The organism is Nocardiopsis flavescens (assembly GCF_900141985.1).
In the GTDB taxonomy this organism is placed as follows: Bacteria; Actinomycetota; Actinomycetes; order Streptosporangiales; family Streptosporangiaceae; genus Nocardiopsis; species Nocardiopsis flavescens.
Map to the genome: position 1 here is coordinate 1 of NZ_FQZK01000015.1, position 112,789 is coordinate 112,789.

Sequence of the window (112,789 nt, forward strand, 5' to 3'; positions counted from 1 at the left end):
CGCCGTTGGTGGATGGGTTGGTGGGGTTCTGTCGGCGGTGGCGTCCGGACCTGGTGGTGTGGGAGCCGCTGACGTTCGCGGCGCCGGTGGCCGCGGAGAGCCTGGGCGTGCCCCATGTCCGGTTCCTGTGGGGGCTGGACCTGATCGGGCGGGCCCGCCACCACCACCTGGCGCGGCGTCCGCCGGACGCGCCCCGGCCCGATCCGCTGACGGACTGGATGGGGCACATGGCCCGCCGGTCCGGGACGGTGTTCACCGAGCGGATGACCCGGGGGCACCTGACCCTGGACCCGTTCCCCGACCCGCTGGCGCTGGACCCGGTCCCGGGCGTGGACCGGCTGCCGGTGCGCTACATCCCCTACAACGGGCGGGCCGTCTCGCCGGGGTGGCTGGCCGGGGCCCGCTCGGGGCGTGCGCGGGTGTGCCTGACCCTGGGCGCGACCGCGGTGGACCGGCTGCACACCGGGACCGGTCTGGACGTGAACGGGCTGGTGCGGGCGCTGGCCGCGACGGGGGCCGAGGTGGTGCTGGCGTTGACCCCGGACCAGCTGGACGCGTTGCGGGACCCGCCCGAGGGGGTGGTCGCGGCGGGTCCCACCCCGTTGCACACCCTGCTGCCGACCTGTGACGCGGTGGTCCACCACGGGGGTGTGGGGACGCTGTGCACCGCGATGGTGCACGGGGTGCCGCAGCTGGTGCTGCCGCAGGTGATCGCTCCGATGTACATCTACGACGAGCCGGTGCTGGCGGAGCGGCTGGACCGGCAGGGGGCGGGGCTGACGGTGCGGTCGGCGGTGCTGGAGGGCGGGGAGCTGACGGGGATGCTGGCCCGGCTGCTGGAGGGCCGGGAGCACCGGGAGGCGGCCCGGGACCTGGCGGCGCAGGCCCTCGCGATGCCCGGGCCGGGCCGGACCGCCCACACCCTGCACCACCTCACACACACGGGGGTGTGAGGTGTCAGGCCCCGGGGACGGCTCCCTGCTCGTTCTCCACCCGGTCCTGCCCCTTCTCCACCCGCTCGATGATGAAGTCGGCGAAGTCCTCGAACGAACCGCCCTTGAAGTCGACCATCTGCTCCAGCAGCTCGACGCTGTAGAGGTCCTCCAGCATCAGCGTGAGCTGGACGACGGCGAAGGAGCCGATGTCCTCCATCTGCTCGGGCTCGGGGAGGTCGTACTGCGGCTCGCTGTGGGTGAACATGAGCACGGTCATCGCCTGGATCTTGATCTGGGCGATCAGCTCGTCGCGGTCAATGGAGGGCATGCGGAACGGCCTTTCTCGATGGGGGTGGATCATACGGACGGCGCGGACGGGACGTCGACCGTCAGTCCCTGCCGCTCAGGACGCGGAGGAAGACCGAGGCGATCTTCTGCCAGTCCTCCCGGGAGATGACGAACGTCCGGCGGCCCGCCGCCCTCGCGGCGAGGTCGCCGGGCGGTTCGGCGACCTCCAGGAGCATCGCCGGGTACGCCTCGATCGTCGCCAGGTGGTCCTCCTCCGGCCAGAAGTAGATCCGATCCGCGTCCCACTCGGCGAAGATGTGGTTGATCATCAGCAGGTTCGCCTCGATGCCGAGCCCCCTGACCAGGGCGTCGGTGTCGCTGACCATCTCGATGGCGCGGGAGCCGGCGATCCCCTCCACACCGTGCACGGACACCAGGGCCACCGTCCTGCCGTGGACGGTCTCCTCGACGCGGAACACCGCGTCGGCGCCGCCGGCGCAGTCCCGCGCGAGCCCGGGGGCCCCGGGGTGGTCGCCCAGCCCCCAGGCGGCGAGGGCCTCGCTCGGCTCGCGGACGGGCAGCGGCACCGGGTCTATCCGTGTCCTCCGGGTCCGGACCTGTGCGTGGGACATGCCTCAATCCTCCTGGCCGTCGGTACCGCGCCGCCGCGACGGCGGCGGGCGGGCCCCCCGGGGGCCGGGGAGCATGGGGGGACGCTAACGGCACGGGGACACCACGGGAAGCGGACCGGGAACCACCCACGTCAGCGGGACCGCCGGATGTCCCGCTGGCGGGACACGTGCTAGTGACTCTGCGACCGGCGGCGACGGAGGACGGGGCGGACATGGGCGAGGCGGTCGTACTGGTGACGGGGGGCTCCCGGGGCGTGGGCGCGGAGGTGGCGGGCCTGCTCGCCGAGCGCGGGGACGTCGGGACCGTGGTGGTGAACCACCGGGACGGGAACAAGGCGTGGATGGCCCGCGCCGTCGCGGCGCGGGTCGAGGCCGCGGGCCGCCGCGCCCTGGTCCTGCGCGCCGACCTCACCGACCCCGACGAGACGCGGGGCATGCTCGCGGACCTGGAGGAGTCCGCCGGCCGGCTGGACGGCCTCGTGCTGAACGCCAGCGGGGGGCTCGAACGCTGGGCGGACGAGGGGTACGCGATGCGCATCAACGCCGACTCCCCCGTCCGGCTGGTCGACGCCGCCCTCCCGCTGATGCGGCCCGGGGGGCGCATCGCGTTCGTGACCTCGCACTGGGCGCACTTCGAGCGCTACGAGTCGCCGGTGTACGCGCCGGTGGCGCGCAGCAAGCAGGCGGGCGAGGCCGCCCTGCGCGCGCGGTCCGCGCGGCTCGCGGCCCGCGGCGTGGCGCTGACGGTGGTGAGCGGCGACGTCATCGCCGACAGCCCCATCGCCCTGATGCTCGACCGGCTGAACCCGGGCTGGCTGGCGGCGCGGCGCGACCGCGTGGGCCCGCTCCCCGACACCCGGGCGTTCGCCGGCGCCATCGCGGACGCCGCCGTACCGGACGGGCGGGGCGCCCGCCCGCCCGCCACGGTGTACGTCGGCAGCACGCGGATGTGATCAGGACCGCGGGACCATCTCCCGCAGGGCCTCGGCGAGCGCCTCGGACCAGTCCCGGAGCGGCGCCGCGCCCCAGTCCGCCCACCGGTCGCCCCCCAGCACGCTGTACGAGGGCCGGTCCGCCGCGCGCGGGAACCGGTCGTCGGGGCAGGGGGACACGAGCGCGGGGTCGGCCCCCGCCAGGGCGTAGACGGCGCGGGCCAGCCCGAACCAGGTCGTCCGCCCGCCGTTGACCGCGTGCAGGACGCCGACCGCGTCCGCGCGGCGCCCCGCCCAGAGGACGCGTTCGGCGAGGTCCCGCGACCAGGTGGGCTGGCCCACCTGGGTGTCGACGACCTCGGAGGACAGGCCCCGCGCGGCGCGGCCGGCCATCGTGCCGACGAAACTGCGCCCGTGCGCCCCGTAGAGCCAGGAGGTCCGCAGGACCACCGAGCGGTCCGGCAGCGTCCCCAGCACGGCGTCCTCCCCGTCGCGCTTGGTCAGCGCGTAGACGGAGCACGGGTCGGTCGGGCAGTCCTCGGCGTACGGGGTGGACCGGCCCCGGCCGGAGAAGACGTAGTCGGTCGAGATGTGCACCAGTCGGGCGCTCCCCCGCGCGCACGCGCGCGCGAGGTGGCCGGGCGCCGCCGCGTTGACCTCGCGGGCCCGCTCCGGCTCCGCCTCGGCCCCGTCCACGTCGGTGTAGGCGGCGCAGTTGACCACCACGTCGGGACGGCGCCCCCGCACGAAGGCGTCCACGGCGTCGGGCCGGGTGACGTCCAGCAGGGACCGCGGCGGTGCGAGCACCTCCTCGCCCGCCCCCTCCAGCACCCGCACCACGTCGTGTCCCAGGGTCCCGCCGGCCCCGGTGACCAACCATCGCATCGGCCGTCCTCCTCACGGTGTCCGAGCCCGCGGCCGTTCCGCGGGACCCGGCCGGGCAATACGCTGCGCACTGTCGGCTCCCGGCACGCGGCTCCCCAACGGCGGCCTCCGAGCGGCGCGCGACTCGCCCCCCGGGGGTCCAGGAAGGCCTTCCCCAGCATGCAAGCACGCAGATTAGCGATCGACGGAGCGTTCGAGTTCACCGCTGCGGTGTATCCCGACGACCGCGGCCTCGTGGCCACCCACTTCCACGAGGCGTCCTTCGCTGAGGCGACCGGGGGCGTCCTCTTCCCCGTCGCGCAGACCCTGCACAGCCGCTCGCACGCGAACGTCGTGCGGGGGGTGCACTACACCGCCGTGCCCCCCGGGGCCGCCAAGTACGTGTACTCCTCCGCGGGCCGCTCCCTGGACATCGTCGTCGACATCCGCGTCGGCTCGCCGACCTACGGGCTGTGGGACTCGGTCGTCCTGGACCAGCGGGACCACCGGGCCCTCTACCTGCCGACGGGGGTGGGCCACGTGTTCATCTCGCTGGAGGAGGGGACGGTCATGACGTACATGCTCTCCGCCCCCTACGTGGGCGGGCGCGAGATGGCGCTGTCCCCGCTCGACCCGGCCTTGGGGCTCCCCCTGCCCGGCGCCCCCGAACCCCTGCTGTCCCGGCGCGACCTGGAGGCGCCGACACTGGAGGAGGCCCGGGTCCGGGGCCTGCTGCCCGTCTACGGCGAGTGCCTGCGGTGGGAGAGGTCCCACCTCGCGGCCACCCCGCGCGCCCTGCCCGAAAACCCGCCCCCTACCGTCTGAAAGCGCCGGAAGGCCGCGCCGCGGCCGGTCCCGACCCCGTGACCGACTTCTGCACCGGACAGGACACGACCACAGGAATGGCGATGCAGTACACGACTCTCGGCCGTACCGCGCTACAGGTGAGCAGGCTGTGCCTGGGGACGCTGAACCTCGGCGTCAACCTGCCCAAGGACGACAGCTTCGCGCTGCTGGACAGCGCCCTCGACGCCGGCATCAATTTCATCGACACGGCCGACCAGTACGGGTGGCAGGTGCACAAGGGCTGGACCGAGGAACTGCTCGGGGAGTGGTTCGCCCTGGGCGGCGGGCGGCGCGAGAAGATGGTCCTGGGGACGAAGGTGTTCACCCCCATGAGCGACTGGCCCAACGAGGGCGGGCTCTCGGCCCGGCACATCATCTCCGCCTGCGACGCGTCGCTGCGCCGGCTGCGCACCGACTGGATCGACCTCTACCAGATGCACCATATCGACCGGAGCGCCCCCTGGGAGGAGGTCTGGCAGGCGATGGAGATCCTCGTCCGCCAGGGGAAGGTCCGCTACGTGGGCTCCTCCAACTTCGCGGGCTGGCACCTGGTCGCGGCCCAGGAGGCCGCCGCCCGGCGGCACTTCCTGGGGCTGGTCTCGGAGCAGTCCTGCTACAACCTGGTCCGCCGGCACATCGAGCTGGAGGTCATCCCGGCCGCGCGCGCGTACGGGATCGGCGTGGTCGTCTGGTCCCCGCTGCACGGCGGCCTCCTGGGCGGGGCGCTGCGCAAGCTGGAGCAGGGGACCGCGGTGAAGACCGCGCGGGGGCGGGCCATGGAGGCGATGCCCGTGCTGGAGCCCGTGATCGCCGACTACGAGGCGCTCTGCGAGGAGCGGGGGCTCAAGCCCGCCCAGGTCGCCATGCGCTGGGTGCTCTCCCGGCCGGGGGTGACGTCGATGGTCATCGGCCCCCGCACGGAGGGCCACCTCTCCGACGCCCTGGACGTCCTGGAGGCCGAGGAGGACCCGGAGCTGTTCCGCGAGCTGGAGCGCCTCTTCCCGCCCATCGGCAACGGGGGGCCGGGCCCCGAGGCCTGGGCCTGGTGACCGGGCGCCGCCTGCGCCCGCCCTCCTTCCCCTAGGGTGTGCCGCGTTCGGCGGCCCCTGGCGGATCTCGTCCGGGAGAGGCCGCCTCCACCGGCTTTCCGCGAGGAGGATGCAAGGCGATCATGGTCGAGAAAAGCAGGTTGGAAGGTGTCTCCGGCACCGGGGGGAGAACGGCGGGCCGCGCGTCCGCGCAGGGGGCGCTCCCGTGAAGAAACTGGCGCTGCTCTCCCTGAAGCACAGATCCGCGGTCGTCATCCTCTCGATCGCCGCGCTGTTCGGCTGCGCGTTCGCCGTCAACGGCGCCCAGCGCGAACTCATGCCGTCCATGGAGATCCCCATGGTCATGGTGGACGCCACGTACTACGGCGCCTCCCCCCGGGCGGTCGAGGACGAGGTGACGGTCCCCCTCGAACAGGCGCTCCGCTCGGTCCCGGACATCGAGTCCTTCCACTCGGTGTCCTCGGAGGGCCGCTCCCGCGTGACCCTGGAGTTCGACTTCGGCGTGTCGGCCGAGACCGTGCTCCGGGACGTGCGCCGGGCCACGGACGAGGCCGCGGCCTCGCTCCCGGACGAGGTCGAGGTGTTCGCGCAGTCGTTCAGCTCCGTGGACATCCCCGTCGTCATGCTCGCGGTGAGCGGGGACCCCGAGGCGGGCGGCGAGCAGGCGCTCGCCCCGGCCCTGGAGCAGCGCGTGGTCCCCGAACTGGAGGACGTCGAGGGCGTCCGGACGGTGGTCGTCAACGGGATCCGCGAGCGCACCGTCACCGTCCGGGTCGACGAGGAGGCCCTGGAGGACGCCGACCTGACCAAGGCCGACGTCCTGGCCTCGCTGGAGGAGAACGGGGCCCGGATCCCGGGCGGCCCGGTCCACGAGGACGACGGCGAGTTCAACGTCACCACGGGCTCCTCCCTCGAATCGCTGGAGGACGTGGAGAACGTCCGGGTGGCCCCCCGCGAGGCCGTGACCGCGAGCGGGTTCGGGGCACAGGGTTCCATTCCGGACTCGGTCCCGGTCCACGAGGTCGCCGAGGTGGAGCTGGAGACCGACGCGGCGTCGACGATCACCCGCACCAACGGGCAGCCCAGCCTGGGGGTGGTCATCACCAAGAACCCCGACGGCAACGTCATGGAGATCTCCCAGGCCGTGCACGCGGGCGTGGACGGGTGGGAGGACGCGCTCGGCGACGGGGCCGAGATCACGGTCGTCTCCGACCAGGCCCCGCCGATCGAGGACTCGATCTCCTCCGTCATCGAGGAGGGCTACGTCGGTATCGCCTTCGCGGTCCTGGCCATCCTCGCCTTCCTGCTGTCCGTGCGCTCGACGCTGGTCGTCTCCGTCGCCATCCCCCTGTCGATCCTGCTCTCCCTGGCCGGGACGCAGCTGCTGGGGTACTCCCTCAACCTGGTCACCCTGGGCGCGATCGCCGTGACCATCGGGCGCCTGGTGGACGACGCGATCGTCATCCTCGAGAACGTGCAGCGGCACATGACCTTCACCGAGGACCGGATGACGGCGGTCCGCGAGGGCACGCTGGAGGTCACTCCGGCGATCGTCTCCTCCACCCTCGTGACGCTGATGGGCTTCGTGCCGTTCGTGTTCGTCACCGGGATGACGGGCGAGGTGTTCCGCCCGTTCGCGCTGACCGTCTCCCTGGTCCTGGTCACCTCGATGCTGGCCGCCCTCACCGTCGTACCGACCCTGTCGTACCTGTTCGTGCGGCCGGGGTACGGGTTCCGCCGGCGCGCCGCCGCGGCGGACGGCGTCCCCGAGCCCTCGCCGCTCCAGCGCGGCTACCGCTCCGTCGTCCGCTGGGCCACCGCCCACCGGGTCGCCACACTGGCCGCGGGCGCGGCGCTCTTCATCGCCACGATCGGCATCTCGCTGTCCCCCTGGCTCAAGACCGACTTCCTCGGCGAGGAGGGCCGCAACACCTTCCAGGCCGTGCAGGAGCTGCCCCCGTCGCTCTCCCCCGAGGAGGTCGACGCCGAGGCCGCCAAGGTCGAGGAGGCCCTCTCCGGGGCCGCCTGGGTGGACTCCTACCAGGTCACCATGGGCGGCAACAGCGTCACCTCGGCGCTGGGCGGCGGCGGTGTGGGCGACACCGTCTACAACGTCACCACCGACCCGGACGGCGACCTGGACACCCACTGGGACCGGCTGGGCGAGCTGCTGGCCGGGGTGGACACGGAGTACCCGACCACCCTCGACGACGGGAGCACGGACGGGTCCTCGGGCATCACCGTGCACGTCGGCGCGCTGACCCCGGAGGTCGCGGCCGAGGCCGCGGACGAGGTGGTCGCGGCGCTCGAGGAGATCGACGACCTGGAGAACGTGCGGACCGACATCGGCGAGTCCGTCGTCACCTACGAGGTCGTGGTCGACGCCGAGGAGGCGGCGGACCGCGGGCTCACCGAGGGGGCCGTGGGCGCGGCGGTCTTCCAGGCCTTCCAGGGCACGGACGTGGGGACCGCGCGGGTCGACGGCCACCTGCGCGACGTCGTCGTGTACGTCGACGACGAGCCCGGGACCCTCGACGAGGTCGAGGACATCCGGGTGTCCACCCCCGACGGGAAGACCGTGCGGCTGTCGTCCGTGGCCGACGTCGTGGAGGTCGAGAGCCCGCTCTCGCGCGGCCGGCTGGACGGCGTCACCAGCGTCACGGTGACCGCATCGCCCGCCACCGAGGACATCGGCGCGCTGAGCACCCGGGTGGACGGGGTGCTGGACGGCCTCGACCTGCCGGAGGACGCCACGGTGTCCACGGGCGGGGTCGCGGCCGACCAGGACGAGGCGTTCGAACAGATGTTCTATGCCATGTTCGCGGCGGTCATGATCTCCTACGTCATCCTGGTGGTGACCTTCCGGAGCCTGGTCCAGCCGCTGGTGCTGCTGGTCTCGGTGCCGTTCGCGGCCACCGGCTCGATCGGCCTGCTCCTGATCACGGGCATCCCCCTGGGCGTGCCCGCGCTCATCGGCCTGCTCATGCTGATCGGCGTGGTCGTCACGAACGCCATCGTGCTCATCGACCTGGTCAACCAGTACCGCGAGCGGGGCATGGAGCTGTCCGAGGCGGTCGTGCAGGGGTCGATGTACCGGGTGCGCCCCATCCTCATGACGGCGGTGGCGACCATCGCGGCCCTGCTGCCGCTGGCGTTCCAGTTCACCGACGGCGGGGGCGCGTTCATGACCCAGCCCCTGGCGATCGTCACCATCGGCGGGCTGTTCTCCTCGACGGTGCTGACGCTGGTGTTCGTCCCGGTGCTGTACACCATCGTCGAGCAGCGCAAGCTGCGGCGGGCGGAACGCCGGGAGGAGAAGCGGGAGAAGCGGCGCCTGAAGAAGGAGGCGGCCCGGACCGCCGCCGCGGGCGGGGACGGCGCGGGGTCCGCGGAGTCCGCGGAATCCCCCGGTGGGGAACCGCAGGACCCGCCCCGGGAGTGACCGGGACCCGCGGGGCCGGGAGCGCGTCCCGGCCCCGCGGGCGCCCGTCGGCGGTCAGCGGACGACGACGGTGGTGCCCACCGCGATGTGCCCCTCCTCCCGCAGCCAGTCCATGGCGGGCAGGCTCACCCGGGCACAGCCGTGGGAGGCCGGGTACGCCGGAACGCTGGGGTAGCCGTGGACGGCGATGCCGCCGTTGAAGTACATCGGCGCGTAGAGCGCCCCGTAGGGGCCCGGGTCCCAGCCGGAGACCTGGCGGAACACCGCGTAGGACCCGGTCGGGGTGGTGGCGATCCGCTCGGAGCCGTCGGAGCCCAGGTAGGGCTTGCCCGAGCCGGTGGAGGTGTTGAGCGTGTACTCCACCTCCCCGCCCGAGACCACCAGGAGCAGCTGGCGCTCCAGGTCGATCTCCAGCGCGTCGCCGGAGGAGGAGGCCGAGGGCCGGGCCCCGTCGGCGAGCGCGGCCCGGGTGTCCGGGCCGACCACGCCGTCGCGGGCGATGCCCGCGGCCTTCTGGAGGGCGAGCACGGCCTGGGCGGTGTTGGGCCCGAACTCGCCGTCGGCGCCGTCGAGCCAGTAGCCGAGGTCGAGCAGGTCGTTCTGGAGGGCGGTGACGGCCCGCCCGGAGTCGCCGTTGCGCAGCTCGCCGGCGGCGGCGTGGGCGGGGGTCGGGGCGAGCAGGAGGGCGCCCAGCAGTGCGGCGAGCAGCACGGCCAGGAGCCGGGTCGGGTGTCTGCGGAACGTGCGGGGGTGTGTCGCGGGGGTCGGCATATTCCCCTTGTACCCGCCCGTGGCGGATCATGGGCGCATTTTCCACAGCCTGTGGAAGAAATGCGTCCGGCCCGGGTCCGCGCGGACCCGGGCCGGGCCGGGGTCCGCCGGAGGTGCGCGCCGCGCACCGGCCCGGGGGTGTCCGCGCGCCGGTGCCGGGCGACCCGCGCCCGGCGCGACGCGCCCCGGGGCGGCGCGGTCCGCGCCCCGCCCTCAGGAGCCGGCGGCGGGGCTGCGCAGGGTGGCGGCGACCTGGGCCAGGGCCCGGCAGCGGGCGAACTCCACCGAGGTGAAGGGCGCGCCGGACCGCCGGACCACGAGCACCCGGCCGTCGGGGGCGGGCAGGGTCATGACGGTGCCGGACAGGTCCTCGCGCCCCAGGCCGGCGGGCGGCGCGTCCGCGGTGTCGACCCGCTGGGCGGCGGCCAGGGACAGCAGCGAGTGCTCCAGGGTGGCGTTCCCGGCGGCGAGCGCGCCGACCAGGGCCAGCGTCCGGCTGGTGGTGTCGCTGAGTTCGTGGGGGTCGGCGGTGCGCACGATGGCGTCGCGCCCGCCCGCCTCCCGCACGGCCGCGTGCAGGGCGTGCGCCCCCACGTGCGCGGGCGCGCTCACGAAGAACTCGTCGACGGCCTCGGTGCCCGCGGGGTGGACGTGCATGAGGCGGATGTCGATGCCCAGGGCCGCGAACCCGGCGGTCAGCGCGGCGAGCCCGCCGGGGACGTCCGCGACGGTCACCCGCACGCTCCACAGGCGGTCGCCGGGCGGGTCGTACGGGGCTCCGGCCCGGTGCGGGCGGTGGACCGCGGCGGCCCCGGGGAGCGGGGCGCGCCGGTGGCGGCGCCAGCGGTGCAGGCCGGAGGCCACGACGAGCAGCGCCCCGACCGCGAGCAGGACCCGGACCCCGCCGTCGCTGTGCCCCAGGGAGAGCACCACCAGGTGCGCCGCCCCGGCGGCGAGCAGCAGCACCCCGAAGTCCAGGGCCTCCCGGCCGAGGAAGCCGGTGGACCGGTCGTCGTTTCCGCGGTGGGCTTCGCAAGAGTCCATGGGACCGACGATGCCGGGCCGACGTTGCGTCCGTGCTCCGGCGGATGACGGGAGGGTGACGTCCGGCCGTGAGCCCTGTCACGCCCGCCGCGCGGACGGGCGCCCGCACCGCCCTCAGTCGGCCTCGATGAGCCCGGTGACCTCGATGTCGATCCGCGCGACCGGGAGCCGCAGGCGGTCCTCCAGGACCTCGCGCACGGCGTGGCGGACCTCGTCGGCGGCCTCGGTGATGGGCGTGCCGTGGGCGACGCGCGCGCCCAGCGAGACGGTGAGCCCGTCCCGGTCCCGCCGCACCCGGCAGCGGCCCACGAGCACCCCGGGGACGGAGCGCGCGGAGAAGCGCGCCAGGGCGGCGACGGCGGACTCCCGTACGTGCGTCGTTCCCGGGCCGGGGGCGTCGAGCGCCAGGGACCGGCGGCTCCCGCGCTCGGCGCGGATAGCGCGCATGACGTCGTCGACGAGTCCGGCGGGGGCGGTGACCGCCTCGGCCTCGGGCTCGCGCAGCACGGAGACCAGCGGGGCGAGTTCGCGGGCGGCGGCCCGGCAGTACGGGCAGGCGGCCTCGTGTTCGGTGGTGCGGCCCTCCATCAGGTTCCGCACCAGCGCGTCCTCCCCGTGTCCGCAGGGGAGGAGGTCGTCAGCGCCGTCGTCGGGCGGTTCTAGCGCCATGGTGCAAGAGCCTTCACGAGATGGGCGCGGGCACGGTGGATCCGCCCACGCACGGCGGTCGGGGTCGCATCGACGACTTCTGCTATCTCTTCATATCCCCATCCTTCCATTTCCCGCAGGACCCAGCAGGTGCGCTGCGCGGGGGGCAGTCCGGCCAGGGCCTGGGAGAGCGCTCCCCGCAGGTCGCCCGCCAGCGCCTCGGCGGCGGGCCCGGCCTCGCGGGAGCCGGGGTCCGTCCGCTCGTCGATCGGCTCGGTGTCCGTCCGGGCGCGCAGCAGGTTCAGGGCCCGCCGCCCGGCGATGCGCTTGAGCCACGGGCCGAACACCGCGGGGTCGCGCAGCTCGGGGAGTTTGCGCCAGGCCGTGATGAGGGCTTCCTGGGCCGCGTCGCGGGCGTCCCCGGGATCCCGCAGGATGCGCAGCGCGATGCGGTAGACCGTGTCCTGGTACCGGTGCAGCAGCATCTCGAAGGCCGCGTCGTCGCCGCTCCGGGCACGCTCGACGAGGACGGTCTCGGGCACAGGGGCTTCGGGCGCGGACGGCGCTGCGTCATCCCCGTGGCGCTCACCTGACACGGATCACCCACTCACGGTATGGGAACAGATACAGTCAGTATCCATTCAAGCATCCATTAAACGTGATCCACGACACAAGACAATCGCCGTGAGCCGCGGCCGGTCCCGTGTGTCTTCAAGGGGACGGCACCGGAACGGGCGTGCCGCCGGAGGGGACACCGCCAGAGGGGAACGGGGAGGAACCGCCATGGGAGAAGTCCGGACGCCGGTCCGCGGGGAGGGCCCGCCGGCCCCCGCGCCGGGCGGCGGCGCGGCCCTGCCCCGCCCCGCGGCCTCCGCGACCGCGGCGAGGCTCCGCCTCTCCCTCCTGCGCTCCGCGGCGCAGCGCCTCTCCGGCGCCCCGAACCCGCCGGGCACCGCCCACCGGTGCGAGACCACGAGAAACAAGTAACGAGGAGACGAACATGGCAGCCAAGAACCCCCAGGACGACGTGACCGCCGGCACCGACCTGCGCCGCGTCGACGCCCCCGCCACCGCGGGAACCCAGGGCCGCACCGTGATCGCCGACCACGTGGTCGCCAAGATCTCCGGCATGGCCGCCCGCCAGGTCCGCGGCGTCCACCGGATGGGCGGCAACGCCGCCCGCGCCTTCGACGCCGTCCGCGAGCGCATCCCCGGCTCGACCTCCACGTCCGCCGCCGACCGCGGCGTCGCGGTCGAGGTCGGCGAGCGCCAGGCGGCCGTCGACATCAACCTGGTCGTCGAGTACGGCGCCGTCATCCCCGACCTGGCCGGCGAGGTCCGGCGCAACGTGGTCTCGGCCGTGGAGCGCATGACGGGGCTGGAGGTCACCGAGGTGAACGTGGCCATCGACGACATCCACCTGCCCGGCGAGGGCGAGGAGTCCTCCGGCACCGAGCCGCGCGTGCAGTAGGGCATCCGCGGTGAACACACGGCAGACCGAGCACCGAGACCGGAGTTGAGGATCTATGTGGCCGATCGTCGGACTCGCCTTCGGGGTGGTCCTGGGACTCACCGCGGCGTTCGGCGGGTTCTGGGCGTTCCTGCTGGTCCTGCTGTTCGGGACGGTGGGGTTCCTCCTGGGCAGGGCGTACGCGGGCGAGGTCGACCTCGCCGCGCTCTTCACCCCCCGGGACCGCGGGGGCCTGCGGTGAGCGCGCCCGCCGGGGAGGCGCCCGCGCCCCCGCGGGGCGGGACCGCGATCGCCGACCGCGTGATCGAGCGCCTGGTGCGCCACGAGGCGCTGGGCCACGAGGCGGTGCGCCCGCTGGAGGGGCCGGGGGCGCTGCGCGGCGCGATCGCGGGGCCGCCGGTGCGGGTCGAGGTGAGCCGCGGCGGGTCCCGCGTGTCCCTGCGGGTGGAGGTCGCGATGGCCTTCCCCCGGCCGCTGGAGGAGGCCGCGGCCGACCTGCGCGGACGCCTGGTCGCCGCGGTCGAGCGGACCACGGGGCTGCGCGTCCACACGGCGGACGTCAGCGTCGTCCGCCTCGTCCTCTCACCGGTCCTGCGCTGACATGAAAGGCCGCCCATGAGCCCCGACAAGAATCCCGAGCGGACCCGGGCCCGCTCGGCGCGGCGCACCGCTCTGCGGCTGCTGCGCCCGCACCGGACGGGCACCGCCGTGCTGTGCGCCGCGGTCCTGGCCCTGGCCGGAGCGGTGCTCGGTGCCCTCCTCCTGGGGCGGGCCCTGGCCCCGGACCACCCGGCCGTCAGAACCGCCGACGGCCTGGCCGCGGGTCCGGCCGACCAGGGCACGGCCGCGCTCGCGCTCGCGGTCGCGGCGGCCTGCGCGCTCGCCGCCGGGACCGCGCTGGTCCTGTCGGCCCTCCTGCGCGGCGGCCGGGGCCCCCTCGCCCTGCGGACCGGCGACCCGTCGCTCGTCCTGGGGATCACCCGCGGCGGGGCCGCCCGGCTGCTCGCCGAGCGGGCCCGGGAGGTCGACGGTGTGAGCGGGGCCCGCGTCCGGCTGGGGCGGCGACGCGTCCGGGTGCTGGTCTCGACCCGGCTGCGCGGCGCGTCCGGCACCCTGCGCACGGGAGTGGAGGAATCGGTGCGCCGACGATGTGAGGAGCTGGGTGTGCTGTCGCGTCTCAAGGTCCGGGCGCGTGTCCGGGAGGTGGGGCCGGCATGACGGTCACCTCTCCGGCCCACGACGCACGGACCCCCGCCGCACGGGCCCCGGCTCCCGCAGGGCGCTCGGCCTCGCGCCGACGGTTCCGCGGGGCCCTGCGCCGCTCGCACCTGAACCGCTCGCTGTCGCTCCTGCTCGGGGCGGCGCTGATCGCCGCGGGCGCCCTGGGCGCCGCGACGGCCGCGGACCGGGCCGGGATCGCCGTCCCGGGGTGGCCGCCGCCCTGGCCCCCGGTCCCGGCGCCCCTGCTCGCCTACGCCGTGGCGGCCGCCGCGCCGGTGGCGCTGCTGCTGGGCGTGTGGTGGCTGCTGGCGCAGCGGGACACCCGCCGGCTGCGCCGCGTCGTGCGCGGCGCGGACTCGGTCTCCGGCATCACCGTCCTGTCGGGGCACGCCCTGGAGGACGCGGTGGCCGCGACCGTGGAACGGGTGCCCGGGGCGGTGCGGGCGCGCGCCCGGCTGCGCGGACCGGAGAGCGCGCCGTGGCTGCGGGTGGAGGCGACCGTCTCCCCCGACACCGACCTCGACGGGTTCCTGCGCGCCTGCCGGGAGTCCGCGGTGGAGGCGCTGGAGCTGTCCCTGGGCCTGCCCGAGGTGCCGACCGTCGTCGTGGTGTCCGCGGGCGGGAACGCGACGCACTCCCGGGTGCGGTGACCAGGGGAAACGCGGCCCCCGCGCGACTCCTGTAGCGCTGAGAGTGAACGTAAAATCACCGTCCGCGGGGGATTTCTTTCCACCGGGCGGGAAGGTGAACTAGATCACATAGTTTAGGGCGTGAGTTGATCAAGCCCGACCGTGTCTTCACGGACGAGCGGCAAGAACAGAGTGACGGACCACGGGAGACCCCATGAGAATCCCTGCCGGGCTCACCTCGACGGGCATGACGACCGACACCGCCTCCGCCCCGGCGGCGAACACACCGGCCACGAGAACACGGAGGAAGCGGCGGCACGGCGGGGACCGGCCCGGGGACGGGCCCGCGACGGTCCTGGTGCGCGCCGACACCTCCACCGCGACGGTGGGCGTGTTCATCGTCGTCGGCGTCGCGGCCGGGCTGATCGCGGTGATCGCCGTGGTCCTCCTGGCCCGCCCCGACGCGCCCACCCTGCTCAGCGGCTTCGGCCAGGAGTCCACCTGGGCCATGCCCGCCACCGCGGTCGCCTCGGCCCTGGGGCTGACCTTCCTGATCGCCGCCGTCATCGCGGACCGGCGCGCGGAGGAGGCCCTGCGCCGGGCCTGCCGCGACCAGGACGCCGACGCCCGCGGCGAGGCGGACCGGGCGCGGCGCGTGCCCTGACCCCCGTGCGGAGGCGGCCCGCCGCCCCCGCCGACGCGCGGGCCGCGTCCGGGCCCGCCCCGCCACCGGGGGCCGGGGCGGGTCCGGACGCCGGGACCCCTCCCCGCGCGCGGACGTGTTATCTTCGCCCTTCGCGGCGACCCGGACCTGAGCCCCTCGCGCATCAGGGACGTGCCGGACACACCGTGCCCTCCGGGCACGAAGTTCCTTTCCAGCACGTTCTCCAGGGGGTCCTTCTCCGTGCGCGTCTATTCAGCCGTGTACATCGCAGGGCTGCGCAGGTACTCCACGTACCGCGCGGCCACACTCGCCGGCATCCTCACCAACTCGGTCTTCGGCTGCATCAACGCCGCCGTCCTGCTCGCGCTCTTCTCCGTACGGCCGCTGATCAACGGCTACGACGCGGCGGACGCCGTCACCCAGGTCTTCGTCTGCCAGGCGCTGGTGGCCACCGTCGCGATCCTGGGTCCGCCGCTCGACCTGGGCGAGCGCATCCGCAGCGGGGCCGTCGGCACCGACCTGCTGCGCCCCGTCCCGCTGCTCGGCTGGTGGCTGGCCGAGGACATGGGCCGGGCCACGTTCAGCATCGTCTTCCGCGGCGTGCCCACCCTCCTCATCGGCACGGTCCTGTTCGACCTGCTCCTGCCGGGGACCGCCGGCCACTGGGCGGCGGTCCTGGCCTCGGTCGCGCTGGCCGCGGTCATCGGGTTCGCCCTGCGCTACCTCTACGAGCTGGCCGGCTTCTGGATCCTGGACACCCGGGGCATCTGGGCGGTCGTCGGCCTGGTCGGCCCGGTGGCGGCCGGGGTCCTGCTGCCGCTCCCGCTGTTCCCGCCCGGCGTGGCCGACGTGCTGCGCGCCCTGCCGTGGGCGTCCATGATCCAGATCCCCGCCGAGATCACCCTGGGCAAGGAGAGCCTCCCGGGCGGGTCCGCCGCGGGCGGCCTCGCCCTCCAGGCCGGCTGGGCGGCCGCCCTGCTGCTCCTGGGCGCGCGGCTCACCTCCGCCGCCACCCGCAAGGTGGTGGTCCAGGGTGGCTGACCTCCTCGCCCGCCCCTGCGGGGGCACCGTCGAACGCCTGACCCGGCCGGCCCGCGTCTACGCCCTCCTGGCCTGGACCTGGAGCCGGGCACTGGCCCAGTACCCGGCCTCCCTGGCGCTGATGACCTTCGGGACCGCGCTGGGCGCGGTCGCCGAGATCTTCGCCGTGTTCGTCGTGTTCCGCCACGCCGGGGCCCTGGACGGCTTCTCCCTGGCCGAGGGCCTGCTGATCGCCTCCCTGGCCAACCTGATGTTCGCCGCCGCCGACATGCTCATGGGCATGGTGGAGGGCCTGGGCCAGCACATCCGCTCCGGCTCCCTCGACGTCATGCTGGTGCGCCCGGTGTCCCCGCTCGTCCAGATCGCCACCGACCGGTTCGCCGTGCGCCGCCTGGGCCGGGTGGTCCCGGCGGCCGCGGTCGCCGGGTTCGCCCTGTACCACTGCGACATCGACTGGACGGCGGGCAAGGTCCTGATGCTCCCGGTCCTGGTGGTGTCGGGGGTGGCGATCGCCGCCTCGGTCTGGACGGCGAGCGGCTGCCTCCAGTTCTTCGTCGCCGACGCCCGCGAGGCCGCCAACTCGGTGACCTACGGCGGGCATGCGCTCACCGAGTACCCGCTGTCCATCTACGGCAAGGGCGTCGTGTACGCGGTCACCTTCGCGGTCCCGCTGGCCTTCGTGGGCTGGCAGCCCGTCCTCTACCTGCTGGACCGGCCGGACCCGACCGGGCTGCCCGACCTCCTGCGCTTCGCGCCCCCGTTCGTCGCCGTCGCCGCCTGCACGGCCGCCGCCCTGCTGTGGCGGCTGGGCCTGCGCCACTACCGATCCACCGGGAGCTGACCGATGACCTCCGCACACTCCGACGACGCCGTCATCGAGGCGGTCGGCCTGGGCCGCGACTTCGTGCTGTCCGAGGGACCGCTGTTCCGCCGCCGCAGGCGCACCGTTGCCGCGGTGCGCGGCATCGACCTCACCGTCCGCGCCGGGGAGGTCGTCGGCTACCTGGGGCCCAACGGCGCGGGCAAGAGCAGCACCATGAAGATGCTGACCGGCATCCTCACCCCGACCTCGGGGAGCCTGCGGGTCCTGGGCATGGAGCCCGCCCGGGAGCGGACCCGCCTGGCCTCGCACATCGGGGTGGTGTTCGGGCAGCGCACCACCCTGTGGTGGGACCTGCCGCTCAAGGACAGCCTGGAGCTGACCCGGCACATGTACCGCGTCCCGGCCGCCGACCACGCCCGGCGGCTGGCCGAGCTGACCGGGCTGCTCGAACTGGGCCCCTTCCTCGCCACACCGGTGCGCCAGCTCAGCCTGGGCCAGCGGATGCGCGGGGACCTCACCGCCGCGCTGCTGCACGGGCCCCGCCTGCTGGTCCTGGACGAGCCCACCATCGGCCTGGACGTGGTGAGCAAGGCGACGATCCGCGAGTTCCTGCTGCGGCTGAACGCGGAGGAGGGCACGACCATCCTGCTGACCACCCACGACCTGGGCGACGTGGAGCGCCTGTGCGACCGGGTGGTGGTGATCGACCACGGCTCCCTGGCCTACGACGGGGACCTCGCGGGGCTGCGCGCCGCCGTGCCCGTGCCCCGGGTGCTGGTGGTGGACCTGGCCGAGCCGTCCCCGCCCCTGGAGGTGGCGGGCGCGCGGTTCGTGCGCGCGGAGGGGCCCCGCCAGTGGCTGGAGCTGGAGGACAACCCGTCGGCCGTGATCGCCAGGGTCGCGGCGGGGAACGAGATCGCCGACCTGACCCTGCGCGAGCCGGACATCGAGGGGGTGGTGGCGGCCCTGTACCGGGGCGCCGAGCCGCGCCCGGCCTGACCTGCACAGGGACCGCCCGGGGCGCCGCCGACGGCTTTCGTTGGCGGCGCCCCGGGCGTGTCGTCCGGGCCCGCGGGTGACGAAACCCTGTACGACGGGCTTCCGGGCTTTCGTTGCGTGGTTGCGTCACCTCCCGGATCGTCACCCGGGCACGCGCCTCAGCCCTCCGCGAAGGGACCCTCCCCGTCGCACCACGACCGTGCGTCCGGCCTCAGCCCTCCGCGAGGGGGAACCCGACCGTGACCGTGAGCCCGCCCCCGGGCCGGGGCAGCGCCGACACGGTGCCGCCGTGCGCCTCGGTGATGGACCGGACGATGGAGAGCCCCAGGCCGCTGCCGGGGCGTCCGCCGTGCAGGCGGGCCGCGTCGCCGCGGTGGAACGGCTCGAACAGCACGTCGGCGTCGCGCACCCGCGGCCCGGTGTTGGCGACCCGCAGCACGGCCCGCCCGGCGACCGCGCGCACCTCCACGCGCACCCGCCCGCGGCCCGCGTCCGCGTCGACGTTGTGGAGCAGGGCGTTGTCCACGAGGTTTCGCGCGAGGTGGGCCAGCAGGACCGGGTCCCCGTCCACCTCGGCGGGCTCGACCGACAGCCCCAGTTCCACGCCGCGGGCCCCGGCCGCCTCGGTGTGCAGGGCGACGGCGTCGCCGGCGACCTCGGCCAGGCTCACCGCCTCGGTGGCGGTCAGCCCGCGGTCGGACCGGGCGAGCAGGAGCAGCCCGCAGATGAGGCCCTCGCTGCGCTCCACCGAGTCCAGGACCTGTGCCACGGCCGGGCGCAGGTCCTCGGGCACCCGGCCCTGGGACAGCGGTACCTCCAGGGCGGCGCGCTGGACGGCCAGCGGGGTGCGCAGCTCGTGGGAGGCGTTGGCGACGAACCTGCGCTGGCTGTCGAAGGCCCGCTCCAGCCGGGCGAGCATGCCGTCGAAGGTGTCCCCCAGCTCCTGGAACTCGTCGTCGGGGCCGGTCAGCGCCAGGCGGCTGTGCAGGTCGTCCTCGGACAGCGTGCGGGCGGTCTCGGTGACCCGGCGCAGCCGCCGCAGGGGGCGGCCGGCGATGAGCCACCCGGCGAGGGCGGCCAGCGCCGTCACCCCGCCCAGCACCAGCGCGGAGGTGATCAGCATGTCGCCGAGCACGGCGGAGCGGTAGGCCGTCACCTCCGCGGCGAGGTCCTGCTGGACCTTCTCGAAGTCGTAGTCCCCGGTCTCCCCGGCGGCCACGACGGGCGCGGCGGGGGCGGCGGGGGCGGCGGGGGCGGCGGCCGTGTCCGCCCGGTCCAGGGCCTGGACCGTCACGCCCTCCAGCGTCATGGCCAGGTTGACGCCCCGGTCCTCCAGGCTGGCCGAGACGATCCCGTAGTTCACCCCCAGCAGCACGATCCCGCCGAGCACGAACACGGCCGTGTAGACCAGCGCCAGCCGGGTGCGCAGGGTCAGCCCCCTCACGCCCCCTCCCCGGCCCGGACCCGGTACCCCTGGCCGGGGACGGTCTCGATGACCGCCGGGTCGCCGAGCTTGCGCCGCAGGCCGTGGACCACCACCTTCAGGACCCCGCTGAACGGGTCGAGGTGGGCGTCCCACACCTTCTCGATCAGGTGGACCGCCGACAGCGGGGCGCCGTCGGCGCGCAGCAGCTCCTCCAGGACCCCCAGCTCCTTGGGCGAGAGCGCCACCTGCCGGCCGTCGCGGAACGCGGCCCGGCGCACGGTGTCCACCTCCAGCCCGGCCGCGCGCAGCAGCGGCGGGGCCGCGGGGCGCGCCCGCCGCCCCAGCGCCCGCACCCGGGCCACCAGCTCCGGGTACGCGAAGGGTTTGGCCAGGTAGTCGTCGGCCCCCAGGTCCAGCCCGGCCACCCGGTCCTCCAGCCCACCGGCCGCGGTGAGCATGAGCACCCGGGCGTGCACGCCGGGGTCCTCCACCAGGAGGCGGCACACGCGGTCGCCGTGCAGGACGGGCAGGTCCCGGTCCAGGACGATGACGTCGTAGTCGTGCACGGTGGCGGTCTCCCAGCCGGTGGCACCGTCGTGGCAGACGTCCACGGCCATCCCCTCGCCGCGCAGCCCCCCGGCCACCGTCGCCGCGAGCGACGGCTCGTCCTCCACCACCAGAACCCGCACGGAACTCCCCCTCCCGACCGATCACCCTCTGACGGGCGAGTATGCACCCGCCGGGTTAGAGCGCGGTTATGGCGGGCGGGAAGGACCCCGGCCGCAGGCCGTCCGTTGAGGGTGGCGGAGGGCGACGGGCGGGAAGAACCGCGGCCGCAGGCCGTCCGTTGAGGGTGGCGGAGGGCGACGGGCGGGCTAACCGACGGCTAACCGCTCCCCCGATGGCATGTGCTCCGACGAGGTGCCGGAACGGCCGGCACCGGGACCGAGGAGTGAACCACATGCGCGCACCGGCCTACGCCCTGGGGGCGGTCATGACGGGACTGCTGCTCACCGGATGCGGCGCCCTGGGCGGGGACGACGGCGGGGAGGCCGGCGGGACACGGGAGCCCACCACGGAGGAGGCGATGGTGGACTTCGCCGCCTGCATGCGGGAGAACGGCTTCGACATGCCCGACCCCGAGGGGGACGGCGTCTCCATCGGCATGCCCGCCGCCGGCGCCGACGACGAGGAGCTCATGGCGGCCCTGGAGTCCTGCGAGGAACTCCTCCCGGTGGACGAGAACGCGCCCTCCGAGGAGGAGGTGTTCGAGCGCCACCTGCTGATGGCCGAGTGCATGCGCGAGGAGGGCTACGACATGCCCGACCCGGAGCCCGGCCAGGCCCAGCCGATGCCCGTGCAGCCGGACGACGACGAGGGTATGGAGGCGCTCACCCGCTGCTCGGACCACGCGGACGCCGAGGCCCTGGGCGAGGGGGGCGGTGACTCGTGAGCACCGGCACACCCCCGGCCGGGCCCGGGACGGAGGACGCCGGGGAGCGCCCCCGCCGCGGGTGGCGCGGCCTGGGCTGGCTGGCCGCCGCCCTGGCGGCCCTCACCGCGCTGTGCGCGCTGGCCGCCTTCACGGTGTGGGGGCCCTCCGCCTCCTCCGGCGGGGAGCCGGCGCCGCGCCCCGGGGCCACCGCGCACGTGGAGCTCACCACCCTGGAGCGCCGCGAGTCCCTGGACGGCACCCTGGGCCACCCCAGGGCGGGGTCCTTCTTCGCCCGCTCCGACGGGGTGCTGACCCGGCTGCCCGACGTGGGCGCCGAACTGTCGGCGGGCGACCGGGCCTGGGAGATCGACGACCGCCCCACGGTCCTGCTGCGCGGCGACGTCCCCGCCCACCGGCTGCTGGAGCCGGGCGTGCGGGGCGAGGACGTGCGCCGGTTCGAGCAGGCGCTGTCCGAGCTGGGGTACGGCGGGTTCACCGTCGACGACGAGTACACCTGGCTCACCGCGGAGGCCGTCCGGAACTGGCAGCGCGACACCCGGGGCATGGAGGTCACCGGCACGGTCGACCCGGCGCGGATCTGGTACACCTCCGGCCCGGTGCGGGTGACCTCGCACGAGGTGGCGGTGGGGTCCGACGTCGGGCCCGGCACCGCCCTGCTCGACACCACCGCCACCGAGCGCGTGGTGCGGATCGACCTGGACGTGGACGACCGCGGCCTGGTGGCCGAGGGCGACGAGGTCACCGTGGAGATGCCCGGCGGCGGCACCGCGACCGGCGAGGTCGCCTCGGTGGGCACCGTCGCCGAGGCCGGGGAGGAGTCCCAGGACGGGGCGCCCGGAGAGGAGGGCGGGGCCACCGTGGAGGTGCTGGTGCTCCTGCCCGACGACGCCGAGGGGTTCCTCGACCGGGCGCCCGTCACCGTGGAGGTGCGGGGGCAGAGCCGGGAGGACGTCCTGGCCGTGCCGGTGGGCGCGCTGATCGCCCTCTCCGGCGGCGGCTACGGGGTGTCGGTGGTGGACGCCGACGGCACGGTGGGCGAGGTCCCGGTGGAGACCGGCTGGTTCTCCGACGGCCTGGTGGAGGTCACCGGGGACGGGATCGGCGAGGGCACGGAAGTGGTGGTCCCGGGATGAGCGTCCGCGAGGACGGGCGGGGGGCGCGGGACGTCCCCGCCGTCGAGTTCGCCGGGGTGGGCCGCTCCTACCCCGGCGGGGTGCGCGCCCTGGACGGGGTGGACCTGCGGGTGGAGCGCGGGGAGATGGCGGCGATCGTCGGCCCCTCGGGGTCGGGCAAGTCGACCGTGCTCAACCTGGTCGGCACCCTGGACGCGCCCACCGAGGGCACGGTCCGCGTGTTCGGCCACGACATCGGGGCGCTGGACGACGGGGCGCTGGCGGCGCTGCGCTCCCGCACCCTGGGGTTCGTGTTCCAGCGGTTCCACCTGGCCCCCAACGTGCGGGCGCTGGACAACGTCGCCGACGGCCTGCTGTACGCGGGCGTGCCCCTGCGGGCGCGCCGGGAGCGGGCGGCGGCGGCCCTGGAGCGGGTGGGGCTGGCCGACCGGGTCGGCCACCGGCCGCACGAGCTGTCCGGCGGGCAGCGCCAGCGGGTCGCGATCGCCCGCGCGGTGGTCGGCTCCCCGGAGCTGCTGCTGGCCGACGAGCCGACGGGCGCACTGGACACGGCCTCGGGGGCGGAGGTGATGGACCTGCTGCGCGGGCTGAACGCGGACGGCGTCACCGTCCTCGTCATCACCCACGACCGCGAGCTGGCGGCGCAGGCGCCCCGGCGGCTGGAGGTGCGGGACGGCCGGGTCGTCGCCGACTCCGCCGCGCCCCTCCCCGAGGGGGTCTCATGATCCGCGCCGCGCGCGGGCGCGGCTCCGGGCACGACCGGCCCCGGCCCGCACGGCTCTCCCCGCTCGACCACCTGCGCACCGGGGCGAGCGGGCTGCGCGCCCGGCCCGCCCGGGTGGTCCTCTCCGCCCTGGGGATCGCCATCGGCATCGCCGCGATGGTCGCGGTGGTGGGCATCTCCGCCTCGGGCCGGGCCGACCTGGAGGCCACCCTGGAGCGGCTGGGCACCGACCTCGTCACGGTGGCGCCGGGCACCACCTTCTTCGGCGGCGACGCGACCCTGCCGGAGGACGCGCGGGGCCGGATCGGCCGCATGCCCGAGGTGGACCGCACCTCGCAGGTGGAGCAGGTGGGCGGCGCCAAGGTGTACCGCAGCGACCTCGTCCCCGCGGGGGAGTCCGGCGGGATCTCCGTGCACGGCGTGGACGTGGACCTGCTGGACACGCTGCGCGCGCGGACGGCGCTGGGCTCGTGGTTCAACGGGGCGACGACGGACCACCCGGCGACGGTGCTGGGCGCCTCGGCCGCCGAGCGGCTGGGCGTCCACCGGATCACCCCGGACACGCTGGTGCTCATCGGCGGCGAGTACTTCTCCGTGGTGGGCGTGCTCGCCCCGGTGGAGCTGGCACCCGAGCTCGACAACGCCGCGCTGGTGGGCCAGGAGGTCGCGGAGCAGGTGCTGGGCGCCGACGGCGACCCGTCCACGATCTACGTGCGCACGGACCCGGAGCGGACCGCCCAGGTCCGGGACCTCATCGGCCGCAACGCCAACCCGGAGCGGCCCAACGAGGTCGAGGTGTCGCGGCCCTCGGACGCCCTGGCGGCCGGGCAGGCCGCCGACCGGACCCTCCAGGGCCTGCTGCTGGGACTGGGCGGGGTCGCCCTGCTCGTCGGCGGGGTCGGGGTGGCCAACACCATGGTCATCTCGGTGCTGGAGCGGCGCGGGGAGATCGGCCTGCGCCGGGCGCTGGGGGCGACCCGCGGGGCGATCCGCGTGCAGTTCCTGGTGGAGGCGATGGCGCTGTCGCTGCTGGGCGGGGTGTTCGGCGTGGCGCTGGGCGCGCTGGTCACGGGGGTGTTCGCCCTGCTGCGCGGCTGGCCGTTCGCCCTGCCCTGGTGGGCGGGGGCCGGCGCGGTGGCCGCGACGGTGGCGATCGGCGCGGTGGCCGGGCTGCTGCCCGCCCTGCGCGCCGCGGCCCAGCACCCCGTGGAGGCGCTGAGCGCGGACTGACCGCCGCCTCCGGGCCGGCGCGTCCCACCGGCCCCGGAGCCCCGGGACCCCGAGCGGGGGTCCCGGGGCTCCGGCCCGCCCGGTGACCGGGCAGGATGAAGAAAACCTCATGTGCGTTTCATCGGGTCTTCGCCCGGTCCGGGCATGCTCGGGGAGTATGAGACCACCATGGGTGTTGCCGTCGGCGGTGGCCGCCGTCGCGGCCGTGCTGCTCGCCGGGGCGGGCCTCGCCTGGAGCACGCAGTCCGGGGGCGCCGATCCGTCGCCCCCCGGCGAGGTCGTCGTGGGCGAGTCCCCCGGCGCCGTACCGGACCCGGAGGTGTCCGCCGGGGGTGAGGGCGTCGTGGCGCCGCCGCCGCCGGTGACCGACCGCCCGTCCGGCCGGCCCGGGGAGGAGGCTTCCGCGCCGCCCGCCGGGGAGACCCAGCCGCCCCCCGCTCCCACCGCCTGCACGGGCGGGGACGACGGGGACGACGACGATGACGACGACTGCGATGACGACGACGGGGACGACGATGACGACTGACGGACCCGAGTCCCCGACACAGGACCTGGGCACCGCGTCGCACGGGCGCCGCTCCCCGGGCGACACCTCTCTCTTCCCGACCATGGTGCTGCGCGACGCGGCCGCACGGCCCCACCCGCAGCGGCGGATCCTGCCCGCCCGGCTCCTCATCATGGCCTGGGTGGTCCTGCTGATGGCCCTCACCCTGGCCCTGGTCGTGCTCGTCACCTGGAGCGCGCTGAGCGGCGGGGTGGGCGACCGGGCCGACCGGGCGCTCACCCAGGAGATCGGCGAGTTCCAGGAGTTCGCCGGGACCGGGCGCGACCCGGAGACCGGCCAGGCGTTCACCGACGTGTCCTCGCTCATGGAGGTCCACCTGGAGCGGCAGTACCCCGACGGGGCCGAGATCCTGTTCGGCTGGGTCGACGGGACGGGCACCGGCGGCGGTGGCGGTGGCGCGCCCGGCGGCGGCTCCGCCGGGGACACCGGGCCGACCGAGGAGCCCGGCCGCATCCGCCAGGGCCAGGAGCCCCCCTTCGACGTGTCCGCCGACCCCGCCCTGGTGGCCGGGGTCCTCGACGACCCCGCGGGCCGCGGGGTCCTGGACACCCCGGCCGGCCCCATGGAGTGGTCCAAGATCCGCGTGCTCCCGCCGGACGGCGACGGGGCGACGGGCTGGTTCGTCACCGGTTACTTCACCGACCCCGACCAGGCCGCCGTCGCCGAGACCGTGCGGACGATCGCGCTGGTGAGCCTGGTGGGCCTGGTCGCCGCCGGTGCGGCCGCGTGGTGGGTGGCCGGGCGCATCCTCGCCCCGGTGCGGCTGGTGCGCCAGACCGCGGCGGAGATCACCGAGGAGGACCTGACCCGGCGCATCGAGGTGTCCGGGCGCGACGACATCGCCGCGCTGGCCCAGCAGTTCAACAGCATGCTGGACCGGCTGGAGGGCGCGTTCATCGAGCAGCGCAGGTTCGTCGACGACGCCGGGCACGAGCTGCGCACCCCCATCACCATCGTGCGCGGGCACCTGGAGCTGATGGGCGACGACCCGCGGGAGCGCCGCGAGGTGGTCCGCCTGGTCACCGACGAACTCGACCGCATGGGCCGCATCGTCGAGGACCTGCTGCTGCTCGCCAAGTCCCAGCAGCCCGACTTCGTGCGGCCCGAGCCCGTGTCCCTGGCCGAGCTGACCAGCGACATCGACGCCCACGTGCGCCGGCTCGGCGACCGCGACTGGAGGCTGGAGGCCGTGGCCGAGGGCGAGTGGCGGCTCGACGCGCAGCGCGTCACCCAGGCGGTGGTGCAGCTGGCCGCCAACGCGGTGCGCTACTCCGAGCCCGGGACCCAGGTCCGGATCGGATCGGTGGTCCAGGGCCCCGACGTGCTGTTCTGGGTCACCGACCAGGGCGCCGGGATCGCCGCCGAGGAGCAGGGGCGGATCTTCGGGCGCTTCTCCCGCGGCGGGGCCGCCCGCGCCGGCGGGGGCGGCGCCGGCCTCGGCCTGGCGATCGTCCGGGCCATCGCGGAGGCGCACCGCGGGCGGGTGGACCTGCGTTCGGAACCCGGCCGGGGGTCCACGTTCACCCTGGTCGTCCCCCGGGGAAGGGAGCAGATGTGAGCCGCATCCTCATCGTGGAGGACGAGGAGAGGATCGCCTCGTTCATCCGCAAGGGTCTGACCGCGGGCGGGTTCACCACGACCGTGGTGGGCACCGGCGCGGAGGCGGTGGACTACGCGGTCACCGGCGGGTTCGACCTCATGCTCCTGGACCTGGGCCTGCCCGACACCGACGGGTTCGACGTGCTGCGGCGGGTGCGCTCGCTGGGCGTGGAGATCCCGGTGGTGATCCTGACCGCGCGCGACGGGGTGCGGGACACGGTGACGGGGCTGGAGATCGGGGCGGACGACTACGTCACCAAGCCGTTCAGGTTCGAGGAGCTGCTGGCCCGGGTGCGGCTGCGGATGCGCCGCGAGCGGACGGGCGAGACGACCGTGCTCCAGGCCGGGGGCCTGGCGCTGGACCTGCGCACCCGCAGGGTGGCGGTGGACGGCGACACGGTGGACCTGACCGCGCGGGAGTTCGCGCTGCTGGAGCTGCTGATGCGGCACCCGGGCCAGGTGCTGAGCAGGCAGCAGATGCTCTCGCACGTGTGGGGCTACGACTACGACCCGGGGTCGAACGTGGTGGACGTGTTCGTGCGGGCGCTGCGGCGCAAGGTGGGGGCCGGGCGGATCGTCACGGTGCGGGGCATGGGGTACCGGCTGGCGGACTGAGGGACGCGCGGGCCGCCGGGGGCCGGGTGGGCGGGGGCCGTCCACCCGGCCCCCGGCACGCCGGGCGGACGGCGGGCGGCGGGGCGGTGGCCCCGGGATGAGGATTCCCTCATACGGCGCTCATGGCCGCCTCACCCGGGCCGCACACGATGGTCACCATGTTCTGGTTCGCGCTGGCGATCGACCTGATCGCGATCTCCCTGCTGTCGTACGTCCTCTACTTCCGCCGCCACGGCCGGCGGGACCTGCTGCTCGCCTACGTGGCGCTCAACACCGGCATCTTCGCCGTGGTGTCGATGATGACCGGGCAGGAGGTGGCGCTGGCGGTCGGGTTCGGCCTGTTCGGCGTGCTGTCGATCCTGCGGCTGCGCTCGGACCTCATCAGCCAGGGGGAGATCGGGTACTACTTCACGGCCATCGCCCTGGGGCTGATCAACGCGGTGGCGATCTCGGCGCCGTGGGTGCTGCTCGGGCTCAACGCGCTGCTGCTGACCGTGATGTACGTGGGCGACCACCCCCGGCTGCTGTCCCGGCACGAGCGGCGGATGCTCACCCTGGACGCGATCCACGAGGACCCGGTGGCGCTGCGGCAGGACCTGTCGGCGCGGCTGCGGGCGCAGGTCACCCGGGTGGACGTGATCGAGGTCGACTACGTGCGGGACCTGATGGTGGTGGACGTGCGGTTCCGCGTCCCGGCGCCGACCGCGCCGCCCGCCCGCAGCGGCACGGCGGCCCGGTGGGAGGGCCGGTGAGCACGGACGCGCCGCGGGACCCGGCCCTGGAGGCGCTGCCCGCGCTGTCCCTGGAGGAGATCAACGCGCGGGCCGCCCTGGTCACCCGGACCTGCCGCAAGTACCTGGTTCCGGAGGAGGCGGTGGCCGGGCTGTTCCCCCCGTCCCGGTTCGGGGTGCTCACCATCGGCGGGCGGACGTCCTTTCGGTACTCCTCGACCTACCTGGACACCCCGGACCTGCGGTGCTTCCGGGACCACCGGCAGGGGCGGCGGCTGCGGTACAAGGTGCGGGTGCGGACCTACGAGGACACCGGGACGCGGATGTTCGAGGTCAAGCTCAAGGGGGCGCGCGGGATCACCGACAAGGTGCGGGTGGAGCACGACGGCGCGCCCGACCGGCTCACCCCGGCCGCCCGGCGGTTCCTCGACGACAGCCTCGTCTCGTACGGCATCGAGCCGCCGGACGTGCTGGTCGCGAGCGCCGTCACCGACTACCGGCGGGCGACCGCGGTGGCGCTGTCCGGGGAGGAGCGGGTCACCGTGGACACGGACCTGGTGGGGCGGCGCGGCGGGTGGTCGATCGCCATGCGGCCGGGCACGGCGCTGCTGGAGGTCAAGACGCGCGGCGGGCTCACCGCGACGGAGCGGCGGCTGCACTCCCTGGGGTACCGCGAGGTGGCGTTCACCAAGTACGCGTCCACCCTGGCGGCGCTGGAGCCGGGGTTCCGGGGCAACAAGTGGCACCGGGCGATGGGCGACTGCCTGGACCACCCGGTGCTGGAGCGCAGCGCCGCCTGAGGGCCGCGAACGGGGGGGTCGGGGACCGATGTTTCACGTGAAACCCGGGACCCGATCCTTCGAAAATCGGACAGAAGCGCACGGACCGCAGCCGGCGGGGCCGTGAGCGGCGGCGGTCGGCCCGGCCGGGGCGCCGTCGGCGGGCGGCCCCCGGACCTGCGGACGGGCGGTGCCGTGCCCGGGCCGTTGCTGCGGAAGGGGGCCGCCGCCCCGTATCCGAAGCGGGGCGGTGGCCCGCGCCGACCGCCCCTTCCCGCTACAAGAGGGGAGGATCGACGCTCCGATCCTCCCCCTCCGCACGGTTCCGCGCCACCCCCGCCCGGTGCCCCGGTCCGGTTTACGGTCGCCCCTAATCCGTCGGCGACAGGTCCACCCGCCGCAGCAACTGCGCGTTGAGCGCCACGATGACCGTGGACAGGCTCATCAGCACCGCGCCCACCGCGGGAGCCGGCACGATCCCGACCGGTGCCAGCACACCCGCCGCCAGCGGCACCGCGAGCACGTTGTACCCGGCGGCCCAGGCCAGGTTCTGGAGCATCTTGCGGTAGCTCGCCCGCGACAGCCTGCGCACCGCCACGACGCCCCGCGGGTCGTCCGAGGCCAGCACCACGCCCGCCGACTCGATGGCCACGTCCGTACCCGCCCCGATGGCGATGCCGACATCGGCCCTGGCCAGTGCAGGGGCGTCGTTGACCCCGTCCCCGACCATGGCGACCGTGCGCCCGCGCTCCTGGAGGTCGCGCACCACCGCGTCCTTCTGGTCCGGGAGGACCTGTGCGAACACCTCGTCCAGCCCGAGGTCCGCGGCGACCGCGTCGGCCACGTTGCGGGCGTCGCCGGTGACCATCGCCACCGCGATCCCCTGCTCCCGGAGCCGCCGGACGGCCGCCCGGGACTCGGGCCGCACCTCGTCGGCCAGGGCCAGCGCCCCCGCGACCGCGTCCCCCGCGACCACGTGCAGCACCGTGGCGCCGCGCCCGCGCCAGGCCCGGGTGCGCTCCTCCAGCTCCGGGGGCTCGGCCAGCCCCAGGGACTCCAGCAGCGCGGGGCCGCCCACGTGCACGGTCTCCCCGTCCACCTCGGCCCGTACCCCGCGGCCGGTCAGCGACCGGAAGCCGGCGGCGGCGGGCACCCCGCCCGCCTCCCGCGCGGCGCGGACGACGGCCCTGGCCAGCGGGTGCTCGGAGTCGGCCTCGGCCGCCCCCGCCAGGGCCAGGACCCGGGCGGCGTCCCCGCCGGGAACGGCGGCGTGGTCGGTGAGGGCCGGGGCGCCCCGGGTCAGCGTGCCGGTCTTGTCGAACAGCACGGTGTCCACCAGGCGGGTGCGCTCCAGCGCCAGCCGGTCCTTGACGAGGATGCCGTTGCGCGCCGACAGCGCCGTGGAGATCGCGATGACCAGCGGGATCGCCAGCCCCAGCGCGTGGGGGCAGGCGATGACCAGCACCGTCACGGTGCGTTCGACGGCCTCGGTGGGCTCGCCCAGCACCGACCAGGCGGCGGCGGTGAGCACCGCGGCGGTCAGCGCGAACCAGAACAGCAGGCCCGCGGCGCGGTCGGCCAGGACCTGGGAGCGCGAGGTGGAGGCCTGCGCCTCGGCCACCAGCCGCCGGATGCCCGCCAGCGTGGTGTCCTCGCCGACGGCGTCCACCCGGACGCGGACGGCCGAGTCGGTGGCCACCGTCCCGGCGACCACGCGGTCGCCCTCGCCCCGGGTGACGGTGCGGGACTCCCCGGTGATCATGGACTCGTCCACGGCCGCCGCGCCCCGCACGACGGTGCCGTCGGCGGGCACCCTGCCGCCGGAGCGGACCAGCACGACGTCGCCGGCGCCCAGGTCGGAGACGGCCGCCTCCTCGGTCCCGCCGTCGCCGCCCACCCGCTCGGCGCGGTCCGGCAGCAGCGCGGCCAGCGCCTCCAGCGCGCCGGAGGCCTGGCCCAGGGCGCGCATCTCCAGCCAGTGGCCGAGCAGCATGACCACGACCAGCAGGACCAGCTCCCACCAGAAGTCGAGTGCCGCGCCGACCACGCCGAGGGTGGCGAGCAGGCTGGCGCCGAAGGCGACGGTGATGGCCATCGCGACCAGGGTCATCATCCCGGGCCTGCGGCCCCTCAGCTCGCCCGCGACCCCGGCCAGGAAGGGCCACCCGCCGTAGAGGTAGACCACGGTGCCCAGCACCGGCGGAATCCAGGCGAGGAGGTCGGGCACGTGGTAGCCCAGCCACCCGGAGACCATGTGGCTGGTGAAGACGACGGGGAGGCTGAGCAGCAGACTCCACCAGAAGCGTGTCCGGAACATGGCCGCGTGGTCACCGTGTCCGCCACCGTGACCGGAGTGGTCGGAGTGGCTGGAGTGGTCTCCGTGCCCTGAGTGACTGGAGCGGCCCCCGCCGTCGCCGTGTCCCCCGTGGGCCTCCCCACGTCCGTCGCCGTGACCGGCGCGGCCGGAGTGACTCCCCCGCCCGGGACGACCCCCGTGGGCCTCTTCGCGTGCACCGTCACCGCGCCCGGAGTGTCCGGCGTGGCCGGAGTGCTCAGAGCGGCTGGAGCGATCCCCGCCGTCGCCGTGCCCCCGGCCGGACTCCTCGCCTCCTCCGCCGCCGCGGGCCCGGCTCCCGTCGTCCGCCGGGACCCCGGGCGGAGCGGCGTGACCGTCGCGGTGCCGCCCGCCACCGGGGCGGCGGTCGTCGTGGTCGTGTTCGCTCATGTCCCTCTCCTTCCCTCCCGGAACATACCCCCAAGGGGTATCCCATGGGCGGATCAACGCGCCGTGCGGCCCCCACCCCTTCAAGGAACATACCCCCCTGGGGTATTCCCGCAAGGGGAGGAGATCCGGCTCGTCCGCACCGGACACGAAAAAAAAGGGGGCGCGGGCCCTGTCGGACCGCGCCCCCTGGAAGCCTCAGGAGGCCGCCGCCTCGTCGTCCTCCCGCCCGTACCAGGGCCACCACTCGACGGTGCGCCCGTGCGGGAACATCCGGTCCAGCCGGATCGTCAGCCGCAGCGCGAACCCGCCCGCGATCATCCCGGCCACCAGGTCCGAGAACCAGTGGAAGTGCAGGTAGATCGACACCGCGGACTGGAGCAGCGCGATCGCGACGATGGTGTACCCCAGCCGCCGGATGATGTGCGGGCGGGCCGCCCCGAAGCTGACGATCAGGTACAGCACCAGGCCGTAGATGAGGATCGCGTTGGACCCGTGCCCCGAGGGGAACGCCACGTTCCCCGCGCCCGCGAAGAAGTCCGGGTCGTAGTGCTTGGCGTGCCCGCGGTTGATCGCCAGCTTCATGATCGAGACCATCGACATGATGCCGACCACGCCCACCGCGCTCAGGACGATCGGTCGCCAGCTCCTGTGCCAGTAGGCCAGCTGGAGCGAGACCACCCCCAGCACCGGCAGGGCCACGTAACGGGAGGCCACGTTGTCGGGCCAGTGGATCAGCGGCTCGCGCAGCACCTCGAAGTAGGGCCGGTGGAACTCGTTGAGGAAGTTGTCCAGCGGGTGCAGCGGCCCGGCGGCGAGCATCGTCACCACGATGAGCGCGACGGCGAGGATGATCGCGATGCGGTCCGAGGCCAGACCCCACGCGATCTCGCTCACGCTGGGCCACTTGACCGCGCGGACCACGGGGAGCCCCGGGGTGAGCGGGGCGTCGCGCACGACGGGGATGGAGCCGCTGTAGGGCCCCGCCACCGGAGTGGTCCTCTTTTCCCTGTCGTGCGTCGTGGTCACGTGTCTCGCCCTCGGATGCCTGGTCCATGAAGAGTGCGTCATGTGCTCAGTGCTGTCTCACATGTTGTGGGCTCGCCTGTGGCACTGGCCGGGGGACGGGCTAGCCGCGGATTGCCGGAAACGGGATTCCCCGGATCCTCGGTGTCTACGGTCGGCGGGACTCCTGCCCCGCCCTTCCTTCGACGACCGAACCTTCGGGCCGGTTCACGGGGTTCCGTGAACGCCGCCCCCGGACAGGTCCGGTGTGCGAGGACCGCAGAGAGGTCGTCTGCGATTCGTCGTCTGCTCCTGCGGTGCCCCCGCACCGCCTCATGTACCGAGCGCGGTCCAAAGCGCTCTTGGTCGGTTCCTTACCGTCGCGTGCGTCACGTGCGCTCGGCGTGGTGTGAACATTGCCGACAGACGAGCCTACCTGGACACTTCCCCCCGTTGGTGGTCCCGGTGGCCAAGTGTGACGCTTCCACCTCGGACTTTGCCGCGAACCCGGATACTGGACGCGGGCGGTTCACCGCCGTGCGACACGTTCGTGAGCTTTCCGTTAGCGGTTCGAGTCCGCCCGGCGGGGCGGATGCGCGCGTGTGGCAATCTTCAAGGAGTTCCCAGTCGACGAGTGGAGCGGACGCGGTGCGCGCGGTCCGCGGAAGGAAAGGGCCCTGGATGGTCGACCTGCCGAGGTTGCCGGATGATCCCTCGAAGCTGGCGCGCGAGCCGCTGCGGGAGCAGATCCGGCAGGTCCTGGTCGAGGGCCTGCTGTCCGGCCGCTGGCAGCCGGGCGAGCGCATCGTCGAGCGCCGGATCGCCACGGAGCTGCGGGTCAGCCAGGCGCCGGTGCGCGAGGCGCTGCGCGAGCTGGAGACGCTGCGGCTGATCGAGACGGTCCCCAACAAGGGCGCCCGGGTGCGCGACTTCGGCGTCCGGGACATGGCCGAGATCTACCCGGTGCGCGCCGGACTGGAGCTGGTGGCCGCCGAACTGGCGGCCCCGCGGCTGCGCGCGGACCCGGCGCCGCTGGAGCGCGAGGTGGACCTGCTCAAGCGCGCGACCGCCGAGGGCGACGTGTCCGGGCAGATCAGGCACAGCGTGGAGTTCCACCGGGAGGTCGTGCGGGCCGCCGACAACAGCGTGCTGCTGCACACCTGGGAGTCGCTGGGGGTGGAGGTGTGGACGGCCCTGTCGGTGCGCTGGCTGAACATGGAGCTGCACGCCAAGGCCGCCGACCACGACCAGATCACCAAGGCGTTCCGCGAGGGGGACTCCCAGGTGGGGCGGATGCTGAGCGACCACGTGCTGAACTACGTCGAGGCCGCGCTGCGCTCGAACGAAAGCGTGCACTGACCTTCGGGAACGCGTCCCTCCCGCGTCCGACTCGGGGGTTTGCGCCCGATGACCTGCCCTCTCGCGCCAAGGTCCCGGTATCTACCGTAAAGTCTTATTGATCGATCATCGATCAGACCGTAGAGTGTGGCGCGACGCACGTCACAGTGAACATCGGCCCTTACGGGCATCCGGAATCGTTCATCCGGCCGGTGAACGAACCCGGGGACCCCTCGCGGCGCCCCTGCTCCGCCCATGCTTAGCGCGGAGGAGACCGGGAAGCATGCGATGAGGGGTCCGGTGACAACCGCATACGAGACCCCGCGAGTCTTCCGCGCCAGGGGGAGCACCGAGCCACGCTCCCCAGGACGCACCCCGACAGCCACAGGAGCGCCGCCGCCGTTGAGCCCGGTGGCGGCGCATGCCGGAGCCGCGCCCGACAGCGCGACCCCGGCGGGCCCCTCGCACCGCGGCCCACAGGCCGTGGCGCCGGGCCTCTCGTACGTAGAAAGGCACACCATGGCTGACACCACGGCCAAGCCGAAGGGCGCCGCCGCCCGGTCCTCCGGGACCCGCCGCCGCGCTCGCAAGAACACCTCCGCTGGCCTCGGCGACGAGAAGCCCGAGTCCCTTCTCGACTACTACCGCCGGATGCTCTTCATCCGCCGCTTCGAGGAGCGCACCGCCCAGGCCTACACGCAGGCCCGGATCGGCGGCTACTGTCACCTCAACCTGGGCGAGGAGGCCACCGTCGTCGGCCTGCTCGACGCGATGCGCCAGGACGACTACCTCTTCACGAACTACCGCGACCACGGGTACGCGATCGAGAAGGGCATGGACCCCAAGAGGGTCATGGCCGAGCTCTACGGGCGCTCCGACGGCGTCTCCAAGGGCTGGGGCGGGTCGATGCACATGTACGACACCGAGACCCGCATGCTCGGCGGCTACGGCATCGTCGGCGGGCAGCTCCCGCTGGCCACCGGCGCCGCGCTGGCGATCTCCTACCGCGGCGGCGACGAGGTCGTCGTCTGCCAGATGGGCGACGGCACCACCAACATCGGCGCCTGGCACGAGTCGCTCAACATCGCCAAGCTGTGGAACCTGCCCGTCGTCTTCGTGGTGATCAACAACTTCACCGGCATGGGCACCACCGTCGACATGTCCTCCGCCGAGCCCGAGCTGCACAAGCGCGGCTCCGCCTTCCGCATCGAGGGCGTGCGCGTGGACGGCCGCGACGTGCTCGCGGTCCGCGACACCGCGGCCGAGCTGGTCGAGCGGGCCCGCACGGAGCAGACCCCGTTCCTGCTGGAGGCGTGGAGCCACCGGCAGAAGGGCCACTCCGTCGTGGACCCCGCCAAGTACCGCACCGAGGAGCAGTGGGAGGAGGCCCGGGCCGACGAGAACGACCCGATCGCCCTCTTCGACGCGAAGCTGACCGAGGCCGGCGTCCTCACCGACGAGCTGCGCGAGGAGATCGCGGCGTCGGTCAAGGCCGAGGTCGCCGAGGCCGCGGACTTCGCCGAGAACAGCCCGCTGCCGGACGTGTCGACCCTCTTCGACTACACGTACGCCACCCCGGTCCCGAACGAGTCGCGGCGCATGCCGGCCGACCCGGTGTTCGCAGAGTAGAGAAGGACGACGACACATGTCTGTGATCACCTACCGCCAGGCGCTCCGCGACACGCTGCGCGCCGAGATGGTCCGCGACGAGAACGTCCTCGTCATGGGCGAGGAGATCGGCGTCTTCGAGGGGTCCTACAAAATCACCGAGGGCCTGCTCAAGGAGTTCGGCCCGCGCCGGGTCAAGGACACCCCCATCGCCGAGGAGGGGTTCGTCGGCGCCGCGATCGGCGCGGCCATGCTGGGCCTGCGCCCGGTCGTGGAGCTGATGACCATCAACTTCTCGCTCATCGCGATCGACCAGATCATCAACCACGCCGCCAAGATCTACGGCATGTTCGGCGGCCAGACCAGCGTGCCCATGGTCATCCGCACGCCGGGCGGCGGCGGCCAGCAGCTCGGCGCGACGCACTCGCAGAACATCGAGCTGTTCTACTCCTTCATCCCGGGCCTGAAGGTGCTCGCCCCGAGCACCCCCGCGGAGGCCTCCGCGATGCTGCGCGCGGCCATCCGCGACGACGACCCGGTGCTGTTCCTGGAGAACCTGGGCCTGTACAACTCCAAGGGCGAGGTCCCCGAGGACTACGCCCAGCCGGAGAACGACAACGTGGCGACCATCGGTCGCGCCGCCGTCACCCGCGAGGGCTCCGACATCACCCTCATCGGCTACTCCCGGATGGCCACGGTCGCCACCCGGGTCGCCGAGAAGCTCGCCGAGGAGGACATCAGCGTCGAGGTCGTCGACCTGCGCAGCCTCCGCCCCCTGGACCGCCAGACCTTCGTGGACTCGGTCAAGAAGACCGGCGCGGCCGTCGTCTGCGAGGACGACTGGCTCACCTACGGGATCGGCGCGGAGATCGCCGCGTCCATCCAGGAGGGCGCCTTCGACTACCTGGACGCCCCCGTGCGGCGGGTGGCCATGGCCGAGGTGCCGATGCCCTACGCCAAGCCTCTCGAAACCGCGGCCCTGCCGTCCATCGAGTCGATCAGCACCGCCATCAAGGAGACCCTGAGCGCCGTCGGCAAGCGGGTCGGGTAGAGGGAGTTCCAGTCCATGAGCGAGATCTACATGCCGCGCCTCTCCGACACCATGGAGGAAGGCGTGATCAGCACCTGGGTCAAGAAGGTGGGTGACAAGGTCGCCTCCGGCGACGTCCTGGTCGAGATCGAGACCGACAAGGCCGTCATGGAGTACGAGGCCTACGAGGACGGCTTCCTGGTGAAGCAGTCGGTGGCCGAGGGCGAGACGGTGCAGATCGGCGCCGTCATCGGCGTGATCGGCGACTCCCCGGACGCGGTCCCCGACGACTCCGGGGCCCCCGCGGCCGAGGAGAAGGCGCAGGAGGAGGCCCCCGCCCAGGAGAAGGCGGCGGCCGAGGAGCCCGCCGCCCCGGCGCAGGAGGAGGCCCCGGCCCCGGCCGCGGCGTCGTCCAATGAGGGCGAGCGCCCGCGCACCTCCCCGCTGGCCCGCCGCCTGGCCAAGGAGTACGGCCTGGACATCAACGGCATCAAGGGCTCCGGCCCGCGCGGCCGGATCGTCCGCGCCGACATCGAGGCCGCCGCCAAGGAGGGCACGGGCTCCGCTCCCGCCGCCCAGGCCCAGGCGTCCGCGGCCCAGTCCGCTCCGGCCGCCGCCCCGGCGTCGCAGGCCCCGTCGTTCGACGACGGCCGCGACTCCGAGGAGGTGCCGATCGGCAACATCCGCAAGGTGATCGCGCGGCGCCTGACCGAGAGCAAGCAGCAGGTCCCGCACTTCTACCTGCGCCGGACCATCGACGCCGAGGCGCTGAAGGCGTTCCGCGGGCAGATCAACGCGCAGCTGGCGAGCACGGGCGCGAAGATCAGCTTCAACGACCTCATCGTCAAGGCCAGCGCCACGGCGCTGAAGCTGCACCCGGCCGTCAACTCCTCGTGGGTGGACGGGAAGCTGCTCAAGCACGGGCGGATCAACGTCGGCGTGGCCGTCGCGGTCGACACCGGGCTGGTGGTGCCGGTGCTGCACGACACCGACAAGGCGACCCTGTCGGAGATCTCCGGCCGCACCCGCGACCTGGCGGGCAAGGCGCGCGACGGCAAGCTCAAGCCGCAGGAGATGAGCGGCGGCACGTTCAGCGTGTCCAACCTGGGCATGTTCGGCGTGGACAGCTTCTCCGCCGTGATCAACCCGCCGGAGGCGGCGATCCTGGCGGTCGGCGCGATGCGCCAGGAGGCCGTGGTGGTGGACGGCGAGGTCGCCGTGCGCAACCGGATCTCCCTGGAGCTGTCGGTGGACCACCGCGCGGTCGACGGCGCCGTGGGCGCCGCGTTCCTCAAGGACCTCGCGGAGATCCTGGAAGAGCCGATGCGGATCCTCCTGTAACAGCGCGGAGCACGCGAGCGCTGCGAGCGCGCACGCCCCGGCCGGGGGTCTCCCCGGCCGGGGCGTTCGTGTCGCCGGTACCGGCGGTGCTGTGGGTACTGAGGGTGCTGCGGGCGCGAGTGCTGTCCGTGTTGTCGGAGTCGACAGGATTCGTCCACAGGCTGTGGACAGAGCGCGCCGCCGCTACAGGAGCAGTCCGGCGGCGTGACCGATCACCACCCCGGCCGCCAGCACCGTCCCGTAGGCCAGCGCCGACCACCCGCGCCGGCGGCGCCTGCGGAGCGGGGCCCGGTGGCGACCGCGCGGCGGGGGCGGAGGGGGTTGCGCGGTGTCGGCTTCGTGCTTTCGGCGTTCCTCGGCCAGGCCCATCCACGCGGGGAGGACGCCGTGCTCGGTCCGGTAGGCGACCCTGGGGTTGCCCGCCAACTGGCGGAGAAGGCGCTGCTCACGGGTCATCCGTGCGGGGTTCGGGGCGGGGGCCGGGGCGAAGGCCCGGGTCCGGGTCCGGGAGAAGCGGTGGCCCCGGGGTGCGTCCAGCACCGACCGGACGTGCTCCTGGACGGCGGTCACCGCCCGTCGCCGTTCGGGGGGAGGGGGAACTCGGCCCAGACCGCCGTGCCCAGGCCGGAGCAGAACGGGAGGGGGACGATCGGGTAGGAGCCCCAGGCGCGGGCGAGCGCGGCGACCATCAGCAGGCCCCGGCCGCGTTCGGCGGTCAGCCACTCCTGCGGGGTGCGGTCGAGCGGGATCTCGGGCGAGGACTCGCGGGCCCCGTCGTCCACGACGGTCAGGCGGAGCACACCCGGTTCCGAGACGAAGAGCGCGCGCAGCACGCGGCCGTCCGGGTCGCCGGAGCGGGTGTGCTCGACGGCGTTGGCGGCGATCTCGCTCGCGCACAGGACGGCGGCCTCCACCAGGTCTTCGGGGAACCCGGCCAGGTCGGCGCGCAGGTCCGCGCGCACGGTGCCCGTGTGGGCGAGGTCGCCGGGGTAGATACGGGCCCGCCAGCGGGCAGGACTCACGTGCGGCACAATGGCCATGTCGACAACTTTCTTTATTGGTTGGTTTGCTTGTCGGCCTGCTCCGGGGGTGTTCTCAGCACCCGCCGGAGCTTTCTCGTGGTCAGCCCGAGTGCTGGGCGACCCGCTGCGCCGGGAGCGGGGTGAGGGCGGGGTCGCTCCCGTTCCCCCTGGTGATCGCCCGCTGTTCCGGCCCCGGCTTGAGCGATTCCGCGGTGGCACAGAAATTCGCTCCCACCCGCGAACACGGCACAGTGCTGGGCTCTACGGCACGGTTCGCCGGGCGAGCGGGAGCGGAGGTGCCGCTCCTCGTGGTGAGGGCACGTACGCCGCTCCCGCTCTGGTTCTCCGCCACGGACCCGCCCAGGCCTCCCCGGTGGAACAGGGGTGGTTTGCCGGTGCTCATGCCGTCGCGCGTTCGTCGGCCGGTTCGCCGTCTTCGAGGTCGTCCTCGGTGCACACGAGCGGCGGATACGGCTCGTCCACCCAGACCACCCGGCACGGGTAATGCGTCCTCCGCTCACAGATCGACATGACCTGAGACAACGACCGAAAGCTTCCTCGGAGCCTCATCTCCTGGGGGATGAGGCTGACGCCGCCGTCACTGAACTGGAGTCCCCAGGCGAGGACCACGGCGTCGGACTCCTCATAGTTCAGGACACAGACAGCGAACCTGCGGGGTGCCGCCTCACGGGACATCTCGTCGGTTTCGTGCTCCAGCTCCTCCGGGGAGAGGTGGAAGAGCGTGTGCACGGTCGCGGAGATTTGTTCGTTCGTCATGCCCATGAGCATCCATCGTGGCGCTGACCTGCGGGAAGAGTTTCGGGTTCTGAGCTTGGATCGTGGAACGCCGCCCGAAAAGCGAGGTTTTCAGGGAAACCCCTTGGAACTTCGGGGTTCGGCCCTGAACCTCGGAACCCCCTCCTGAACCACCGTGGAATGCAGCCCCCTGCGTTGGAAACGGACACGGCTTCGTGGAATCCCGCGCTCGACCGCAGAATCGGACATCCGCCGGTGTCGCAGGCCAGTTCGAAATGAACCTGTGGAAAAGCTGTGCGACGACCCGGGGTCGATTAACCTGGGCGTTAGTAGGTCGTGCGTGACCTGTATCCACGTGATCCGGCATCAGGTCGTGTACACCCCTCTCTCGGCCGCCCCTCTTTTCCACAGGAGAGCCCTGTGACCGATTTGCGTGTTATCCCGACCGCTCCCGACGACTCCGCGGACGGCGCCGCCGACACCGGCAAGCGCCCCGCACCCCTACTGCGTTACTACGGGTCTGAACTGCGGAGGTTCCGCGAGGCGGCGGGACTCACGCAGGAGGAGCTGGGGAAGCGGATCAACTGCTCCAAGAGCAAGGTGTCCATGGTGGAGACGGGACGCAGCTCACCTCTGGAGGCCACGAAGAAGGATCGGCTGAACTCGCCCTTCACCCGCCAGTGCGAGGAGGCGTTGAATACGGGAGGCGCCCTGACACGGATACTGCCGCTACTCGTAGATGTGGAGAAGGCCTATCCTGATTGGTTTCGACCTTTCCCTGGGCTTGAGTCCGAGGCTACAGAAATCTATAGTTTCGAACCTCAAGCCGTCCCAGGCCTCTTGCAGACGGAAGATTACGCCCGCGAACTGCTGCGTTCTTACTACCCTCCGATCTCTGACGCTGAGCTGGAGAGCCAGGTGCAGGCCAGAATGCACCGGCAAGAAGCACTGAAGCGTAAGATGCCACCGCTCAGCTGGTTCCTGCTGGATGAGGCTGTTCTACGAAGGCCGGTTGGAGGAGCGGAGTTATTTGCCGCCCAGCTGGATCATCTTCTGATTACTGGCGGTAACCGCTGGGTTCAGCTTCAGATCATCCCCTTCACTCGGGGTCCGCATGCTCTGATGAATGGGAGCATGGTGATCCTCCAGTTGCCCAAGGATAGGGTGTTATACGTTGAGGGGCAGGGGAGCGCACACATCACCGCGACGGAACCGGACGTCTACAAAGCCACCCTCACTTTCCATGCGGCCTGTGCGCAAGCGCTCTCCACAGAAGAGTCGTTGCAGTTGATCGCAGAAATCCGAGGAACACTATGCTGATGACGTCCTCCGTTGCTGGTCTGGCGTGGCGCAAGTCCACCTACAGCGGAAACCAAGGGGGCAACTGCGTAGAGGTGGCCGACACCCCCGACCTCCACGCGGTCCGCGACTCCAAGACCCCTGGTCAGGCACCCCTTGCCTTCGACCGCGCCGAGTGGCAGGCCTTCCTCCGCACCACCCGGGACGACCGGCTCTGACCAGCCCAGATACCTCCGCCCCGGCCGTTGGCCGGGGCATCACCGATGATCAGGCAAACGATCCCGTGGCGGCCGAGCAGGCCGTCACGATCACGGATCTGAAAACCGGGACTCGAAAGCGGCGAGGGCGGGGAACGCGGCGGTGTCGATGCTCCGTGTTCTTCACGCCCCACGAGTGGGAAAGCTTCCTGGACGGAGCCGAAAAAGGAGAGTTCCAGCGCTAGAAAGGCCCTTGTGTGGGAAACCTGACGTTCCGCAAGTCCAGCTACAGCGGTGGATCGAACAACTGCGTCGAGGTGGCGGAGTCAGCCGCAGGTGCCGCGATGCGCGACACCAAGCACAGAGACCTCGGCACACTCACCTTCCCCACCCGTGAATGGCGCGCCCTCCTCGGCGCATCCAAGCTCCAAGAGCCCTCATGACCCAATGGCGCAAGTCCACCTACAGCGCGACCGAGAGCCACTGCGTCGAGGTGGCCGACACCCCCGACCTCCACGCCGTCCGCGACTCCAAGACCCCCGGTCAGGCGCCCTTCGCCTTCGACCGCACCGAGTGGCAGGCCTTCCTCCGCACCACCCAGGGCGACCGGCGCTAACCACCCTGGTTACCTCCGCCTCGGCCGGCGGCGGGGGCATCACCGATGATCAGGCAGGTGATCCCGTGGCGGCCGAGCAGGCCGTCACGATCGCGGATCTGAAAACCGGGACTCGAAGGCGGCGAGGGTGGGGAACGCGGCGGTGTCGATGCTCCGTGTTGCCGCGTACTCCTCCGCGCTTCGGAGGAGAAGCGTCCGGCGGTAGTGCCACTTGCGGTACTTGGCGGCCGGAGCCCCGTCCTTCGGTCGCATACGCGCGAGGAAGAAGAAGCCCTTGGCCAGCAGAAAGTCCCCCGTGTGGAGACTCAAGGGCCCACCCGCGCACTCCCGGGCCACGGCGTCCAGTGCCTCGGTGTAGCGGGTCCTCTGCTCCGGGGTGAAGCCGTACCCGCGTCCCCCGCCCTTGAAGGCCGCGATGTCCAGCACGGGATAGACGTCGTAGCCCAGCGGGGCCGGCGCGTGGTGCTGCCAGTCGATGACGGCGTCCGGAAAGGCGTTGGGCAGCCCGTAGTCCAGATGGCCGTGGCACAGGGGCACCTGGGCAAGCCGGGCCACGGCGGTGTCGATGAGGGCCCGGATCTCCTCCGTGTCCAGGTCCGGGTTCTCCGCGAAGACCTCCTCGACGAACCCCGCCCGGTGGAACCAGGTCCTCTCCGGCGTTTCCGCGTCCTCGACCGGATGGGCGGCCTGCGCCCGCAGCAGCCGCGAGGAGACGGCCGCGGCTGCGTCGACCAGCGCGTCGTCCACCACGCCCCCACTGTCCTGTGCCTGCATCATCGCGAGGTCGTGGAGGCTGTGCGTACCCGCTTCGGGCTCGGTGAAGTGGTACCCCCTCCCGCTGGCCCCCACCTCGACCGGCCGGGGCACGGGAAACCCGAGACCGGCGAGCAGACACTGGTGCTCGCCCTCTCTCTCCACCTCAGGACCACCGGTCCGCTTGTAGAGCCGCTCGCCGGGCGAATACCAGACGGCTCCCCCGTCCGAGGCGGTCCTGGCCGTGATCAGCTCCCAGTCAGGCAACGGCGACGATCCTCACTTTCATGGCCGCATCCGGTCACGGTGAACGACTGTTCCGATCCGCAGAGTCATGGCACGATTCTTCTAGAATATTCTCGACTATGAGAGAGCAGGCGCTGATGCGGCTGACGTTCCTGGGCACCGATAGCGAGGACGGCCACTGCCCCACCCTCTACAAGACCGACCGCGACACCATCGTTGTCCAGGGCTACAAGGTCATCGACCCGGAAGCCATGGGGGACGTGCGGGACCTGGCAGAGAACGAGACCCTGGTCGAGGTCCCCAGGGAGCTTCTGCGGTTCGCCGACGAGGGCGAGTGACGCATGTCCAGGATCATCACAGATGACGAGTTCACGCAGCAGTTCAGGGACTTCGAGCACACGGCCTGGAAGCTGGAGGTTCGTGACCGCTACAACGTCAGCAAGGAGGCCCGGGACGTCCGGCGCTTTCTCAGCACCGGCGACCTCGGTCGTGACGCGGACTTCGCCCGGACTTCCAGATGGCACCGGAACGTCGCCAGCCGCAGCGCGGAGGGAAAGACCTGGCAGCGCGTCCGAGTGGTCTCCGAGCCCCTGAGCGACTACATCCGCTGGGAACACGCCGTCACTCGGTTCAACGTCGAGGCGGGGGAAGACATCCGGTGGCTGCCCAGGCACAACCCGGCCGTCCAGGAACTCCCGGACTTCGACTTCTGGCTGTTCGACGGTGCGTGGGGGTGCCTCCTGCACTTCGATGATGATGACGTCCCGTTCAAGTCCGAGCACGTCGACGACCCGGCCACGATCGCGCTCTACCGCAAGTGGCGTGACATCGCTTGGCAGCAGGCGATCCCGCACGGTGAGTATGACCCCGAGAGCAGTAAGCGGTTCAATATCTAGGTGACTTACAGCATTGAGCGGGCCCGGCAAGACCTGGGCAGACGGCTCCGCGAGATACGCCGGTCAGCAGGACTGACAGGCGTGCAACTCGCGGAGCTGTTGGCATGGAGCCAGTCGAAAATCTCCAAGATCGAGACCGGCCGCCAGAACCCCGAGTCGGCTGAGATCATGAAATGGACTCGCGCCTGCGGCAGGGAGGATGCGGCCACTGATCTCATCAACCGTTTGAATGAGCTGGAGTCGATGTGGGTTGCATGGAAAGACCAGCTACATCACGGCCACAGCGGAGTTCAGGCGCGCATCGCCCGCGAAGAGAAACAAGTCCGCGTCTTTCGCGGATACGAGCCCATGATCATTCCCGGACTTTTCCAGACGCCGGACTACGCGCATGCGGTATTGGAGGGCGCGAACCGGAAGAACAGGTCGACCTCCGACCTTGAGGCCGCCGTCCAGCAGCGGATCCACCGCCAGGACGTGCTCTACCGCCGTGACAAGAACTTCCGCTACATCATCGCCGAGGCCGCCCTGCACCACAGACGTGGCGACCGGGAGACCATGGCGGCGCAGATGGATCGGCTGATCACATTGAGCCGACTCTCCAACGTCTCCCTCGGGATCATCCCCTTCGACTCGTCTCCCCCTTATCTTCCGAACCACGGGTTCTGGATTCGGGATGAAAGTTCGGTCGTGGTCGAAACCATTTCTGCCGAACTCACCCTGAGCCACCCGATCGAGGTCGAGCAGTACCTCCATGTGTTCCAGATGGCTTCGTCAGGAGCCTGCTTCAATGATAAGGCGAGGGCTCTGATAGGACATGCCGTCAGGCAGGATGGAGTTTAAAAAAATATGATCCCGACCAAGGAAAACACCTAGGCTTATTCTCATTTATTCTCCCCACACCCGAACGCAAGTTCATCAAGCGAATAGATGAGAATTTTCGCACCCGGGCAGCGGCCTCTTCCATATCTTGTCCCCAGGTTCAGCGAAAGGGGATCTCATGGGAGATCGACGCGAGGACACCGCCGGGCTGGTGGCTCTGGGCACCGGTCGACGAACTGTTGCCGGACGCCGTCTCGGATCCTTCCTATGTGACCGGCGCTGGTACGGACCGGGAGCTGTCATGGACCGTCCAGGGATCTCAGGTACGGAGCTGGTTGCGCACCCGCTCCGATCAGTTGGTCGGGGAACTCCCGCCGAGCACACGTCACCTCTGCCGCAGCCGCCTGAGCCGTTCATTCCCCGTGCGGCCGACTGCGACAACTGCGGGGGAGGCGGGTGGATCTTCCCGGGCGGGGACGGGCAGGGGCCGTGGAAGGACAAAGAGCCCGTGCGGTGCCCGCTGTGCAAGGGGACCGGGAAGGTATGAGGAAGTGACCGACCTCGACCGGGCGCACGCCCTTCTGACGGAACGCCTGGACACCACCGACGAGATCCGGGCCGCCTTCTCGTCCCACCCCCGGCACGGGTACATCCCGGACGTGATCTGGCCCGATGCGGTCGGGGACGCACTCGACCGGGCCGAGGACCCCGAACGGTGGGCGGCCCGCGTCTACACGGACGACTACGTCACCACGCAGGCCGACGACGGCGGCACCGGACCCGTGAACATCCCCACGTCGTCCTCCTCCGCACCCCAGCTCATGGCGGACATGCTCCGGGCGGCGGAGATCGAACCCGGCATGCGGGTGCTGGAGATCGGCACGGGCACCGGGTGGAACGCCGCCATCCTCTCCACCCTCGTAGGCCCCACGGGGTCGGTGACCAGTGTGGAGATCGACCCCGGCGTGGCCGCGCACGCCCGGGAGCGCCTGGCGGGGACCGGCGTGAAGGTGGTCACCGGCACCGACCCGGGCGGCCCCGAGGTCTTCGACGCCCTCATCGCCACGTGCGCGGTCCAGCGGCTTCCCCTCGCCTGGGTGGAACGCGTCGGTGACGGCGCCCGGCTGGTGGTCCCCTGGGCGCCCTACCCCGAGGGCGGTCCCACCCCCGTCGCCGCGCTGCGCAGGACGGGGCCCGCCACCGCCGCCGGCCCGCTGGTCCGGGACGCCTCGTTCATGCGCGACCGCGGGCAGCGCGGTGCCCGACGGAGGTTCCCCGGCAACGGAGAGGAGGCCACCGATCGCACGACCTTCCCCGAAGGGTCACGGGACCTCCTCCGCAACGACCGGCTGACCCGTCTCGTCCTCACCTGTCCGGAGCTGTACATCGCCGTGGGAGGCCGCCCCTGGAAGGACGGGACCGCACCCGTCGTAGCGGTGGGAGAAGGCGGCGACTGGGCGCACATCCTGCCGGACGGCTCGGCCACCTGCAACGGGACCAGGGCACTGACCACCCTCACCGAGGCGTACACGACGCTGGACGACGCGGGTTGGCCCGGCCTGGACACGTTCACCCTCGAAGCGGACGCGGAAAGCGGCGCCCACACCCTCCGCTCCCGCCTGGGCACGTGGGAACACCCGGCGTCCTGCGGCGCAGACCCCGCATGACGGGTCCGGCGGACGCCGGACCCGCGGCCCGTCCCCGCCCATGCACTGCCCCGGGGACCACTGCCCGAGGGCCCGGGCATCGTCTCTCCCCCGGTCTCCTCCCCCACCGACGGGGCCGAACAGCTCGACCGCGAGAACGGGCGTCCCGCCTACCACCTCTGCCACCACGGCCTCGGTGTGGTGGGGAGTCCCTGACGCCCGAAGGGGTAGGGGACGCCGCATGACCCTCATCCTGCACATGACCGAGCTGGAGCGCTGGAAGGCCGACGGCGACGTCGAAGCCGACTCCCTGGCGAGCCAAGGCTTCGTGCACGCCTCTCCCGACGAGAAGACCCTGCTGGCGGTCGCCAACGCGTTCTACGCCGCGGCGGCCGAACCCCTGGTCGCGCTGGTCGTGGACACCGCTGCCCTGGACTCCCGGGGGATCGGGACCCGCTGGGAGGCGGCCGACCCGGCACCGCCGCCCGGGGCCGACCCGGACGTGCTCTTCCCGCACGTGTACGGCGCGATCCCGCGGGACGCGGTGGTGGCGGTCCGCCACCTGCGCCGCGATCCCGGCGGCCGGTTCACCGCGGTCCAGGAGCGGTCGGCGACCGCCGAGGCCCTGGACCTGCTGCCCCACCCCGAGGGCGGGTGGTACCGGCAGACCTGGAGGTCGCGGGTGGAGGTCCGCCCCGAGGGCTACCCCGGCCCGCGGCCCAGCGCCACCGGCATCCACTTCCTGCTGTGCCCGGGCGAGGAGTCGCGCTGGCACCGGGTGCGCTCGGACGAGGTGTGGGTGTTCCAGCGCGGCGGCCCGCTGCGCCTGGAGTTCGGCGGCACCGGGCCCGCACCGGTGCCGGAGGGCGGCGAGACCCTGGGCTCCGGCCTGGAGGCGGGGGAGTCCCTCCAGGTGCAGGTGCCCGCGGGCACCTGGCGGTCGGCGCACCCCGCGACCGCGGAAGAGGTCCTGGTGGGCTGCTTCGTGTCCCCGGGCTTCGACTTCGCGGACTTCGAGGCGGTCTGAGGCCGGCGTGATCCGGGGATCCCCCAAGACCGCGCCGTCCGGGGTCCCGGGCCGGGCAGGGGCCGGAGGCCTCCCCGGGGCCCGGCGGCGCCGGACCCCGGGGCCCCGGCAGCGGGGGTGGCCGGACCGTCCCCCTGGCCTCGGAGGGCACGCCGCGGGCCGCACGGCGCGCGGCCGTGGCCCGGGTCGGCCCGCGTCCGGCACGACGGCGCCCTTCGCACCGGGGCCGCCCACGGCGGCGGTGCGCCCGGCGGCCCCGGGCGCGGTGCACGGGTGGCCGGCCGCGCTGCTCGGGCGCGACCGCCGTGAGAAGAGGTGAGGTGACGATCGGAGACGGGGCGGGGGCGTCGGGCGCCGGACGGTCAGAAGCGGCCGGACGCCTGCTGGGACCCCGTGGAGTAGTGACCGTCGCCGAAGTCGTGCTCCCCGCCGGGGCGGGGGATCGGCCCGCTGTCGCGGATGTCGCTGTGCTGTCCGACGCTGGGCGGGCTGGTGTGCCGCACCTTGCCCTTGTCGATCCCCAGGATCCGGTTCAGGTAGCCCTTCTTGCCGACCACGAACCAGGTGATCGCCCCGAACAGCGGGAACCAGAGGATGAAGAGGATCCACAGGAGCTTGCCCCCCGCGGTGGTGTTGTCGTTGACGAGCGCCGAGATGACGGCGGCGACCAGCAGCACCGCGAGCGCCAGGGCGACGGCGATGACGACGATGCCCGTGATGCCGGCCAGCCAGCCGAACGCCGTCCCTGCGGGGTCCGACGTCGTGTTCGCGAGTGCCACGCGGTCGGTGAGGTGCTCGATCATGTCTCCCCCAAGCATGCTGTGAGCGTGTCAACACGTAGAGTAATCATCATGGCGGCATACTCACCCCCATTTCGCTGTTTTCGGGCGTTTCCCTGGTGCCGACTCGGTGGGCTACTCATCGGTACCGCCCCCCACCAGCGCTTTCCGCTGCTTTACTGAGAAGCATGGGCTCTCCTCCCCTCGAAGCGATCCCGCTCCGTCACCCTCTCCCGACGGTCGGAGGCGGTCCGCGGGGCTCCGGGGCCGTGCGGCCGTGACCAGGAAACCCCGTTACGTCTGGCTGGCCGACCAACTCCGCGCCCCCATCCTGCGCGGCGAGATGCCCCCGGGGACCCGGCTGCCCTCGCGCACCCGCCTCGCCCGGAGCTACCGGGTGAGCGAGCAGATCTCCCGCACCGCCCTGCGGCTCCTGGTCACCGAGGGCCTGGTGGAGGCCCGCCCCGGCTCCGGCTACTACGTGCGCGACACCCCCGACGTCTTCCGGATCTGCCGCACCGACTCCACCTCGGGCTCCGGGCTGGGCCGCCTCGCCCGCGAACCCCTGGGCACCGAGCAGGAGCCGGGGGAGACCCCGGTCGTCGAGCGCCTGGGGCTGCGGGAGGAGGAGCCGGTGTACCGCACCACCTCCCGCGGGCTGTCGGCGGGCCGCCCCATCACCCTGCACCGGTCCTGGGAGCCCGCCGCCCTCACCGTCGGAACGCTGCGCACCCCCTTCGACGCCGCCTCGGACGCGGGCCTGCTCGAACGCCTGGGCGCCGCCGGGTACCCCGTCGACCGGGTCGTGGAGGAGGTCGGGGTGCGGGTGCTGCGCGAGTCCGAGGCCGTCCTGCTCGACTCCGCCGCGGGCATCCCCGTGCTGGTCGTGGAGCGCACCCACTACAGCGGCAACCGCCCCGTGGAGACGTCCGACCTCATCGGCACCGCCGACCAGTGTCGACTCCTCTACAAACTGACACTGGCCCGGCCGCGTCCGCGCGGGCGCCCCTGACCCCGGGCACCCCGGCCCCGCGTACGCGAAGGGGGCGGTCGCCGCGGCGACCGCCCCCACCGGAGCCCTACCGGGTCAGGAGGTGAACTCCCGGGCCACGACCTCCGCAATCTGCGCGGTGTTGAGCGCCGCGCCCTTGCGCAGGTTGTCCCCGCACAGGAACAGGTCGAGCGAGGTCGGGTCGTCCAGGGACTGCCGGATGCGGCCCACCCAGGTCGGGTCGGTGCCCACCACGTCGGCCGGGGTCGGGAACTCGCCCTTGGCCGGGTCGTCCAGGACGGTCACGCCGTCGGCCTTGCCCAGCAGCTCGCGGGCGGCGTCGGCGGTCACCTCCTCCGCGAAGGTGGCGTGCACGGTCAGCGCGTGGGTGGTGATCACCGGGACGCGCACGCAGGTCGCCGCGACGCGCAGGTCGGGCAGGCCCAGGATCTTGCGGGACTCGTTGCGGACCTTCAGCTCCTCGGAGGACCAGCCGTCGTCCTTGAGCGAGCCCGCCCACGGCACGACGTTGTAGGCCAGCGGCGCCGGGAACGGGCCCAGCTCGCCCACGGCGGCGCGGACGTCGCCGGCCTTCTCGCCCAGGGTGCGGTCGGCGGCGACGGCGGCCATCTGGTCGCGCAGGACGTCGATGCCCTCCTGGCCCGCGCCCGAGGCGGCCTGGTAGGAGGAGACGACCAGGTCGGTGACGCCGTAGGTGCGGTGCAGCGCACCGATGGCCACGATCATCGACAGGGTGGTGCAGTTGGGGTTGCTGATGATGCCGCGCGGCCGGTTCCGGACCTGGTCGGCGTTGACCTCGGGCACCACGAGCGGGACGTCCGGGTCCATGCGGAAGGCGCCGGAGTTGTCGACGGCGACCGCGCCGCGGGCGGCCGCGATCGGCGCCCACTCCTTGGAGACCTCGTCGGGCACGTCGAACATGGCGACGTCGACGCCGTCGAAGACCTCCGGGGCCAGGGCCTGGACCACGACGTCCTCGCCGCGCACCCGCAGCACCTTGCCCGCGCTGCGCGGGGAGGCGATGAGGCGGATCTCGCCCCACACGTTCTCGCGGCGGGTCAGGATGTCGAGCATGACGGTGCCGACGGCGCCGGTCGCGCCGACGACGGCAAGGGTGGGAAGACGGTTGCTCATCGGCCGGTACCTCCGTAGACGACGGCCTCGACCTGCTGTGCGTCGAGCTGGAACTCGGTGTGCGCGGCCTGGACGGCCACGTCGATCTGGTCCTCCGTGACGATGACGGAGATGCGGATCTCCGAGGTGGAGATCATCTCGATGTTGGTGCCCGACCCCGCGATGGCGTCGAAGAAGCGGGCCGTGACCCCCGGGTAGGAGCGCATGCCCGCGCCGACCAGGGAGACCTTGCCGATCTTGTCGTCGTAGCGCAGCGACTCGAAGCCGACCTTCTCCTGCACCTTCTTCAGCGCGGACAGGGCCTGCTTGCCGAAGTCCTTGGGCACCGTGAAGGAGATGTCGGTGCGGGACGTCGAGACCGCCGACACGTTCTGGACGATCATGTCGATGTTGATCTCGGCGTCGGCGAGGGCCTTGAAGATCGTGGCCGCCTCACCGACCTTGTCGGGCACCCCGACGACGGTGACCTTGGCTTCGCTCCGGTCGTGGGAGACCCCGGAGATGATCGGCTGTTCCATGCCTTCGCTTTCCTCGACTTCCGAAACGATCCAGGTCCCGGGCTTCTGGCTGAACGACGAGCGGACGTGCAGGGGGATGTTGTACCGGCGCGCGTACTCCACGCAGCGCAGGTGCAGGATCTTGGTACCGCTGGCGGCCATCTCCAGCATCTCCTCGTAGGAGACCTGGGGGATGCGCCGGGCGGTGGGGACGATGCGCGGATCGGCGGTGAACACGCCGTCCACGTCGGAGTAGATCTCGCAGGCGTCCGCCTCCAGGGCGGCGGCCAGGGCGACGGCGGTGGTGTCCGAGCCGCCGCGCCCCAGGGTGGTGATGTCCTTGCTGTCCTGGGAGACGCCCTGGAAGCCGGCGACGATGCAGATCGCGCCCTCGTCCACGGCCTCCCGGATGCGGCCGGGGGTGACATCGATGATCTTGGCGTTGCCGTGCAGGGACGTGGTGATCACGCCCGCCTGAGAGCCGGTGAACGAGCGCGCCTCGAAGCCCAGGTTGGCGATGGCCATGGCGACCAGCGACATGGACATGCGCTCGCCCGCGGTGAGCAGCATGTCGAGTTCGCGCGCCGGGGGCATCGGGGAGACCTGCTCCGCGAGGTCGATCAGCTCGTCGGTGGTGTCGCCCATGGCCGAGACCACGACGACGACGTCATACCCCGCTTTTTTCTGAGCGACGATCCGCTGGGCTACTCGCTTGATGGCTTCCGCGTCGGCCACGGAAGACCCACCGTACTTCTGCACGATCAAGGCCACGGTCGATGCTCCTGAGGAGTTGGGTTCACAGAGGATTGCAATGGAGTGTAACCGGCGGCACCGCCGTCACCCCGTCCCACCTGGGACGGGACGGTTCGGGGCGTACCGGCGCACCGGGCACGGGTTACCCGGTGAACGGGAGAGTACTCATATTTCGGGCCGGTTACGGCGAAATGTGAGCTAGAACTCCAGGCTGCGGCGCCCCTCGAAGGCGCGTCCCAGAGTGACCTCGTCGGCGTATTCGAGATCGCCGCCGACGGGAAGGCCGCTGGCCAACCGGGTCACTTTGAGACCCATGGGTTTGACCAGGCGGGCGAGGTAGGTGGCCGTGGCCTCCCCCTCGAGGTTGGGGTCGGTCGCCAGGATCAGCTCGGTGACCTCGCCGTCGGCGAGGCGTTTCATGAGCTCCTTGACCCGCAGGTCGTCCGGGCCCACGCCCTCGATCGGGCTGATGGCCCCGCCCAGGACGTGGTAGCGGCCGCGGAACTCGCGGGTGCGCTCGACGGCGACGACGTCCTTGGACTCCTCGACCACGCAGATGACGGCGGGGTCGCGACGGGTGTCACGGCAGATCCGGCACTGCTCCTCTTCCGCGACGTTGCCGCAGACGGAGCAGAAGCGGACCTTCTCCTTGACCTCGACCAGAGCGCCGACCAGGCGCTTGACGTCCGCGTGCTCCGCGGACAGCAGGTGGAAGGCGATGCGCTGCGCGCTTTTCGGACCGACGCCGGGCAGACGCCCGAGCTCGTCGATCAGATTCTGCACCGCGCCTTCGTACATCGCCTGCCCATTCGGTCGGACCGTCGTGTCGCGGGGCGGTCCGTCACCCCGTACCACCACCGTATAGGGAACGGCGACCTTCCGCGTACGCGCGGGACCGCCGCCGCGGCGGCACGCCGGGGCGGGGCGCCCGCACGGCCCCTCCCGGGCCGGCCGGGAGGGGCCGCGGGTCCCGGGGGGCGGGGCCGTCCGCACCGGCGGGCGCGGGGCGCCGGGCCGGGCGGCGGCGCCCGCCGGGCGTCCCCTAGAAGCCGGGAAGGCCGGGCATGCCGCCGCCCAGGCCCTGGGTGAGCGGGCCCATCTTCTCCTGCTGGAGCCGCTCCACCTGCGCCTCGGCGTCGCGGATGGCCGCCAGGACCAGGTCCGCGATGGTCTCGGCGGTGTCCGCCGCGTCGTCGGTGTCCACGGCCGCGGGGGCGATGGTGATGTCCTCGACCTGTCCGCGCCCGCTCAGCTTGACCTTGACCAGGCCGCCGCCGGAGGTGCCCTCCACCTCGGCGCTCTCCAGGGCCTCCTGGGCCTCCACGAGCTGCTGCTGCATCTGCTGGGCCTGCTGGAGCAGGGCCTGCATGTCCATTCCGCCAGGGTTCACGGCCGTCTCCTCGTCGCACCCGCGGTGCCGGGTCTCGATGTCATGTCCGTATGCCTGTGAGAGTAACCGGTCCCGGAGAGCTGGTCGGGCCCGCGGCCGCACGGGCCGCGACGGCCTCGCCGATGACCGAGTCCAGGGCGGCGCGGCTCTTCTCCAGGGAGCCGATGGCGGCCTCGATGCGCTCGCGCTCCGCCAGGAACATGTCGAGCAGGTCGGGGGCGGGGCCCCCGCTCTCATTGGCGTACATGCACGGCATGATGCGGCGGACCGTGTCGCTGTTGAGCCCCGCCGCGTACAGGCAGCGGACGCGCTCGACCCGCTCGACAGCGTCCTCGGCGTACTCCCGGTGCCCGCCCGGGGAGCGGGTGGCGGCCAGCAGGCCCTGCTCCTCGTAGTAGCGCAGGGAGCGGGGGCTGGCTCCGCTGCGCCTGGCCAGTTCGCCGATCCTCACCGCGTCCTCCCCATGAGCTGCGTCACAAACCCTTGAATCTCACATCCGTGTCAGATTCTACGCTCACGGCATGGAGACGACGAAGGCGCGGGCCACCGCGCGCACCGCACCGACCGACCACCCGCTTCTCACCCCCTACGACCTGTCCGGAACCCCCCTGGCCAACCGCGTGGTCATGGCCCCCATGACGCGGCTGCGCGCGGACCTGGACGGGGCGGCCACCCCGCTGATGGCCGAGTACTACGGCCAGCGCGCCGGGGCCGGGCTCATCGTCTCGGAGGGGATCGCCCCGGACCCCGGCGGGCGCATCCACCCCCTCCAGCCGGGGCTGGACACCCCCGGGCAGATCGAGGCGTGGCGACCGGTGACCGGGGCCGTGCACGCCGCGGGAGGGCGGATCTTCGCCCAGCTCATGCACGGCGGGCGCAACGGCCACCCCGCCAACCTCCCCGGCGGCGGGTCCCCCGTCGCCCCGTCGGCCGTGGCCGCCCCCGGCCGGGTGCACACCCTGGACGGCAAGGCCGACCCGGTGGTCCCGCGGGCGCTGTCCGCACGGGAGGCGCGGGCCCTGGCGGAGGGCCACGCGGAGGCGGCCCGCCGGGCGCTGCGCGCCGGGTTCGACGGGGTCGAGATCCACGGGGCGAACAGCTACCTCGTGCACCAGTTCCTGGCCGACGGCACCAACCTGCGCACCGACCGGTACGGCGGCCCGGTCGCGGGGCGCATCCGGTTCGCGGTGGAGGCGGTCGAGGCGGCGGCCGACGCGATCGGGGCCCACCGGGTGGGGCTGCGCGTCTCCCCCGGCAACCGGGAGGGCGGGATGGCGGAGCGCGACCCCGCACCGGTGTACCGGGCGCTACTGGCGGCCCTGGCCCCGCTGGGCCTGGCCTACCTGCACGTCACCGACGACCCGCGGTACCCGGCGCTGGACGACCTGCGGCCCCGGTGGGCGGGCACCCTGGCGGGCAACACCGGGGAGCACGTCGAGACCACGCGGGAGAGCGCCACCGCGCTCGTCGCGTCGGGCCGGGCGGACCTGGTGTCGGTGGGGCGGCCCTACATCTTCAACCCCGACGTGGTGGAGCGCCTCGCCGCCGGGGTGGCATGGGCGCCGATTCGGGGAAAGGACTACCACTACGGCAGCGGACCGCACGGATACGTGGACCTTCCCCGGCACGATGCGGTCGCAACTCTCCGAACGTCCGTTTCCACCAGAGAAAACGCCGAAGAGTAGCGATAAAATCACTGCCGGTTCACATCGTGCCTCTCAGGGCGCGGACCGTACCGGCGGTGTGCGCGCACCGCCGGCCACAGCAACAGGCACGGGGGTCGAGGACGTGTTGACCGCACGAGAGCGCCACTCGGCGCTGATCGAGGCGATGATCGCGGACGGGACCCTGGTCGACGCCTCGCTCATCGAGACGTTCCGATCGGTGCCCAGGCACCGGTTCATACCCGAGACCGGGGCACTGACCGCGCACGGGACCGCGCTCAACGCGGCCAGCGATCCCGATCTGTGGCTGTCCGCGGTCTACGCGGACAACGCCATCGTCACCCGGGTCGACGAGCCCGGCGTGCTCACCCCCCGGGAGGACGCCGGGGAGGAGGGGCACGCCCTCCGGGACCGGCCGGACCCGGAGGGCGGGGTGCCCGTGCAGCGGCGGCCGTCCTCCGGCAGGGCGACCTCCTCCAGCGCCGCTCCCACCGTCCTGGCCCGGATGCTGGAGCTGGCCGACCTGGCCCGCGGGCAGAAGGCGCTGGAGGTCGGCACCGGCACCGGCTGGAACACGGCGCTGCTGGCGCACCGGCTGGGGGACGCCGCGGTGGTGTCCGTGGAGATCGACGAGCGCCTGGCGCGGACCGCCCGGGAGACCCTGCGCGCCGAGGGCCGCGCCCCGGTGGTGCGCGTCGGCGACGGCTACGGGGGGCTCCCCGCGGAGGCGCCCTACGACCGGATCGTCTCGTCCTGCGGGGTGCGGCGCGTCCCGCCCGCCTGGATCGACCAGCTCGCGCCCGGCGGGGTCGCCGTGTTCCCCTGGGGGCTGCTGGAGGGCGCCGGGGTGCTCGCCCGCATGGTGTGCCCCGGCGACGGGACCGCCCGGGCGGACTTCCACGGCGGCGTGGGGTTCGTGCCCCTGCGCACTCCCGGCCCGCGGCTGCCGCCGGTGCGCGACGCCGGTCAGCAGCCGGACGAGTACCGGCTCACCCAGACGGACCCGGTGTCGCCGCTGATGGCGTTCCCGTCGGCGTTCGCGCTGTCGGTGACGGTCCCCGACTGGCGCCTGCGCCGCCGGTGGATCGGGACCGGGTCCGGGGTGTGGGTGTGCGACCGCGTCGGGGAGTCGTGGGTGCGCGTCTACCCCTACGGCACCTCGTGGATGATCGAGCAGGGCGGGCCGCGCAGCATCTGGGACGAGCTGGAGGAGGCCCTGGAGGAGTGGCGCCGCCTGGGCTCGCCCGCGCCCGACAGGTTCGGGCTGTCGGTGGACCGGGACGGGGCGCACCGGGTGTGGCTGGACTCGCCCGCCCACCCCGGATGGCCGGTCTGACCGGGGTGGGCCCGCGGCGGCCCCGGTGAACGCCGGTGCCCCCGGACCGGGGGCGGTCCGGGGGCACCGGGTGCGCTGCGCGCCGGTACGGCGGTCCGCTACTCGGCGGCGCCGGAGCCCTCGGCGTTCTTGACCTCACCGGGCTCGTCGGCCTGGGTGCGCTCCTTGATCTTGCGCAGCAGGTCCTCCTTGCGGCGCTGGGCGTCGGCGCTGGGACCGCTGGGGCCGCCCCGGCCGCCCTTGGCGGTGGAACGGGAGACGCCCCGCCCGCCGCCCTGGCCGAGGAGATTGTCGTTGTTGCGGGCCATGGGACCTCCCCCTGGGCGAGTCCGGGCTCGCCCTGTACTGTTCCGGTCTCCAGAAGGTTACCTTCAGCAAGACGATACGTCTCGTCATTTTATGGGGTTACCGTGGGAGGTATGGCACAGACCAGCACCCCGGAGGAACCGGCGCGGCCCGCACCGAACCCCCGCCGCCGCAGCGAGCGGGCCCGCAGGGCCATTCTCGCGGCAGCGGGCGAACTGCTGGGCGAGGTCGGCTACGCCCGGCTGACCATGGAGGCGATCGCCTCCCGGGCCCGGGTCGGCAAGCAGACCATCTACCGCTGGTGGCCCACCAAGGCCGCCGTGGTGTTCGACGTGTTCACCGAGATGACCGGCGGGGCCGCGGGCGACCCGCTGCCGGACACCGGGGACCTGGACGCGGACCTGCGCACGGTCCTGCACGCGATCGTCGAAGAGTACGCCGACCCGCTCATGGACCGCATCAACCGGGTGTTCATCGCCGAGGTGCAGACCGATCCGGAACTGGCCGAGAACGTGATGGAGCTGCTGCTGCGCCCCAACCTGCGCGCGTTCCGGGACCGGCTGCTCTCGGCCCGCGAGGCGGGGCTGATCGACGCCGGGACCGACCCCGACCTGGCGGTGGACCTGCTGCTGGCACCGGTGCAGCAGCGGTGGCTCATGCGCAGCGGGGAGCTGACGCACGCGTACGTGGACGCCCTGGTCGACACCGTGATGCGGGCCCTGCGTCCGCGGGGCTGAACCGCGGGCGGCCGGGCCGGCCCCGGTCACAGGGACGCGTCGGGGGCCTCGTGCGTGATCTCCTCGATGACCTTGCCGCCCAGCTCCGTCTCGATGAGCGCGGAACCCGCGCCGGGGGGCGCGGCGGGCGCCGCGGAGCCCGCACCGCGCGCACCGGCCGGCGCGGCGGGTGCCGCGGCCGGGGCCGGGGCCCGCTCGGGGGCGGGGGGCGCGGCGGGGCGGGCGGCCCCGCGGATCGGCTCGGGCCCGCCGAAGTCCTCCGGCGGCGGCGCCCCCGCGGCGTCCTCGTACGGGTCCGGCGGCGGCTCCTGGAGCCCGGTGGCGATCCGGTCCGGCGGCGGCCCGGCCGGGGCCGCGGGGGGCTGCGGCTGCTCCTGCCGGGGCTGCTGCGCCGGGGCCGCCGGGGCCTCCTGTGCGGCGGGCCGCGGGGCGTCCCAGCCCGCGGGCTCGGCGCGCCGGGCGGGCGCGGGGGCGGGGGCCGCGCCGCCTCCCCCGGACACCGCGGTCACCCGCACCTCCAGGCCCAGCACCTGCTGGACGGCGGAGGCCACCACCTGGTCGCTGCCGCTGTTACCGAAGCCCCTGGCCTCGTTGGGCCGGGAGAAGCCGAGGACGACCGCGTTGCCCTCCATGCCGACCGGTCGGACGTCGCTGCCGGTCAGCACCATCCACGTGAAGCGGCGCAGGCCCTTGACCGTGTCCAGGATCTGCGGCCAGGCGCCCTGGATCCGGCCCAGGTCGGCCGAACCGCCGCCGCCCTGCGCGGCGGGGGCCGAGGCGGGCGCGGGCGCGGCCGGGGCCGGCTCGCGCCGGGCCGGGGCGGCGTCCCAGCCGTCGGGCTCGGCGGCCCGCGGCTGCTCCTGGCGCGGCCGGTCGGGCCGGCCCGGAGGCTGCTGCGCGGGCTGTTGCGGCGCGGACTCGCGCTGCGGGGCCGCGGACGCCTCGGGCTCGGGAGCGGGTGCGGGTGCGGGTCGGTCCTGCTGCGGCGCCGCGGCCTGCGGCTGCGGCCGGGCGGCCGGGGCCGACGGCGCGGCGGGCGCCGCCACCGGGCCCGCGGCGACGCGCCGCTCCATCTGCTCCAGCCGGGCCAGCAGCGCGCCCTGGTCGCCGTCGGCCGACGGCAGCAGGATGCGCGAGCACATCAGCTCCAGGACCAGCCGGGGCGCGGTCGCCCCGCGCATGTCCGTCAGCCCCTGGTTGAGCAGGTCGGCGCCCCGGGTGAGCTCGGCCGGCCCCAGCCGGGCCGCCTGCGACTTCATCTGCTCGGCCGCCTCGGCGGCAACGTTCACCAGGCCCTTCTCCAGGGCGTCGGGGACCGCGGCCAGCACCACCAGGTCACGGAACCGCTCCAGCAGGTCCGTGGCGAACCGCCGGGGGTCGTGGCCGCCCTCCACCATCCGGTCGATCAGCGAGAACACCGCGGCGCCGTCGCGGGCGCCCAGCGCGTCGACCATCTCGCCCAGCAGGCTGGAGTCGGTGTACCCCAGCAGGGACACCGCGCCCTCCCGGGTGATGCCCCGGTCGTCCGATCCGGCGATGAGCTGGTCCAGCACCGAGAGGGTGTCGCGCGCCGAGCCGGCGCCCGCCCGCACCACCAGCGGCAGCGCCGCCGGGTCGTAGGACACCTCCTCCTGCCCCAGCAGGTCCTCCATGAGCTCCCGGAGGGTGCTCGGCGGGATCAGCCGGAACGGGTAGTGGTGGGTGCGCGACCGGATCGTGCCGATGACCTTCTCGGGCTCGGTCGTGGCGAACACGAACTTCAGGTGCGGCGGGGGCTCCTCCACCAGCTTCAGCAGCGCGTTGAAACCCTCGCGGGTCACCATGTGCGCCTCGTCGATGATGTACACCTTGTAGCGCGAGCTGACCGGCGCGAAGAACGCGCGCTCGCGCAGGTCGCGGGCGTCGTCCACGCCGCCGTGGGAGGCCGCGTCGATCTCGATGACGTCGATGCTGCCGCCGCCGTCGGGGGCCAGCGCCACACAGGAGTCGCAGACGCCGCACGGGTCCGGGGTGGGGCCCTCGGCGCAGTTCAGGGAGCGGGCCAGGATGCGCGCGCTGGTCGTCTTGCCGCAGCCCCGGGGGCCGCTGAACAGGTACGCGTGGTTGATGCGGCCGCTGCGCAGCGCCTGGCGCAGCGGCTCGGTCACGTGCTCCTGCCCGCGCACCTCGGCGAACGTCGCGGGACGGTACTTGCGGTACAGCGCGATGCTCACGGCGTGATCACTCCCCTGGTCCCTGCCACGGGTCCATTCAACCCGCGAGCACCGACAGCTCGCGCCGGTTCCGGGGAGAAACCGGGGGTGGACCGGGCCGGAGAAAACAGAAAGGACCCCCCGCGCACCCGCCAGAGCCCACTTATCCTTGCTGCCTTCCGGCCCTGGGGAGGTTCATGAGATGACGCCGCACGAGGGGTCTGCCCCGAAGTCTATCCGAACACCGGGGTGCTCGGGCAAGCGGCCGACCCCGGCCGCGCCGTGGCACGGAGCGGGACATCACGGGATGATGAGCACATGTTCGACCCTCACTCCCCGGTCGACCGGTCCCCCGGCCGTCGCGACCTCATCGTTTCCGTCCTCGAAGACGCCTTCGCCGACCTCATGGCCGGGGCGCCCGCCGCGTTCCGGATCAAGTTCCGCAAGATGGCCGCCGACCCCTTCGCCTTCTACCGCGGCAGCGCCGCCCTGTTCTACGCCGACGTCGGCGACGCCGAGGACCCGTGGGCCGACGAGCGCACCTCCCGGGTGTGGATCCAGGGCGACCTGCACAGCGAGAACTTCGGCACCTACATGGACGCGACCGGCCGGTTCGTGTTCGACGTCAACGACTTCGACGAGGCCTACCTGGGCCGCTTCACCTGGGACGTGCTGCGGCTGTCGGCCAGCATCGCCCTGAGTTCCTGGCGCAAGGCCCTGTCCGACGAGGACATCGACGGCCTCGTCCGCCGCTGCGTCGACTCCTACGTCGCCCAGGTGGCGGCGTTCGCCGAGAACGGCGGCGACCGCGACTTCTCCCTCAAGCTCGACACCACCGACGGCACGGTCCACGACGTCCTCCAGCGGGCCCGGCTCAACAGCCGGTCCGACATGCTCCTGTCCATGACCCGCAGGCAGGGGTACTCCCGACTGTTCCGCGACGGCCCCAACGTGCGCCGGCTCGACGACGGCGAGCGCGAGCGGGCGATGGCCGCCTACCGCTCCTACCTGGACACCATCCCCTCCGACCACCGCAACGGCTCGCTCAGCTACGAGGTCAAGGACGTGGTCGGCAGCGGCGGGTTCGGCATCGGGTCCGCGGGGCTGCCCGCGTACACGTTCCTGGTGGAGGGCCCCTCCGAGGCCTGGGAGAACGACCTGGTGCTGTCGATGAAGCAGGGCAACGTCGCCGCCCCCTCCCGGGTGGTGCGCGACCCCGAGATCATGGACGCCTTCGAGCACCACGGCCACCGCACCGCCGTGTCCCAGCGGGCGCTCCAGGCGCACACCGACCCGCTGCTCGGCCACACCGTGATGGACGGCCGGGGGTTCGTGGTGAGCGAGGTCTCCCCCTACACCACCGACCTGGACTGGGACGGGCTCACCGAGCCCGCCGACATCGCGCCGGTGCTCGACTACCTCGGCCGGGCCACCGCCAAGGCGCACTGCGTGTCCGACTCCCACGCCGACGACTCCCTGGTGGGGTGGCAGGTGGAGGAGGCGGTGACAAACGTGCTGGCCGGGCGCGAGAAGGAGTTCGCGGACTGGTGCTCCGCGTTCGCCCACTCCTACGCCGCCCAGGTGCGCGCCGACCACGCGCTCTTCGTCGACGCCTTCCGCAACAACGCCATTTCCGGGGTGCGTTCCAGCCACGGCTGAACGGCCCGGGGAAACCGGTTCGAAGCACCCCCCGAAGACCTGTAGAGTTGTGCGCGGAGGATTCGCCTAGTGGCCTAGGGCGCACGCTTGGAAAGCGTGTTGGTGGCAACGCCTCAGGGGTTCGAATCCCCTATCCTCCGCCACGGCTACCAGCCAAAACGAAGGCCCGGAGCGCACAGCGCCCCGGGCCTTCGTCGTTCATAGTCTCAGTTTTAGTCTCAGTTGGCCTGCCGAGAGCCGGGGTCACTCTCCCCCTGGGGAGCCTCCCAGATCAGTCCTCCGAGCCGGTCGGCCACGTCCGCACGGACCTCGTCGACCACGTGCTGGTAGCGGTTGGCCATGGATGCCGACGACCAGCCCATGAGCGCCATGACGGCCCGGTCGGGCACCCGCAGGATCAGGAGGACGGTCGCGGCGGTGTGCCGGGCGTCGTGCAGGCGGGACTCCCGCAATCCGACCTGTTGGAGGATCGCCTTCCACTCCCGGTAGTCGGTGTTGGTGTTGAGCGGCCGGCCGAACTCGTCGGTGAAAACCCACCCGCCTTCACTCCAGTGGTCCTGTGCGGCCTCGCGCTCCTTGCCCTGGATCTCCCTGTGGCGCCGCAGGAGGGCGACCACCGGGTCGGGCAGGCCGACCGGGCGGCGGCCCGCCCTGGACTTGGTGTCCTTGGTCAGCGGGTTGGTGCGGACCTTCTGCGGGCACAGGCCCGGTTTGCGTCCGCAGGCGTCCTCGCAGCCGTGTTCGTACTTGGGGCGGAGCAGGCTCCGGCGGACCCGCAGGGTGCCCGAGGCGAGATTGACGTCGGCCCATTTCAGCCCGAGGGCTTCGCCCTGGCGAAGGCCCAGGGCGAGGGCGATCGCCCATCGGGCTCCGTTGCGGCGGTCGGCGACCAGTTCCAGGAACCGGCGGATCTCCTCGACCGTGTAGGGCTCGATCTCCTCCTCTTCGAGCTTGGGAGGCTTGGCGAGTTCGGCGGGGTTGTCGCCGGTGAACTTCTTGCGCTTCCTGGCCTCGTTCAGGGCGGCCCGGACGGTGCGGTGGACGTGGTGGGCGGTGCCGGGTTTGCTGCCGTTGGCCTGCATCTTCTTGTAGAGGCGTTCGAGGTGTTCGGGCTGGAGCTTGTCGAGCCAGTGCTCGCCCACGCCGGGGATGAGGTGGTGGTGGACGTCCACGCGGTAGCCGGAGTAGGTGTATTCGCTCACCGAGGGCTTGGTGATCTCCTCCAGCCAGTACGTGAGCCAGGCGGCCACCCGCCAGCGTTTTCCGGCCTCGGGAACAGCTCCTTTATCGCGCTTGCGTTCCAGGTCCCGGACGGCCTTGGTGATCTCCTTGCGGGTGGTGCGCATCACGTGGCGCCGGTCGGGCTTTCCGTCGTCCCTGACTCCCACGGTGATGCGCCCGTGCCAGTAGCCGTCCTTGCCCAGGTAGATGGAGGAGGCTCCGTTGGGCTGGCGGTTGCGTTTCTGCTGCTTGTCGGTCATGTTCGCTCCTGGTTCCGGGGGTGGGGCGGGGCCGCGCCGGCGCGGCCCCGCAGGGGTCAGGCCGCCTGGTCGTGGCGGCTCTCCTCCAGGAGCAGGGAGACGAACTCGTCCAAAGCAGTGGTGGGCACCAGGCGGGAGGTGCCGATCTTGACGGAGCGCAGGCGTCCGAGCTTGATCTGCTCGTAGGCCCGGGTGCGGCCGATGCCCAGCAGGGCGGCGGCCTCCTCGACTCGCAGCAGCTTCTTCTCGGTGGTCATGGGTTCCCTTTCTGGAATGTGGTCCCGGTTGGTTGCTTGGCGGCTATGCGCCGGGGCCGCTGATCTGCGGATGAACCTGATAGGCGGGTGAGGGCGGTCGTCCTCCCTTCGGGTTGCGCGGGGGCGGAGGCTCCAGGGCGATCCAGCCGTAGCCCTCCAGCAGCTCGAGGGTGGGCAGGACGTCGGCGACCCTGCGGAAGGTGCCACGCGGCAGGCCGGAGAACGCCTCCCGGACGGTGAACCGGGCGGGCTTCTTGCGCTGGATCCACTCCAGGACCAGGCGGGCGCGTTCGGTCTCGGGGTCGGCGCCCATGTGGTCGAAGGCCGCTTCGGCGTGGCGGGTGAAGTAGCGGCCGATCTCGATCGCGTCGGCCATGGTGTCGGCGCCGATCGGCGTCCGGTAGCCGTCGACCGGGTTGTCGGCCAGGTGCAGCAGGGCCGCGATACGGATGATCGCTCCGACGGACTTGCCCGCCCAGTCGGACATGTGCCCGAGGTCTCCGAGCTTGGGGTGAAGCCGCGGCTCCAGCGCGCGGGCGTACTCCAGGCGGGTCTGGTCGGCCTCTGGGGAGAGCTGGAGGACCTGCGGGTCGGTCCAGTCGAACAGGTGCGTCACCATGCGCATGAGGCGTTCTGCGTAGGTGTCGGCGACCTCCTGCGGGACCGGGTCGGGGTCGACGTTGCGGGTGCCGATGTTGGACTCGGGCAGGGCGTACAGGAACCGCCCGAGCAGGCCCTTGCCGCGGAACCCAGGGCCGGTGGCGATCTCTCGGATGACCTCGGGCTGCACGGCCAGCCCGAGGGTGAGGATCGCGGATTCGACGTGCTCGGTCCGGTCGCGCCGGTCGACCCGCAGCATGTCCCCGGCGTGGCCTTTCAGGAAGAGGTCGAAGTTGGGGGCGCCCGAGTAGCGGCCGGCCAGGATCTGGAAGATCCCGCCTTCGGCGGACAGCACCGCCAGGCGGCCACCCTGGTCGCACAGGATCGATGCGGCCCGTTCGGGTGTGACGTCGTCGGCCACGAGCTGGGGCAGCACCGGGACCTTGATCTCCTCGATCGCGGCCACGGCGTCGGAGGCGTCGGCCAGCGCGTCGGGGGCGCCCTTGGTGCCGATGGCCTTGGACTTGGCCTTCTCGGCCACTCCGGCGACCACCGACCGGGCGAGTTCGGCTTCCACGATCTGCGGTTTGATGCGCTCGGCCAGTTCGGCTTCGACCTTAAGAATCGGGGAGGTGAGCGCCCGGAACACCGCGGACTTGCGGGAGGCCGGGGGCAGGGCCACGACGGTGAACAGGTTCACCGGTTCGGTGTAGGTGCCGCGCACCCGCACGATGGCGCGGCCCCCGGCGGCGGTGGACAGGGCGGCCAGCGCCACGCATCCGGCGGCGTCCACCGGCGTCTGGGTCTCCTCCGCCACGGCGGTGACGAAGGCTCTTACCCAGTCGGGCAGGCAGTGGGCGGGGAAGGCGGGGAGAGGGCCGTGGGAACCGAGCGGGGTGGGCATCTCCCACTCCTGCGCGGCTCCCGGCGCCCCGGTGTCGGGGCTCACGCGGCACGCTCCCCGGTGGCGAACCCGCGGGCGACAGCGCGCTGGGCATAGGTCTCGGGGACGCCGACGGAGACAGCGGCGTCGATGATCTCCGTACCGATGGTGTCCAGCCCGCACGGGCCGGGGCAGAGGGTGTGCAGGCCTGCCAGGAACCGGGCGACGCCGAAGGCTTGGGAGGCGGCTCCGCTCTCGGTGCGGGCGCGCACCAGGGCGAGTCCGCGATCAAGGCCGGTGCGCACGTACCGCTCGGTGTGGCGGCATCCGGTGGCCACGGTCCGATCCCAGGTACTACGGGCCGTGGTGGAAGAGACCACCCCGCCGGGGCGCCGCGCCGGGGTGGTCTCTTCCCCACCCGACAGCGCCAAGGCGGCCGGGGGCAGGGCCACCAGGATGCCGGCGCCGGGTCCGAGCCAGCGGGCGTAGGCCATGCGCGACTTGATGTCCACCCCGGGGCGGACCGCGTTGGCCGACTGCATGGTGCCGCGGTAGATCCAGTGTTCCCCGCGGGTGGTCGCCACCGTCCGGGTCCGGGGCAGGGTGTCCCGTGCCCAGGTGACGGCGTCGGTGTTGTCCAGGTCCACGACGGTCAGGTCGGCCCCGGCCGGGTGGTAGGCCACGGCCACCGCCCGGTGCCATGCCGCAGCCCAGTCGGGGGAGGTGAGGACGGCGGGGTCGACGGTGGCGGCGGCCCACCCGTGGCAGGGCGCCGCGCACCGGCAGCGGCCCGGGTCCTTCATGTGGGGGCGTCCGCCGCAGGCGTTCCTCTTGCAGGTGCGGCAGTTCCCGAACGGGACCTTGCCCTCACTCAGCGGCAGCACGGGAACCCCGGCGGCGGCCACGGTCAGTGCGGTGTTCAGTACGTCGGTGCTCATGCGGCGGCTCCCAGCTCCCATGCGTCGGGGGTCTCACCTGCGTGGCAGGCGGGGCACTCGCCCAGCGAGGTGGGGATGACGTAGGTGAACACCTGTTGGCAGGTCGGGCAGGTGCGGCGGGCGCGCATGGCGGCTTCCAGCGCGCGCTCGCGGGCGGGGGTGAACTCCTCCTTCGGGCGGGCCTGGTCGATCCGGTACAGGGCGGCGGTGCGCACCCCGCCCCGCTTCTTGGTGCGGCGGGAGCGCCACATGAGCTGTGCGTCGGCGTAGGAGGTGCCGGGCCGCAGGCCCATGGCGGCCAGCTGCTTGCGGGTGGCCAGCTGGTCGGCGAGGATCCAGGCCGCGCCCCAGGGGTAGGTGGGCAGCCCGTAGCGGGCGCCGGTCGGGTCGAGGAAGGTCACGGGGTGACCTCCATCCGGTGGTGCTGCATGATGGGAGTGCTCCTGTCGGTGGGTCCGCCTGCTGGCGGGGGTGGCTCCTTGCTGGAGTGGCGGTCCCGGTGGGTTGCTTGGCGGCTATGCACCGGGACCGCATTCGTGTTCTCAGGGGGTCTGAGCCGGGCACGAAACCCGACATCACTGCTGCTCAACAGGGGTTTTGTGCGATGTCGGCCCCGAAACCGGTTTCGGGGCCGTGGAAGCCGCCCGGCGGCGGCCTAGTCGTCCTCCATCGCGGTGCCGGAGCGCGCCAGGGCGGCTTCCAGGTCGGTCCGCTTGACGCCCTTGCGGGACCCTCCGTCGCCACGCTTGGTGATCTGTCCGGTGTTCACCCCGAACGGCGCGAGGGCGTTGGACAGGGTGGTGGCCATGCGGGTCTCGTGGGCGCGCTGCTCCTCCCGGGACATCTCCTCCACCGGGAGGTCCGAGGCGGCCCACGGCCCGTAGGTGTCGGGCCGGTAGGAGGCCAGTGCTTGGACCAGGCGGACGGAGTGCATGGTGTCCTCCCCCGCCGGCCACACGGCCGCGAGGTGGTCGAGCAGGGTGGTGGTGTCCTCCGCGGCGATGGTCTCCCCGGCAGCCTCCCCGGTCAGGGTCCCGGCGGCGGTGCGCAGCGCCAGGGCGCGCTTGGCGATCTCGATCGCTTCGGCCTGCTCGATGAACGCCGCGCGGACGATCTGGGTGTCGTGGGAGGACTTGGCCAGCCAGCCGGTGCCGGCCTCCTTCTTGGGGTCGAACATGGTGGCCCGGACCCCGTTGCGGTACATCGACGTCCCCAAGACCAGGTCGTTGGCGATGTGACCGGTGACCGCGAGGCAGAACCGGGTGGACACGTTGTCGCTGACCGTCTTGGGCAGGGACTTGGCGTCGGGCCGCTGGGTGGTGACCACCAGGATGATCCCGTAGGCGCGGGCCTTGCGGATGAGCCGCCCGGCGATGTCGGCGGCCTCCTTGCCGTACTCCTCGTGCTCGAACAGGGTGTGGGCCTCGTCGAAGATCGCGAGCAGCGGGTGCAGCCCGAGCTTGCGGTCCTTGGCCAGGTGCGGGTAGACCTTGCGGCCCTTGGGCACCTGCTCGGCGGGCAGCCCGGCGATGATCTTCTTGCGGCGCTTGAGCTCCTTCTCCAGCTTGCGCAGCGCGTCCAACGCCGAACCGCAGTGTTCGTCGTCGTCCCCGGACACGTACCGGTGACAGACGGGCTGCACGGGGTCCAGGTCGCCAGAGCCCTTCATCTCGTACACCCACATCTCGCAGGTGGGGTCCAACGCGCCGGCCAGCGCGACGACCATGACGCCGGACGTCTTGCCGGAGCCGGGCACACCGCCCATGAGCAGGTTGGTGTACATCAGGTTCAGCGGGATCACCCGGCCGCGGGGGTCGAACCCGAAGGGGATGTCGGCGAACAGGTCGGTCTGGCCGTGCTTCATCAGCGGCCACAGGCGCCGCTTGGACTTGGCCGGGTCCTTCTTGGCGACCCACAGCACCAGGCGCCCCGGGTGGGCCTCGGTGTCGGACTCGGGCCACACGGTGGTGAGCGGGCGGCGCATCGCGCCGGCCAGCTTGGCGCGCTCTTCCAGGACCTTGTCCGTGAGGTAGCCGGGCGGCAGGTCGACCTCCGCGCGCCAGCCGGGGCCGTCGGTCTGGATGGGGTTGACGAAGTCCACCTTGCCCTTGACGCCGATCGCTTCGAGGGCGGCCACGACCTCGGTAGAGGTGAGTTCGCGCTGAAGGTGGGGGGAGGTCCACCGGTCGATGATGGGCTTGGCGTCGGGCTTGCTCCCGGCGGCCCCGAACCCGGCCAGAGCGGCCACGATCGCGGACACCGACGCCCACGCCGGGGCGGTGCCCAGCGCGACGGCGCCGATCACGGTCACTCCGAGCGCGACCACCAGGGAGGAGAGCAGGCGAGCACGGATCCGGGCGGTGTGCTGGCGCGAAAGCATCATGTACTCGCTGGTCCGGTTTCCGCCGGCGGCGTGCTTGCGCAGCTCGTTGGCCTCGATGTCCAGCGCCCACCGGCCCCAGTGGGACAGGGCGCGGCCCATGCCGCGCGGGGACCGGGAGACGAGCTTGAGCAGGTAGACCGGGGAGCGGGTGGCCCGATAGGCGCCCATCCGGGCGTAGTACTCGACCAGGAACCGGGCAGCGTCGGTGAACTCCTCCCGCGAGCGCAGGTAGTACGGCACCAGGGCCGGGGCGGTGTCGAGCAGGGTCCGCCGGTCCTCCAGCCAGTCGCCGCCGCTGCCCTTCGGCAGGACGTCGACCGGCCGGGGCTGGGTGGTGTCGTCGGTGTCCAGGACCTCGACGTCGGTGGGGTCGATGACCTCGACGTCGGCCCCGGCGGGGGCGGTGGGCGTCTGGGCGGGGTCCGCGCCGATGGCGGGGCGGGTGCCGGTCCGGTCGGGGAAGGGCACCACCCGGCCGTCGGTCTCGGTGGGCGCGTCCTCTTCCTTGGGCAGTTCCCAGGGCGCGGGGTGGGGTCCGGGGCGGGTCATGATGGTGGTCTCCTCACTGGCGTGCTGGCGGGGGGCGGGGCGGCGGCCGGGTTCTTGGCGGGATCGAGGCCGCCGCCCCTGCTGGGTCATTCCTGGTGGGTGACGGCGTGGTCCTCACGCAGAGCCGACACGAAATCGCGTTCTTCGACGTACACGTCGGTGAACCATCCGCAGGTGCATCGGGCCTGGTAGAGGTAGCTGCCGTCCGCCAGGGCGTAGGGCTGGATGAAGGACTCCTCGTCCCGGCGGGTGAACAGGTCGAACAGGCCCATCAGGCGGCCTCCTCTGCGGTGAGCGCGTCGACCACGCTCAGCTGCCCGGGAACGGTGGTCTCGGTGCGCTCCTGCCGGGCGGTGAGAACGCGCTTGGCGCGGTCGTAGCCGCAGCCGAGAACGGTCATCGCGCGGCGCACGGAAACACCCTCGGGGACGTCTCCGGAACCGATCAGGGCGTCAAGCTTCGCCATCAGGTCGGCGTCGGACAGCTCCCGGCTGGACGGCTTGGCGGCGGTGGGGGTGGCGGACTTGGGGACCTTGCGGCCCTTGTCCGAGCGCTCCTTGCGGGGCGTTTCCGAACCCTGCTGTCCGCCCTGCTCAACGGTCGAACGGCGGCCGGTTCCGGCGGCCGGTCCGGGAACGCCTCCGGCCTTGGCCGGGGTGGTCTGGCCGGGGGCGGGGCGCGAGCACGCGACCACGGCCAACCGGACCGCCCCGGGCGGCACCGTGAAAGCGTTCTCCGGAAGCCGGGAACGGTCCACCACCGGCGGGCGCAGGGTGTTCTCGACGGCGTGCCCCTCACCGTTGCCGGGCTCGGTGCGGCGGGCGTTGCTGTCGGCGTCGGCGGTGAGTTCGGCGAGGGTCTTGACCCCGGGCCCCTCGGTGGGGCGGGCGGCGGCGATGCCGCGCTCGATCACGCCGATCAGGTGCGCGGTCATCGCGGCGCCGATCGGCCCGAGAGAGTGCGCGAGCAGACCGCCCACGGCGGTGCCGGTGAACTCGGCCGGCCAGTGGCCCACGGTGTTGAGCAGGATGGACACCGCCAGGGCGCCCCACATGATGTGGTCGGCCTCATGGGGCAGGGTGCCGCCGGAGGACTCCAGCCGGGCGCGGCACAGGATGATCCATCCGACGATGCCGATCAGGGCCGGTTCCAGCAGCCAGAGCATCCACCACATGGCGGTCCCGGGCTGGGCTCCGGTCATGGCGGCGGCGCCGGCGTGGACGCCTGCGGTGGACCATCCGGCGAACGCCACCAGGACCGGCATGAGGGCGGCCAGGGTCAGGGTGCGGGTGCGCTGCACACGCAGTGCGCGGGCTTCGGCGGACTGGGAGATGTCGGCGGCGAGCTTGGCGCGTTCCAGGTCCGCGGCGACCCGGTCGCGGGTCAGGTCCCGGCGGATGTCGCGGGCGTCCATGGCTCGGCGGGCGCGGTCGCGGAACCGCTCCAGCCGGTCGTCCTTGCGGGCGGCGACCCGGGCGCGGCGGTCGGCGAGTTCCTGGCGGATCTGCTCGGGAACGTCCTCCTTGCCAACGGTGGTGTCGGTGGTCGGGTCGGTGCGGGTCATCGGGGGCCACCTCCTCGGGGGTGGTCGACGGCGGGCGGGGCCAGCGGGGTAGCGGCGAGGTCGGCGGCCTTGTCCAGGACCAGGGCGGCGCCGGCCAGCGGGAGCGCGGCCAGGCGGAGCACGATCACGGCCAGGGCCAGCAGCAGCACCGCGGCCAGGGCCAGCAGGCCGGTGGTCTGGATCATCTGGGTGGTGGTCACGACCCCTCCTTGAGCCAGCCGGGGAGCTGGCGGGGGGCGAGGGTGACGGTGATGCGGTCGGTGTGCTGGGTGGCCACGGCCAGGGCGCGCAGGACGGCGGCGGTGTTGGCGGCGTCCAACCCGACCACGTCGGACAGGTCCACCGGCAGGCTGTTGGTCAGGGACAGCGCGATGCGCAGCACCGTCGCGGCGGAGGACGACGCGGGCAGGGAGCCCCGGTTCAGGGCACCGCTGACCTTCTGCCAGTAGATGGCGGTCGCCGGGCGCCCGTTGGCGTCGAAGTAGGGCTCCAGGTTCCGCTGGAAGTCGGGGCGGGTCAGCCACTCGCCGTGGGTGATGAGCAGTTCCACCGCGGCCATGTCCAGGGAGTCGCCGTCGGCCCACGTGCGCAGGTTCTCGGCCAGGGTTTCGGTGTTCTCGGGGTTCTGACGGTCCATACTGGTGTTGCCTCCTTTGAGGTGAGCGGCCCCGGCGGTGCTTCCAGGCGAACGCCGGGGCCGCGTTGTGTGTGCGGGTAGGGGTCAGCCGCCGTACACGGCCATGAGGACGACGCCGATCAGGACGGCGGGCGCCAGGACGAACAGGCCGAAGCCGCTGATCGCCTTCTCGAAGTCCATGGGGTTGCTCCTCAGTGGTTGTTGTGGGGGTAGCTGTCGGCGGGGCTGGCGGGGTCGTAGTAGACGCCGCAGACCGGGCACCGGCGGTTGACCAGGCGGCTCACGAGCCGGATCAGGCGGGTCACCGTCGCCTCCCGGGGGTCTTGCGGCGGGTACGGGCCACGGTCCGGGGCTTGAGCGCGGCCCGGACGCGGCGGGTAGCGGTGCGGCGGCCGGCGGCCACGGCCTTGCGGGCCTTCTTGGCCTGGGTGGCGGCGCCGGAGAGGGCCAGCAGCACCACGGCGGTCAGCGCGAGGGCGGACAGAGCGTTCACGGGCATAGGTCTCCTTTGCTGGAGTGGTCGGCCCCGGCGGGTTGTGCTTGGCGGCTATGCGCCGGGGCTGACCAGGTGGGCGAACCGGTTGGTCCCCTTGCCGTCCGGCAGGACGGGCCGGACGGCGCGGGCACCCCACGGTCAGAGGTTGCGGCGGTTGACCTCGAGAATTCCTCGGGCCAGTCGGCTCTCCGGGTTCTTGTCGCCCTCGGCCTCGGCCCACGCGAGCTGTGCGGCCTTCTGCTCGCTGATGGCGCGGCGCGTGGCGCGGTCCCGCTCAGCAAGCAAGCGCTCGTTGAGGGTCTGCGAGTCGCGCTCGAACCGCCGGGAGATGGCCCAGAGCGCGCCCGTGAGAGCGGCCAGTGCGGCGAGGGCAAGGAAGTGAGGGTGCGCGAGCGCGGTCTCGAGCATGTCAGTGAGGGGCATCAGGCGGCCTTCCGGTAGCGGAGTTCGTCGGCGGTAAGCCCGCCCCAGACGCCGGCGACGGGCTGCTCGCGGACGGCCAGTTCCAGGCACATCGCGCGGGCGGAGCAGGTGTCGCACAGGACCTTGGCGGAGCGCTCCCGCAGGGTGCGGACGGCGGGCGCCTCGCCGAAGCGGTCGCTAGTGTCGGGTTCGAAGAACAGCTCCGGCTGCGAGGTGCAGGGGAGCAGGTTGCTGGCCAGTTCGGCGCGGAGCTGCGCCGTGCTCAGGCCCTTCTGGTCGGAACTCACGGAACCTCCTGTGTGGGTGGGAAACCCGGTCCCTGCTGGCGGCTATGAAGCAGGGCTCCGGACCTCGGTGAACCTGACGGTACGCACTTATGCCATAAGCGTCAAGACATATGCAATAAGTTTCCTGAGAGAGGCTTGCGGCCGAGACGACAACCAGCAGGACGGCTACGGTGGGAGGACCACACATATGTCGGAAGACGGAGGCCAGATGAGCAGCCTCGAACCGCCGAAGGCGCGGTACAAGCAGGTGGCAGAGCTGCTGCGCGACGCCATCAAGCGCGGCGAGTACCCGGCGGGGTCGACCCTGCCCAGCCAGCCGGAGCTAGCGCGCGAGTACAACCTGAACCAGAGTTCGATCAGTCGGGCCATGGCGATGCTCCAGGCCGAAGGACTGATCCGCACGGAACACGGCAAGGGGTCCGTCGTCCTGGAGGTGCCCACCGTCAAGAGGGTGCGCAGGATCGACAAGGACTATCGGAGCGCCCCTTCGAGGAGCAGCTTCGCTGAGGAACTGGCGAAGGCTGGCCGTGCATCGCGGACCGAGCTGCTCGTGTGCGATGCCGTGGACGCGCCGGCGGACATTGCCGAAGTCCTCAAGTTGGACGAGGGCGAGCAGACGCTCCTGCGCAAGCGCCACATGTACGCGGAGGACAAGCCAGTACAGATTGCGGCTTCCTACATCCCGATGAGCGTGGCCGGCAGCGTCGACATCGCCATGCCGGACACCGGCCCTAGTGGCATGTACGCGCGCATCGCAGAACGAGGATTCGGACCGGTGCGCTTCACCGAGGACATCGAGGTTCGCGGAGCCAAAGAAGCCGAAGCAGACTTCCTGAACATCACTCCTGGGCAACCGGTTTTCGCCATCCTCCGGACAGCCTTTGATAAGGGGAATCGGCCAGTCGAGACCTGCCTAAACGTCTTGGCTGCCCTCCAATGGAAGCTCACCTATGCATGGGAACAGGACGTGAGGCCATGACCAGCGGGACGCCTCGACACAGTGTCAGCGTGACCGGCGTGGTAGTTCGACCTGAGGACGGAAAAGTTCTAGTTATCAAACGAGCCGACGATGGCCGATGGGTTCCGCCTGGCGGCATTCTAGAGCTGAAAGAAACACCAGAACAGTGTGTAATTAGAGAAGTCTTTGAAGAGACTGGAATCAAAACGAAGCCCATTCGCCTAACTGGCATCTATAAAAACATGAATCTTGGCGTGGTTTCCCTGGCTTTCCTGTGTGAACCAGTCGGAGGAGAACTCCGCACAAGCGATGAATCAACGGACGCTGCCTGGCTAACGCCAGTCGATGCTGTTGCACGCTGCCCTGAAGCTCGGGGAATCCGCATCACAGACGCTCTATCCAAAAACGGGCCCAGCGTTCGATCCCATGACGGGAACTCTATATTGAGAGGAATCTAAAAATACAGGTCATCCCTGAGCATGCGAGCCTGGAACTCCTCGCCTAGCTCCAGGCACTTCATCATATAGGCCCTAACAACGCGCTCAAGCATGTGAGAAAGCTGAGCAAGATCACTATCTTTATAACCCCGATTCCCATGCGCCAAATCATTCCGAATCCTAGCAACCGCCCACAATGGCCCCTGATTTTCAGCACCCTCCAGAACTGATTGAATTATTTTCATCTTTGCTATTCTTTGAGTCATGTCCAAAGGAAGTCCAGCCAGGAGGTCAATCAAGCGGGTTTCAAGAGAATCAGCATTAGACCCCTTGAGGTACTTCCTCAGGAACCTCATCTCACTCGGGCTAATCTTATCTTTCATCAGCCCGAAAAATTCTTTCTTTTTTGCTTTATATTTTTCCTCCTCCTCTTCCTCTTTTTCTCTATTTTCGTAACCATGATAACCTTCCAGGGCCTGAATAAGCATCAAGAAATGCGCCCTTGGGTGTTGGCTAGAAAATCCAAGCGACGTGCCGTATATTTCGATCAGAGGATGGTCGCAAGACTCCATCTCCTGCCACTCTCTGATCATCCCCAAGAGAGAAACATCATCCTCCTTAAGACCAACCGCAGGCTTCATTAGCCTTATCTTGTTTGCACTAGAACTATAAGGAGCCTGAAGCACACCGGTCCCAAAGACCTGAAACTTTTCATGCCTTGGGAAACCCTCAGGAAAAAACGGAGTGACCTTCCTGTCTCGCCCCAAAGCAACGTAGGCGAGCGACTCCGAAACACCAGTCACCAGAGAGGTTACATGAATTAGAGGTTCAACCCAAGAATCAAACCACTCAGAAAAAGTCAAAGGCGACACAGAGTAGACTCGGCAGACTGGACTAAAAGAAACACGAAAAGCGTAAGGGTCTGCGATTTTCGCACTAGAGTCGTAGCTGCATAGGACCCTAAATTCTTCGTCCGACCACTCCTGAGAACTCTCCTCGTTGACAACCATGGAGAATCGCTCCTCGCTGTCGCCAACAGGGTAGGTGGTCTCCTTGATCGGGTTGGCACCAAAAACAGAATCCATCCCGGTGATCTGCAACTCAACCATAGAAAAGGAATTTTGAACGGAAGAAGTCGAGGCTCCGACCATCGCCGCACGACAATCGATCCGGGCAGTCGAAAAATCCCAATAGGTGAGCCTTGCCTCAATGAAGAGGATAGCCATTCCATTAAAAAGCCGACCCTCTAGAACATCGAAATCCTTGCGCTGTGGGAAAGACCCACTAATAGCGCCGCCCGAATTTTCATGTTCCACTAGAATGGATTCACTTTGGATTTGCGCAGTCGGCTGCCTCCCCGCCTGGAGATCAACCAAACCGTAGGCTGATACCTTATCCCCTCCCGAAGACGGTACATGCACGGTGAACGCGTACTCCCCGGGGGAGATTACTGATTTCAGCGCAGCCTTATCATCCATGAAAAACTAATACCACATACAGTTCCAAATATCTAGAGGCCAGCCGAGCAAGCGAGGAGTAATTGAATAGCTACTTTTGCCCCACTATCGACCTATCTGAGACTTTCAACGTTCTTCAGAAACAATCGCCCAGAAAATAGCTCCTCGAACGATTTTATTTCTGCACACCCGCCATTCGTCCCCAGCTACACGACAGTACTGGCTAGCCGCAGAACCTGCAGAACCCACAGAACTAGCGTTCGTGCAGGTCAGGGCTTCGCTGCGAGGAAGCGCAGAACGCCGCGATACCTCCGCAGAACCGCAGAACCCCTTGCGCGTAGGGTTCTGCGGAGGTTCTGCGAGGTAGTGCGGCTCTGGCTCACAAGGCGTTGAACAGCAAGAACAGGGGTTCTGTGGGTTGTGCGGGTTCTGCGGCGGGTGGTGGAGGGCTACCCAGGGGGTGCTCCCGCGGGTTGCACGTGCGAGGTCGGAAACCGGCCTCGTGAGGTGGCTGCTGGAGGGCGAACAGGATCGGCCGAAGGTGATCCATCGCGGACGTTCGGCCGCTGCTCAGAGGCTCCCTGAGGGCCGTCTCGTAGTCTCAGTTCTAGTCTCATTCGTGCCCGTCCGGGGCCGTCCGCAGTGGTCCGGGCCGGTGGTCGGTGCGCAGGTCACCAGGGCCTTGACCTGGGGCGGACAGCGTCACGCGGTATTGGAAAGCGTGTTGGTGGCAACGCCTCAGGGGTTCGAATCCCCTATCCTCCGCCACCGCCCACCAGGGCAGATAAAAGGCCCCGACCGGACACCGGTCGGGGCCTTCGTCGTTGGTGGTCTCACTTCTGGTCTCAGTTGGCCTGTTCGGGGCCGGGACCACCCTCCCCCGAGGGGACCGGCCCTCCGAGCCGGTCGGCCACGTCCGCGTGAGCCCCGCCGGCCGCCACCCCGACGCACGGGCTGTGCAGCGGAGCCCGGCCGGCCGAAGCGGGCGGGGTCGCCCGCTTCGGGCGCGGCGGCGACGGGCGGCGCGGGTCCCGGTCAGGGCCGGGGGATGTTGCGGAGGTTGGAGCGGGCCAGGTCGATCATGGAGCCCACCCCGCCCTGGAGCACCGTCCGGCCCGCGGACAGCGCGAACCCGGCGACCTGGTCTGCGGTGATGCGCGAGGGGATGGACAGCGCGTTGGGGTCGGTGACCACGTCCACCAGGACGGCCTCGTCGGCGGTGACCGCCTCGTGCAGGGCGTCGCGGACCTCGTCGGGCCGGGTGACCCGCAGGGAGCGCATCCCGATCGCCCGGGCGATCGCCGCGTAGTCCACCGGGGGGTGGTCCGTCTGGTGGGCGGGGATGCCGTCCACCATCATCTCCAGCCGCACCATACCCAGGGACGAGTTGTCGAAGACCACCGTGGCCACCGGCAGGCGGTGCTGGTGGACGGTGATCAGCTCGCCCAGCAGCATGCTCAGCCCGCCGTCCCCGGACAGGGACACCACCTTGCCGTGCGACGCGGCGAACGCGGCGCCGACCGCCTGCGGCAGGGCGTTGGCCATGGTGCCGTGCGTGAACGAGCCGATGACCCGGCGGCGCCCGTTGGGGGTGAGGTAGCGGGCGGCCCACACGTTGTTCATGCCGGTGTCCACGGTGAACACGGCGTCGTCGGGGGCGACCTCGTCCAGGACGCGGGCCACGTACTCCGGGTGGATCGGGGTGTGGTCGGCGATGTCCCCGGTGTAGGCCTCCACCACCCGGGTCAGGGCCCGCTCGTGGCGGCGCAGCATGTCGTGCAGGAAACGGGTGTCGGACTTGTCCCCGATGAGCGGCAGCACCGACCGCAGGGTGGCCGCCGCGTCGCCGTGCACGCCCAGGACCAGCGGCACCCGGCGGCCCAGGCGGCGGGGGTCGCGGTCGATCTGGACGACGTTCTCCTTGGGCAGGAAGTCGTCGTAGGGGAAGTCGCAGCCCACCATCAGCACGAGGTCGGCCCCGTGCAGCGCCTCGTAGCAGGCGCCGTAACCGAGCAGGCCGACCATGCCGACGTCGTAGGGGTTGTCGTACTGGATCCACTCCTTGCCGCGCAGGGTGTGCCCGACGGGGGCGTTCACCCGCCCGGCCAGGGTCATGACCTCGTCGTGGGCGCCGCGCGCCCCCGCGCCGCAGAAGAGCGCGACCTTCTCGGCGGCGTTGATCCGCTTGGCCAGTTCGCGGACGTCGTCCTCGGCGGGCCAGGCGGTGGCGCGCACGGGGACGGCGGGGGTGGTGTCGGGGCCGCCGACGGCCTTGCGCGCGGCGACGTCGCCCGGCAGCACGAGGACGGCGACGCCCGGGGTGCCCAGGGCGTGCTGGATCGCGATCCGGGCCAGCCGGGGCATCTGGTCGGGGTGGGAGACCAGCTCGCGGAACTCGGTGACGTCGGCGAACAGCCGCTCGGGGTGCGTCTCCTGGAAGTAGCCGGTGCCGATCTGCCGGGAGGGGATGTGGGAGGCCAGGGCCAGGACGGGCGCCCCGCTGCGCTGCGCGTCGTAGAGCCCCTGGACCAGGTGGGTGTTGCCGGGCCCGCAGGAGCCCGCGCACACGGCGAGGCCGCCGTCGATCTGCGCCTGGGCCGAGGCGGCGAAGGCCGCCGCCTCCTCGTTGCGGACGTGCACCCACTCGATGCCGTCGGTCCCGTGCACGGCGTCGACCACGGGGTTGAGGCTGTCGCCGACCACGCCGTAGATCCGGGTCACCCCGGCGGCGACCAGCGTCCGGACGAGCTGTTCGGCGACGGTGTTCCTGGCCATGGCGGTTCCCCCCGGAGCGCGGCGACGGGGAGCCGGTCCGGCGCCCCGCGTTCCACGCTAGGAGCGCGCCCCGCCGATCCCCCGCACCGCCACGCCACCGGAGCGCGAGATGCCCGCGAACGGCACCGGGACCTCGCGGCGGAGCCCCCCATGAACGCAAGGTCGCCCTCGGGGAAGGCGGTCGGAGGGCGAGGGCGGCGGCGACGGGGGTCCGCAGGCGTTCGCCGGCCACGCGGAGGGGTCTTGGGAGCCGCCCCGTGCCCCCGGTCCTCGTCCCAGCGACGAAGACCCCGACCGGACAGCGGGCGAGGCCTTCGTCGATCTCGTTCTCTCTTCGGCCACCGGGGCCGGGCCGTGTCCTGTCACCCGCCGGGAGCAGCGGATACACGTGGTGCTGAGCCCGACCGACCGGGTTCTCCGTCAGCGGACGAGTATCAGCCCGCAACTGTAGGCGCGGGCGTGGCCGACGCCCTGGCCGAGTGCCGCGACGAACGTCTCGGGATCGGTGACCGTCAGGGTTCCGTGGATCTCGGCCCGGGCGATACGCAGATTCTTGCGCGTCATGGGGCTGGAAACCCGCGGAAGCATGCGCACGGCCAGCCTCTCGGCATCCGTGTCGGCCCCGATGCGGGTGACGCCGTCGGGGGCGACGGCGGGCTCACCGAGTGCTTGCAGGCGGCGCACGAACCACTTCTTCACGTACTCGGGGCGGGTGTGCGGAACACGGGTTCCGCGTGTGTTCGGTGACGATCCCGCAGGCGGGGGAACACTGCGGACGGGGTTGACGACCGCGCGGAAATCGACACGGTCACCGATACGGAAGGTCCGGTCGACCGTGAGGGTCTCGGGTGTCCGCGCCAGCGCCGCACGCGGGATGCGGCTCCAGTCGGCGGGGACGGACGCCTGGACCACCAGGTTGAGCCGCGCCTTCTCCAGGTCGATCGTCCAGGTCGACAGGACGCCCATCCGGGAACGGGGGCCGGGGCTTCCGTCGTCCAGCCAACCGAGGAAACCGCTCATGACGGTCCGGTGCATGTCCTGGGCGTCGATGAGCGACTTGCCGGTGAAGGGGTGCCGGGCGTCCAGGGAGAGAAGCGACTGCGAGGTGACGAACCTGCCGGCCCCGGCCGGGTCCGACAGAGAGTGCGGTGTGGCGGCTGTCGTGTTCACAGGATGATGTCCCATCCACGGGCGTGCGGGGCGATGGTGACGCGGTGGCGGACCTCGGAGCGCTGGCTGTACTCGCCCCCGTCGGCGCCGAACCGCACGGGCTGGTCGGGCAGGGAACCGACACCGGGCAGCGGGCGGTGGCTCTCGATCCAGGCGGACGGCCGCGGGTCGGCCACCGGGACGGTCTGTCCCTCCCTGCCGAAGTCGGCGTCCGGGAGAAGGGCGTTCGTCTCGAACGCCTGCATGAGGGTTCCCGGTACGAGGCGCAGGGCCAGGTCTCCGGAGGGCGGGCAGGCCTTCCGGCCCAGCCAGAGCAGGCGCCTGGGGTGTTCCAGCGCATGGGCGATCTGCACCAGGAACGCGGCGTCCGGGTATTCCAGCCCGACGAGGAAGGCGGCGTCGGACAGGTACCAGCGCTCGGTGATCAGGGAGTGCCGGCGTACCTCGCCGGAGACCAGGGCCCCCGAGACAGGGTCGGCGGCCACGTACTTCGGCGAGCCGTACCAGCCCTTCAGCTCCGCGCGGCCGAACGGGACCGGAGTCCGGCCCTCCGCGGCGTCCGCCGTCGCCTTCGCGGCCCGCTGGTGGTCGACGACGAGATCGCGGGGGCGGAGCGGATAGGTCCCCCCGCCCACCGTGTGGTAGTCGCGCACCGGCGTTCCGGGGCGGTCGGCCCGGACGCCGAAGCGCACGTCGGCGAGTTCTCCGAGGGGTTCCTCCCGGTCGAGGCCGAGCGCCGCGGCGCACAGGCCGACCACCCCGGACTTCGTGGGGCGGCGGTGGGTGTCCCGGCGGTTGAACCTGCCCTTGAGGCCCCAGGACTGGAGGGGGCCCGCCAGCCGGACGAGCAGGACGTGCAGGTCGCTCACGGGGTGAGCTCCTCGGCCCGCTCCACCACCGCCACCGACTCCGGCAGGTCCAGCTCCCCCAGGAGCGCGTCGATCTCCGGGTCGTAAGTGAGCAGTCGCGCGGCCCGCAGGTCCTCGCGGCGCCGGCTGACGAAGGAGTGGTGGCGCAGCAGCCTGCGCACGGCGGCCGGGCCCGCCGGGCCCTCGCCCCCGGTCGGCACCGGGCCCTCGTCCACCGGTTTCTGGAAGGCGGCAGCGTAGTTGTACGGGCGCTCCCCCTCGAAGGCGAGAACGAGCGCGGGCAGCGACCCGGTGGAGGCGGTGGAGTTCTTCTTCGCCTCCGGGAAGGCCTCGACGAAGGCGTTCACGAACTCCTTCTCCGCCTCGGATGCGGCCTTCTCCGCCTCGGCCTCGTCCATACCGGCCACCCGCAGGTTGACGCGGAGCTGGTGGCGGTCCAGGACGGTGTGCCGGTAGAAGGTGCCGGAGATCAGGGACTGGTACCCGGTCATCCCCGCACCCGCGTCGTCGGCGGCGTCGAGGAAGTCCAGGGCGTTGCGCTTGCGGTCGAGCTTCGCGTCGTCGGCCGCCGCGTAGAAGTCCTCGATCTGCTCCGACTCGTGCACGCTGAAGGCGTGCCCGGTCTGGACGGCGCCGTCGACGTTCGGGGAGTCGGGGATCTCGGCGAGGAACCGGCCGTAGAGGGCGATGTCCACGGCGTCGCGGGGCGCGATGGCCAGCAGAACGGCGTCACGGGTGGCCTTGGACAGCGGAGGCAGTTTGTCGTCCTCCGCCTGCTCCCCGTCCGCCTGCGGCTCGGACTTGCGGGCGGCCTTGCCACGGCTCTTTTTCTCCGCCGCACGCACCTGCGCCGCCAGGTAGGCGTCGCACCATTCGGTGAGTTCTTCCGCCCGGCCCGCGACGTGTTCCGCGATCCGCGCGGCGGCGTCGGACGGCGCGAAGACCAGCACCCTGGTCAGATTGGCCACCGTCGTCTTGCTGGGGTCACCGAACTTGAGACCGCTGGCCTCCAGCACCGCACGGGCCGTGACCAGTGCCTTCTCCTTGTCCCAGCCGTAGGAGGACTCCAGCTCGCGGCCGGTGAGCAGCGCCCACTCCCGGGTGCGGACACCCATGCTCCGCCCCTTGAGCGCGCCTCGCCCGGCGTTGGCGCGGTCGCGCGCGTAGATCCGCTCGGCGCGCCGGCGGGCCTGGCTCGTGATCATGTGCCGCTCGACTCCGCCGAACACGAGGGTCTTGGGCTGGGCGTTCTCGTCGCGCACCGGCAGCACCGCCGCCAGGGTCTCGATGAGGTGGAGGGAGAGGAACTGGCTCCGGGGGGGCTCGGTCATGGGGTGCTGGCCTTCCGCGTCGTCGGCTTGTTCGGGGTTTTCCGGGCGGGTCCCGGTGGGAGGTGGAAGTCGACCGACCACCGGTAGGCGACCCGCGCCTTGCGGTCGTTCCACTTGATGAGGTCCTCGGTCAGCCCGGTCCAGGAGGGAGGGGGTTGTTCGCAGGACCGGAGCCGGGTGACCGCGTGCTGGAGGTGTCGCCAGGGGATGCGCCGACTGGCGACGACGCGGCCCACCAGGCGCAGGGCGCCCGGGTTGTCGGGCCCTCGGCTTGTCGTGTGACCGATCTGGCGGGCCGCGGCCCCGAGGCTGCCGTAACCGTACGAGGGCACGGACCGCCCCTGGTGGAAGACCGCGAAGAGGAAGGCCATGCGCTCGAACAGGTCGCGGTGGTGGTCACCGCCGTACCAGCCCGCGCGGATATGCGCGTTGGTACGGACCCCGGCACGGCGCAACTCGGCGAGGGCCCCTGTGTCGCGCTGGTGCACCAGGGTGGTGAGCCAGGCGGTGAGGGCCGCGCTGTCGTGCGGGAACGGGTTCGGCCCCGTTCCGGGTGACGGGTCGTGCTCAGTCACCTTCGGTCTCCCCTCGGAGTTCGGCCGGGGCCCGGGAACCGGTCAAGGCGTCCTCGAAAAGCCGCACGGCCCGGGCCCGCGCCTTGTGGTTGATGTCGCTCGGAGGCAGTGCGTCGAGTTTCTGGAGCAGCTGGGTGCGGGCCGTCGCCATCAGCCCCGCCGCGTACGCGATCAACGGCTCGGAGGTGGGATCGTCGTCCTCTGGCCCGCGCCTGACCACCTCGTCCAGGAGTCCATGGAAGGGCTCCTCGGCCGAGGGCCAGAAGGACGACCGGGCGTCGAGCCGGGCCACCTGTCCGGCCTCGTCGGCGGCACGCATGGCCGGGAAGGCCGTCTCGGCCGCCCTGATGGCCGCCTTCTTCAGCGTCGAAGCGATGTACTCGGCGATGTCCGATCCCCGCCGGGAAGCCCGGTAGAGGTGGGTGACCATGCCCGGGGCGTAGGGGTAGGCGCCGTCCACCCAGGAGAGCGGGCGGGACTGGTTGGTGAGCAGGCCGACAGCCCAGATCTGGTAGGGCGCCCCGGTGCCCTCGCGTTCATACCGGAGCGACCGGAGCCGCGCGTACATGCCGCTCGGCGCGTCCCTGACCGCGCTGTACAGGGCATGGGCATCCTGCCAGAGGTTCCTGGTGGGCGAAGGCCACAGCGGCTTGCGCAGACCGCCCGCCGTCTCGCTGAAGACGGCGTCCTGGAGGTGGAGTTCCGGGTCGAGATCCAGGACCTCCCCGGCCCCGATCAGGACGCGGTCGACCATGACCTGTCCCTGGGCCCCGCGTACCCCGCCCAGCAGCACCGACCGTCCGAGTGAGCTGTGCAGGTCCGCCGGGCTACAGGGCCTGCGGGGTTTGGCCGGCCCGGTGAACGTGCGGCGCTCCCCATCGGTGGTCCAGGACGTGTTGAACGTGTCCGGCGGGCCGTACGGGGGATGGAGGTTCAAGCGCAGTGTCTCACCGAGGGTCTGGCCCAGGGCGACGACACGGATCCTTCCGGTGAGCCGCCCCGCCGCGAGGTTGGTGACCTTGGGGCCGAGGCGCTTTCCCGACATACGGGCCCGCCCGTAGGGGCCGTAGACGTGCTGTGTGAGCGTGGCACGGAAGGCGGCCGAGGCGGGAAGCGGGTTGTCACGGGCCAGGTGGTGGTGGTCGAAGTGCTGGTTGTAGTCGCCGGAGTGCTCGATGACCAGTTGGGCCGTCCCCGTGGCGCTTTCCGCGAAGTCCCCGGCCAGCTGGGCGTTCTGGGCCAGCGGCTGCGTGGGATGGAGCAAATCCCAGAACTCGTCCGGCTGGTCGCGCAGCCAGTCGGCGGCCGAAGCGAGGGGGTGCCTGTCAGCGATCCAGTCCTGCCACTCCCGGTCGGAGGACGGGCAGGTGCCGGACGCGAAGCAGATGGCCAGCAGGTACTCGATGACGGCGACGTTCTCCCCGGGGGAAACACAGTCGAGGAACGCCAGTTCGTCGGCCCACATGAGAAGAGCACGCAGGGAGTGGTGTGCCGTCGCACCGTCGAGGGCGACGGCGGGCACGCAGGGCTGGTGACGGGGGTCCCAGCTGAGGGGTTCGTCCGAGAACGTGTGCGTGGGGGACGCCGGAGGGATCTCTGACAATGATTCGCTACCGCTCTCTCGAAGACCGATGACAGGCACGGCGACCGGGCCTCCATGTGCTCGATGACCGAACACATGAAGCGTTTGTCGCCGACCGGAAACCGACCTCTTTTTCCAGGGGCATCAGAACACCCCCGCATCCGCGGGGAGGAAATCAACACGAGATCGTGAAGCTGTCGAGGGGCCACTCCCGCCTCCCGCGGGACTCCGTCGCCCTGCCCCACCCCCATCACGCGAATATCGGACATACAATGCGAAATCACTGGGATGGGCCGCTTTGGCCCGCAATCCATCGACAGCCCCTCCGCTGTACAGGGCTCCGCCGGCATGCCACAGGGACTCGCGCACCGCCTCGCCCCGCCAAAGCGGAACGAGGCGGTTCATGACGACGCACACCTTTTTATCGCACCAAGTCGCCATCGCGCAGGCATTCAGGAAAATCTTCCGCAACCTATAAACCTCACGGGAACGTGAAGAAGTCGAGTTGCCGAAGATCCACGATCACACCGGCGCCACCCTTGTCGCTACCTCTTGCGCACCAGGATGGTCAGGGTCGACCGGGCGTCCCTGCGCTGCTCCGCAGTGGGGGCGAAGACGGACACCAATGCAGCAACAGACCGAACCACTACATAGATCACACTGGCGACCAGTCCACCCACAATCGTGGCGTCGACGAGGATCTGCGAGACATCAAACACAACCCACCCCTTTATTAGAATCCAATTCCCGACCGCTTCGGCCTTGACTCAATAATCCTGGAAAGCCAGGGCGCCCCGCCACTCACTCCGACCATCAGCACACGATTTGCGCAGGTCAAAGGGGTGAAATTAATTTCAGGACCGCAGTTTTTCTCCCACTGCCAACAAGAGAGGAAAAAGCAGGTGAGCGCTTCATCTGGGGACGCACGAGATAAACTGAAAGTCATGCTCGGGAAGGCGAAAAGTGACGCTAAGCTAGACCCGGGTCAAGTGAAGTCGCTGGGAGTCGCCAGGACCACCTGGCAGAAGTGGCTGGACGGATCGGTCCCGGACCAGACCGAGAAGTTCCTCTCCGTGGTGCGACGGCTTGAGCAGGTCATCGGCCACCCCGTGTACCCGGAAGCCCTGTGGCGTGAGACCCTGCGCGCGGCTCAGGAGGAGAGGGCCCAAGAGGCCAACGCCGGTCGACGGCATTCCGCTCTGGCTCGCACGAAGGCGGAGGCGGAGAAGAAGGCGAAGGAGAAGGGCGGGCCCGGTTTCGTCAGCGACCACTCGACGACCCTCTGCCTGTCCGTGCCCGACACCGTCCGGGGACGCGAGAACGAACGCACGATCATGAACGCGTTCGTCAAGGCCAGCGGACCAGAGGCCCCGTCGTATCGCTGCTGGCAGGCCGAAGCGCCGGTGGGCAAGTCCGTGCTGTTGGCCGACTACATCCGGCGTTACCCTCCGCCCAAATGCGACATCCTCTCCTTCTTCGTCTCCCCGGCGGAAGGCACCGACACCCGGGCCTCGTTCGCGGAAGAACTGGCCGGTCAGATCCACAAACTCTTCGACAGGGAGAAGCGCGTCCCCCACAACGTCCGGGGCTGGCGGCAGCTCTTCGCCGAAGCCGCCCAGAAGAGCAAAGACCTCGGACGAAGGCTCGTGCTCATAGTCGACGGCCTTGACGACGACGTCGCCTGGTCGGGTCTGAAGGGCGAGGACGGTGCGCCGACGGCCGGGGCCCGAGAACCGGCCGAACACGAACTTGCCCCGGGGAGCATCGCCGCGCTTCTCCCGGCCGCCCCGCCGTCGGGTATGCGTGTCATCGTCTCCCTCCGTCGCTCGGTACGTCTTCCCGACGACATCCCTGAAAAGCGGCACCCGCTGCGCCAGGCCGAGAACTTCCACGAACTCCGGCCCGTCGCCGGGCTTGCCCCGGCGGAGCGGAGTCCGGCGCCACCCACCGACCCCCTGGGCCGCCCGGTGGCGGAACTGCTGGCCGTGGCGGGCGGCGGCCTGCGGGTGCAGGACCTGGCGGAGCTGACCGGACTTCCCGGGGAGCGGATCGACCGCCTGTTCGCCGGACCGGCCGGCCGTGCCGTCGTCCTCGACGACCCGGTCCGTCAGACCTACGCACTGGCCGGGTCCGGTCTGGTCGACGCCGTCCGCGCGGGCCTGGGGGATGCCGGTGTCCTGCGGCGCACCGGTGAACTGCTGTCCTGGTCGCGGGCGTGGGGTGCACGGGGCTGGCCCGACGGGACCCCGCCGTTTCCTCTGAAACAGCAGCTGCGGCTGCTGACGGACGACGCCGAACGCACGGCGTACGCCCTCGACCTGCCCAGGCTGCGCAGGCTCTCCGCCACGTTCGGACCGGACGTCGCGCTCGGCCGGCTCACGGCCTTCGCGGACGAGGCTGGCCCCGACGGGACCGCCGAGGGCCTGGCGAAACTCATCCCGCTCTCCGCCGTGCGGGCCCTGGTGCGACGGGAGTCCCGCGAGGTGCCGGACGGGTCCCCCGCCCTGTTCGTCAGGCTCGGTGTCGCGGAACGGGCCCGCGCCCTCGCCCGCTCCGCGCCGACACCGATCCTGCGGGCCGTCCATCTGGCCGAGGCAGCGGCGCAGATGGCGGACGCGGGGATCCCCGGCGTGGACGCCGTCGTCGGGGAGGCGGCCGAGTGGTTGGACGGGGACCGGGTGGACCGGGGGTCGCCGGGTGCGCACCGGGAGGCCGGACCCTACGAACGGCTCCTGGGGTCCGCGGCGACGCTCATGAAGCTGCACGACCGGGGCACCGCGCGTCCGCTGCTCCTGGCCGTGGCACACGATCCCGCAGCCGACTCGGCGCTTCTCGTCCGGGCGGCCGGGCTGCTGGCGGCTGACCGGGACCCCGCGACCGTGGAGGCGCTGTTCGGCCGGGCACAGACCCTGAGCATGGGGAATACGCGCGCCCAGGCCGCGGCTGTGGACCTGTGGGGTGCTCTGGCCCGCGCGGTCCCCGACCGGGGCCCCGAAGCCGGTGACCTCATCCAGGCCGTGTGCGAGGCGGTCGACCCCGCGGACGAGCTGGAGAAGGTCGATGTCCTCATCGCCGGAATATCGGCCCTCGCCAATCTGCCCGCCAAACGCAGCAGACAAGCGGTCAAGCTGAAGCACCGGGCGGAGGCCCGCATAGTCGAGGCGATCACGACCTTTGAGGAGCGCCCCGAGGAACTGTCGGAGGAGGACCGCGCCCATCTCCGCCGTGGGATGGGCGGGACGCTGGCCCGTTTCGCCCAGGCCGTCAGCGAAGCAGGGATCACGCGGGCCTCCCTCGACGACGCCGCGTCCCTGTGGGCCCCGTGGATCGACGGCGACCGGCGGGGTTCTCTGGGGGAGCCGCTGGCGGAGCGGGCTCAGGGGGTCGTCGAGTCGATCCAGGCGGGATGGGCCGAGTCGGATGCGCGGACCTCCACGCCGAAGAAAACGAAAAACCGGTCCGAGGATCGATCGGACCGGGACGAGCCCGCACACCTGAGCCTGCTCCGCGAGGCAGAGGAGCAGCAGGAGAAGGGCAACCTCTCACGCGGTCGCGAGCTTCTGGAGGAGTGCCTGCGGCGGCGTCCCGTCCCGGAGGCACCCCTGCCCGTCCCGGGGCCCTGGACGGTGGAACTGTGCCATGCCCTCGGGCTGGCGGGGGAGTTCCCGCCCGCGGAAGCCGTCGTAGCGGACCTGTCCGACACCGGGTCCCGGGCGCGTCACCTGGGCTCGCTCTCCCTCGGATGCTCCCTCGGCGGGTTCCGCGAGGCGGGTGCCCGTTACGCCCGGGAGGCGGCGGACCTGGTATCCGACAGTGGGGAAGCCGGTCTGCGGAACACGGTGGCCCAGGCCCTCGCGCACGCCGGGGACGGCGCCGCCGCCTCGGCCATGGCGACGGGAGGTTCCGCCGCGCAGGAACGGCAGGCGATGACGGCCGTCGCGGCCGGTCTCGCCCGCCACCGCCCCGACGAGGCGGAACGCATGGCCGTCCCCCTGGTAGAGGCCCTGGCGGGCAGGATCGCCCCCGGCAGCCCGCTCCGCGTCCTTCCCGAGCTGGCGGCCCTTCTCCTGGCCTTCCCGGACATCCGCGCTCCGGAGCCGCGCCTGCGCGACGCACTCCACCGCGCTGTGCAGCACCTGGCCGGCTCACCGATGTCTCCACCCGCGCCCTCCCTGGTCGTCCTCGCCCTGCTGGAACAACTCGGCTGCCTCACCGAGGAGGACGGCGACACCGTCACCGGTCTGCGGGACCGGTGGCGGCGTTCGCACCGGTCGGCACAGGACCACAGCGCCGAACTCGTCCTGTACGCCGCGATGGAGGGGGACACCGCAGCCCTGTGGCGGCGGGCCGACGCGGTACCGACCCCGCGGGCGCGGTCGGAGGCGCTCGGGGCCGCGGCCGCGTACCTGGCGGGTGCCCCGGCGGCACTGTCCACGGACGGCCGGGCCGGCGACCGCGTGCTCCGTACCTGTCTGGCCCTGGCCCGCGCCGCCGCTGACGGCGCTCCCCCGGACGAGGAGACGGCCCGGGACATCGTGCGCGGGCTCGCGGAGGCCGACGTGTGGCCCCACACGATCCCGGTACTGCCCCTGCTCGCCCCGGATGCGCTGCCCCGTCTCGTCGCACTAGCCGGGGACCCCGCCTGGGGCGCCGGCGGGCCGGATACGGCGGGCGGGCCGTCCCTGCCCTGAACGGGACACGAAGGCACCGGTTCCCGAGTCGGCCCCGGAGGTCGGCTCGGGTGCTGGTACATAAGTCGACTAATCACTTTGTGGAATAAGATGCCGTCCTGGCCACGAGGTGAGGAGTCCGGGATGGGTCCTGGGGACAGGGTGCGCTACGTCGCGATCGGCGACAGCCACACCGAGGGCGTCGGGGACGGGGACGACGTCCTGGGGGTGCGCGGCTGGGCCGACCGGCTGGCCGAGAGGATGGCGGCGACCGGGGCGCGGGTGGAGTACGCGAACCTGGCGATCCGGGGCCGGCTGGCCGCGCGGGTGCGCGCCGAGCAGCTGGAGCCCGCGCTGGCCCTGGAGCCGACCGTGGCCACGGTGTTCGCCGGGGTCAACGACGTGATCCGCTCCGGGTACGACGCCGGGGCGGTGATCGGCGAGCTGGAGGCGATGTTCGCCGCGCTGACCGGCGCGGGCGCCCGGGTGGCGACGCTGACCTTCCCCGACATCGCCAGGGTGGCCCCGCTGGCGCGCCCCCTGGTGCCGCGGGTGCTGGACTTCAACGAGCGGATCCGGGCGGCGGCCGGGCGCCACGGCGTGGTGGTGGCCGACGTGGCGCGGTACGAGATCTCGACCGACCGCCGCCTGTGGGCGACCGACCGGCTGCACTGCACCCCGCTGGGGCACGACCGGATCGCGGGGGCGCTGGCCTCGGCGCTGGAGCTGCCCGGCGCCGACGACGCGTGGACGCTGCCGCTGCCCGTGCTGCCCCGGCCGGGCAGGCTGCCGGCGGCGGCCGACGAGATCCGCTGGCTGGGCGCGTTCCTGGGACCGTGGGTGGTGCGGCGGCTGCGCGGCCGGTCCTCCGGCGACGGCCGGGTGGCCAAGCGCCCGGGGCTGCTGCCCGTCGAGACCGGCTGACCCGGGGCGCACCCGGTCCCCCGGGTCGGCCTGCGACCCATTTTGCAACTTGTTGCATAATGAGGGTGCGGGCCGCCCGGACAGCGGGCCGCGAGGCACCCCGCGCGAGGAGGCACGATGACCGACTACCCCCACCTGCTGGCCCCCCTGGACTTGGGCTTCACCACCCTGCCCAACCGGGTCATCATGGGCTCGATGCACCTGGGCCTGGAGGAGCACCCCGGCGGCTTCGAGCGCATGGCCGCCTTCTACGCCGAGCGCGCCCGCGGCGGCGCCGGCCTGATCATCACCGGCGGCATCGGCCCCAACGACCACGGGACCACCTTCAAGGGCGCCGCCAAGCTCACGAACGCCGACGAGGTCGCACAGCACCGGGTCGTCACCGGGGCGGTGCACCGCGAGGGCGGCCGCATCGCCATGCAGATCCTGCACACCGGCCGCTACGCCTTCAACGAGGACCTCGTCGCCCCCAGCGCGCTCCAGGCCCCCATCAACCCGTTCACCCCGCGCGAGCTCACCGCCGACGAGGTCGAGCGGACCGTCGGGGACTTCGCACGCACCGCCGCCCTGGCCCGCGAGGCCGGGTACGACGGCGTCGAGATCATGGGTTCCGAGGGCTACCTCGTCAACCAGTTCATCGCCGCCGCCACCAACCGGCGCGACGACGCCTGGGGCGGCTCCTACGAGAACCGCATGCGCTTCCCCGTGGAGATCGTGCGCCGGGTCCGCGAGGCGGTCGGCACCGACTTCATCATCGTCTACCGCCTGTCCATGCTCGACCTGGTCCCGGACGGCTCCACGTTCGAGGAGGTCGTCCGGCTCGCCAGGGCCGTCGAGGAGGCCGGGGCCACCATCATCAACACCGGCATCGGCTGGCACGAGGCGCGCATCCCCACCATCGCCACCTCCGTGCCGCGCGGCGCCTACGGCTGGGTGACCGAGAAGCTCATGGGCGAGGTGTCCGTCCCCCTGGTCGCGGTCAACCGCATCAACACCCCCGAGGTGGCCGAGCGGATCATCGCGGACGGCCGGGCCGACATGGTCGCCCTGGCCCGCCCCTTCCTCGCCGACCCGGAGTTCGTGGCCAAGGCCGCCGCCGGGCGCGCCGAGGAGATCAACACCTGCATCGGCTGCAACCAGGCCTGCCTGGACCACACGTTCAGCCTCAAGATCACGTCCTGCCTGGTCAATCCGCGTGCCTGCCACGAGACCGAGCTGGTGCTCTCCCCCACCCGCCTGCGCAAGCGGATCGCCGTGGTCGGCGCGGGCCCGGCCGGGCTGGCGTTCTCGGTGTCGGCCGCCGAACGCGGCCACGGGGTGACCCTGTTCGACGCCGCCGACGACATCGGGGGGCAGCTGAACATGGCCCGCCGGGTGCCGGGCAAGGAGGAGTTCGACGAGACCCTGCGCTACTTCCGGGTCCGGCTCGACCGGCTCGGCGTCGACGTGCGCCTCAAGACCGAGGCGACCCCCGACGACCTCGCCGGATACGACGAGGTCGTGCTGGCCACCGGCGTCTCCCCCCGGACTCCGGAGATCCCCGGCATCGACCACCCCAAGGTCGTCGGCTACGTCGACGTCCTGCGCGGGAACGCCGAGGTGGGCGAGCGCGTCGCCGTCATCGGCGCGGGGGGCATCGGGTTCGACGTCGCCGCGTTCCTCACCGACGACGGCGGGAACGCGTCCCTGGACCCGGCCGAGTTCTTCCGCCGGTGGGGCGTGGACACCGCGCACACCGCCCCCGGCGGGCTGCGCGCCCCCGAGCGCCCGGCCCCGCCGCGCCGCGTCCACCTGCTCCAGCGCAAGACCGGCAAGGTCGGCGCGGGCCTGGGCAAGACCACCGGGTGGATCCACCGGCTGGAGCTGCGGCACCGCGGGGTGGATACGCTGGCCGGGGTGGAGTACACCCGCGTCGACGACGAGGGCCTGCACATCGCGGTCGACGGCGAGGCACGGGTGCTGGAGGTGGACACCGTCGTGGTGTGCGCCGGCCAGGAGCCGCGCCGCGGCCTGGCCGACGCGCTGGCCGAGCGCGGGGTGCGGACCCATCTCATCGGCGGCGCCGACGTGGCCGCCGAGCTGGACGCCAAGCGCGCCATCGACCAGGGCACCCGCCTGGCCGCCGCCCTGTAGCCGCGCCCGCCCGCCCGGCCCGCGACCCGAACCTGGAACGCGCACATGTCCCTGCCCCACGCCCTGCTGACCGCCCTGCTGGAGAAGCCCTCCTCCGGGTCCGAGCTGACCCGGCGGTTCGACCGCTCCATCGGCTACTTCTGGTCGGCCACCCACCAGCAGATCTACCGGGAGCTGGGCAAGCTGGAACAGGCCGGGCTGATCCGCGCGCTGCCCTCGCCGGTCCCCACCCGGGGGCAGCGCAAGGAGTACGAGGTGCTGCCCGAGGGCCGGGCGGAGCTGCGGGCCTGGGTGGACCGCCGCGAGGACCCCCGGGTGTCCCGGGACCCGCTGCCGCTGCGCCTGCGCGCCGCCGGCGTGGTGGGCGTCGGCGACCTGCTCCCCGAGCTGGTCCGCCACCGGGACCTGCACCGCGCCCGGCTGGAGGAGTACCGGGAGTTCGAGCGGCGGGACTACCCCGGGGGTCCGCGCACCGAACAGGAGCGCGTCCAGCTGCTGGTGCTGCGCGGCGGCATCGACATGGAGACCGGCTGGGTGTCCTGGCTCACCCGCGCCGTCGAGGAGCTGTCCGGGACGGCCGGGGCGCCGGAGGCCGGGGGCTCAGCCGACGGGGACGTGTCCTGACTCGGACAGGCCCTCGGGCAGCCGCAGCCCGGGCGTGCGCAGCGGGGTGAGCCGGGAGCGCAGCACCATCGCGGCCGCGCCGATCGCCGGGGCGGTGTCGGCGAACTCCGACAGCCGCACCCGCACCGGCTCGCCCTGGCGCCCCGCGAACGCCGACTCCAGCTCCCCGCGCACCGCCGGGAGGTAGGTCGCGCCCGCGACCGCCTGTCCGGCCCCGGTGAGCACCACCAGGTCCGGGTCCAGCACCCCGACCAGGGTGCGCACCGCCACCGCCGTGTACCGGGCGGAGCGCTCCAGCAGGGCCCGCGCCGCGGCGTCCCCCTCCCGGGAGGCCCGCACCACCGCCGCGAACCCCGCGGTCACCGGGACCGCGCCGTCCCCGCCGGCCGGCGCCGCGCCGCGCGCGCCGGCGCGGGCCGCGGCGACCACGGCGGCCGGCCCCGCCACCGCTTCCAGGCAGCCCCGCGCCCCGCAGCCGCAGGGCGGGCCGTCGACCTCCACGCACACGTGCCCGAGCCCGCCGGCCCGGCCGTGCGCGCCCCGGTAGGGGACCCCGTCGACCAGCACCCCCGCGCCGAGCGTCGCGCCGGTGTGCACCGCCACCAGGACCGAGGAGCGGCCGGCGGACCCCGACCAGTACTCGCCCAGCGCGGCGGCGGTGGCGTCGTCGCCGGTGACCACGGCCAGCCCGGACGCCCGCTCCAGCTCCCGTGCCCCGGCCGGGTCGCCCTGGGCCGACACCAGCCCGATGCCCAGCAGCAGCCGCCGGTCCACACCGGCCCCCTCGACCAGGGCGTCCACCCGGCGGGCCGTGTGCCCGGGGTCCCCGGCGGGGCCGGCGCCCGGGCTCCCGGCGTGGGCCGTGCGGGACACGACCGCGCCGGTCAGGTCGGTGAGCGCGTAGGTGGCGCCGCCCGCGTCCAGGTGCACGCCGACGGCGTACCGGGAGGCGGGGGCCAGGCGCAGCAGGACCCGGGGCTTGCCGCCGGTGGACTCGGCGCGGCCGGCCTCGGTCACCAGGCCGTCGGCGAGCAGCCCGCGCACCACCGTGGAGACGGTGGCCGCGGTCAGCCCGGTGGCGCCCGCCAGGCCGGACCGGCTGATGGTCCCGGCCGCCCTGATGACGTCCAGGACCGTCGCCCGGCTCGACGTGTGGGGAGTGGCCCGACCCAAGGGAACCTCCGGCTGTACCGCGTGTTCGGTGCGCACCAGGGTAGCCGCCACCCCGCCCTTGACTTACTTAGTTCACTGAAGAAAGAATCCTGGCACCACCGGCTCGCACACGAGGAGCAGCATGCTCAGCCACACCCTCCACGACGGCTGGCGCCTGACCGCCACCGCCGGGCCCGTCCCCGGGGACATCGCCGACCGGGAGATCCCCGCCGCGGTTCCCGGGAGCACCCACCTGGACCTGCTCGCCGCCGGGCTCATCCCGGACCCCTACCTGGACGCCGCCGAGGCCGAGCTCACCTGGGTGCACCGCACCGACTGGCGCTACACCCTCGTCTTCGAGGCCGACGCCCCCGCCGACGGCGAGCGCGTCGACCTGGCCTTCGACGGGCTGGACACCGTCGCCACCGTCACCCTCAACGGGCAGGTGCTCGGCACCGCGGCCAACATGCACCGCTCCCACCGGTTCGACGCCCGCGCCGCCCTGCGCGCCGGGAGCAACGAGCTGACCGTGGACCTGCGCTCCGCCCTGGAGTACGCCGAGGAGGAGCGCGAGCGCCTCGGCGCCCGCCCGCACACCAACACGCACCCCTACAACATGGTCCGCAAGATGGCCTGCTCCTTCGGCTGGGACTGGGGGCCCGACCTCCAGACCGCCGGGATCTGGAAGCCCGTGCGCCTGGAGCGCTGGACCACCGCACGCCTGGCCCGGGTCCGCCCCCTGGTCACCGTGGACGCCGACGGCACCGGCCGGGTCGAGGTCCACGCCGACCTCGAACGCGCCGGGGACGGGACCCCCCTCGTCCTCACCGCCGCGGTCGCCGGGCGCACCGCCACCGCGACCCTGGCCGCCGACGCGTCATCGGGCACCGTCACCGTCGAGGTCCCCGGAGCCGACCTGTGGTGGCCCGTCGGCCACGGCGGCCAGCCGCTGTACGACCTCGACCTCACCCTCGCCGCCCGGGACGGCGCCGACGCCCTGGACACCGCGCACCGCCGCATCGGCTTTCGCACCGTCACCGTGGACACCGAGCCCGACGAGCACGGCACCCCCTTCACCGTCTCCGTCAACGGCCGACCGGTCTTCGTCAAGGGCGCCAACTGGATCCCCGACGACCACTTCCTCACCCGGATCACCCGCGAGCGCCTCGAACACCGTGTCGGCCAGGCCGTCGACTCGCACATGAACATGCTGCGGGTCTGGGGCGGCGGCATCTACGAGACCGAGGACTTCTACGACGTCTGCGACGAACGCGGCGTCCTCGTCTGGCAGGACTTCCTGCTGGCCTGCGCGGCCTACCCCGAGGAGGACCCGCTCTGGGGCGAGTTCGAGGCGGAGGCCCGCGAGAACGTCGCCCGCCTGTCCTCCCACGCCTCCCTCGCCCTGTGGAACGGCGGCAACGAGAACCTCTGGGGCCACGAGGACTGGGGCTGGAAGGACCGGCTGGGCGACCTCACCTGGGGCCACCGGTACTACACCGAGCTCTTCCCGGCCGTGGTCGCCGAACTCGACCCCACCCGGTTCTACGCCGACGGCAGCCCCTACTCCCCGGGACTCACCGCCGAGGAGTCCCACCCCAACGCCGAGGCGCACGGCACCCGCCACGAGTGGGACGTGTGGAACCGCACCGACCACCGCGCCTACCGCGACATCGTGCCCCGCTTCTGCTCCGAGTTCGGGTTCCAGGGGCCGCCCACCTGGTCCACCCTCACCGAGTGGATCCACGACGAGCCGCTCACCCCCGAGTCCCCCGTCTTCCTCCTCCACCAGAAGGCCGAGGACGGCAACGGCAAGCTCTCCCGCGGCCTGTCCATGCACCTGCCCACGCCCACCACCTTCGCCGACTGGCACTGGGCCACCCAGCTCAACCAGGCCCGCGCGGTGGCGGTCGGGGTGGAGCACTACCGGTCCTGGTGGCCGCGCACCGCCGGCTCCCTGGTCTGGCAGCTCAACGACTGCTGGCCGGTCACCTCCTGGGCCGCCGTGGACGGGCAGGGGCGGCGCAAGCCCCTCTGGTACGCGCTGCGCGACGCCTACGCCCCCCGCCTGCTCACCCTCCAGCCCCGCGACGGGCGCCTCGTCCTCATCGCGGTCAACGACACCGACGAGCCGTGGGAGGCCCTGCTGCGGGTGGAGCGCCGGGACTTCGCGGGCGGGATACTGGACGGGACCGAGACCGCCCTGTCCGTGCCCGTCCGGGCCACGGCCGAGTACGAACCGCCCCGGTCGCTGCTCGCGGCCGCCGACGACACCCGGGAGGTGCTGGTGGCCACCGCCGGAGAGACCCGCCTGGTGCGCCCCTTCCGCGAGGACGTCCACCTGGCCTACGACACCGACGCGCTCACGGCCGAGGCCGAGCCCGCCCCCGGCGGGTACAGCGTGCGGGTGAGCGCGTCCTCGCTCGCCCGCGGCGTGTCCGTGCTCGCCGACCGGGTCGCCCCCGACGCCGAGGTGGACGACATGCTCGTCGACCTGCTGCCGGGCGAGACGCACACCTTCCTGGTGCGCACCGCGGCCGAGGTCGACCCGCAGGAGTTCACCCGCGGACCGGTGCTGCGCAGCGCCGCCTCCCTGCACCCCCGCGGGAAGCGATGAACGCGCAGGACCGCGCGGGCGCGGTCGGGCTGGTCCTGGCCCGGCCGCGCCGGCTCCTGAGCGCCGAGCCGTTCTTCATGGAGTTCATCGGCGGCATCGAGGAACGGCTGGCCGCACACGACATGTGGGTGATGCTGCACCTGGTCTCCACCGCCGGGGAGGAGGCCGCCGCGCACCGCCGCTGGGCGGAGCGCGGCGTGGTCGACGCCGTCGCGGTGGTCAACCCGACCGTCGACGACCCCCGGCCGGAGCTGCTGCGCGGGCTGGGGCTGCCGTTCGTCGTCGCCGGCGCCGCGGAGGGCTCGGACCTGCCGGGGGTCGTCTCCGACCAGGGCTCCCCCGTACGGGAGGCCGTGGAGCGGCTGCGCGCCCTCGGGCACCGGCGCCTCGCGCGGGTCGGCGGGCCCGCCCCGCTGCTGCACACCCGTGCCCGCGGCGAGGCCCTCGCCGCGGCCTGCGCCGCCGCGGGGCTGCCCGAACCGGCGACCGCCGAGGGCGACTACTCGCACGAGGCGGGCGAGCGGCTCACCGCCGCGCTGCTGGCCGCACCGGAGCCGCCCACCGCGATCCTGTACGACAACGACGTGATGGCGGTCGGCGGACTGGAGGCCGCCCGCTCGCTGGGCGTGGACGTGCCCTCCCGGCTGAGCCTGGTGGCCTGGGACGACTCCACGCGCTGCCGCCTGGTCTCGCCCGAGCTGAGCGCGATGACCGTGGACGTGCACCGGTACGGCACCCTCGTCGCCGAGGCCGCGCTGGAGGCGGCCCGGGGCCTGCCCGTCGCCGCGCGCCGCTCCCCCGCCGCCCGCTTCACCGCCCGCGGCAGCACCGGCCCCGCGCCGGAGTAGCGGCCTGTCGGCCTGTCGACAGGGCCGCCCGCCGACAGGCGGCCCTGTCGACCAATCCCCTTGCGGACCCGTCGACCTGCGGACACGTCGCCACGTCGACACGTCCCCCCACCGCCTTGTCGACACCGCCCGCACCCCGGGCCGGCGCACGAAAAAACCGCCCCCGGCTGTGCCGGGGGCGGCTGGTGGCGGTGGAGGAGGGATTTGAACCCTCGAAGGGTTGCCCCTTACCCGCTTTCGAGGCGGGCGCCATCGGCCACTAGGCGACTCCACCGCGAGCCACTCTACCGGATGGGAGGGGGTGCGCAGAACCGGTTATCCGCGCCGCCGCCCGAAGAACCGGGTGAGCAGGCCGGAGCAGGCCGCGGCCACGTCGGCGTCCACCAGGTCGGGCGGGATCACCTCGGGGCGGTGGTTCAGGCGCGGGTCGCGGACCAGGTCCCACATCGAGCCCGCCGCGCCGGCCTTGGGGTCGCGGGCTCCGTAGACCAGGCGGTCCACCCGGGACAGCACCGTGGCGCCCGCGCACATGACGCAGGGCTCCAGGGTGACCGCGAGCGTGCAGCCGGACAGGCGCCACTCGCCGCGCCGGCGGGCGGCGTCGCGCAGCGCCAGGACCTCGGCGTGCGCGGTCGGGTCCCCGGCGGCCTCGCGTTCGTTGCGCCCGCGGCCGACCACCGCGCCGCCCGGGTCCAGGACCACCGCCCCGACCGGGACGTCCCCCGAGGCCAGGGCCCGCTCCGCCTCGGCCAGGGCCGCGCGGAGCGCGGTGTCCAGGGCCGTGCTCACAGGCGCATGCCGTCCAGGACCTCGCCGAACCCGGCGCGGTCGGCCACGACCGCCAGGACGTCGCTGGGCAGGACGCCGCTGCCCACGGACAGCGAGCGCAGCTCCTCGGCCGGGACCCCGAAGTCCTCCAGCAGCCCGGAGTCGCCGCTCGGGGCGGCCCCCCGGGCGGTGTCCGGGACGCCGGCCCCCACCAGGGCGCCCGCCTCGGCGAGCACCCCGGCCAGGGGGTAGTCCTCGGCGACGCGGAGGTCGGACAGGTACACGCGGGGTTCCGCGTCCTCGTCGGCGCGGACGATGGCGAACCAGTCGTCGTCGACCTCGATGAGGAGGACCGCGGACGGCGACCCCGTGTCGGTGGCGAAGTCGAGTGTCAGGTCGGTGACGTCGTCGATGACGTCCACTTCACCGAGCTCCAGCTCGGCTCCCCGCCACGTCCCCCCGTCGGGGGCGAAGACGGCTGCGAAGGTCGACACCGCGTGCTCTCCTCGTTCTCCGGGCTGTGTTCGTGGGGTCCTCTACCCCATCGCGTCGAGGACACGCTGGAAGGCCTGCGCGAATCCGAGCCGTTCGGAGATGCTGGCCAGCACCTCGTCCGGATACAGGTCGAGATCTCCGGCCAGGGCGCCCAGCTCCATCTCGTCCAGTCCCAGATCGGCGACGATCGACAGGTCTCCCGCGGGCAGGACCTGATCGAGATCATCGTCGTCGGGCTGGTCGATGTCCAGGTGGTCGAGCACGTCCCGGGCGACCTGCCAGTCGACGGACGCGGTCACGTCGGACAGGAAGAGGGACACCTCTCCCCCGTAGACGCGGACGATGACGAAGAAGTCGTCGCCCACCGACACGAGGCCGATCGTCCCGCTGATACTGGGTTGCTGGCGCAGGGCGTGGATCAGTCCCTTGAGGTCGTGCACCAGGGCGACCGGCAGGAGGTCGACCTCCCAGTACTCCTCTTCCCGGAACGCCACGGCCGCGAAGTCGCCCGAATCGTCATCATGATCGAGCACTGTCATCGTCACCCCAACCCGGCCGGTGCCATCAGTCCGGACGAAGGAACCCCGGATCGCCCGTTGCGAGTGACATGGTAACGATCACTCCGCACCCGCCGTGGCCCTTGTCCGCCTCAGTCCGACAACGCTCTCACGACTTCGGGGGGTGCGGCCCCGCGGGGGCTCGCCGCGGGCGCTCCGCGGGCCCCCGCGCGGACCCTTCCGGGTGGGTACGCGCGGTTAGACTCTGCCTGGCCCAGCTCCCCGGCCACCATCCCGTCGTCCCAGCTCACCCGGAGAACACCTTGGAAACCCTGGTCGTCGACCACCCCTTGGTCGCGCACAAACTCACCACCCTGCGCGACGTGCGGACCGACTCCCCGACCTTCCGGCGCCTGACCGACGAACTGGTGACGCTGCTCGCCTACGAGGCGACCCGCGACGTCCGAGTGACGGAGGTCACCCTCCGGACGCCCCTGGTGGAGACCACCGGTACCCAGCTGAGCCGCCCCACCCCCCTGGTGGTGCCGATCCTGCGCGCCGGGCTGGGCATGCTCGACGGGATGACGCGCCTGCTGCCGACGGCCGAGGTCGGCTTCCTGGGGATGGCCCGCGACGAGGAGACCCTCCAGCCGGCCACGTACGCCGACCGGCTGCCGCAGGACCTGTCGGGCCGCCAGTGCTACGTGCTCGACCCGATGCTGGCCACCGGCGGCACCCTGGCCGCGGCGCTCAAGCTGCTGGTGGAGCGGGGCGCGGACCACATCACGGCGATCTGCCTGCTGGCCGCCCCGGAGGGCCTGGTCGCGGTGGAGCGCAAACTCGCCGAGTCCCTGGCCCCGGACCACGGGGCGACGCTGCGCGTGGTGACCGCAGCCGTGGACGAGCGCCTCGACGACAACGGCTTCATCCTGCCGGGACTGGGCGACGCGGGCGACCGGCTGTACGGCTGCGCCTGATCCCTTCCCCGCGCGCGGAGCGCCCGGCCGGTCTTCCGGCCGGGCGCTTTTTCGGTTGTTTTCACTGCCGGACGAATGAATGGCCGAAAACCGGGCAGAGTCCTTCCACGACCCGCCGTCGCCCCTGGTCGAAGCCGGGATGGCGGAGAGCGCACCCGACCCCGAGAGACGACAGACCGCACCGCATTATCCGAATTCATTTCGAGACGAGAACGTAACCGACAGGAGTGATCATGGTTCCTGGCTGCCCGTAACCGGGAACCCCGACAGCCCGAAACCACTTCCCCTGAACGTATGTCCGCCCGGACCCTCACATCCCGCCCTTCCCGGGTGCGGCCCCCGGCGTCCCCACGACGACTACCGAACGCCTCCGGACGCGCACGCTGAGCCATCCGCCTCCCCAGCCCTCAAGGAGAGAGATGACCGAGACCACCTCCACCGCCACGACCACCGACGAGCGCTACGCCCCCGTGGTGGAACTCCTCTCCTCGGAATTCTCCGGCGTGCACCACGAGTCCACCGTGACCCGGTGCGTGGACGCGGCCCGGCACGGCGCCGAGGAGGTCACCGGAAGCGCCGCCCCGGACCTCGTCGAGCGGATCGCCCGACAGCACCTCCAGGTGCTCGCCCTGGCCTTCGCGGAACAGCGCTGACCGCGCGGCGCCCTTGGGCGGAATCCGCTCCGACCCGAGTCCGTTTTTCGGGCCGTCCGACACCCCGGGGCCATTTCGGGCCGGGAGCACCCGCCCGACTTCTTCACAAAAGCCAACCCAAACCTCCTGACCTGCGCTGGCGGACGGCCGAATTTCGGCCCTCCTGTCCCCCGGTGCACAACCGCACCGGAACCGGACACAGCCCGCAAGCAAGGAAGGTCCGACATACCGCCACGCCGAGGGTGCGGCCCAGGCTTTACGGGCAGGACCCCCAATGCGACAATCGCTGCTGGGTCGGTGGGTACAGGTGGATTCCAAGGGGAGTCGGTCGTGGCGAAGTTGAAAAAATGGGGCGGCTACGCCCTCATCGGTTTCGTGGCGTTTTATCTGCTCACGCAACCCGAAAGCGCGGCGGGCGTGATCCAGAGCGCGCTCGGAGGACTGATGGGCGGCGCCGAGTCGATGTCCCGCTTCGTTAACGCACTGCTGCCGTAGGGGGATGGTCGGGTGCCATGCGCCTCGTAGCGTCGAGTAACAGCGCCCCGGCTTCGGTCAACCGCTACCTGCTCCCACACGAGCAGGACGTGGTCACCATCCGGCGGCATCCCGCGGTCCTGATCGGACCCGTGGGCGCGGTCCTGGGCGCGCTGATCATCGCCGGGATCCTCAGCAACACGCAGATAGCGGACACCCCGGCGGCACTGGCCATCATCTGGTGGCTGTGGCTGCTGGTACTGGTGTGGTTCGTGTGGCAGGTAGCGGAGTGGTCGGTCGACTACTTCGTCATCACCTCCGCCCGACTGCTGCTGACAACGGGGCTGATCACCCGACAGGTCAACATGATGCCGCTGGGCAAGGTCACGGACATGCGGTTCGAGCGCACCCTGCTCGGCCGGTTCCTGGGCTACGGGACCTTCGTGATGGAGTCCGCCGGCCAGGACCAGGCGCTGAGCAAGATCGCCTTCATCCCGTACCCGGAGCAGCTCTACCTGGAGGTCGTGGGGCTCATCTTCAAGGAGTAGCCCCCGCAGGCGCATCCGACAGGGCACCCGTCCCCAGGGCGGGTGCTTCTCGTTTTCTCCGGGCGGCGCCCGCCCGCGCCGGACCCCGCCGCCGACCACCCGGTTCCCCCTCCGTTCACCTTCCGTTCACCTGGCCTCGGCAGCCCCGGCAACCCCGCCGACACGGCCCCCGGAAGCCGCGCGCCACCTGGGGTTTCGACACCCCCGGTGGCGCGGGAGGATTCCCTGTGACCGAGGACCCAGGAAAAAGAATTGACTCAAAGGTGAACATAGGGTTAACTATGGTCATCTGATACGGAAACGAGGAGGGCACCATGGCGCGCAGGACAGACCGTGCACCACACCCGACTCTCTCCGCCGACGCCCGTCGACACGCGCGTTCCGCCGAGGAGGACCTCCGCCTGGCCGGCCTCACGCCGGACGCCGTGAGCGTCCCCCGGCCGCGCGAGAACGCCGACGCCATCAGCTCCGGGCACCCGATCATGCACTGGGTGCTGGTCACCGACGAGACCGGGCGCACCCGCCCCGAGGCCCGCTGGCTGTAACGACGCATCAACGACGCACGCCCCCTTCCGGCCGCGCCGGAAGGGGGCGCCCGGTGTTCGCACCGGGCGCGAGAGAGTGAACCGCGAAGGGCCGCCCCACGGTGGGGCGGCCCTTCGCCTTTCCCCTCCGCCCCCGACGATGACGCCATAGCGCTGTGTCGACATATCAGCTTGAGTCAATATCGGTATTTCAGTCGACCTAAAGAGGGCGACGGAGAGTGATCCCCGTCTCACCGACCTCGCCCTTGACTCCGCTCGAAACGAGACGTATCGTCTTGTTCATGAGGCTGTACCACTCCCTGTAGATCCCGCGTCCGGCACCCGTGTCCGAGCACAGCGCACCCGCCGCATCCCGGCGGCCCGCGCCGCTCCGCCCGTGCCGCCACCCCGCGGTCGATCCGGTACGGCCCCTTCGTCGTCCCCGCACCCCGAGCCCCGCACCGCGTGCGCGCCGGCTCCTCCCGGTGCCCGTACACGAAGGCCCCTCCGGCGGCCCGCGGCCCCTTTCACCGGCCCCACCGCAGCAGAGGAGGCACGCCCTTGCGCACCGCCCGAGTACGACCCGCGACGACCGCCGCCGAGACCGCACGAGGAGGAACGCCCTTGCGCACCGCCGCACGCACCCGCTCCCAGGCCACCCTCACCGGGGTGTCCAAGCACTACGGCGACCGCACCGTCCTGGACCGGGTCGACCTGACCATCGCGCCCGGGGAACGGGTCGGCGTCATCGGCGACAACGGCTCAGGGAAGAGCACCCTGCTCCGGCTCCTGGCCGGGGAGGAGGCGCCCGACGGCGGGGAGGTGCTCGTCTCCGCGCCCGGCGGCACCGGCCACCTGCCCCAGACCCTGGAACGGGTCGGCGTCGCGACCGGCACCGTCGGGGACGCCGTCGACGCCGCCCTGGCCGACCTGCGGGAGGCCGAGGCCCGCCTGCGCGCCCTGGAGGCGTCGTTGGGCACCGCGGGACCCGGGGAGCTGGACGCCTACGGCGACCTGCTCTGCTCCTTCGAGGCGCGCGGCGGCTACGAGGCCGACGCCCGCGTCGACGCCGGCCTGCACGGGCTGGGCCTGCCCGGCCTGGACCGGGAGCGCCCGCTGCGCACGCTCTCCGGCGGGGAGCGCTCGCGGCTGGCCCTGGCCGGGGTCCTGGCCGCCGACCCCGAGCTGCTGCTGCTCGACGAGCCCACCAACGACCTCGACGACGGCGCGGTCGCCTGGCTGGAGCACCGGCTGCGCACCCACCGGGGCACCGTCGTCGCCGTCACCCACGACCGGGCCTTCCTCGCCCGTGTCACCGACACCGTGCTGGAGGTGGACCACGACCTGCGCCGGGTCAACAGGTACGGCGACGGGTACGACGGGTTCCTGCGCGTCCGGGCCGCGGCCCGGGCCCGGTGGATCCGCGAGTACGCGGAGTGGAAGGGGGAGCTGGCCCGGCAGCGGCGGCTGGCGGAGAACGGCGTCGCGGCGCTGCGGGCCGTCCCGCGCAAGGTGGACAAGGCCGGTTTCGGGCACGGGAGCTTCCGGATGCGCAGCCGCGCGCACGGCGCGATGAGCCGGGTCCGCCAGGCCGGGGAACGGGCGGACCGGCTGGTCGAGAACCCGGTGGCCCCGCCCCCGGTCCCGTTGCGGATGACCGCGTCCTTCACGGCCGACGACGGCGCCGTGCCGCCGGCGGTGCTGGAGGGCGTGCGCGTGGGGCACCGTCTCGACGTCCCGGGGCTGACCGTGTCCCCCGGCGAGCGGGTCCTGGTCACCGGGCCCAACGGGGCGGGCAAGAGCACGCTCCTGCGGGTCGTCGCCGGCGAGCTGGAGCCCGACGCCGGCACGGTGCTGCGGTCCGGCCGGATCGGCCACCTGCGCCAGGAGGACGGGGCGGTGGTCCCGGGCCGGACCGCGCTCCAGGCCTACGCGGCCGGACGGCCGGGCCCGGCCGAGGGGTACCGGGACGAGCTGGCCTCACTGGGCCTGTTCCGGCCCCGGGAATCGGACCAGCCCCTGGAGTCACTTTCGGTCGGCCAGCGCCGCCGGATCGAGCTGGCCCGTCTGACCTGCGGGGTCCATGACCTGCTGCTCCTCGACGAGCCGACCAACCACCTCTCCCCCGGCCTCGTGGAGGAGCTGGAGGAGGCGCTGACCCGCTACACGGGCGCGCTGGTGATCGTCACACACGACCGCACCCTGCGGGCGCGGTTCTCGGGAAGGAGGCTGGAGATGCGGGAGGGGAGGATCACCTCGGACACCGCGTGAACCGCCGGTAGCGCTTTGTCGACAAATCGGCTTGGCCATAAATCACCAAAGCAACTGACCGAAACCAGGGGGTGTGTCGGACACCGTCACACCCCCGACGTGGTGTCCGAAAAGCCCGGCCCTCCCAGCATAGGCCCCGCGGGCCGGTGCTCCGCGCGTCCGCCCCGGTCACAGCGCCGGAACGGATCCGGCGGACGCGCCGACACGAACGCCCCCGCGGCCCGGTGACGGGCCGCGGGGGCGTGGCGGAACGGAGGCCGGGGCCGCCCGGGGGCGCCTACCCGGGGGCCATGTCGACGAAGCGGCTGTAGTGGCCCTGGAAGGCCACGGTGACGTCCGCGGTGGGGCCGTTGCGGTGCTTGGCGACGATGATGTCCGCCTCGCCCGCCCGCGGCGACTCCTTGTCGTGCACGTCCTCGCGGTACAGCAGGATCACCATGTCGGCGTCCTGCTCAATGGATCCGGATTCGCGAAGGTCCGACACTTGTGGGCGTTTGTCGGTGCGCTGTTCGGGGCCGCGGTTGAGCTGGGAGAGCGCCACCACGGGCACCTCCAGCTCCTTGGCCAGCAGCTTGAGCGACCGGGACATCTCCGAGACCTCCTGCTGGCGGCTCTCCACCCGGCCGGGCGAGCTCATCAGCTGGAGGTAGTCGACGATGACCAGTTTGAGGTCGTGCTGCTGCTTGAGCCGTCGGCACTTGGCCCGGATCTCCATCATCGACATGTTGGGCGAGTCGTCGATGAACAGCGGCGCGTTGGCGACCTCGCCCATGCGCCGGGCCAGCCGCGCCCAGTCGTCGTCGGTCATCAGACCCGACCGCATGGTGTGCAGCGGCACCCGGGCCTCCGCCGACAGCAGGCGCATGACGATCTCGTTGCGCCCCATCTCCAGGCTGAAGAAAACGGCGGTCATATCGTGCTTGATCGACGCGGCCCGCGCGAAATCCAGGGCCAGCGTGGAGTTGTGCGTGGGCACCATGGCCTTCGTGGCCAGGAACAGGTGGCCGGGGTGGTCCACCTGGACGCAGCGCACCGGAACGCTGGCGATGGGACGCACCTCCGTGACGAACCTGGAGCCGATCCGCGTGTGGCCGCGCCCGGCTCCGCGGGTGCGGTGCGCCTCCTGCTTGCGCGAGAGGCGGAAGACCTCGCGTTCGGACCCGAAGGTGACCGTGTAGCAGGTGGAGGAGGACTCCGTGCTCCCCTCGACCCGCCTCGTCGACATCGCGGTGCGGTACCCGAGCCCGTGTGCCAGCTCGCGGAAGTCGCCCGCCAGCCGTTCGTCGGTCACCGCGAACCGGACCGACCCGTCGGCGTCGACCGTGCCGTCGGAGTCCAGCAGCCCGGCCATGAGCGCCCGCCGCTGCTCGACCGAGGCCCGCAGGTACTCCATGGGGATGTGCTTGTTCCCGAGTACCCCCAGCGTCCTCAGCAGTGCTCGGACACTGCCGTGGTGCCGGGCGCACTCCCGGCGGCGCAGGCGCCCGGCCACGGGGCTCCCGCAGTCCGGGCAGGGGGTCTGCGGCACCGGGTCGGAGACGAACCCCGCCTCTCCGCCGCAGGGCCGACCGCAGCCGCGCACGTGCGGCAGGGACGGGGCGGACTCCTCACCGCACACCGCGCACAGGCGCGTCCCCGGGTCCTCCCGGGGGAGGTGGATGCTGTGGGCGAGGCGGCCCACCGGCTTGGCCACCAGTCCGTCGGCCTCGATGTCGACGAGGACCTCCGGATCGGCGGCCGTGATCCGGGCGGCGTCGGCGGCCCCGCCACCCAGCCAGACGCCGAGGAAGTAGGGCGGCAGCGGCAGTTCCCGCTCGGGCAGTTCCAGCGGTCCGGCGTTGGCGACCGAGTGGTTGGGGCGGGCGTCGGTGGTGGACGGCCGCAGGGTGGCGGCGATCTCCCGGGTGGTCCGCACCCCGGGAAGGGTCCGCGGGGTGCCTCCCGCGCGGGCGGCCTCCCGAGCAGCACGGCGCGAGGCCCGCGTGTGGGTGAGCCACCGGTGCTCGGCGTCGGCGATGACGGTGGTCCCGTCGTCGAACACCACCTCGTAGCAGGGGCGACCGGTCATCACTTCGGTCGCCGCCACCACACGGGTGGACGTCCCGTCCGCGGCCAGCAGCTCATCGCCCACCCGGACCGCACCCATGGTCGTCCACCCGTGGGGGGTGGGCAGCGGGGTGTCCAGGGCCAGGGCCTTACCGACGGCCGGGCGGGCGGCGATGATGACCATCTGGCCCGGGTGGAGGCCGTTGGTGAGGGCGTCGAAGTCGGCGAAGCCGGTGGGGACGCCGGTGAGGGTGCCGTCGTGGGAGGAGATCGCCTCGATCTCGTCCAGCGCGCCGGGCATGATGTCGGCGAGGGCGACGTAGTCCTCGCCGGTCCGCTTCTCGGCGACCTTGTAGATCTCCGCCTGGGCGTGGTCGACGAGGTCCTCGACCTCGCCGTCGCCCGCGTAGCCGATCTGGGCGATGCGGGTGCCGACCTCCACCAGGCGGCGCAGCACGGCGCGGTCGGAGACGATCTTGGCGTAGTAGCCGGCGTTGGCGGCGGTGGGGATGGCGTCGGTGAGGGTGTGCAGGTAGAGCGCGCCGCCCACGCGCGCGGCCTCGCCGCGCTTGGTCAGCTCCGCGTTGACGGAGATGACGTCGACGGGCTCGCCGCGGGAGAACAGGTCCACGACGGCGTCGTAGATGATCTGGTGCGCCGGGCGGTAGAAGTCGGCGGAGCGGATGATCTCCACGACCTGGGTGATGGCGTCCTTGGAGATGAGCATGCCGCCCAGGACGCTCTGCTCGGCCTGGATGTCGTGGGGGGGCGTGCGGTCGTATCCGCCTTCTTCGGGTGGCTGCTCAGCGACGCTCACGAACAATCTCCCCTGGACCGTGCTCCCTCGGCCCCGGGTCGGAACCGACCCTTCCAGCATGCCTCATCAACCGCGCCGGGGACGCCGTCGGAGGAGCCGTCCACAGGCTTCGTAGCACCCGTTCGCCCCAGTCCGCAGGGGTTTCGCCGACCCGTTGTGCACATAACCTGTGGATAACTTTGCACACACCCCTCCATATCGGCGTTGACCTGCGAAAACATGCTTCGACACGGGGTGTGCAAGATGTCTCACAGGGTCGATTTCCACAAGTTATCCACAGGCATCCCGGTGCCTGTGGATAACTTCACCCACCCGGGGGAACGCCTGTCCGATAACGTGGTCCCGCCATGCCCAGACCGCTCTCCGCCGCCCCGTTCCGGCACCGCCACGACCGCGAAATCTTCGCCCTGGCGGTCCCCACGTTCTTCGCCCTCGTCAGCGAACCCCTGTTCCTGCTGACCGACTCCGCGATCGTCGGCACCCTGGGCACCGCCGCCCTGGCCGGGCTCGGCATCGCCGGCCAGGTACTGCTGACGCTGGTCGCCGTCTGCATCTTCCTCGCCTACGGCACCACCGCGGCGGTCTCCCGCAAGTTCGGCGCGGGCGACGTCCCCGGCGGGATCCGCGACGGGATCGACGGCCTGTGGCTCGCCGTGCTGCTCGGGGCCGCCGCGATCGCGATCGGCTGGCCGCTGGGCCCGGTCATGGTGGACCTGCTGGGCGCCTCCCCCGAGGCCGCCCCCCACGCCCTGGTGTACCTGCGCATCAGCCTGCTGAGCACACCGTTCCTGCTCATCGTCATGGCGGGCACCGGCGTGCTGCGCGGCCTCCAGGACGCCCGCACCCCACTGGTGGTGGCGGTCGCCTCCTTCCTGGGCAACGCGGTGCTGTGCGCGGTGTTCGTCCTGGTCCTGGACTGGGGCATCGCCGGCTCGGCGTGGGCGACGGTGCTCGCCCAGGGCGGCGGCGCGTTCTGGTACCTGGCGGTGATGGTCCGCCGCGCCCGGCGCGAGGGGGTCTCGCTGGCGCCGACGGCGGCGGGGCTGCGCGCGTCGGCCTCGGCCGGGTTCGCGCTGTTCCTGCGCAGTGTCTCGATGCGCGTGGTGGCCCTGGTGACGGTGGCGGTCGCGGCCCGGCTCGGCGACGCCCCGGTGGCCGCCCACCAGGTCTCGCACAACATCTGGGCGCTGCTGGTGTTCGCGATGGACGCGATCGCGATCGCCGGGCAGGCGATCGTGGGCCGCTACCTGGGGGCGGGCGACGTCCGCGGGACCCGGGACGCGACCCGGCGCATGGTGGAGTGGGGCGTGATGCTGGGCGTGCTCTTCACCGTGGCGGTGCTGCTGGTCCTGCCGTGGGCGTGGGTGCCCTTCACCACCGACCCCGAGGTGCGCGTGCTCATCACCGCGTCGCTGGTGGTGGTGGCGTTGCTCCAGCCGCTGAGCGGGGTCACCATGGTGCTGGACGGCGTCCTCATGGGTGCCGGGGACCAGCGCTACCTGGCCTGGGCCTCCCTGTGGACGATGCTGGTCTTCCTGCCGTTCGCGCTGGTCGTGCCGTCGCTGGGGCTGTCCGCGCTGTGGGGGGTCGTGGCGCTGTGGATCGCCTACGGTGTCTGGATCCTGGCCCGCGCGGTCGCCCTGGGCCACCGGGCCCGGGGACAGGCCTGGCTGGTCACCGGTGCGGCGCGGCCCTGATCGGGCCCCGCCCGGGACCTCCGTCCGGCGGACCGGAGGTCCAGGGCGGTCCGGGGTCAGAGGGAGGCGTCGCGGTCTCCGAGCGCCGGGCCGTGGTAGAACGTCGCCACCCGTTCGGAGTCCGGGGTGACCGGATAGGTCGGCAGCTGTTCCAGGCTGAGGTCGGCCCCGGACACCCGGCCCAGGTGGGAGAGCTGCTCGCGCAGCCGGGACGCCACGTCCTTGCGCAGCTGCGGGAGCATGGAGTAGAGCTTGTCCCCGGGGCAGCTGGTGGCGTTGTAGTCGCGGTGCCCGACGATGGCCTCGTCCGGGTCCAGCCGGTACACCAGGCACAGCCAGGAGCAGGTGTCCACCAGGGAGCGCATGAGCGCGGCCGGCGGGGTCGCCGAGGAGTAGGTGCCCTCGTTCTCGATGCCGATGGTGTGCGAGTTGTGGTTGGCGGTGTGCGCACCGATCACGTGGCCGCCGTCGGCGATGGACTGGAGGGTGCGGTCGCGGCCCTCCATGATGTGGCCGCCGCGGCTGATGGTGAGCTGCTGCCCGGTGTCGCTCCAGCCGTTGTGGTCCATGTGGTAGCGCTGGATGGAGCGGGACAGCGCGGCCGCGTGGGAGGTCGAGGTGTCGGAGACGTTCCCGGTGGCCGTGTGGTGCACGACGATGTGGGTCGGCCCCTTGGCCATGACGTCGATGCGGTTCTTGGGCGCCCTGGCCTTCCAGTCCGTCCGGGTGTAGACCTTGGGTGTGGCGGCGGCCAGCGCCCCGGTGGCCGGGGTGAGCCCGATCAGCCCGCCGAGCAGCACGCCGCCCGCGGCCAGTGCCGTACCCTTCAGGACCGTCCTGCGGTCCGGTAGGCGCTGCGGTCGTCCGTTCATCGGCCCGTCGTCCTCTCTGTCCTGGGCGTCCAGTGACACCGACACAGAGAACACGATAGGTTACAAAGAGTAGTCAAAGGGTGTCTTTCGCCTGGCCACGGCGTGTTGCCCCCGAACGGGACGGGCCCCGCACCTCCTCGGAGGTGCGGGGCCCGTTCACGCGAGCGCGAACGCCTCGGCTCAGACGCCGACGACGTCCAGCTTGATCGTCGCGACGACCTCGGGGTGCAGGCGGACCTGCACCTTGTGGGCGCCGACCGACTTGATCGGGTTCTTGACCTCGATGCGGCGCTTGTCCAGCGCCGGACCGCCGGACGCCTTGACGGCGTCGGCGATGTCCGACGGGGTGACCGAGCCGAAGAGGCGGCCACCCTCGCCGGCGCGCTGCTTGAGGCGCACGGTGAGCGCGGAGACCTGGCCGGAGACCTGCTTGGCCTCGTCCAGGGTCCGGATGTCGCGCGCGGCGCGGGCGCGCTGGATCAGGTCGATCTGCTTCTGGCCGCCGCGCGTCCACCGGATGGCGAACCCGCGGGGAAGCAGGTAGTTGCGGCCGTAGCCGTTCTTCACCTCGACGACATCGCCGGGGGCTCCGAGACCGTTGACCTCGTGGGTCAGGATCAGCTTCACGACAAAAACCTCCCTCGGAGAATCCCCGCTAGCGAGCGGTGCTGGTGTAGGGCAGCAGGGCGACCTCGCGCGCGTTCTTGATCGCGGTGGCGACGTCGCGCTGGTGCTGGGTGCAGTTACCCGTCACGCGGCGGGCGCGGATCTTGCCGCGCTCGGAGATGAACTTGCGGAGAAGCGTGGTGTCCTTGTAGTCGATGTAGGACTGCTTCTCCTGGCAGAAAAAGCAAACCTTCTTCTTGGGCTTGCGCGCTGCCGGCTTCGCCATCGTGGTGCTCCTTCGCAAGAGCCCCGGGTTCCTCCCGGGGATGGTCTGAGGACGTGTGGATGGTGACTCGGCGCCCAGGGGCGCCGGGTCGGGGTGTTGCGTTCCGCGGCACGGGGCCGCGGCACGACCGCTCGGTTAGAACGGCGGGTCGTCGGAGAAGCCGCCGCCGAAGCCGCCGCCCCCTCCGCCACCGCCGCCGTTGTTGGCCCACGGGTCGTCGTTGGCGGGGGCGCCGCCGCGGTTGCCCTGCTGGCCGCCGCCGAAGCCGCCGCCCTGGTTCCCGTAGCCGCCGCCCTGCTGGCCGCCGCCCTGGGGCTGGCCGCCGCCGAAACCGCCTCCGCCGCCCTGGCCGAAGCCGCCGCCTCCGCCGCCCTGGCGCTGCGTCTTGGTCACCTTGGCGGTGGCGCTGCGCAGTGCCGGGCCGACCTCGTCGACGTCGACCTCGAAGACGGTGCGCTTCTCACCCTGCTGGGTGTCGAAGGAGCGCTGCTTGAGGCGTCCCTGGACGATGACCCGCATACCGCGCTGGAGGCTCTCCGCGACGTTCTCCGCGTACTGCCGCCACACGGTGCAGGTGAGGAACATGGACTCGCCGTCCTTCCACTCCCCCGACGCGCGGTCGAAGGTGCGCGGCGTCGAGGCCACGCGGAAGTTGGCGACAGCGGCTCCACTCGCCGTGAAGCGCATCTCAGGATCGTCGACCAGGTTGCCGACGAGCGTGATCTGGGTTTCGCCTGCCATGAGGGCTCCGGTTCGGGGTAGATCGGGTCAGGCGGTTTCGCCTGTTCCCCTGATCATCCGTCCTTCCACCGACAGAAACAGCGGAATCGGATGATCCGGGGAGAGGGGGCGCGGCCACGGGGCCGCTAGTGGACCTCGGGCCGGATGACCTTGGTGCGGAGCACGGCCTCGGCGATGCCGAGCTGGCGGTCCAGCTCCTTGACCGTGGCGGGCGTGGCCGTCAGGTCGATCACGGCGTAGATGCCCTCGGGGTTCTTCTCGATGTCGTAGGCGAGCCGGCGCTTGCCCCAGATGTCGACCTTCTCGACCGAGCCGCCGTCGTTGCGCACGACGGCCAGGAAGTTCTCCAGCGACGGGGCGACGGTGCGCTCGTCGAGGTTCGGGTCGAGGATGACCATGATTTCGTAACGACGCATCGGCGTACGTTCCTCCTCTGGACTGTCGCGGCCATGGAATCTCCATGGCAGGAGGGCAGGAGCCCGCGGCGTCCCGCGCCGGGCGGCGGGGTGCGGGCTCAGAGCCATACGGGAGCCAAGATTACCAGCAGCGCAGGACCGGAATCGGCGGCGGCCGGGACGGCCGAACGCGAAGGGGCCGGTGCGCCCGCGCGCACCGGCCCCTCACTCCTGCCCGCGGGGCGGGTCAGTCCTCGCGGCTGCCGAGGATGGCCACCCGGCCGTTGGCGCCCTGGCTGGAGCCGAGGCGCTGGTCCCCGTCGCCCGGCGTCTCCTCGCACTGGTCGAAGATCGGACGGGTCTCGCAGTCGTCCGGGTCGTCCGAGGACTCGGGCGGCGTCGGCAGGTCCGGGTTCTGGCACTCCCAGTCCCAGTCCTGGCACTCGGGCGGCGTCGGCATGCCCGCGCAGTTCGGGTTCTCGGGGTCGATGTTCTGCAGATCGCAGTCCGGGAACTCGCTGGGCTCGTCGGTGGGATCCTCGCTCGGCTGCTCCGAGGGGCTCGGGTCGGGGCTGGGCGAGGGGGCGAAGTTCTGGTCCGTGCCCACGTTCGCCGGCGGCGGGAAGTTCTCCGGGGACAGCTCCATGATCTCGATGGCGTCGACCATGAACGCGTTCCACACCGTGGCCGAGGTACTGCCACCGAAGACCTCGTTGTTGGAGATCCCGTCGAACTCCAGGCCCGTCTCGGCGTCCGCCCGGCTGAGGCCGACCGCCACCGACAGCTGGGGCACGTAGCCCACGAACCAGGCCGAGATGGCACCCGAGGAGGTACCGGTCTTGCCCGCCACCGGGCGGCCGTCGGGCAGCGCGGCGTTGGAGCCACCGCCGTTGGTGACGACCTCGGTGAGGGCGAAGGTGACGTCGGCGGCGACGTCCGCGGACATCGCCCGGGTGCCGCTCTCCAGCTGGTCGGCGTCGTTGGGGATGCGTTCGGTGCCGTCGCTGTTGGTGACCTTGGTGACCATGTGCGCGGGGCGGTGCACGCCCGCCGCGGCGAAGGTGGCGTAGCCGCTGGCCTGGTCGAGGGCGCTGACCTGGTGGGTGCCCAGGGCGATCAGCGACCCCTGGGTGGAGGTCGTGGTCTGCTCCTCGGCCACGCCCGCGCTGACCGCCATCTCGTCCACGTTGAGCGGCCCCACCTCCTGGGCGAGCTGCACGTACGGGGTGTTGTAGGAGTGCGCCGTGGACTCGACGAGGTCGACCGCGCCATGGCTCTGCATGTCGGCGTTGGTGACCGGGCTCTGCAGGCCCTCGAACTCCTGCGGGGAGTCGCCGTTCATCAGGGTGCGGAGGCTGATGTTCTGGTTGAGCGCCGCGGCGAGCACGTAGGGCTTGTACGACGAGCCCGCCTGGGTGCGCTCCTCCAGGGACTGGTTCAGCTCGACGCCCGCGTCCGCGCCGCCGCGGAAGGCCACGATCTCTCCCGTCGCCGGGTTGATCGCTGTCAGGCCCTTGCGGGTGTCCTCCGGGTGCCCGGGCAGGGTGTCGAACGCGGTGTAGGCCGCCTCCATGAGATCGGGGTCGAGGGAGGTCTCGACCCGGTAGCCCTGGGTGGCGATCTCCTCCGAGGTGAGGCCGTAGCGGTCGACGAGCTCCTGGACGACCGCCACGCGGACGTAGTCCGGCTTGGGGTCGTACTCCTGGGTCTCCTCCTCGGCCTCCTCCGACTCCTCCTCGGACTCGGCGCTGGAGCCCCACTGCGTCGTCTCGGGGATCTCCAGGGCCTGGGCCTCGCTCTTGGGCAGGCCGCGGTCGGAGTTCTCCTCGTTCATGGCGGCCAGCTGGTTCTGGATGTAGGGCCAGCGCTCCTCGTGGAGGTACGTGTGGGTCCAAGGGCCCAGCTCGGAGTTCTCGAAGTTGGAGGGCATCTGGATGATCAGCCCGAGGTAGGCGCCCTCGGCCGAGCCCAGCTCCGTCACGCTCTTGTCGAAGTACTGGCGGGACGCCATCTCGATCCCCATGGCCTGACGGCCGAAGTAGATCGTGTTGACGTAGCGCTCCAGGATCTCCTCCTTGTCCATCCGCTGGCCGAGCTTGATGGAGATGAAGATCTCGCGGATCTTGCGTTCGAGGGTGCCGTAGCCGTCGAGGTCGCTGTAGAAGTTGCGGGCCATCTGCTGGGTGATGGTGGAACCGCCGCCCGCCTCGCCGCGGGAGAGCAGCGCGCGGCCGATACCCGTGATGCTGACGCCGGGGTCCTCGAAGAACGTGTGCTGCTCGGCGGCGAGGATGCCGTCGATGACCTCCGGCGGGATGTCGTCGTACTGCACCTCGATACGGCGGACCTCGCCGGTGGTGACCGCGACGTCGCCGGTCTGCCAGAAGATCTGGGTGGCCGACTTCTCGGAGTCGGCCTTGGCGTCCAGGTCCGCCGGGTCCGGCGCCTGGGCGTACAGGAGCGCGAAGACGGCCACGCCGCCGATGATCATCAGGCCGAAGGCCGCCAGTGCGGGCTTCCAGGCCTTGGCTGCGAACCGCTTCCACCAGGGGCGGTCGTCCGGCTCGTCCTCACCGCCGCGGCGGCGTCGGCCCCCGCCGGAACCGCCGTGTCCCCCGCCACCGGCGGCGGCACGCCGGCGGCCGCCCTCGGAGCGGGCGCCGTGCTCGCGCTCGCGGGGGTCGCGCGGGCCGTCGGGCCTGCGCCTTCCGCCGGGCCGGGAGCCGTCCTCGGGCGGGCGGCGGCGCCGCTGGCCCTCGGCGCGGGCACCGTGCTCGACCTCCTCGGGACGGCGGCGGGGGCGCTCGCCGCCCTCCGGCGGGCGGCGGCGCTGGCCGCCGTCGGGTCCGCGGCGCGGGTCGCCCTCGGGCGCGCGCCTGCGGGCGCCGCCGTCGCGGCGCCGGGGGTCGTCCTCCGGGGGACGGCGGCGCTGGCCGCCCTCGGGGCGGCGGGGCCGCCCCTCCTCGGCGCGGCGGCGACCGCCGCCGCGGCCCTCGGAGCGCGCGTCATCGGCCGGGGGACGGCGCCGGGGGCGCTCCTCCTCCCCCCAGAAACCGTTCTCAGCTTCCGGGGATCGGCGCCCTCCGGCACGTTGTTCCCGGGGCGGCGGGCCATCGGCCCGGCGCCTCCCGCCGTCGCCGCCGGCGCCGTTCGCCGGGCCCTCGGCCC

General features: G+C 72.2%; 110 protein-coding genes, 2 tRNA genes and 1 other RNA gene (1 of these 113 cut by a window edge). 57 read left to right on the forward strand and 56 right to left on the reverse strand.

Annotated elements, in window-relative coordinates; translation table 11 throughout:
• Positions 1-953 (forward strand): nucleotide disphospho-sugar-binding domain-containing protein (locus BUE45_RS21650; RefSeq protein WP_218619577.1); only part of this gene is annotated, 953 nt, incomplete at its 5' end.
• 4 nt (positions 954-957) lie between these two features.
• Here BUE45_RS21650 and BUE45_RS21655 read toward each other — a convergent pair.
• A complete protein-coding gene (locus BUE45_RS21655; protein ID WP_073381228.1) occupies positions 958-1,263 on the reverse strand; it encodes a hypothetical protein in 306 nt (101 codons plus the stop codon).
• A gap of 61 nt (positions 1,264-1,324) precedes the next feature.
• Positions 1,325-1,855, reverse strand: coding sequence for a hypothetical protein (locus BUE45_RS21660; RefSeq protein ID WP_143173439.1), 531 nt, complete (start codon positions 1,853-1,855; stop codon positions 1,325-1,327).
• 173 nt (positions 1,856-2,028) lie between these two features.
• Between BUE45_RS21660 and BUE45_RS21665 the strand changes: the two genes are divergently transcribed.
• Positions 2,029-2,808 (forward strand): SDR family oxidoreductase, encoded by a 780-nt coding sequence (locus tag BUE45_RS21665; protein WP_218619578.1) that lies wholly within the window; start codon positions 2,029-2,031, stop codon positions 2,806-2,808.
• On the opposite strand, the gene rfbD is transcribed toward BUE45_RS21665, so the two are convergent.
• The gene (gene rfbD, locus BUE45_RS21670; protein WP_073381231.1) at positions 2,809-3,672 is read right to left on the reverse strand and encodes a dTDP-4-dehydrorhamnose reductase; all 864 of its coding nucleotides are present in this window, start codon (positions 3,670-3,672) and stop codon (positions 2,809-2,811) included.
• A 159-nt stretch (positions 3,673-3,831) separates the two neighbouring features.
• On the opposite strand from rfbD, the gene BUE45_RS21675 reads away from it, so the two are divergent.
• The 3 genes from BUE45_RS21675 (at position 3,832) to BUE45_RS21685 (ending at position 8,988) form a co-directional block, all read left to right on the forward strand.
• On the forward strand, positions 3,832-4,476 hold the full coding sequence (locus BUE45_RS21675; RefSeq protein WP_073381232.1) for a dTDP-4-dehydrorhamnose 3,5-epimerase family protein: 645 nt from the start codon (positions 3,832-3,834) through the stop codon (positions 4,474-4,476).
• Between the two features lie 83 nt (positions 4,477-4,559).
• The gene (locus BUE45_RS21680; RefSeq protein WP_073381233.1) at positions 4,560-5,546 is read left to right on the forward strand and encodes an aldo/keto reductase; all 987 of its coding nucleotides are present in this window, start codon (positions 4,560-4,562) and stop codon (positions 5,544-5,546) included.
• A gap of 205 nt (positions 5,547-5,751) precedes the next feature.
• On the forward strand, positions 5,752-8,988 hold the full coding sequence (locus BUE45_RS21685; protein ID WP_073381234.1) for an efflux RND transporter permease subunit: 3,237 nt from the start codon (positions 5,752-5,754) through the stop codon (positions 8,986-8,988).
• Between the two features lie 54 nt (positions 8,989-9,042).
• Here BUE45_RS21685 and BUE45_RS21690 read toward each other — a convergent pair whose 3' ends face one another.
• The 4 genes from BUE45_RS21690 to BUE45_RS21705 form a co-directional block, all read right to left on the reverse strand.
• The gene (locus tag BUE45_RS21690; protein ID WP_073381235.1) at positions 9,043-9,759 is read right to left on the reverse strand and encodes a L,D-transpeptidase family protein; all 717 of its coding nucleotides are present in this window, start codon (positions 9,757-9,759) and stop codon (positions 9,043-9,045) included.
• A gap of 213 nt (positions 9,760-9,972) precedes the next feature.
• A complete protein-coding gene (locus BUE45_RS21695; protein WP_073381236.1) occupies positions 9,973-10,803 on the reverse strand; it encodes an ACT domain-containing protein in 831 nt (276 codons plus the stop codon).
• 114 nt (positions 10,804-10,917) lie between these two features.
• Positions 10,918-11,472 (reverse strand): Asp23/Gls24 family envelope stress response protein, encoded by a 555-nt coding sequence (locus BUE45_RS21700; RefSeq protein WP_073381237.1) that lies wholly within the window; start codon positions 11,470-11,472, stop codon positions 10,918-10,920.
• Positions 11,463-11,936: an RNA polymerase sigma factor gene (locus tag BUE45_RS21705; RefSeq protein ID WP_084737631.1), complete on the reverse strand. Its 474-nt coding sequence runs from the start codon at positions 11,934-11,936 to the stop codon at positions 11,463-11,465. Before BUE45_RS21705 ends, BUE45_RS21700 begins: the two co-directional genes overlap by 10 nt.
• A gap of 515 nt (positions 11,937-12,451) precedes the next feature.
• Here BUE45_RS21705 and BUE45_RS21715 point away from each other — a divergent pair.
• The 9 genes from BUE45_RS21715 to BUE45_RS21755 all read left to right on the forward strand — a co-directional run bounded on the left by BUE45_RS21715 (position 12,452) and on the right by BUE45_RS21755 (position 18,299).
• On the forward strand, positions 12,452-12,922 hold the full coding sequence (locus BUE45_RS21715; RefSeq protein ID WP_073381240.1) for an Asp23/Gls24 family envelope stress response protein: 471 nt from the start codon (positions 12,452-12,454) through the stop codon (positions 12,920-12,922).
• Positions 12,923-12,977: 55 nt separating this feature from the next.
• Positions 12,978-13,163, forward strand: a complete 186-nt coding sequence (locus BUE45_RS21720; protein WP_073381241.1) for a DUF2273 domain-containing protein — start codon at positions 12,978-12,980, stop codon at positions 13,161-13,163.
• Positions 13,160-13,522 carry an Asp23/Gls24 family envelope stress response protein gene (locus BUE45_RS32650; protein WP_073381242.1) on the forward strand — a complete coding sequence of 121 codons (363 nt, stop codon included), beginning with the start codon at positions 13,160-13,162 and terminating at the stop codon, positions 13,520-13,522. Before BUE45_RS21720 ends, BUE45_RS32650 begins: the two co-directional genes overlap by 4 nt.
• 15 nt (positions 13,523-13,537) lie before the next feature.
• Positions 13,538-14,140, forward strand: coding sequence for a DUF6286 domain-containing protein (locus BUE45_RS21730; RefSeq protein ID WP_084737608.1), 603 nt, complete (start codon positions 13,538-13,540; stop codon positions 14,138-14,140).
• Positions 14,137-14,793 (forward strand): Asp23/Gls24 family envelope stress response protein, encoded by a 657-nt coding sequence (locus BUE45_RS21735; protein ID WP_073381243.1) that lies wholly within the window; start codon positions 14,137-14,139, stop codon positions 14,791-14,793. Before BUE45_RS21730 ends, BUE45_RS21735 begins: the two co-directional genes overlap by 4 nt.
• A gap of 193 nt (positions 14,794-14,986) precedes the next feature.
• On the forward strand, positions 14,987-15,436 hold the full coding sequence (locus BUE45_RS21740; RefSeq protein ID WP_143173440.1) for a hypothetical protein: 450 nt from the start codon (positions 14,987-14,989) through the stop codon (positions 15,434-15,436).
• Between the two features lie 240 nt (positions 15,437-15,676).
• Positions 15,677-16,477, forward strand: a complete 801-nt coding sequence (locus BUE45_RS21745; protein WP_073381245.1) for an ABC transporter permease — start codon at positions 15,677-15,679, stop codon at positions 16,475-16,477.
• Complete coding sequence (locus tag BUE45_RS21750) at positions 16,470-17,318, forward strand: ABC transporter permease (RefSeq protein ID WP_073381246.1); 849 nt, start codon at positions 16,470-16,472, stop codon at positions 17,316-17,318. Before BUE45_RS21745 ends, BUE45_RS21750 begins: the two co-directional genes overlap by 8 nt.
• A 3-nt stretch (positions 17,319-17,321) precedes the next feature.
• The gene (locus BUE45_RS21755; RefSeq protein ID WP_073381247.1) at positions 17,322-18,299 is read left to right on the forward strand and encodes an ABC transporter ATP-binding protein; all 978 of its coding nucleotides are present in this window, start codon (positions 17,322-17,324) and stop codon (positions 18,297-18,299) included.
• Positions 18,300-18,510: 211 nt separating this feature from the next.
• Here BUE45_RS21755 and BUE45_RS21760 read toward each other — a convergent pair whose 3' ends face one another.
• Positions 18,511-19,743 carry a sensor histidine kinase gene (locus BUE45_RS21760; protein ID WP_073381248.1) on the reverse strand — a complete coding sequence of 411 codons (1,233 nt, stop codon included), beginning with the start codon at positions 19,741-19,743 and terminating at the stop codon, positions 18,511-18,513.
• Positions 19,740-20,414, reverse strand: a complete 675-nt coding sequence (locus tag BUE45_RS21765) for a response regulator transcription factor (protein ID WP_073381249.1) — start codon at positions 20,412-20,414, stop codon at positions 19,740-19,742. Before BUE45_RS21765 ends, BUE45_RS21760 begins: the two co-directional genes overlap by 4 nt.
• 272 nt (positions 20,415-20,686) lie before the next feature.
• Between BUE45_RS21765 and BUE45_RS21770 the strand changes: the two genes are divergently transcribed.
• From BUE45_RS21770 to BUE45_RS21810, 9 genes are all read left to right on the forward strand, one after another.
• The gene (locus BUE45_RS21770) at positions 20,687-21,178 is read left to right on the forward strand and encodes a hypothetical protein (RefSeq protein WP_073381250.1); all 492 of its coding nucleotides are present in this window, start codon (positions 20,687-20,689) and stop codon (positions 21,176-21,178) included.
• Positions 21,175-22,314: a peptidoglycan-binding protein gene (locus BUE45_RS21775; RefSeq protein WP_073381251.1), complete on the forward strand. Its 1,140-nt coding sequence runs from the start codon at positions 21,175-21,177 to the stop codon at positions 22,312-22,314. The genes BUE45_RS21770 and BUE45_RS21775 overlap by 4 nt, the downstream gene beginning before the upstream one ends.
• Positions 22,311-23,039, forward strand: coding sequence for an ABC transporter ATP-binding protein (locus BUE45_RS21780; RefSeq protein WP_073381252.1), 729 nt, complete (start codon positions 22,311-22,313; stop codon positions 23,037-23,039). Before BUE45_RS21775 ends, BUE45_RS21780 begins: the two co-directional genes overlap by 4 nt.
• Complete coding sequence (locus BUE45_RS21785) at positions 23,036-24,268, forward strand: ABC transporter permease (protein WP_073381253.1); 1,233 nt, start codon at positions 23,036-23,038, stop codon at positions 24,266-24,268. The genes BUE45_RS21780 and BUE45_RS21785 overlap by 4 nt, the downstream gene beginning before the upstream one ends.
• 157 nt (positions 24,269-24,425) lie before the next feature.
• Entirely contained in the window at positions 24,426-24,794 is a 369-nt protein-coding gene (locus BUE45_RS21790; RefSeq protein ID WP_073381254.1) for a hypothetical protein, read from the forward strand.
• Positions 24,784-26,391 (forward strand): sensor histidine kinase, encoded by a 1,608-nt coding sequence (locus tag BUE45_RS21795; RefSeq protein WP_073381255.1) that lies wholly within the window; start codon positions 24,784-24,786, stop codon positions 26,389-26,391. The genes BUE45_RS21790 and BUE45_RS21795 overlap by 11 nt, the downstream gene beginning before the upstream one ends.
• A complete protein-coding gene (locus BUE45_RS21800; RefSeq protein ID WP_073381256.1) occupies positions 26,388-27,047 on the forward strand; it encodes a response regulator transcription factor in 660 nt (219 codons plus the stop codon). Before BUE45_RS21795 ends, BUE45_RS21800 begins: the two co-directional genes overlap by 4 nt.
• A gap of 158 nt (positions 27,048-27,205) precedes the next feature.
• Entirely contained in the window at positions 27,206-27,799 is a 594-nt protein-coding gene (locus BUE45_RS21805) for a DUF4956 domain-containing protein (RefSeq protein ID WP_073381340.1), read from the forward strand.
• Positions 27,796-28,578, forward strand: a complete 783-nt coding sequence (locus BUE45_RS21810) for a polyphosphate polymerase domain-containing protein (RefSeq protein WP_342746033.1) — start codon at positions 27,796-27,798, stop codon at positions 28,576-28,578. The genes BUE45_RS21805 and BUE45_RS21810 overlap by 4 nt, the downstream gene beginning before the upstream one ends.
• Positions 28,579-28,927: 349 nt before the next feature.
• On the opposite strand, the gene BUE45_RS21815 is transcribed toward BUE45_RS21810, so the two are convergent.
• Both BUE45_RS21815 and BUE45_RS21820 read right to left on the reverse strand, forming a co-directional pair.
• Entirely contained in the window at positions 28,928-30,874 is a 1,947-nt protein-coding gene (locus BUE45_RS21815; protein WP_073381258.1) for a heavy metal translocating P-type ATPase, read from the reverse strand.
• 603 nt (positions 30,875-31,477) lie between these two features.
• Positions 31,478-32,236, reverse strand: coding sequence for a phosphatase PAP2 family protein (locus BUE45_RS21820; protein WP_394328541.1), 759 nt, complete (start codon positions 32,234-32,236; stop codon positions 31,478-31,480).
• 729 nt (positions 32,237-32,965) lie between these two features.
• Here BUE45_RS21820 and BUE45_RS21825 point away from each other — a divergent pair.
• From BUE45_RS21825 to BUE45_RS21840, 4 genes are all read left to right on the forward strand, one after another.
• Positions 32,966-33,643, forward strand: coding sequence for a GntR family transcriptional regulator (locus tag BUE45_RS21825; protein WP_073381260.1), 678 nt, complete (start codon positions 32,966-32,968; stop codon positions 33,641-33,643).
• Between the two features lie 498 nt (positions 33,644-34,141).
• Positions 34,142-35,251, forward strand: coding sequence for a pyruvate dehydrogenase (acetyl-transferring) E1 component subunit alpha (gene pdhA, locus BUE45_RS21830; RefSeq protein WP_073381261.1), 1,110 nt, complete (start codon positions 34,142-34,144; stop codon positions 35,249-35,251).
• Between the two features lie 16 nt (positions 35,252-35,267).
• Complete coding sequence (locus BUE45_RS21835; protein ID WP_073381262.1) at positions 35,268-36,281, forward strand: alpha-ketoacid dehydrogenase subunit beta; 1,014 nt, start codon at positions 35,268-35,270, stop codon at positions 36,279-36,281.
• Between the two features lie 15 nt (positions 36,282-36,296).
• Entirely contained in the window at positions 36,297-37,601 is a 1,305-nt protein-coding gene (locus BUE45_RS21840; RefSeq protein WP_073381263.1) for a dihydrolipoamide acetyltransferase family protein, read from the forward strand.
• Positions 37,602-37,784: 183 nt separating this feature from the next.
• Here BUE45_RS21840 and BUE45_RS21845 read toward each other — a convergent pair whose 3' ends face one another.
• The 3 genes from BUE45_RS21845 to BUE45_RS21855 form a co-directional block, all read right to left on the reverse strand.
• On the reverse strand, positions 37,785-38,171 hold the full coding sequence (locus BUE45_RS21845; RefSeq protein ID WP_073381264.1) for a hypothetical protein: 387 nt from the start codon (positions 38,169-38,171) through the stop codon (positions 37,785-37,787).
• Positions 38,168-38,641, reverse strand: a complete 474-nt coding sequence (locus BUE45_RS21850) for an ATP-binding protein (RefSeq protein ID WP_073381265.1) — start codon at positions 38,639-38,641, stop codon at positions 38,168-38,170. Before BUE45_RS21850 ends, BUE45_RS21845 begins: the two co-directional genes overlap by 4 nt.
• Before the next feature lie 381 nt (positions 38,642-39,022).
• The gene (locus tag BUE45_RS21855; RefSeq protein WP_143173441.1) at positions 39,023-39,400 is read right to left on the reverse strand and encodes a hypothetical protein; all 378 of its coding nucleotides are present in this window, start codon (positions 39,398-39,400) and stop codon (positions 39,023-39,025) included.
• Between the two features lie 399 nt (positions 39,401-39,799).
• On the opposite strand from BUE45_RS21855, the gene BUE45_RS21860 reads away from it, so the two are divergent.
• The 4 genes from BUE45_RS21860 (at position 39,800) to BUE45_RS21875 (ending at position 41,491) form a co-directional block, all read left to right on the forward strand.
• Positions 39,800-40,699 (forward strand): helix-turn-helix domain-containing protein, encoded by a 900-nt coding sequence (locus BUE45_RS21860; protein ID WP_178378612.1) that lies wholly within the window; start codon positions 39,800-39,802, stop codon positions 40,697-40,699.
• A complete protein-coding gene (locus tag BUE45_RS21865) occupies positions 40,699-40,896 on the forward strand; it encodes a DUF397 domain-containing protein (RefSeq protein WP_073381342.1) in 198 nt (65 codons plus the stop codon). The genes BUE45_RS21860 and BUE45_RS21865 overlap by 1 nt, the downstream gene beginning before the upstream one ends.
• Before the next feature lie 236 nt (positions 40,897-41,132).
• Positions 41,133-41,318 (forward strand): DUF397 domain-containing protein, encoded by a 186-nt coding sequence (locus BUE45_RS21870; protein ID WP_073381267.1) that lies wholly within the window; start codon positions 41,133-41,135, stop codon positions 41,316-41,318.
• The gene (locus BUE45_RS21875) at positions 41,315-41,491 is read left to right on the forward strand and encodes a DUF397 domain-containing protein (protein WP_073381268.1); all 177 of its coding nucleotides are present in this window, start codon (positions 41,315-41,317) and stop codon (positions 41,489-41,491) included. Before BUE45_RS21870 ends, BUE45_RS21875 begins: the two co-directional genes overlap by 4 nt.
• Positions 41,492-41,575: 84 nt before the next feature.
• Here the strand turns inward: BUE45_RS21875 and BUE45_RS21880 are convergent, their stop codons facing one another.
• Positions 41,576-42,511, reverse strand: a complete 936-nt coding sequence (locus BUE45_RS21880; RefSeq protein ID WP_073381269.1) for a phosphotransferase — start codon at positions 42,509-42,511, stop codon at positions 41,576-41,578.
• A 116-nt stretch (positions 42,512-42,627) separates the two neighbouring features.
• On the opposite strand from BUE45_RS21880, the gene BUE45_RS21885 reads away from it, so the two are divergent.
• The 5 genes from BUE45_RS21885 to BUE45_RS21905 all read left to right on the forward strand — a co-directional run bounded on the left by BUE45_RS21885 (position 42,628) and on the right by BUE45_RS21905 (position 46,878).
• Positions 42,628-42,828: a hypothetical protein gene (locus tag BUE45_RS21885; RefSeq protein WP_073381343.1), complete on the forward strand. Its 201-nt coding sequence runs from the start codon at positions 42,628-42,630 to the stop codon at positions 42,826-42,828.
• 3 nt (positions 42,829-42,831) lie between these two features.
• On the forward strand, positions 42,832-43,386 hold the full coding sequence (locus BUE45_RS21890; RefSeq protein ID WP_073381270.1) for a DUF6879 family protein: 555 nt from the start codon (positions 42,832-42,834) through the stop codon (positions 43,384-43,386).
• Entirely contained in the window at positions 43,387-44,226 is an 840-nt protein-coding gene (locus BUE45_RS21895) for a helix-turn-helix domain-containing protein (RefSeq protein WP_073381271.1), read from the forward strand.
• Positions 44,227-44,756: 530 nt separating this feature from the next.
• Entirely contained in the window at positions 44,757-45,872 is a 1,116-nt protein-coding gene (locus BUE45_RS21900) for an rRNA adenine N-6-methyltransferase family protein (RefSeq protein ID WP_073381272.1), read from the forward strand.
• 220 nt (positions 45,873-46,092) lie between these two features.
• Positions 46,093-46,878 (forward strand): cupin domain-containing protein, encoded by a 786-nt coding sequence (locus tag BUE45_RS21905; RefSeq protein WP_073381273.1) that lies wholly within the window; start codon positions 46,093-46,095, stop codon positions 46,876-46,878.
• A gap of 362 nt (positions 46,879-47,240) precedes the next feature.
• On the opposite strand, the gene BUE45_RS21910 is transcribed toward BUE45_RS21905, so the two are convergent.
• Positions 47,241-47,696 (reverse strand): PLD nuclease N-terminal domain-containing protein, encoded by a 456-nt coding sequence (locus BUE45_RS21910; RefSeq protein WP_394328540.1) that lies wholly within the window; start codon positions 47,694-47,696, stop codon positions 47,241-47,243.
• A gap of 238 nt (positions 47,697-47,934) precedes the next feature.
• Here BUE45_RS21910 and BUE45_RS21915 point away from each other — a divergent pair, with 238 nt between their 5' ends.
• Complete coding sequence (locus BUE45_RS21915; RefSeq protein WP_073381274.1) at positions 47,935-48,669, forward strand: GntR family transcriptional regulator; 735 nt, start codon at positions 47,935-47,937, stop codon at positions 48,667-48,669.
• Positions 48,670-48,744: 75 nt separating this feature from the next.
• Here the strand turns inward: BUE45_RS21915 and BUE45_RS21920 are convergent, their stop codons facing one another.
• From BUE45_RS21920 to BUE45_RS21940, 5 genes are all read right to left on the reverse strand, one after another.
• Positions 48,745-49,803: an aspartate-semialdehyde dehydrogenase gene (locus BUE45_RS21920; RefSeq protein WP_073381275.1), complete on the reverse strand. Its 1,059-nt coding sequence runs from the start codon at positions 49,801-49,803 to the stop codon at positions 48,745-48,747.
• Positions 49,800-51,071, reverse strand: a complete 1,272-nt coding sequence (locus BUE45_RS21925; protein ID WP_084737616.1) for an aspartate kinase — start codon at positions 51,069-51,071, stop codon at positions 49,800-49,802. Before BUE45_RS21925 ends, BUE45_RS21920 begins: the two co-directional genes overlap by 4 nt.
• A gap of 180 nt (positions 51,072-51,251) precedes the next feature.
• Positions 51,252-51,851 carry a recombination mediator RecR gene (gene recR, locus BUE45_RS21930; RefSeq protein WP_073381276.1) on the reverse strand — a complete coding sequence of 200 codons (600 nt, stop codon included), beginning with the start codon at positions 51,849-51,851 and terminating at the stop codon, positions 51,252-51,254.
• Positions 51,852-52,095: 244 nt separating this feature from the next.
• A complete protein-coding gene (locus BUE45_RS21935; RefSeq protein WP_073381277.1) occupies positions 52,096-52,428 on the reverse strand; it encodes a YbaB/EbfC family nucleoid-associated protein in 333 nt (110 codons plus the stop codon).
• A gap of 55 nt (positions 52,429-52,483) precedes the next feature.
• Positions 52,484-52,894: a MerR family transcriptional regulator gene (locus BUE45_RS21940; protein ID WP_073381278.1), complete on the reverse strand. Its 411-nt coding sequence runs from the start codon at positions 52,892-52,894 to the stop codon at positions 52,484-52,486.
• 70 nt (positions 52,895-52,964) lie between these two features.
• On the opposite strand from BUE45_RS21940, the gene BUE45_RS21945 reads away from it, so the two are divergent.
• The gene (locus tag BUE45_RS21945) at positions 52,965-54,128 is read left to right on the forward strand and encodes an oxidoreductase (protein WP_073381279.1); all 1,164 of its coding nucleotides are present in this window, start codon (positions 52,965-52,967) and stop codon (positions 54,126-54,128) included.
• A gap of 106 nt (positions 54,129-54,234) precedes the next feature.
• The gene (locus BUE45_RS21950; protein WP_073381280.1) at positions 54,235-55,443 is read left to right on the forward strand and encodes a methyltransferase domain-containing protein; all 1,209 of its coding nucleotides are present in this window, start codon (positions 54,235-54,237) and stop codon (positions 55,441-55,443) included.
• Between the two features lie 98 nt (positions 55,444-55,541).
• On the opposite strand, the gene BUE45_RS21955 is transcribed toward BUE45_RS21950, so the two are convergent.
• The gene (locus BUE45_RS21955) at positions 55,542-55,751 is read right to left on the reverse strand and encodes a DUF6243 family protein (protein ID WP_073381281.1); all 210 of its coding nucleotides are present in this window, start codon (positions 55,749-55,751) and stop codon (positions 55,542-55,544) included.
• A gap of 111 nt (positions 55,752-55,862) precedes the next feature.
• Here BUE45_RS21955 and BUE45_RS21960 point away from each other — a divergent pair, with 111 nt between their 5' ends.
• Positions 55,863-56,486 (forward strand): TetR/AcrR family transcriptional regulator, encoded by a 624-nt coding sequence (locus BUE45_RS21960; protein ID WP_073381282.1) that lies wholly within the window; start codon positions 55,863-55,865, stop codon positions 56,484-56,486.
• Between the two features lie 26 nt (positions 56,487-56,512).
• On the opposite strand, the gene BUE45_RS21965 is transcribed toward BUE45_RS21960, so the two are convergent.
• On the reverse strand, positions 56,513-58,699 hold the full coding sequence (locus tag BUE45_RS21965) for a DNA polymerase III subunit gamma and tau (protein ID WP_073381283.1): 2,187 nt from the start codon (positions 58,697-58,699) through the stop codon (positions 56,513-56,515).
• A gap of 108 nt (positions 58,700-58,807) precedes the next feature.
• An RNA gene (ffs, locus tag BUE45_RS21970) (signal recognition particle sRNA small type) lies at positions 58,808-58,903 on the reverse strand.
• A gap of 93 nt (positions 58,904-58,996) precedes the next feature.
• Here ffs and BUE45_RS21975 point away from each other — a divergent pair.
• Together BUE45_RS21975 and BUE45_RS21980 are read left to right on the forward strand one after the other, a co-directional pair.
• Positions 58,997-60,337, forward strand: a complete 1,341-nt coding sequence (locus BUE45_RS21975; protein ID WP_073381284.1) for a DUF2252 domain-containing protein — start codon at positions 58,997-58,999, stop codon at positions 60,335-60,337.
• Between the two features lie 55 nt (positions 60,338-60,392).
• Positions 60,393-60,480, forward strand: a tRNA-Ser gene (locus tag BUE45_RS21980).
• A 75-nt stretch (positions 60,481-60,555) separates the two neighbouring features.
• On the opposite strand, the gene BUE45_RS21985 is transcribed toward BUE45_RS21980, so the two are convergent.
• The 13 genes from BUE45_RS21985 to BUE45_RS22045 form a co-directional block, all read right to left on the reverse strand.
• Positions 60,556-61,818 (reverse strand): tyrosine-type recombinase/integrase, encoded by a 1,263-nt coding sequence (locus BUE45_RS21985; RefSeq protein ID WP_073381285.1) that lies wholly within the window; start codon positions 61,816-61,818, stop codon positions 60,556-60,558.
• Between the two features lie 56 nt (positions 61,819-61,874).
• Entirely contained in the window at positions 61,875-62,075 is a 201-nt protein-coding gene (locus BUE45_RS21990; RefSeq protein WP_073381286.1) for a helix-turn-helix domain-containing protein, read from the reverse strand.
• A gap of 43 nt (positions 62,076-62,118) precedes the next feature.
• Positions 62,119-63,624 carry a YfjI family protein gene (locus BUE45_RS21995; protein WP_073381287.1) on the reverse strand — a complete coding sequence of 502 codons (1,506 nt, stop codon included), beginning with the start codon at positions 63,622-63,624 and terminating at the stop codon, positions 62,119-62,121.
• Positions 63,621-64,496, reverse strand: coding sequence for a bifunctional DNA primase/polymerase (locus tag BUE45_RS22000; protein ID WP_073381288.1), 876 nt, complete (start codon positions 64,494-64,496; stop codon positions 63,621-63,623). The genes BUE45_RS21995 and BUE45_RS22000 overlap by 4 nt, the downstream gene beginning before the upstream one ends.
• On the reverse strand, positions 64,493-64,897 hold the full coding sequence (locus BUE45_RS22005) for an RRQRL motif-containing zinc-binding protein (protein WP_073381289.1): 405 nt from the start codon (positions 64,895-64,897) through the stop codon (positions 64,493-64,495). Before BUE45_RS22005 ends, BUE45_RS22000 begins: the two co-directional genes overlap by 4 nt.
• A 254-nt stretch (positions 64,898-65,151) precedes the next feature.
• Entirely contained in the window at positions 65,152-67,428 is a 2,277-nt protein-coding gene (locus BUE45_RS22010; protein ID WP_143173442.1) for an FtsK/SpoIIIE domain-containing protein, read from the reverse strand.
• Positions 67,429-67,514: 86 nt separating this feature from the next.
• Positions 67,515-67,700 carry a hypothetical protein gene (locus BUE45_RS22015; protein ID WP_073381290.1) on the reverse strand — a complete coding sequence of 62 codons (186 nt, stop codon included), beginning with the start codon at positions 67,698-67,700 and terminating at the stop codon, positions 67,515-67,517.
• A complete protein-coding gene (locus BUE45_RS22020) occupies positions 67,700-68,992 on the reverse strand; it encodes a hypothetical protein (protein WP_073381291.1) in 1,293 nt (430 codons plus the stop codon). Before BUE45_RS22020 ends, BUE45_RS22015 begins: the two co-directional genes overlap by 1 nt.
• Positions 68,989-69,192 (reverse strand): hypothetical protein, encoded by a 204-nt coding sequence (locus BUE45_RS22025; RefSeq protein ID WP_073381292.1) that lies wholly within the window; start codon positions 69,190-69,192, stop codon positions 68,989-68,991. Before BUE45_RS22025 ends, BUE45_RS22020 begins: the two co-directional genes overlap by 4 nt.
• The gene (locus BUE45_RS22030; RefSeq protein WP_073381293.1) at positions 69,189-69,629 is read right to left on the reverse strand and encodes a hypothetical protein; all 441 of its coding nucleotides are present in this window, start codon (positions 69,627-69,629) and stop codon (positions 69,189-69,191) included. Before BUE45_RS22030 ends, BUE45_RS22025 begins: the two co-directional genes overlap by 4 nt.
• A gap of 301 nt (positions 69,630-69,930) precedes the next feature.
• Positions 69,931-70,128 (reverse strand): hypothetical protein, encoded by a 198-nt coding sequence (locus BUE45_RS32655; RefSeq protein WP_073381294.1) that lies wholly within the window; start codon positions 70,126-70,128, stop codon positions 69,931-69,933.
• A 135-nt stretch (positions 70,129-70,263) separates the two neighbouring features.
• Complete coding sequence (locus BUE45_RS32660) at positions 70,264-70,533, reverse strand: hypothetical protein (protein WP_178378613.1); 270 nt, start codon at positions 70,531-70,533, stop codon at positions 70,264-70,266.
• A gap of 14 nt (positions 70,534-70,547) precedes the next feature.
• The gene (locus tag BUE45_RS22045; RefSeq protein ID WP_073381296.1) at positions 70,548-70,835 is read right to left on the reverse strand and encodes a WhiB family transcriptional regulator; all 288 of its coding nucleotides are present in this window, start codon (positions 70,833-70,835) and stop codon (positions 70,548-70,550) included.
• Between the two features lie 208 nt (positions 70,836-71,043).
• On the opposite strand from BUE45_RS22045, the gene BUE45_RS22050 reads away from it, so the two are divergent.
• Together BUE45_RS22050 and BUE45_RS22055 are read left to right on the forward strand one after the other, a co-directional pair.
• Positions 71,044-71,814, forward strand: a complete 771-nt coding sequence (locus BUE45_RS22050) for a GntR family transcriptional regulator (RefSeq protein WP_073381346.1) — start codon at positions 71,044-71,046, stop codon at positions 71,812-71,814.
• Entirely contained in the window at positions 71,811-72,251 is a 441-nt protein-coding gene (locus BUE45_RS22055) for an NUDIX hydrolase (protein WP_084737619.1), read from the forward strand. The genes BUE45_RS22050 and BUE45_RS22055 overlap by 4 nt, the downstream gene beginning before the upstream one ends.
• Here the strand turns inward: BUE45_RS22055 and BUE45_RS31965 are convergent.
• From BUE45_RS31965 to BUE45_RS22085, 7 genes are all read right to left on the reverse strand, one after another.
• Positions 72,248-73,708, reverse strand: a complete 1,461-nt coding sequence (locus BUE45_RS31965; protein ID WP_143173443.1) for a HEPN domain-containing protein — start codon at positions 73,706-73,708, stop codon at positions 72,248-72,250. The genes BUE45_RS22055 and BUE45_RS31965 overlap by 4 nt on opposite strands.
• 1,014 nt (positions 73,709-74,722) lie before the next feature.
• Complete coding sequence (locus tag BUE45_RS22060; RefSeq protein WP_073381298.1) at positions 74,723-76,462, reverse strand: pyruvate dehydrogenase; 1,740 nt, start codon at positions 76,460-76,462, stop codon at positions 74,723-74,725.
• A 420-nt stretch (positions 76,463-76,882) separates the two neighbouring features.
• The gene (locus BUE45_RS22065) at positions 76,883-77,632 is read right to left on the reverse strand and encodes a type I-E CRISPR-associated protein Cas6/Cse3/CasE (protein WP_245833408.1); all 750 of its coding nucleotides are present in this window, start codon (positions 77,630-77,632) and stop codon (positions 76,883-76,885) included.
• Positions 77,629-78,501 carry a type I-E CRISPR-associated protein Cas5/CasD gene (gene cas5e / locus BUE45_RS22070; RefSeq protein WP_073381299.1) on the reverse strand — a complete coding sequence of 291 codons (873 nt, stop codon included), beginning with the start codon at positions 78,499-78,501 and terminating at the stop codon, positions 77,629-77,631. The genes BUE45_RS22065 and cas5e overlap by 4 nt, the downstream gene beginning before the upstream one ends.
• Positions 78,498-79,832 carry a type I-E CRISPR-associated protein Cas7/Cse4/CasC gene (locus BUE45_RS22075; RefSeq protein WP_073381300.1) on the reverse strand — a complete coding sequence of 445 codons (1,335 nt, stop codon included), beginning with the start codon at positions 79,830-79,832 and terminating at the stop codon, positions 78,498-78,500. Before BUE45_RS22075 ends, cas5e begins: the two co-directional genes overlap by 4 nt.
• Positions 79,829-80,407, reverse strand: coding sequence for a type I-E CRISPR-associated protein Cse2/CasB (casB, locus tag BUE45_RS22080; protein ID WP_073381301.1), 579 nt, complete (start codon positions 80,405-80,407; stop codon positions 79,829-79,831). Before casB ends, BUE45_RS22075 begins: the two co-directional genes overlap by 4 nt.
• Complete coding sequence (locus BUE45_RS22085; protein ID WP_073381302.1) at positions 80,400-81,929, reverse strand: type I-E CRISPR-associated protein Cse1/CasA; 1,530 nt, start codon at positions 81,927-81,929, stop codon at positions 80,400-80,402. The genes casB and BUE45_RS22085 overlap by 8 nt, the downstream gene beginning before the upstream one ends.
• Positions 81,930-82,978: 1,049 nt before the next feature.
• On the opposite strand from BUE45_RS22085, the gene BUE45_RS22090 reads away from it, so the two are divergent.
• The 4 genes from BUE45_RS22090 (at position 82,979) to BUE45_RS22105 (ending at position 90,340) form a co-directional block, all read left to right on the forward strand.
• Positions 82,979-86,680, forward strand: coding sequence for a hypothetical protein (locus BUE45_RS22090; RefSeq protein WP_073381303.1), 3,702 nt, complete (start codon positions 82,979-82,981; stop codon positions 86,678-86,680).
• 123 nt (positions 86,681-86,803) lie between these two features.
• Positions 86,804-87,583: an SGNH/GDSL hydrolase family protein gene (locus BUE45_RS22095; protein WP_073381304.1), complete on the forward strand. Its 780-nt coding sequence runs from the start codon at positions 86,804-86,806 to the stop codon at positions 87,581-87,583.
• A 117-nt stretch (positions 87,584-87,700) separates the two neighbouring features.
• Positions 87,701-89,716, forward strand: coding sequence for an NADPH-dependent 2,4-dienoyl-CoA reductase (locus BUE45_RS22100; protein WP_073381305.1), 2,016 nt, complete (start codon positions 87,701-87,703; stop codon positions 89,714-89,716).
• Positions 89,717-89,761: 45 nt separating this feature from the next.
• The gene (locus tag BUE45_RS22105; protein WP_073381306.1) at positions 89,762-90,340 is read left to right on the forward strand and encodes a PadR family transcriptional regulator; all 579 of its coding nucleotides are present in this window, start codon (positions 89,762-89,764) and stop codon (positions 90,338-90,340) included.
• Here BUE45_RS22105 and BUE45_RS22110 read toward each other — a convergent pair.
• Entirely contained in the window at positions 90,317-91,513 is a 1,197-nt protein-coding gene (locus tag BUE45_RS22110) for an ROK family transcriptional regulator (RefSeq protein WP_073381307.1), read from the reverse strand. The two genes, BUE45_RS22105 and BUE45_RS22110, sit on opposite strands and share 24 nt — an antisense overlap.
• Before the next feature lie 121 nt (positions 91,514-91,634).
• Here BUE45_RS22110 and BUE45_RS22115 point away from each other — a divergent pair, with 121 nt between their 5' ends.
• On the forward strand, positions 91,635-94,106 hold the full coding sequence (locus tag BUE45_RS22115; RefSeq protein ID WP_073381308.1) for a glycoside hydrolase family 2 protein: 2,472 nt from the start codon (positions 91,635-91,637) through the stop codon (positions 94,104-94,106).
• Entirely contained in the window at positions 94,103-94,954 is an 852-nt protein-coding gene (locus tag BUE45_RS22120; protein ID WP_073381309.1) for a LacI family DNA-binding transcriptional regulator, read from the forward strand. Before BUE45_RS22115 ends, BUE45_RS22120 begins: the two co-directional genes overlap by 4 nt.
• Before the next feature lie 186 nt (positions 94,955-95,140).
• Here BUE45_RS22120 and BUE45_RS22125 read toward each other — a convergent pair.
• The 4 genes from BUE45_RS22125 to BUE45_RS22140 form a co-directional block, all read right to left on the reverse strand.
• Positions 95,141-95,228 (reverse strand) — tRNA-Ser (locus BUE45_RS22125).
• Between the two features lie 41 nt (positions 95,229-95,269).
• Positions 95,270-95,743, reverse strand: coding sequence for a nucleoside deaminase (locus BUE45_RS22130; RefSeq protein ID WP_073381310.1), 474 nt, complete (start codon positions 95,741-95,743; stop codon positions 95,270-95,272).
• Positions 95,740-96,216: a tRNA adenosine deaminase-associated protein gene (locus BUE45_RS22135; RefSeq protein ID WP_073381311.1), complete on the reverse strand. Its 477-nt coding sequence runs from the start codon at positions 96,214-96,216 to the stop codon at positions 95,740-95,742. The genes BUE45_RS22130 and BUE45_RS22135 overlap by 4 nt, the downstream gene beginning before the upstream one ends.
• A gap of 42 nt (positions 96,217-96,258) precedes the next feature.
• Positions 96,259-96,756, reverse strand: a complete 498-nt coding sequence (locus BUE45_RS22140; protein WP_073381348.1) for a tRNA adenosine deaminase-associated protein — start codon at positions 96,754-96,756, stop codon at positions 96,259-96,261.
• 281 nt (positions 96,757-97,037) lie between these two features.
• On the opposite strand from BUE45_RS22140, the gene upp reads away from it, so the two are divergent.
• From upp to abc-f, 6 genes are all read left to right on the forward strand, one after another.
• Positions 97,038-97,691 carry a uracil phosphoribosyltransferase gene (gene upp / locus BUE45_RS22145; protein WP_073381312.1) on the forward strand — a complete coding sequence of 218 codons (654 nt, stop codon included), beginning with the start codon at positions 97,038-97,040 and terminating at the stop codon, positions 97,689-97,691.
• 419 nt (positions 97,692-98,110) lie between these two features.
• The gene (locus BUE45_RS22150; RefSeq protein WP_073381313.1) at positions 98,111-98,344 is read left to right on the forward strand and encodes a hypothetical protein; all 234 of its coding nucleotides are present in this window, start codon (positions 98,111-98,113) and stop codon (positions 98,342-98,344) included.
• A 330-nt stretch (positions 98,345-98,674) separates the two neighbouring features.
• Positions 98,675-98,839, forward strand: coding sequence for a hypothetical protein (locus BUE45_RS32665; protein WP_170293704.1), 165 nt, complete (start codon positions 98,675-98,677; stop codon positions 98,837-98,839).
• Between the two features lie 17 nt (positions 98,840-98,856).
• Entirely contained in the window at positions 98,857-99,366 is a 510-nt protein-coding gene (locus BUE45_RS22155; RefSeq protein WP_073381314.1) for a PH domain-containing protein, read from the forward strand.
• A gap of 314 nt (positions 99,367-99,680) precedes the next feature.
• Positions 99,681-99,911 (forward strand): hypothetical protein, encoded by a 231-nt coding sequence (locus BUE45_RS22160; protein WP_073381315.1) that lies wholly within the window; start codon positions 99,681-99,683, stop codon positions 99,909-99,911.
• 603 nt (positions 99,912-100,514) lie between these two features.
• Positions 100,515-102,161, forward strand: a complete 1,647-nt coding sequence (gene abc-f, locus BUE45_RS22165) for a ribosomal protection-like ABC-F family protein (RefSeq protein WP_073381316.1) — start codon at positions 100,515-100,517, stop codon at positions 102,159-102,161.
• A 277-nt stretch (positions 102,162-102,438) separates the two neighbouring features.
• Here the strand turns inward: abc-f and dnaB are convergent, their stop codons facing one another.
• The gene (gene dnaB / locus BUE45_RS22170) at positions 102,439-105,024 is read right to left on the reverse strand and encodes a replicative DNA helicase (RefSeq protein WP_073381317.1); all 2,586 of its coding nucleotides are present in this window, start codon (positions 105,022-105,024) and stop codon (positions 102,439-102,441) included.
• Positions 105,025-105,371: 347 nt separating this feature from the next.
• On the opposite strand from dnaB, the gene BUE45_RS22175 reads away from it, so the two are divergent.
• Positions 105,372-106,721, forward strand: a complete 1,350-nt coding sequence (locus BUE45_RS22175) for an MATE family efflux transporter (protein WP_073381318.1) — start codon at positions 105,372-105,374, stop codon at positions 106,719-106,721.
• A 56-nt stretch (positions 106,722-106,777) separates the two neighbouring features.
• On the opposite strand, the gene BUE45_RS22180 is transcribed toward BUE45_RS22175, so the two are convergent.
• The 6 genes from BUE45_RS22180 to BUE45_RS22205 all read right to left on the reverse strand — a co-directional run.
• Positions 106,778-107,593 carry a peptidoglycan recognition protein family protein gene (locus BUE45_RS22180; protein WP_073381319.1) on the reverse strand — a complete coding sequence of 272 codons (816 nt, stop codon included), beginning with the start codon at positions 107,591-107,593 and terminating at the stop codon, positions 106,778-106,780.
• A gap of 180 nt (positions 107,594-107,773) precedes the next feature.
• The gene (rplI, locus tag BUE45_RS22185; RefSeq protein ID WP_073381320.1) at positions 107,774-108,220 is read right to left on the reverse strand and encodes a 50S ribosomal protein L9; all 447 of its coding nucleotides are present in this window, start codon (positions 108,218-108,220) and stop codon (positions 107,774-107,776) included.
• 28 nt (positions 108,221-108,248) lie between these two features.
• Positions 108,249-108,485, reverse strand: a complete 237-nt coding sequence (rpsR, locus tag BUE45_RS22190) for a 30S ribosomal protein S18 (RefSeq protein WP_073381321.1) — start codon at positions 108,483-108,485, stop codon at positions 108,249-108,251.
• 135 nt (positions 108,486-108,620) lie between these two features.
• A complete protein-coding gene (locus BUE45_RS22195) occupies positions 108,621-109,226 on the reverse strand; it encodes a single-stranded DNA-binding protein (RefSeq protein WP_073381322.1) in 606 nt (201 codons plus the stop codon).
• 125 nt (positions 109,227-109,351) lie between these two features.
• Positions 109,352-109,642, reverse strand: coding sequence for a 30S ribosomal protein S6 (gene rpsF / locus BUE45_RS22200; RefSeq protein ID WP_073381323.1), 291 nt, complete (start codon positions 109,640-109,642; stop codon positions 109,352-109,354).
• A gap of 226 nt (positions 109,643-109,868) precedes the next feature.
• A protein-coding gene (locus BUE45_RS22205) for a transglycosylase domain-containing protein (protein ID WP_084737624.1) crosses the window boundary here: on the reverse strand, positions 109,869-112,789 show its 3' portion. Its footprint extends 43 nt past the window's final position; only the last 2,921 of its 2,964 coding nucleotides appear in the window; the start codon falls outside the window, past its right edge; the stop codon is at positions 109,869-109,871.

Bases quoted from the DNA above. Each gene is read 5' to 3' on its own strand.
- BUE45_RS21655 (WP_073381228.1), bottom strand. From the start codon at position 1,263: ATGCCCTCCATTGACCGCGACGAGCTGATCGCCCAGATCAAGATCCAG.
- BUE45_RS21660 (WP_143173439.1), bottom strand. From the start codon at position 1,855: ATGTCCCACGCACAGGTCCGGACCCGGAGGACACGGATAGACCCGGTG.
- rfbD (WP_073381231.1), bottom strand. From the start codon at position 3,672: ATGCGATGGTTGGTCACCGGGGCCGGCGGGACCCTGGGACACGACGTG.
- BUE45_RS21675 (WP_073381232.1), top strand. From the start codon at position 3,832: ATGCAAGCACGCAGATTAGCGATCGACGGAGCGTTCGAGTTCACCGCT.
- BUE45_RS21680 (WP_073381233.1), top strand. From the start codon at position 4,560: ATGCAGTACACGACTCTCGGCCGTACCGCGCTACAGGTGAGCAGGCTG.
- BUE45_RS21690 (WP_073381235.1), bottom strand. From the start codon at position 9,759: ATGCCGACCCCCGCGACACACCCCCGCACGTTCCGCAGACACCCGACC.
- BUE45_RS21695 (WP_073381236.1), bottom strand. From the start codon at position 10,803: ATGGACTCTTGCGAAGCCCACCGCGGAAACGACGACCGGTCCACCGGC.
- BUE45_RS21700 (WP_073381237.1), bottom strand. From the start codon at position 11,472: ATGGCGCTAGAACCGCCCGACGACGGCGCTGACGACCTCCTCCCCTGC.
- BUE45_RS21705 (WP_084737631.1), bottom strand. From the start codon at position 11,936: ATGCTGCTGCACCGGTACCAGGACACGGTCTACCGCATCGCGCTGCGC.
- BUE45_RS21715 (WP_073381240.1), top strand. From the start codon at position 12,452: ATGGCAGCCAAGAACCCCCAGGACGACGTGACCGCCGGCACCGACCTG.
- BUE45_RS21720 (WP_073381241.1), top strand. From the start codon at position 12,978: ATGTGGCCGATCGTCGGACTCGCCTTCGGGGTGGTCCTGGGACTCACC.
- BUE45_RS21730 (WP_084737608.1), top strand. From the start codon at position 13,538: ATGAGCCCCGACAAGAATCCCGAGCGGACCCGGGCCCGCTCGGCGCGG.
- BUE45_RS21735 (WP_073381243.1), top strand. From the start codon at position 14,137: ATGACGGTCACCTCTCCGGCCCACGACGCACGGACCCCCGCCGCACGG.
- BUE45_RS21740 (WP_143173440.1), top strand. From the start codon at position 14,987: ATGAGAATCCCTGCCGGGCTCACCTCGACGGGCATGACGACCGACACC.
- BUE45_RS21755 (WP_073381247.1), top strand. From the start codon at position 17,322: ATGACCTCCGCACACTCCGACGACGCCGTCATCGAGGCGGTCGGCCTG.
- BUE45_RS21770 (WP_073381250.1), top strand. From the start codon at position 20,687: ATGCGCGCACCGGCCTACGCCCTGGGGGCGGTCATGACGGGACTGCTG.
- BUE45_RS21780 (WP_073381252.1), top strand. From the start codon at position 22,311: ATGAGCGTCCGCGAGGACGGGCGGGGGGCGCGGGACGTCCCCGCCGTC.
- BUE45_RS21785 (WP_073381253.1), top strand. From the start codon at position 23,036: ATGATCCGCGCCGCGCGCGGGCGCGGCTCCGGGCACGACCGGCCCCGG.
- BUE45_RS21790 (WP_073381254.1), top strand. From the start codon at position 24,426: ATGAGACCACCATGGGTGTTGCCGTCGGCGGTGGCCGCCGTCGCGGCC.
- BUE45_RS21795 (WP_073381255.1), top strand. From the start codon at position 24,784: ATGACGACTGACGGACCCGAGTCCCCGACACAGGACCTGGGCACCGCG.
- BUE45_RS21805 (WP_073381340.1), top strand. From the start codon at position 27,206: ATGTTCTGGTTCGCGCTGGCGATCGACCTGATCGCGATCTCCCTGCTG.
- BUE45_RS21815 (WP_073381258.1), bottom strand. From the start codon at position 30,874: ATGTTCCGGACACGCTTCTGGTGGAGTCTGCTGCTCAGCCTCCCCGTC.
- BUE45_RS21825 (WP_073381260.1), top strand. From the start codon at position 32,966: ATGGTCGACCTGCCGAGGTTGCCGGATGATCCCTCGAAGCTGGCGCGC.
- pdhA (WP_073381261.1), top strand. From the start codon at position 34,142: ATGGCTGACACCACGGCCAAGCCGAAGGGCGCCGCCGCCCGGTCCTCC.
- BUE45_RS21835 (WP_073381262.1), top strand. From the start codon at position 35,268: ATGTCTGTGATCACCTACCGCCAGGCGCTCCGCGACACGCTGCGCGCC.
- BUE45_RS21840 (WP_073381263.1), top strand. From the start codon at position 36,297: ATGAGCGAGATCTACATGCCGCGCCTCTCCGACACCATGGAGGAAGGC.
- BUE45_RS21850 (WP_073381265.1), bottom strand. From the start codon at position 38,641: ATGGCCATTGTGCCGCACGTGAGTCCTGCCCGCTGGCGGGCCCGTATC.
- BUE45_RS21855 (WP_143173441.1), bottom strand. From the start codon at position 39,400: ATGACGAACGAACAAATCTCCGCGACCGTGCACACGCTCTTCCACCTC.
- BUE45_RS21865 (WP_073381342.1), top strand. From the start codon at position 40,699: ATGACGTCCTCCGTTGCTGGTCTGGCGTGGCGCAAGTCCACCTACAGC.
- BUE45_RS21875 (WP_073381268.1), top strand. From the start codon at position 41,315: ATGACCCAATGGCGCAAGTCCACCTACAGCGCGACCGAGAGCCACTGC.
- BUE45_RS21885 (WP_073381343.1), top strand. From the start codon at position 42,628: ATGCGGCTGACGTTCCTGGGCACCGATAGCGAGGACGGCCACTGCCCC.
- BUE45_RS21890 (WP_073381270.1), top strand. From the start codon at position 42,832: ATGTCCAGGATCATCACAGATGACGAGTTCACGCAGCAGTTCAGGGAC.
- BUE45_RS21905 (WP_073381273.1), top strand. From the start codon at position 46,093: ATGACCCTCATCCTGCACATGACCGAGCTGGAGCGCTGGAAGGCCGAC.
- BUE45_RS21910 (WP_394328540.1), bottom strand. From the start codon at position 47,696: ATGCTTGGGGGAGACATGATCGAGCACCTCACCGACCGCGTGGCACTC.
- BUE45_RS21920 (WP_073381275.1), bottom strand. From the start codon at position 49,803: ATGAGCAACCGTCTTCCCACCCTTGCCGTCGTCGGCGCGACCGGCGCC.
- recR (WP_073381276.1), bottom strand. From the start codon at position 51,851: ATGTACGAAGGCGCGGTGCAGAATCTGATCGACGAGCTCGGGCGTCTG.
- BUE45_RS21935 (WP_073381277.1), bottom strand. From the start codon at position 52,428: ATGGACATGCAGGCCCTGCTCCAGCAGGCCCAGCAGATGCAGCAGCAG.
- BUE45_RS21945 (WP_073381279.1), top strand. From the start codon at position 52,965: ATGGAGACGACGAAGGCGCGGGCCACCGCGCGCACCGCACCGACCGAC.
- BUE45_RS21955 (WP_073381281.1), bottom strand. From the start codon at position 55,751: ATGGCCCGCAACAACGACAATCTCCTCGGCCAGGGCGGCGGGCGGGGC.
- BUE45_RS21960 (WP_073381282.1), top strand. From the start codon at position 55,863: ATGGCACAGACCAGCACCCCGGAGGAACCGGCGCGGCCCGCACCGAAC.
- BUE45_RS21975 (WP_073381284.1), top strand. From the start codon at position 58,997: ATGTTCGACCCTCACTCCCCGGTCGACCGGTCCCCCGGCCGTCGCGAC.
- BUE45_RS21985 (WP_073381285.1), bottom strand. From the start codon at position 61,818: ATGACCGACAAGCAGCAGAAACGCAACCGCCAGCCCAACGGAGCCTCC.
- BUE45_RS21990 (WP_073381286.1), bottom strand. From the start codon at position 62,075: ATGACCACCGAGAAGAAGCTGCTGCGAGTCGAGGAGGCCGCCGCCCTG.
- BUE45_RS22000 (WP_073381288.1), bottom strand. From the start codon at position 64,496: ATGAGCACCGACGTACTGAACACCGCACTGACCGTGGCCGCCGCCGGG.
- BUE45_RS22010 (WP_143173442.1), bottom strand. From the start codon at position 67,428: ATGACCCGCCCCGGACCCCACCCCGCGCCCTGGGAACTGCCCAAGGAA.
- BUE45_RS22015 (WP_073381290.1), bottom strand. From the start codon at position 67,700: ATGGGCCTGTTCGACCTGTTCACCCGCCGGGACGAGGAGTCCTTCATC.
- BUE45_RS22020 (WP_073381291.1), bottom strand. From the start codon at position 68,992: ATGACCCGCACCGACCCGACCACCGACACCACCGTTGGCAAGGAGGAC.
- BUE45_RS22030 (WP_073381293.1), bottom strand. From the start codon at position 69,629: ATGGACCGTCAGAACCCCGAGAACACCGAAACCCTGGCCGAGAACCTG.
- BUE45_RS32655 (WP_073381294.1), bottom strand. From the start codon at position 70,128: ATGCCCGTGAACGCTCTGTCCGCCCTCGCGCTGACCGCCGTGGTGCTG.
- BUE45_RS32660 (WP_178378613.1), bottom strand. From the start codon at position 70,533: ATGCTCGAGACCGCGCTCGCGCACCCTCACTTCCTTGCCCTCGCCGCA.
- BUE45_RS22050 (WP_073381346.1), top strand. From the start codon at position 71,044: ATGAGCAGCCTCGAACCGCCGAAGGCGCGGTACAAGCAGGTGGCAGAG.
- BUE45_RS22055 (WP_084737619.1), top strand. From the start codon at position 71,811: ATGACCAGCGGGACGCCTCGACACAGTGTCAGCGTGACCGGCGTGGTA.
- BUE45_RS31965 (WP_143173443.1), bottom strand. From the start codon at position 73,708: ATGGATGATAAGGCTGCGCTGAAATCAGTAATCTCCCCCGGGGAGTAC.
- BUE45_RS22060 (WP_073381298.1), bottom strand. From the start codon at position 76,462: ATGGCCAGGAACACCGTCGCCGAACAGCTCGTCCGGACGCTGGTCGCC.
- BUE45_RS22075 (WP_073381300.1), bottom strand. From the start codon at position 79,832: ATGACCGAGCCCCCCCGGAGCCAGTTCCTCTCCCTCCACCTCATCGAG.
- BUE45_RS22095 (WP_073381304.1), top strand. From the start codon at position 86,804: ATGGGTCCTGGGGACAGGGTGCGCTACGTCGCGATCGGCGACAGCCAC.
- BUE45_RS22100 (WP_073381305.1), top strand. From the start codon at position 87,701: ATGACCGACTACCCCCACCTGCTGGCCCCCCTGGACTTGGGCTTCACC.
- BUE45_RS22105 (WP_073381306.1), top strand. From the start codon at position 89,762: ATGTCCCTGCCCCACGCCCTGCTGACCGCCCTGCTGGAGAAGCCCTCC.
- BUE45_RS22115 (WP_073381308.1), top strand. From the start codon at position 91,635: ATGCTCAGCCACACCCTCCACGACGGCTGGCGCCTGACCGCCACCGCC.
- BUE45_RS22120 (WP_073381309.1), top strand. From the start codon at position 94,103: ATGAACGCGCAGGACCGCGCGGGCGCGGTCGGGCTGGTCCTGGCCCGG.
- BUE45_RS22140 (WP_073381348.1), bottom strand. From the start codon at position 96,756: ATGACAGTGCTCGATCATGATGACGATTCGGGCGACTTCGCGGCCGTG.
- BUE45_RS22150 (WP_073381313.1), top strand. From the start codon at position 98,111: ATGACCGAGACCACCTCCACCGCCACGACCACCGACGAGCGCTACGCC.
- BUE45_RS22155 (WP_073381314.1), top strand. From the start codon at position 98,857: ATGCGCCTCGTAGCGTCGAGTAACAGCGCCCCGGCTTCGGTCAACCGC.
- BUE45_RS22160 (WP_073381315.1), top strand. From the start codon at position 99,681: ATGGCGCGCAGGACAGACCGTGCACCACACCCGACTCTCTCCGCCGAC.
- BUE45_RS22175 (WP_073381318.1), top strand. From the start codon at position 105,372: ATGCCCAGACCGCTCTCCGCCGCCCCGTTCCGGCACCGCCACGACCGC.
- BUE45_RS22180 (WP_073381319.1), bottom strand. From the start codon at position 107,593: ATGAACGGACGACCGCAGCGCCTACCGGACCGCAGGACGGTCCTGAAG.
- rpsR (WP_073381321.1), bottom strand. From the start codon at position 108,485: ATGGCGAAGCCGGCAGCGCGCAAGCCCAAGAAGAAGGTTTGCTTTTTC.
- BUE45_RS22195 (WP_073381322.1), bottom strand. From the start codon at position 109,226: ATGGCAGGCGAAACCCAGATCACGCTCGTCGGCAACCTGGTCGACGAT.
- rpsF (WP_073381323.1), bottom strand. From the start codon at position 109,642: ATGCGTCGTTACGAAATCATGGTCATCCTCGACCCGAACCTCGACGAG.